98 protein-coding genes and 3 pseudogenes (1 of these 101 only partly in view) are annotated in these 100,729 nt (G+C 73.7%); 47 read left to right on the forward strand and 54 right to left on the reverse strand.

The annotated features are described in order from the left end of the window. The 4 genes in view from AB0883_RS06500 to AB0883_RS06515 are tightly spaced (at most 10 nt apart) and all read left to right on the forward strand, a layout consistent with a single transcriptional unit that may run on beyond the window. Positions 1-1,175 carry the 3' portion of an ABC transporter substrate-binding protein gene (locus AB0883_RS06500; protein ID WP_366639900.1) on the forward strand. 154 nt of this gene lie to the left of the window's left edge, so 1,175 of the gene's 1,329 nt are visible here — the last part of the coding sequence; its start codon lies off the left edge, out of view; it ends in the stop codon at positions 1,173-1,175. Between the two features lie 6 nt (positions 1,176-1,181). Further along, positions 1,182-2,147, forward strand: a complete 966-nt coding sequence (locus AB0883_RS06505; RefSeq protein WP_366639902.1) for a sugar ABC transporter permease — start codon at positions 1,182-1,184, stop codon at positions 2,145-2,147. Positions 2,148-2,157: 10 nt separating this feature from the next. Beyond that, positions 2,158-3,057, forward strand: a complete 900-nt coding sequence (locus tag AB0883_RS06510; protein ID WP_233600122.1) for a carbohydrate ABC transporter permease — start codon at positions 2,158-2,160, stop codon at positions 3,055-3,057. After that, a complete protein-coding gene (locus tag AB0883_RS06515; RefSeq protein ID WP_366639904.1) occupies positions 3,054-4,067 on the forward strand; it encodes a glycoside hydrolase family 43 protein in 1,014 nt (337 codons plus the stop codon). Before AB0883_RS06510 ends, AB0883_RS06515 begins: the two co-directional genes overlap by 4 nt. 238 nt (positions 4,068-4,305) lie before the next feature. On the opposite strand, the gene AB0883_RS06520 is transcribed toward AB0883_RS06515, so the two are convergent. Next, complete coding sequence (locus tag AB0883_RS06520) at positions 4,306-5,796, reverse strand: amino acid permease (protein WP_366640317.1); 1,491 nt, start codon at positions 5,794-5,796, stop codon at positions 4,306-4,308. A 322-nt stretch (positions 5,797-6,118) separates the two neighbouring features. Here AB0883_RS06520 and AB0883_RS06525 point away from each other — a divergent pair, with 322 nt between their 5' ends. Together AB0883_RS06525 and AB0883_RS06530 are read left to right on the forward strand one after the other, a co-directional pair. Next, the gene (locus AB0883_RS06525; RefSeq protein WP_366639906.1) at positions 6,119-7,783 is read left to right on the forward strand and encodes a family 10 glycosylhydrolase; all 1,665 of its coding nucleotides are present in this window, start codon (positions 6,119-6,121) and stop codon (positions 7,781-7,783) included. Positions 7,784-7,962: 179 nt separating this feature from the next. Continuing rightward, positions 7,963-8,499, forward strand: coding sequence for a phospholipase (locus tag AB0883_RS06530; RefSeq protein WP_366639908.1), 537 nt, complete (start codon positions 7,963-7,965; stop codon positions 8,497-8,499). A 75-nt stretch (positions 8,500-8,574) separates the two neighbouring features. Here the strand turns inward: AB0883_RS06530 and AB0883_RS06535 are convergent, their stop codons facing one another. Together AB0883_RS06535 and AB0883_RS06540 are read right to left on the reverse strand one after the other, a co-directional pair. After that, positions 8,575-11,397 (reverse strand): adenylate/guanylate cyclase domain-containing protein, encoded by a 2,823-nt coding sequence (locus tag AB0883_RS06535; RefSeq protein ID WP_366639910.1) that lies wholly within the window; start codon positions 11,395-11,397, stop codon positions 8,575-8,577. 100 nt (positions 11,398-11,497) lie between these two features. After that, the gene (locus AB0883_RS06540; RefSeq protein ID WP_121399970.1) at positions 11,498-11,719 is read right to left on the reverse strand and encodes a zinc ribbon domain-containing protein; all 222 of its coding nucleotides are present in this window, start codon (positions 11,717-11,719) and stop codon (positions 11,498-11,500) included. 161 nt (positions 11,720-11,880) lie between these two features. Between AB0883_RS06540 and AB0883_RS06545 the strand changes: the two genes are divergently transcribed. From AB0883_RS06545 to AB0883_RS06555, 3 genes are all read left to right on the forward strand, one after another. Next, positions 11,881-13,380, forward strand: a complete 1,500-nt coding sequence (locus AB0883_RS06545; RefSeq protein ID WP_366639912.1) for a lytic murein transglycosylase — start codon at positions 11,881-11,883, stop codon at positions 13,378-13,380. 72 nt (positions 13,381-13,452) lie between these two features. Further along, entirely contained in the window at positions 13,453-14,469 is a 1,017-nt protein-coding gene (locus AB0883_RS06550) for a GNAT family N-acetyltransferase (protein ID WP_366640319.1), read from the forward strand. A gap of 97 nt (positions 14,470-14,566) precedes the next feature. Beyond that, positions 14,567-17,845 (forward strand): lamin tail domain-containing protein, encoded by a 3,279-nt coding sequence (locus AB0883_RS06555; RefSeq protein ID WP_366639913.1) that lies wholly within the window; start codon positions 14,567-14,569, stop codon positions 17,843-17,845. A 65-nt stretch (positions 17,846-17,910) separates the two neighbouring features. Here the strand turns inward: AB0883_RS06555 and AB0883_RS06560 are convergent, their stop codons facing one another. The 6 genes from AB0883_RS06560 to AB0883_RS06585 form a co-directional block, all read right to left on the reverse strand. Beyond that, entirely contained in the window at positions 17,911-18,660 is a 750-nt protein-coding gene (locus AB0883_RS06560; protein ID WP_366639915.1) for a helix-turn-helix domain-containing protein, read from the reverse strand. A 735-nt stretch (positions 18,661-19,395) separates the two neighbouring features. Further along, a complete protein-coding gene (gene hemB, locus AB0883_RS06565) occupies positions 19,396-20,379 on the reverse strand; it encodes a porphobilinogen synthase (RefSeq protein WP_121399974.1) in 984 nt (327 codons plus the stop codon). A 19-nt stretch (positions 20,380-20,398) separates the two neighbouring features. Beyond that, complete coding sequence (locus AB0883_RS06570; protein WP_366639917.1) at positions 20,399-21,979, reverse strand: uroporphyrinogen-III synthase; 1,581 nt, start codon at positions 21,977-21,979, stop codon at positions 20,399-20,401. Next, positions 21,976-22,971, reverse strand: a complete 996-nt coding sequence (gene hemC, locus AB0883_RS06575; RefSeq protein WP_366639918.1) for a hydroxymethylbilane synthase — start codon at positions 22,969-22,971, stop codon at positions 21,976-21,978. The genes AB0883_RS06570 and hemC overlap by 4 nt, the downstream gene beginning before the upstream one ends. After that, complete coding sequence (locus AB0883_RS06580) at positions 22,968-24,389, reverse strand: glutamyl-tRNA reductase (RefSeq protein ID WP_366639919.1); 1,422 nt, start codon at positions 24,387-24,389, stop codon at positions 22,968-22,970. Before AB0883_RS06580 ends, hemC begins: the two co-directional genes overlap by 4 nt. Then, a complete protein-coding gene (locus tag AB0883_RS06585) occupies positions 24,386-25,156 on the reverse strand; it encodes a redox-sensing transcriptional repressor Rex (RefSeq protein WP_121399977.1) in 771 nt (256 codons plus the stop codon). Before AB0883_RS06585 ends, AB0883_RS06580 begins: the two co-directional genes overlap by 4 nt. A gap of 399 nt (positions 25,157-25,555) precedes the next feature. On the opposite strand from AB0883_RS06585, the gene AB0883_RS06590 reads away from it, so the two are divergent. Next, positions 25,556-26,857: a sensor histidine kinase gene (locus tag AB0883_RS06590; RefSeq protein ID WP_366639921.1), complete on the forward strand. Its 1,302-nt coding sequence runs from the start codon at positions 25,556-25,558 to the stop codon at positions 26,855-26,857. A gap of 24 nt (positions 26,858-26,881) precedes the next feature. After that, on the forward strand, positions 26,882-27,535 hold the full coding sequence (locus AB0883_RS06595; RefSeq protein ID WP_366639922.1) for a response regulator transcription factor: 654 nt from the start codon (positions 26,882-26,884) through the stop codon (positions 27,533-27,535). Between the two features lie 113 nt (positions 27,536-27,648). Here AB0883_RS06595 and AB0883_RS06600 read toward each other — a convergent pair whose 3' ends face one another. From AB0883_RS06600 to AB0883_RS06610, 3 genes are read right to left on the reverse strand one after another with little or no spacing between them, the layout of a single operon-like run. Then, positions 27,649-28,299, reverse strand: a complete 651-nt coding sequence (locus tag AB0883_RS06600; protein WP_366639924.1) for an HAD hydrolase-like protein — start codon at positions 28,297-28,299, stop codon at positions 27,649-27,651. Positions 28,300-28,321: 22 nt separating this feature from the next. Beyond that, entirely contained in the window at positions 28,322-28,573 is a 252-nt protein-coding gene (locus AB0883_RS06605) for a glutaredoxin family protein (RefSeq protein WP_121399981.1), read from the reverse strand. Further along, positions 28,566-30,260 carry an AMP-binding protein gene (locus AB0883_RS06610; protein ID WP_366639925.1) on the reverse strand — a complete coding sequence of 565 codons (1,695 nt, stop codon included), beginning with the start codon at positions 30,258-30,260 and terminating at the stop codon, positions 28,566-28,568. The genes AB0883_RS06605 and AB0883_RS06610 overlap by 8 nt, the downstream gene beginning before the upstream one ends. A 592-nt stretch (positions 30,261-30,852) precedes the next feature. On the opposite strand from AB0883_RS06610, the gene AB0883_RS06615 reads away from it, so the two are divergent. From AB0883_RS06615 to AB0883_RS06625, 3 genes are all read left to right on the forward strand, one after another. Then, positions 30,853-31,809 (forward strand): ECF subfamily RNA polymerase sigma factor, BldN family, encoded by a 957-nt coding sequence (locus AB0883_RS06615; protein ID WP_366639927.1) that lies wholly within the window; start codon positions 30,853-30,855, stop codon positions 31,807-31,809. 288 nt (positions 31,810-32,097) lie between these two features. Next, entirely contained in the window at positions 32,098-32,982 is an 885-nt protein-coding gene (locus AB0883_RS06620) for a DUF5667 domain-containing protein (protein WP_366639929.1), read from the forward strand. 126 nt (positions 32,983-33,108) lie between these two features. Next, a complete protein-coding gene (locus tag AB0883_RS06625) occupies positions 33,109-33,984 on the forward strand; it encodes an HAD-IB family hydrolase (protein ID WP_366639931.1) in 876 nt (291 codons plus the stop codon). Positions 33,985-34,029: 45 nt separating this feature from the next. On the opposite strand, the gene AB0883_RS06630 is transcribed toward AB0883_RS06625, so the two are convergent. The 10 genes and pseudogenes from AB0883_RS06630 to AB0883_RS06675 form a co-directional block, all read right to left on the reverse strand. Then, positions 34,030-34,440: a hypothetical protein gene (locus AB0883_RS06630; RefSeq protein ID WP_366639933.1), complete on the reverse strand. Its 411-nt coding sequence runs from the start codon at positions 34,438-34,440 to the stop codon at positions 34,030-34,032. A 248-nt stretch (positions 34,441-34,688) separates the two neighbouring features. After that, positions 34,689-35,588, reverse strand: a complete 900-nt coding sequence (locus AB0883_RS06635) for a lysophospholipid acyltransferase family protein (RefSeq protein WP_366640320.1) — start codon at positions 35,586-35,588, stop codon at positions 34,689-34,691. A 203-nt stretch (positions 35,589-35,791) separates the two neighbouring features. Continuing rightward, positions 35,792-36,865 (reverse strand): NAD-dependent epimerase/dehydratase family protein, encoded by a 1,074-nt coding sequence (locus AB0883_RS06640; RefSeq protein ID WP_366639935.1) that lies wholly within the window; start codon positions 36,863-36,865, stop codon positions 35,792-35,794. Positions 36,866-36,985: 120 nt separating this feature from the next. Next, positions 36,986-37,087, reverse strand: coding sequence for an AURKAIP1/COX24 domain-containing protein (locus tag AB0883_RS06645; protein WP_007465623.1), 102 nt, complete (start codon positions 37,085-37,087; stop codon positions 36,986-36,988). A gap of 216 nt (positions 37,088-37,303) precedes the next feature. Further along, positions 37,304-37,513, reverse strand: coding sequence for a helix-turn-helix domain-containing protein (locus tag AB0883_RS06650; protein WP_007465625.1), 210 nt, complete (start codon positions 37,511-37,513; stop codon positions 37,304-37,306). Between the two features lie 301 nt (positions 37,514-37,814). Continuing rightward, positions 37,815-37,961: pseudogene (locus tag AB0883_RS06655) on the reverse strand (ABC transporter ATP-binding protein); the annotation flags it as partial. A gap of 51 nt (positions 37,962-38,012) precedes the next feature. Then, the gene (locus AB0883_RS06660) at positions 38,013-39,239 is read right to left on the reverse strand and encodes a hypothetical protein (RefSeq protein WP_366639937.1); all 1,227 of its coding nucleotides are present in this window, start codon (positions 39,237-39,239) and stop codon (positions 38,013-38,015) included. Positions 39,240-39,891: 652 nt separating this feature from the next. Continuing rightward, a complete protein-coding gene (locus AB0883_RS06665) occupies positions 39,892-40,227 on the reverse strand; it encodes a YrdB family protein (protein ID WP_366639939.1) in 336 nt (111 codons plus the stop codon). Further along, a complete protein-coding gene (locus AB0883_RS06670; protein ID WP_366639941.1) occupies positions 40,224-40,769 on the reverse strand; it encodes a WHG domain-containing protein in 546 nt (181 codons plus the stop codon). The genes AB0883_RS06665 and AB0883_RS06670 overlap by 4 nt, the downstream gene beginning before the upstream one ends. 25 nt (positions 40,770-40,794) lie before the next feature. Continuing rightward, positions 40,795-41,592, reverse strand: coding sequence for an alpha/beta hydrolase (locus AB0883_RS06675; RefSeq protein ID WP_366639942.1), 798 nt, complete (start codon positions 41,590-41,592; stop codon positions 40,795-40,797). A 77-nt stretch (positions 41,593-41,669) separates the two neighbouring features. On the opposite strand from AB0883_RS06675, the pseudogene AB0883_RS06680 reads away from it, so the two are divergent. Next, positions 41,670-41,949 (forward strand): annotated as a pseudogene (locus tag AB0883_RS06680) (hypothetical protein). Position 41,950: 1 nt separating this feature from the next. On the opposite strand, the gene AB0883_RS06685 reads toward AB0883_RS06680, so the two are convergent. After that, on the reverse strand, positions 41,951-42,871 hold the full coding sequence (locus AB0883_RS06685) for a proline dehydrogenase family protein (RefSeq protein ID WP_121399992.1): 921 nt from the start codon (positions 42,869-42,871) through the stop codon (positions 41,951-41,953). Between the two features lie 131 nt (positions 42,872-43,002). Between AB0883_RS06685 and AB0883_RS06690 the strand changes: the two genes are divergently transcribed. The 3 genes from AB0883_RS06690 to AB0883_RS06700 are packed head-to-tail and all read left to right on the forward strand — an operon-like array spanning position 43,003 to position 45,032. Further along, positions 43,003-43,272, forward strand: coding sequence for a hypothetical protein (locus AB0883_RS06690; protein WP_366639945.1), 270 nt, complete (start codon positions 43,003-43,005; stop codon positions 43,270-43,272). Between the two features lies 1 nt (position 43,273). Beyond that, positions 43,274-44,440, forward strand: coding sequence for a glutathionylspermidine synthase family protein (locus tag AB0883_RS06695; protein ID WP_366639946.1), 1,167 nt, complete (start codon positions 43,274-43,276; stop codon positions 44,438-44,440). A gap of 19 nt (positions 44,441-44,459) precedes the next feature. Beyond that, a complete protein-coding gene (locus AB0883_RS06700) occupies positions 44,460-45,032 on the forward strand; it encodes a CGNR zinc finger domain-containing protein (protein WP_121400170.1) in 573 nt (190 codons plus the stop codon). An 81-nt stretch (positions 45,033-45,113) separates the two neighbouring features. On the opposite strand, the gene AB0883_RS06705 is transcribed toward AB0883_RS06700, so the two are convergent. Together AB0883_RS06705 and AB0883_RS06710 are read right to left on the reverse strand one after the other, a co-directional pair. After that, positions 45,114-45,920: a sugar phosphate isomerase/epimerase gene (locus tag AB0883_RS06705; RefSeq protein ID WP_366639948.1), complete on the reverse strand. Its 807-nt coding sequence runs from the start codon at positions 45,918-45,920 to the stop codon at positions 45,114-45,116. Between the two features lie 146 nt (positions 45,921-46,066). Further along, positions 46,067-47,011, reverse strand: a complete 945-nt coding sequence (locus tag AB0883_RS06710) for a Ppx/GppA phosphatase family protein (protein WP_366639950.1) — start codon at positions 47,009-47,011, stop codon at positions 46,067-46,069. Positions 47,012-47,085: 74 nt separating this feature from the next. Between AB0883_RS06710 and AB0883_RS06715 the strand changes: the two genes are divergently transcribed. Next, positions 47,086-47,895 (forward strand): hypothetical protein, encoded by an 810-nt coding sequence (locus tag AB0883_RS06715; protein ID WP_121399996.1) that lies wholly within the window; start codon positions 47,086-47,088, stop codon positions 47,893-47,895. Between the two features lie 56 nt (positions 47,896-47,951). Here the strand turns inward: AB0883_RS06715 and AB0883_RS06720 are convergent, their stop codons facing one another. Further along, a complete protein-coding gene (locus AB0883_RS06720; protein ID WP_366639952.1) occupies positions 47,952-48,635 on the reverse strand; it encodes a response regulator transcription factor in 684 nt (227 codons plus the stop codon). A 23-nt stretch (positions 48,636-48,658) separates the two neighbouring features. Further along, entirely contained in the window at positions 48,659-49,945 is a 1,287-nt protein-coding gene (locus tag AB0883_RS06725) for an ATP-binding protein (RefSeq protein ID WP_366639954.1), read from the reverse strand. Between the two features lie 199 nt (positions 49,946-50,144). On the opposite strand from AB0883_RS06725, the gene phoU reads away from it, so the two are divergent. Then, on the forward strand, positions 50,145-50,798 hold the full coding sequence (gene phoU, locus AB0883_RS06730; protein WP_366639956.1) for a phosphate signaling complex protein PhoU: 654 nt from the start codon (positions 50,145-50,147) through the stop codon (positions 50,796-50,798). A 62-nt stretch (positions 50,799-50,860) separates the two neighbouring features. Here the strand turns inward: phoU and AB0883_RS06735 are convergent, their stop codons facing one another. After that, a complete protein-coding gene (locus AB0883_RS06735) occupies positions 50,861-51,628 on the reverse strand; it encodes a phosphoglyceromutase (RefSeq protein WP_366639958.1) in 768 nt (255 codons plus the stop codon). Positions 51,629-51,778: 150 nt separating this feature from the next. Here AB0883_RS06735 and AB0883_RS06740 point away from each other — a divergent pair. Both AB0883_RS06740 and AB0883_RS06745 read left to right on the forward strand, forming a co-directional pair. Further along, positions 51,779-53,092 (forward strand): annotated as a pseudogene (locus AB0883_RS06740) (MFS transporter); the annotation flags it as partial. A 287-nt stretch (positions 53,093-53,379) separates the two neighbouring features. After that, positions 53,380-54,882, forward strand: a complete 1,503-nt coding sequence (locus AB0883_RS06745; RefSeq protein ID WP_366639960.1) for an MFS transporter — start codon at positions 53,380-53,382, stop codon at positions 54,880-54,882. Positions 54,883-55,445: 563 nt separating this feature from the next. Here the strand turns inward: AB0883_RS06745 and AB0883_RS06750 are convergent. The 3 genes from AB0883_RS06750 to mshA all read right to left on the reverse strand — a co-directional run bounded on the left by AB0883_RS06750 (position 55,446) and on the right by mshA (position 58,683). Further along, positions 55,446-56,306, reverse strand: a complete 861-nt coding sequence (locus AB0883_RS06750; RefSeq protein ID WP_366640321.1) for a hypothetical protein — start codon at positions 56,304-56,306, stop codon at positions 55,446-55,448. Between the two features lie 284 nt (positions 56,307-56,590). Then, on the reverse strand, positions 56,591-57,118 hold the full coding sequence (locus AB0883_RS06755; protein WP_366639961.1) for a YbjN domain-containing protein: 528 nt from the start codon (positions 57,116-57,118) through the stop codon (positions 56,591-56,593). 200 nt (positions 57,119-57,318) lie between these two features. Beyond that, entirely contained in the window at positions 57,319-58,683 is a 1,365-nt protein-coding gene (mshA, locus tag AB0883_RS06760) for a D-inositol-3-phosphate glycosyltransferase (protein ID WP_366639963.1), read from the reverse strand. Between the two features lie 180 nt (positions 58,684-58,863). Between mshA and AB0883_RS06765 the strand changes: the two genes are divergently transcribed. Both AB0883_RS06765 and AB0883_RS06770 read left to right on the forward strand, forming a co-directional pair. After that, complete coding sequence (locus AB0883_RS06765; protein ID WP_366639964.1) at positions 58,864-59,625, forward strand: SDR family NAD(P)-dependent oxidoreductase; 762 nt, start codon at positions 58,864-58,866, stop codon at positions 59,623-59,625. 22 nt (positions 59,626-59,647) lie between these two features. Beyond that, positions 59,648-60,445, forward strand: coding sequence for a class I SAM-dependent methyltransferase (locus AB0883_RS06770; protein WP_366639966.1), 798 nt, complete (start codon positions 59,648-59,650; stop codon positions 60,443-60,445). A 22-nt stretch (positions 60,446-60,467) separates the two neighbouring features. Here AB0883_RS06770 and AB0883_RS06775 read toward each other — a convergent pair whose 3' ends face one another. Next, entirely contained in the window at positions 60,468-61,559 is a 1,092-nt protein-coding gene (locus tag AB0883_RS06775; protein ID WP_366639967.1) for a UDP-N-acetylmuramate dehydrogenase, read from the reverse strand. A 70-nt stretch (positions 61,560-61,629) separates the two neighbouring features. Here AB0883_RS06775 and AB0883_RS06780 point away from each other — a divergent pair, with 70 nt between their 5' ends. The 8 genes from AB0883_RS06780 (at position 61,630) to AB0883_RS06815 (ending at position 69,605) form a co-directional block, all read left to right on the forward strand. Further along, the gene (locus AB0883_RS06780) at positions 61,630-62,391 is read left to right on the forward strand and encodes a maleylpyruvate isomerase family mycothiol-dependent enzyme (protein ID WP_366639969.1); all 762 of its coding nucleotides are present in this window, start codon (positions 61,630-61,632) and stop codon (positions 62,389-62,391) included. A 239-nt stretch (positions 62,392-62,630) separates the two neighbouring features. Next, positions 62,631-63,932, forward strand: coding sequence for an extracellular solute-binding protein (locus AB0883_RS06785; RefSeq protein ID WP_366639970.1), 1,302 nt, complete (start codon positions 62,631-62,633; stop codon positions 63,930-63,932). 76 nt (positions 63,933-64,008) lie between these two features. Continuing rightward, positions 64,009-65,019 carry a sugar ABC transporter permease gene (locus AB0883_RS06790; protein ID WP_366639972.1) on the forward strand — a complete coding sequence of 337 codons (1,011 nt, stop codon included), beginning with the start codon at positions 64,009-64,011 and terminating at the stop codon, positions 65,017-65,019. Continuing rightward, positions 65,016-65,849: a carbohydrate ABC transporter permease gene (locus AB0883_RS06795; protein WP_366639974.1), complete on the forward strand. Its 834-nt coding sequence runs from the start codon at positions 65,016-65,018 to the stop codon at positions 65,847-65,849. Before AB0883_RS06790 ends, AB0883_RS06795 begins: the two co-directional genes overlap by 4 nt. Continuing rightward, complete coding sequence (locus AB0883_RS06800; protein WP_366639976.1) at positions 65,846-67,216, forward strand: GH1 family beta-glucosidase; 1,371 nt, start codon at positions 65,846-65,848, stop codon at positions 67,214-67,216. The genes AB0883_RS06795 and AB0883_RS06800 overlap by 4 nt, the downstream gene beginning before the upstream one ends. A 17-nt stretch (positions 67,217-67,233) precedes the next feature. After that, a complete protein-coding gene (locus tag AB0883_RS06805) occupies positions 67,234-68,238 on the forward strand; it encodes a LacI family DNA-binding transcriptional regulator (RefSeq protein ID WP_366639978.1) in 1,005 nt (334 codons plus the stop codon). Positions 68,239-68,293: 55 nt separating this feature from the next. Further along, entirely contained in the window at positions 68,294-68,707 is a 414-nt protein-coding gene (locus AB0883_RS06810) for a RidA family protein (protein ID WP_366639980.1), read from the forward strand. A 1-nt stretch (position 68,708) separates the two neighbouring features. After that, entirely contained in the window at positions 68,709-69,605 is an 897-nt protein-coding gene (locus AB0883_RS06815) for a GNAT family N-acetyltransferase (protein WP_366639981.1), read from the forward strand. 36 nt (positions 69,606-69,641) lie between these two features. Here AB0883_RS06815 and AB0883_RS06820 read toward each other — a convergent pair whose 3' ends face one another. Genes AB0883_RS06820 through AB0883_RS06830 form a run of 3 tightly spaced genes read right to left on the reverse strand, consistent with a single transcriptional unit; the run spans position 69,642 to position 71,858 of the window. After that, positions 69,642-70,475, reverse strand: coding sequence for an EI24 domain-containing protein (locus AB0883_RS06820; protein ID WP_366639983.1), 834 nt, complete (start codon positions 70,473-70,475; stop codon positions 69,642-69,644). A gap of 50 nt (positions 70,476-70,525) precedes the next feature. Beyond that, positions 70,526-71,329, reverse strand: coding sequence for a MerR family transcriptional regulator (locus AB0883_RS06825; RefSeq protein WP_366639985.1), 804 nt, complete (start codon positions 71,327-71,329; stop codon positions 70,526-70,528). Beyond that, entirely contained in the window at positions 71,322-71,858 is a 537-nt protein-coding gene (locus tag AB0883_RS06830) for a VOC family protein (protein WP_366639986.1), read from the reverse strand. Before AB0883_RS06830 ends, AB0883_RS06825 begins: the two co-directional genes overlap by 8 nt. Positions 71,859-72,003: 145 nt before the next feature. Here AB0883_RS06830 and AB0883_RS06835 point away from each other — a divergent pair, with 145 nt between their 5' ends. Continuing rightward, the gene (locus AB0883_RS06835; protein WP_366640323.1) at positions 72,004-72,999 is read left to right on the forward strand and encodes a YafY family protein; all 996 of its coding nucleotides are present in this window, start codon (positions 72,004-72,006) and stop codon (positions 72,997-72,999) included. Here AB0883_RS06835 and AB0883_RS06840 read toward each other — a convergent pair. Next, the gene (locus AB0883_RS06840; protein ID WP_366639987.1) at positions 72,990-73,904 is read right to left on the reverse strand and encodes an SDR family oxidoreductase; all 915 of its coding nucleotides are present in this window, start codon (positions 73,902-73,904) and stop codon (positions 72,990-72,992) included. The genes AB0883_RS06835 and AB0883_RS06840 overlap by 10 nt on opposite strands. A 76-nt stretch (positions 73,905-73,980) precedes the next feature. Between AB0883_RS06840 and AB0883_RS06845 the strand changes: the two genes are divergently transcribed. After that, positions 73,981-74,676, forward strand: coding sequence for a nucleotidyltransferase domain-containing protein (locus AB0883_RS06845; RefSeq protein ID WP_366640325.1), 696 nt, complete (start codon positions 73,981-73,983; stop codon positions 74,674-74,676). Positions 74,677-74,716: 40 nt separating this feature from the next. On the opposite strand, the gene AB0883_RS06850 is transcribed toward AB0883_RS06845, so the two are convergent. Continuing rightward, on the reverse strand, positions 74,717-75,166 hold the full coding sequence (locus tag AB0883_RS06850) for a VOC family protein (protein WP_366639988.1): 450 nt from the start codon (positions 75,164-75,166) through the stop codon (positions 74,717-74,719). A 65-nt stretch (positions 75,167-75,231) separates the two neighbouring features. Here AB0883_RS06850 and AB0883_RS06855 point away from each other — a divergent pair, with 65 nt between their 5' ends. Then, positions 75,232-75,855 (forward strand): ABATE domain-containing protein, encoded by a 624-nt coding sequence (locus AB0883_RS06855; protein WP_366639989.1) that lies wholly within the window; start codon positions 75,232-75,234, stop codon positions 75,853-75,855. Between the two features lie 158 nt (positions 75,856-76,013). Beyond that, positions 76,014-76,916 carry a GNAT family N-acetyltransferase gene (locus tag AB0883_RS06860; protein ID WP_366639991.1) on the forward strand — a complete coding sequence of 301 codons (903 nt, stop codon included), beginning with the start codon at positions 76,014-76,016 and terminating at the stop codon, positions 76,914-76,916. Between the two features lie 48 nt (positions 76,917-76,964). Here AB0883_RS06860 and AB0883_RS06865 read toward each other — a convergent pair whose 3' ends face one another. The 5 genes from AB0883_RS06865 to AB0883_RS06885 all read right to left on the reverse strand — a co-directional run bounded on the left by AB0883_RS06865 (position 76,965) and on the right by AB0883_RS06885 (position 80,448). Then, positions 76,965-77,702 carry an alanyl-tRNA editing protein gene (locus AB0883_RS06865; RefSeq protein WP_366639993.1) on the reverse strand — a complete coding sequence of 246 codons (738 nt, stop codon included), beginning with the start codon at positions 77,700-77,702 and terminating at the stop codon, positions 76,965-76,967. Between the two features lie 11 nt (positions 77,703-77,713). Continuing rightward, on the reverse strand, positions 77,714-78,601 hold the full coding sequence (locus AB0883_RS06870) for an alpha/beta hydrolase (protein ID WP_366639995.1): 888 nt from the start codon (positions 78,599-78,601) through the stop codon (positions 77,714-77,716). Then, on the reverse strand, positions 78,598-78,912 hold the full coding sequence (locus AB0883_RS06875; protein ID WP_121400023.1) for a DUF2516 family protein: 315 nt from the start codon (positions 78,910-78,912) through the stop codon (positions 78,598-78,600). Before AB0883_RS06875 ends, AB0883_RS06870 begins: the two co-directional genes overlap by 4 nt. 70 nt (positions 78,913-78,982) lie before the next feature. Continuing rightward, positions 78,983-79,828, reverse strand: a complete 846-nt coding sequence (locus AB0883_RS06880) for a hypothetical protein (RefSeq protein WP_366639997.1) — start codon at positions 79,826-79,828, stop codon at positions 78,983-78,985. Then, on the reverse strand, positions 79,825-80,448 hold the full coding sequence (locus AB0883_RS06885; protein WP_366639999.1) for a helix-turn-helix transcriptional regulator: 624 nt from the start codon (positions 80,446-80,448) through the stop codon (positions 79,825-79,827). Before AB0883_RS06885 ends, AB0883_RS06880 begins: the two co-directional genes overlap by 4 nt. A gap of 111 nt (positions 80,449-80,559) precedes the next feature. Here AB0883_RS06885 and AB0883_RS06890 point away from each other — a divergent pair, with 111 nt between their 5' ends. Beyond that, on the forward strand, positions 80,560-81,357 hold the full coding sequence (locus tag AB0883_RS06890; RefSeq protein ID WP_366640001.1) for an alpha/beta hydrolase: 798 nt from the start codon (positions 80,560-80,562) through the stop codon (positions 81,355-81,357). A gap of 80 nt (positions 81,358-81,437) precedes the next feature. Next, entirely contained in the window at positions 81,438-82,394 is a 957-nt protein-coding gene (locus AB0883_RS06895; RefSeq protein ID WP_366640003.1) for a sulfotransferase, read from the forward strand. 15 nt (positions 82,395-82,409) lie between these two features. On the opposite strand, the gene AB0883_RS06900 is transcribed toward AB0883_RS06895, so the two are convergent. The 4 genes from AB0883_RS06900 to AB0883_RS06915 form a co-directional block, all read right to left on the reverse strand. Further along, the gene (locus tag AB0883_RS06900; protein WP_366640005.1) at positions 82,410-83,369 is read right to left on the reverse strand and encodes an asparaginase; all 960 of its coding nucleotides are present in this window, start codon (positions 83,367-83,369) and stop codon (positions 82,410-82,412) included. A gap of 95 nt (positions 83,370-83,464) precedes the next feature. Further along, complete coding sequence (locus tag AB0883_RS06905) at positions 83,465-84,307, reverse strand: 3-keto-5-aminohexanoate cleavage protein (RefSeq protein WP_366640007.1); 843 nt, start codon at positions 84,305-84,307, stop codon at positions 83,465-83,467. Between the two features lie 92 nt (positions 84,308-84,399). Then, positions 84,400-85,512, reverse strand: coding sequence for a folate-binding protein (locus AB0883_RS06910; protein WP_366640009.1), 1,113 nt, complete (start codon positions 85,510-85,512; stop codon positions 84,400-84,402). Next, positions 85,509-85,937 carry a Fur family transcriptional regulator gene (locus tag AB0883_RS06915; protein ID WP_121400030.1) on the reverse strand — a complete coding sequence of 143 codons (429 nt, stop codon included), beginning with the start codon at positions 85,935-85,937 and terminating at the stop codon, positions 85,509-85,511. The genes AB0883_RS06910 and AB0883_RS06915 overlap by 4 nt, the downstream gene beginning before the upstream one ends. Before the next feature lie 69 nt (positions 85,938-86,006). Here AB0883_RS06915 and AB0883_RS06920 point away from each other — a divergent pair, with 69 nt between their 5' ends. Then, positions 86,007-86,855 carry an aminotransferase class IV gene (locus tag AB0883_RS06920; RefSeq protein ID WP_366640011.1) on the forward strand — a complete coding sequence of 283 codons (849 nt, stop codon included), beginning with the start codon at positions 86,007-86,009 and terminating at the stop codon, positions 86,853-86,855. Between the two features lie 12 nt (positions 86,856-86,867). Here AB0883_RS06920 and AB0883_RS06925 read toward each other — a convergent pair whose 3' ends face one another. Both AB0883_RS06925 and mtfM read right to left on the reverse strand, forming a co-directional pair. Beyond that, positions 86,868-87,461, reverse strand: a complete 594-nt coding sequence (locus tag AB0883_RS06925) for an FABP family protein (protein ID WP_366640013.1) — start codon at positions 87,459-87,461, stop codon at positions 86,868-86,870. 39 nt (positions 87,462-87,500) lie between these two features. Further along, positions 87,501-87,605, reverse strand: coding sequence for a small membrane protein MtfM (mtfM, locus tag AB0883_RS06930; RefSeq protein ID WP_267897534.1), 105 nt, complete (start codon positions 87,603-87,605; stop codon positions 87,501-87,503). Positions 87,606-87,617: 12 nt separating this feature from the next. Here mtfM and AB0883_RS06935 point away from each other — a divergent pair, with 12 nt between their 5' ends. The 3 genes from AB0883_RS06935 to AB0883_RS06945 are packed head-to-tail and all read left to right on the forward strand — an operon-like array spanning position 87,618 to position 90,481. Continuing rightward, positions 87,618-87,992, forward strand: coding sequence for a DsrE family protein (locus AB0883_RS06935; RefSeq protein ID WP_121400033.1), 375 nt, complete (start codon positions 87,618-87,620; stop codon positions 87,990-87,992). Positions 87,993-88,046: 54 nt separating this feature from the next. Then, on the forward strand, positions 88,047-88,427 hold the full coding sequence (locus tag AB0883_RS06940) for an SCP2 sterol-binding domain-containing protein (RefSeq protein WP_366640015.1): 381 nt from the start codon (positions 88,047-88,049) through the stop codon (positions 88,425-88,427). Then, positions 88,424-90,481: a glycogen debranching N-terminal domain-containing protein gene (locus AB0883_RS06945; protein WP_366640016.1), complete on the forward strand. Its 2,058-nt coding sequence runs from the start codon at positions 88,424-88,426 to the stop codon at positions 90,479-90,481. The genes AB0883_RS06940 and AB0883_RS06945 overlap by 4 nt, the downstream gene beginning before the upstream one ends. Before the next feature lie 7 nt (positions 90,482-90,488). Here AB0883_RS06945 and AB0883_RS06950 read toward each other — a convergent pair whose 3' ends face one another. The 6 genes from AB0883_RS06950 to AB0883_RS06975 all read right to left on the reverse strand — a co-directional run bounded on the left by AB0883_RS06950 (position 90,489) and on the right by AB0883_RS06975 (position 94,928). Further along, positions 90,489-91,355, reverse strand: a complete 867-nt coding sequence (locus AB0883_RS06950; protein WP_366640018.1) for a hypothetical protein — start codon at positions 91,353-91,355, stop codon at positions 90,489-90,491. A gap of 90 nt (positions 91,356-91,445) precedes the next feature. Then, the gene (locus tag AB0883_RS06955) at positions 91,446-91,769 is read right to left on the reverse strand and encodes a DUF1416 domain-containing protein (RefSeq protein ID WP_121400037.1); all 324 of its coding nucleotides are present in this window, start codon (positions 91,767-91,769) and stop codon (positions 91,446-91,448) included. Positions 91,770-91,772: 3 nt separating this feature from the next. Beyond that, positions 91,773-92,621 carry a sulfurtransferase gene (locus AB0883_RS06960; RefSeq protein ID WP_311411781.1) on the reverse strand — a complete coding sequence of 283 codons (849 nt, stop codon included), beginning with the start codon at positions 92,619-92,621 and terminating at the stop codon, positions 91,773-91,775. Positions 92,622-92,825: 204 nt separating this feature from the next. Continuing rightward, positions 92,826-92,903 carry an Ms5788A family Cys-rich leader peptide gene (locus tag AB0883_RS06965; protein WP_311202345.1) on the reverse strand — a complete coding sequence of 26 codons (78 nt, stop codon included), beginning with the start codon at positions 92,901-92,903 and terminating at the stop codon, positions 92,826-92,828. 92 nt (positions 92,904-92,995) lie between these two features. Then, a complete protein-coding gene (locus AB0883_RS06970; RefSeq protein WP_366640020.1) occupies positions 92,996-93,784 on the reverse strand; it encodes a DUF2993 domain-containing protein in 789 nt (262 codons plus the stop codon). An 82-nt stretch (positions 93,785-93,866) separates the two neighbouring features. Further along, on the reverse strand, positions 93,867-94,928 hold the full coding sequence (locus tag AB0883_RS06975) for a hypothetical protein (protein WP_366640021.1): 1,062 nt from the start codon (positions 94,926-94,928) through the stop codon (positions 93,867-93,869). 245 nt (positions 94,929-95,173) lie between these two features. Between AB0883_RS06975 and AB0883_RS06980 the strand changes: the two genes are divergently transcribed. From AB0883_RS06980 to pstC, 5 genes are all read left to right on the forward strand, one after another. Beyond that, positions 95,174-95,893 (forward strand): response regulator transcription factor, encoded by a 720-nt coding sequence (locus tag AB0883_RS06980; protein ID WP_366640023.1) that lies wholly within the window; start codon positions 95,174-95,176, stop codon positions 95,891-95,893. A 107-nt stretch (positions 95,894-96,000) separates the two neighbouring features. Beyond that, positions 96,001-96,930, forward strand: a complete 930-nt coding sequence (locus tag AB0883_RS06985; protein WP_366640327.1) for a polysaccharide deacetylase family protein — start codon at positions 96,001-96,003, stop codon at positions 96,928-96,930. A 111-nt stretch (positions 96,931-97,041) separates the two neighbouring features. Next, a complete protein-coding gene (gene mshD, locus AB0883_RS06990; RefSeq protein WP_366640025.1) occupies positions 97,042-97,968 on the forward strand; it encodes a mycothiol synthase in 927 nt (308 codons plus the stop codon). A 285-nt stretch (positions 97,969-98,253) separates the two neighbouring features. Continuing rightward, positions 98,254-99,357 (forward strand): phosphate ABC transporter substrate-binding protein PstS, encoded by a 1,104-nt coding sequence (pstS, locus tag AB0883_RS06995; RefSeq protein ID WP_366640026.1) that lies wholly within the window; start codon positions 98,254-98,256, stop codon positions 99,355-99,357. Between the two features lie 51 nt (positions 99,358-99,408). Then, entirely contained in the window at positions 99,409-100,500 is a 1,092-nt protein-coding gene (gene pstC / locus AB0883_RS07000; protein ID WP_121400043.1) for a phosphate ABC transporter permease subunit PstC, read from the forward strand. Positions 100,501-100,729 lie beyond the last annotated feature (229 nt).

Here is a 100,729-nt window from a genome sequence, read left to right on the forward strand (position 1 = left end):
TCGACCTGAAGCTGTGGAACGGCTTCACCGGCGGCGACGGCGACATCTTCAAGGCGCTGGTCACCCAGTTCAACACCGAGCACCAGAACATCGCCGTCTCGATCGCCACGTACCAGTGGGAGGACTACTACAACAAGCTCCCCGGCGCGGCCTCCAGCGGCGCCGGCCCGGACATCGCGGTCATGCACATGGACCAGCTCGCCACGTTCGCCGCGCGCGGCGTGATCACCGAGCTGGACGACGTCGCCAAGACCCTGGAGCTCTCCGAGGGCGACTTCGCCCCCACCGTCTGGAAGGGCGGGCTCTACAACTCCAAGCGGTACGGCATCCCGCTGGACATGCACCCCCTCGGCTTCTACTACAACAAGGGGGTCATGCAGAAGGCGGGCCTGGACCCGAACAAGCCGCCGACGACGAAGGACGAGTACACCGCCGCGCTGACCGAGCTGAAGAAGTCCGGCGTGCAGGGCTTCTGGGTCAGCCCGTTCCAGTTCACCGGCGGTATGACCTTCTACTCCCTGCTGCACCAGTGGGGCGGCAGCGTCTTCGACGCCGAGGCCACCAAGGCCACCTTCAACTCCGACCAGGCCGTCGAGGCGTGCACCTGGCTGACCGACCTCATCAAGCAGGGCCACTCCCCGGCCAACGTCGGCCAGGACGCCGACTACCTTGCCTTCAAGAGCGGCAAGAACGCCTTCAACTGGAACGGCATCTGGCAGATCAACGACCTGAAGAAGAGCCCGGACATCCAGTGGGGCGTCGCGCCCCTGCCGCAGATCGGCACGCAGCCGGCCGCCTGGGCGAACTCGCACAACTTCACGATCGTCAAGCAGCGGGCCAACGACGCCAACAAGGTCTCGGCGGCGAAGGTCTTCATCAACTGGCTCAGCCAGCACTCCCTCGACTGGGCCAAGGGCGGCCAGGTCCCGGCCCGCAAGGCCGTGCGGGACAGCGCCGACTTCAAGGCGCTGGCCGAGGTCAACGCGCTCGCCCCCGAGCTGGAGTACGCGGCCTTCCCGCCGGCGGCCCCGGGCCTCGGTGAGGTCATGACGACCTTCTACAACTCGTTCAACGAGGCGGCGCTGGGCAAGAAGTCGCCCAAGCAGGCGCTGGACGACGGGGTGGCCAAGGCGAACAAGCAGCTGGAGGACAACCGCAAGAAGTACGGGAGCTGAGTTCCCGTGGCGGACGTGATCGAGGCGGGGGCGGCGCGCGACGGCGCGCCGCCCCCGGCGGCCGGTGCCACCCGTCGGGGCGCCCCCGCGCGCCGGGCCGGGCGGGCGACGCCGTACCTCTTCCTCGCCCCGTACCTGCTGCTGTTCGGGGTCTTCGGCCTGCTGCCGATCCTGCTCGGCCTCTGGCTCAGCGTGCACCAGTGGGACTTCCAGCTGCCCAACCGGCCCTTCGTCGGGCTGGACAACTACCAGGAACTCTTCTCCAGCGACTCGGCCGTCTACGGCGACTGGTGGCAGAGCGTCCGGGCGACGGCGATCTTCACCGTCTTCGCGGTGCCGCTGCTGGTGGTCGTCCCGCTCGGTCTGGCGCTGCTGCTGAACCGCTCGTTCCCGGGCCGGACCTTCTTCCGGGCGATCTACTTCGCGCCGTACGTGCTGGGCGTGGCGGTGATCGGCCTGCTCTGGCGGTTCCTGCTCGACGCCAACCTGGGCCTGGTCAACCGGCTCGCCGGGATGGTCGGGCTGCCGGCCGACACCCCCTGGGTGACGGACGTGCCGTGGGCCTGGGTCTCGCTGGTCGGGGTGACGGTGTGGTGGACCTCCGGCTTCAACGCGGTGATCTACCTGGCCGGGCTCCAGGACATCCCGCAGGAGCTGTACGAGGCGGCGAAGGTGGACGGCGCGAGCGCCTGGGAACGGTTCCGCCACGTCACGCTCCCCGGGCTGCGTCCGGTGCTGCTCTTCGTGATCACCACGACCGTGCTCGCCTCGGCGAACGTGTTCGGTCAGTCGTTCCTGATCACCCAGGGCGCGCCGGGCACGGAGACCCGCACGGTGGTCTGGTTCATCGTCGAGGAGGGGCTGCGGGACAACGACGCCGGCCGCGCCGCCGCCATGAGCATCGTGTTCGCGCTGATGCTGGCGGTCGTGAGCATCGCCAACTTCCGCCTCTTCCGCTACCGGGAAGACTGAGGGGACCGCCATGACGACGCCCACGCGCACCACGCGCGCCCCCGCGCCGACCAGCGCCGGCGCCCCGGCGACCGGCCGTGCCCCGGGGACCGCGCTGCGCCGGACCGCGCTCTACGCCACCCTGGTCGCGCTCGCCCTGGTCTTCCTGCTGCCGCTGGTGTGGATGGTCATCACCTCGCTGAAGACCTACACCGGGGCCCAGCAGATCCCGCCGACCTGGCTGCCGGACCCGATCTCCGGGTACGGCTACGAGCAGATCCTGAACAACGCGGCCAACCCCGTGCTGCGCTGGTTCGCCAACAGCATGCTGGCCGCCACCGCGCACGCGCTGCTGGTGCTGGCGACCGCCTCGATGGCCGCGTACGCCCTGGCCCGGATGCGGTTCCGCGGCCGTGGGGTGCTCTTCGCGCTGATCGTCGGGACGCTGTTCATCCCGCCGACCTCGCTGATCATCCCGAACTTCCTGATCGTCGACGAGCTGAACTGGATCGACACCCTGAGCGTGGTGATCGTTCCCGGGGCGGCGAGCGCGTTCGGGGTGTTCTTCCTGCGGCAGTTCTTCCTCTCCCTGCCCCGGGAGCTGGAGGAGGCCGCGGTGCTGGACGGGGCCAACCAGTGGCAGATCTTCTGGAAGGTGGTGCTGCCGCTGTCCAGGCCGGCGCTGGCCACGCTGGCGGTGCTGTCGTTCCTCACCAACTGGAACGACTTCCTCTGGCCGATCTTCGTGCTGTTCAGCCCGGAGACGCTCACCCTGCCGCCGGGCCTGGGCCTGCTCCAGGGCTCCTACGTCACCGACTACCCGGTGATCATGGCGGGGGCGGTGCTGGCCAGTGTGCCGGTGCTGATCCTCTTCGTGCTCGCCCAGCGGCACATCATCCAGGGCGTCTCCCGCAGCGGGCTTAAGGGATGACGGTCGGGACGACCCGGCGGCGCGGCGCGGCGGCGGTGCTCGCCGCCGCGCTGCTCGCCGGTTGCGGCGGTGGAGAAGAACCTTCGAGCACGGGAGACGACGCGCGCATGTTCACCAACCCGGTCGTACGCACCGACGCGCCCGACCCGCAGGCGATCCGGGTGGACGACACCTGGTACCTGTTCCACACCAACGCCGGCGGCCGCAACGTCCCGGTGCTCACCTCCCGGGACCTGGTCGACTGGACCCCGGCCGGGGACGCGCTGCCGGAGCTGCCGGCCTGGGCGGACGCCGGGAAGACCTGGGCGCCCGAGGTCATCGAACTGGCCCCGGGCCGGTTCGTGCTCTACTACACCGTCGCCGGGCGCGAGTCGGGGCGGCAGTGCGTCGGGCGGGCCGTCGCGGGCGCGCCGCAGGGGCCGTACCGGGACGACTCGACCGGCCCGCTGATCTGCCAGGCGGAGCTGGGCGGCGCGATCGACGCCAGCCCGTTCCGGGACGCCGACGGCAGCCTCTGGCTGCTGTGGAAGAACGACGGCAACGCCATCGGGGTGGACACCTGGATCTGGTCACAGCGCCTCTCGGACGACGGGCTGCGCCTGGTCGGCGAGCCGACGAAGCTGTTGAAGCAGACCGAGCCGTGGGAGGGCACCCTGATCGAGGGCCCGTTCCTGCACCGGCAGGACGGGAAGCTGTTCCTGTTCTTCGCCGCGAACGCCTACGACCGGGCCGAGTACGCGGAGGGCTACGCGGTCTGCGAGTCGCCGGCCGGGCCGTGCGTGAAGGCTCCGGAGAACCCGATCCTGAAGACCAACGAGGTCGCCTCCGGGCCGGGGCACGCCTCGATGGTGGTCAAGGACGGGCGCACCTGGCTGCTCTACCACGCCTGGCCGCCCGGCCAGGAGGGCACCGTCGACCCGGGCCGCCAGGTCTGGCTCGACGAGGTCGTCTGGACCGACGGCAAGCCGGTGGTCAAGGGCCCCACGGCGGGGCCGCAGCACAGGCCCTGACCGGGGACCTCTTGGAAGGCGGCCAGCCCGGAGGACCGCACGCCCGACCCGGAGACACCGACAGCGCGGCACCCGACAGGATCGGGTGCCGCGCTGTCCTCGTACACCAGGGAAAGCGCGACCGAACCGCGTCGGCGACCCCGGAGGGTTTCCGGGGAGCCCGGCCCGCGCAGGGATCAAGCCTGACCGCCCGGAGCGGGTCGGGCTCCCCGGAAACCCCATCCCGCGACCAACCGGATCAGACGGATGCCGGCTCCCGGGAGTCGGCGGACGAACGCCGGGCGAGGCGGTTGCGGCGGTAGCCGTAGCCGAAGTAGATCAGCACGCCGAGCAGCATCCACGCGGCGAACCGCAGCCAGGTCTCCACCGACAGGTTCAGCATCAGGTAGAAGCAGGCCAGCGCCGACACGATCGGCAGCACGGGGGAGAACGGCACCCGGAACGGCCGGTCCAGGTCCGGGCGCTTGCGGCGCAGGATCGGCACCGCGACCGAGACCAGCACGAACGCCGCGAGCGCGCCGATGCTGACCAGGTCGGCCAGGGCCGACAGCGGCAGGAAGCCGGCGAGCAGCGCGACCGCCACCGTCATGACGGCCGAGATCCGGTACGGGGTGCCCCAGCGCGGGTGCACCTTCGCGATCGACGGCGGGATCAGCCCGTCGCGGCTGATGGCGAAGCCGATCCGGCCCATCGCCACCAGGTCGACCAGGATCACGCTGGTCAGGCCGGCGACGGCGGCGATGGAGACGAGGATGCCGGCCCACTCGGCGCCGACCGCGTTGAAGGCCGCCGCGATCGGGGCGCCCCGGTCGATCTCGGTGTACGGCACCATGCCCACCACGACCAGCGAGACGCCGATGTACAGCACCGTGGAGATCAGCAGCGTGCCGAGCAGGCCGAGGGTGAGGTCCCGGCGGGGCCGCTTCGTCTCCTCGCCGAGGTTGGCGACCGCCTCGAAGCCGGTGTACGCGAAGAAGACCACCGCGGCGGCGCTGAGCACGCCCACGAAGCCGAACACCGAGGGTTCCAGGCCGAAGAGCGCCTGGGTGACGGGCTGCTTGATGCCGTCCTCGCTGCCGTCGGCGGGCTTCGCCGACGGGATGAACGGGGTCAGGTTGGCGGCCTTCACGAAGAACAGGCCGGCGGCCACGATGAAGACGCAGATGGCGACCTTGACCAGCACCAGCAGGTTGGTCACCCGGGCCGACTCGCGGATGCCGACGATCGCCACGACGCCGAGCAGCAGCACGATGCCGATCGCGCCGACGTTGACGACGCTGCCCTCCTCGCCGAACCAGGCGGTGGGCAGGCCGACGAGCTCGGCCAGGTAGCCGGACCAGCCGCGGGCCACCACCGCCGCGCCGAGGGCGAACTCCAGCAGCAGGTCCCAGCCGATGATCCAGGCGACGATCTCGCCCATGGTCGCGTACGCGTAGGTGTAGGCGCTGCCGGCGGCCGGCACGCTGGAGGCCAGCTCGGCGTAGCAGAGGGCGGCGAGCAGGGCGACCAGGCCGGCGATGGCGAACGAGATCACCACGCCGGGCCCCGCGCTGTCGCGGGCCTCGATGCCCGTGAGCGTGAAGATGCCGGTGCCGATCACGATGCCGATGCCGAAGCCGGTGAGGTCGCGGGCGCCGAGCCGGCGCTTCAGGCCGGGCCCGCCGTCGTCGCCGTCGGCCTCGCTCTGCGCGATCACGTCTCCGATCGGTTTGGTACGCAGCACGGACACCGTGGTCACCCCTCACACCGTCCGGACCACCCTGGTGGCGGCCGGTGACCGGCGATGCTACCCAGGGCGGACCCCCCTCAACCCCCACGTCTCGGGTCATTCAGGCCACCACCCGCCGTGTGCGCCCCGCCACGGCGCGTCCCGTGAGCCCGACCACAAAGGGGAGCCGGCGTCGACGGACGGATCGATCCCGCCCAGACTCTTGCGCAGAGCCCGTGAGGTGTGAAAATTTCCTACCAGCGGCAGATTGTCAACGGCGAATCTTGCCGTCTGTGCCGCGACGAACCCCTGACACGGGAGCCCCAACGAAGGGACACACCGCATGAAGGCAACTCGGCTCGGAGCCGCCGGGCTGGCCGCCGCACTGCTCGGCGCGCTCGTCGCCGCCACCCCGGCGAGCGCGGCGCCCGACGCGGCGACCACCGCCGCCTCCACCACCTCCTGCGTCACCGACCCGGCCACGCCGAAGCGGCAGTTCCGGGCCATGTGGATCTCCTCGGTCGTCAACATCGACTGGCCGAGCAAGGCGTCCCAGACCTCGCCGGACCGCGTCGCCACGCAGCAGGCCGAGTACCGCCAGCTGCTCGACCTCGCCGAGCGGCTCAACCACAACGCCGTGGTCGTCCAGATCCGGCCGACCGCCGACGCGTTCTGGCCGTCGCCCCACGAGCCCTGGTCGGAGTACCTGACCGGGGTCCGCGGCGAGAACCCGGGCTGGGATCCGCTGAAGTTCGTGGTCGAGGAGGCGCACAAGCGCAACCTGGAGTTCCACGCCTGGTTCAACCCGTACCGCGTCTCCATGCCCGCCCCGGGCGGCGCCGGCGCCGACATCAACCAGCTCGCGCCGAACCACCCGGTCCGCGAGCACCCCGAGTGGACCTTCGCCTACCCGCCGGCCGGCGTCGCCGGCAGCCGGCTCTACTACAACCCCGGCATCCCCGAGGTCCGCGAGTTCGTGCAGACCGCGATGATGGACGCGGTCAAGCGGTACGACGTCGACGGCGTGCACTTCGACGACTACTTCTACCCCTACCCGAGCGGCACCCACCAGGTGCCCGACGACGCCACCTTCGCGGCGCACAACCGGGGCTTCACGAACAAGGCCGACTGGCGGCGGGACAACATCAACCTGCTGATCCAGGAGATGAACGCCAAGATCAAGGCCGAGAAGCCGTGGGTGAAGTTCGGCGTCAGCCCGTTCGGCATCTGGCGCAACCAGTCGGCCGACCCGCTGGGCTCGGACACCACCGGCAGCCAGTCGTACGACATCATCTCCGCCGACACCCGCAAGTGGGTCAAGGAGGAGTGGATCGACTACATCGTGCCGCAGCTCTACTGGTACATGGGCCAGTACCCGGCCGCCGACTACACCCGGCTGGTGCCGTGGTGGGCGGACGTGGTCAAGGGCACCCGGGTGCAGCTCTACATCGGGCAGGCCGACTACAAGAGCGGTGACCCGGCGTACGGCTCGTTCTGGATGAACCCGCGGGAGCTGTCCAACCACCTGACGCTGAACCGGCAGTACCCCGAGGTCCTGGGCAACGTCCACTTCTCGGCCGTGCAGGTGCGGGCCAACCGGCTCGGCGCGACCGACATCTACGCCGCCGAGCACTACTCCCGCCCGGCGCTGATCCCGACCATGCCGCACCTGCCGAAGAAGCCGCTGCTCATGCCGGTGGTCACCAAGGCCGCGCGGCAGTCCGACGGGGTCCACCTGAACTGGCTCCAGCCGGCGGACGGCGTGGGCCCGCTCGGCACCGCCACGTCGTACGCGGTCTACCGCTTCGACGGGGTCGGCCTGGCCGGCCGGTGCGACTTCGCCGACGCGGCGCACCTCGTCGACACGGTCCGCGCCGACGCGGGCACCCGGAGCCAGTCCTGGGTGGACACCACCGCCGAGGCCGGCAAGCGGTACACCTACTACGTGACCGCGCTCGACCGACTGGCGAACGAGAGCCCGGCCAGCCCGCCGGCGTTCGTCCGCTGACGTCCCACCGAATGCCCCGGGTGCCCCTGGCACCCGGGGCATTCGTCTGTTTCGACGCCTGTCACCAAATGTCGGCGGGCACCGCACCCCGCGGAGCCATTCATGATCGACACTGTTCGGCACTCCGGTGACCCGCCGGTAACCCCCGTCCCGCCCGCACATCCCCCGCGGAGGTACCCGTGCCCAGACGCCTCACCACCCTGCTCGCCTCGGCCGCGCTCACGATGCTCTTCGTCTTCGGGGTCTCCTCCCCCGCCGCCGCCGTCACGACCTCGCAGAAGCTGTCCGTCCTCTCCAGTTGGACGCAGACGAGCGCCACCAGCTACAACTCCTGGAACTCCGGCCGGCTCAACCAGGGCGCCTGGGCCGCGTACGGGTTCAACTGGTCGACCGACTACTGCTCGTCCAGCCCGGACAACCCGCTCGGCTTCAGGTTCAACCTCTCCTGCTACCGGCACGACTTCGGCTACCGCAACTACAAGGAGATGGGCCAGTTCTCGGCCAACAAGGCCCGCCTCGACGACGCCTTCTACGCCGACCTCAAGCGGGTCTGCGCCACGTACAACGCCGCCGTGCGGCCCGCCTGCACCAGCCTCGCCTGGACGTACTACCAGGCCGTCAAGGCCTTCGGCTCCCTCGCCGCCGTGCAGCAGGCCGACATCGACCGCGCCGCCCGGATGAAGGCCGACGGCGAGCGCCGCGCCGGCCTGCGCTGACCGACCCGTACCGCCCAGGGGTTCCGCGTCCCCGGCCCACCCGGGCGACGCGGACCCCGACCGCCGGGGGTGCCGTCAGGCGTGGCCGGTGTGGTGCCGGCGACGGTCCGGGGCGACGGACTGGCGGGGAGCCACGCGGGCGGGACCGGCGCCGAACCTCGCCGAGCCCACCGCCAGGTCCGGATGCTCGACCGCGAGGGCCAGCGCCGCCGCCTCCTCCAGCCCCAGCTCGGTCCCCTCGCCGTACGCGCCGTCGAAGGCCGCGTCCCCCAACTCCCGGCGCAGCTCCCCCTGCCGCTGCGCCCAGTAGCCGCCGTAGATGCCCGGGGCGCAGCGCATGCTCGCCCGGGTCGCCCCCGCCGCGCCGAACAGGCGGGCCGCCGTCAGGCCGTCGCCGCCGGCCGCGCAGCGCACCGCCATCGCGTTCAGCGTGTCGCAGGCCCGACCGTGGAAGCCGTGGCTCATCCGCGACCGCAGCGCCACCTGGAGGTGCTCGTGCGCGGCGACCAGGTCCCCGCGCGCCAGGGCGACCATCCCGAGCAGCATGTCGACCGAGCGGCGCCCCCGCTCCACCGGGCGGGCCGCCTCCACCGGGCGGGCCGCGCCCAGCAGCTCCGCCGCCTCGTCCAGGGCGCCCCGCCGCCAGAGCAGCTCGGCCAGGCTGAACACCCCGAAGAGCGCGTCGCCGAGCACCTCCTGGCCGGACGCCCAGTCGATCACCTCGCGGCAGATCCGCTCCGCCTCCGCGAACTGTCCCATGTCGACCAGCGGGGCCGCCCGCCCGGCGAGCACCCGGGCGAGCAGGCCGGCGTCGCCCGCCTGCCGGGCCGCCGCCTCCGCCCGCTGGGAGTAGCGCAGCTCCTCGCCGAACTCACCGTCCCCGCCGGCGTGCAGCGAGTGCATGTGGTACGCCGCCGCCAGCTCGGCCTCCGGGATCCGCTCCCCCGTCTCGGCGATGCGCCCGTACAGCCGGAACAGCCAGAGCCGCCCCTCCCGGGCCAGGCCCCGCTCCCGCCACCACTGGTCGAGTCCCCCGGCCAGCCGCAGGCCGGCCCGGGCACTGCCGCCGGTGGCGCACCAGCGCAACGCGGCGCGCAGCTCGCCGGCGAGCGGGTCGAGAGCGTAGAGCGACAGGGTCACCGGCCGCCCGTCCGGCCCCAGGTGGGCGCGCTCCAGCGCGTGCGTCGACCACGCCACGTGCCGGTTGCGGGCCGACCGCTCCTCCCCCGCCTCCACCAGCCGCCGCGCCGCGTACGCCCGGATGGGGTCGAGCATCCGGTAGGTGCTGCCCGAGGCGTGCGGCTCCGCCAGCACCATCGACTTGTCGACCAGCACCGAGAGCGGATCGAGCGGGTCGTCGCCGAGCAGCCACTCCACCGTCGCCAGGTCGACCGGGCCGGCGAAGACCGCCAGCCAGCGCAGCAGCCGGGCGGCGCGCGGCCCCAACGTGCGGTACGACCAGGTGACCGTGGCCTGCATGGTCAGGTGCCGTTCGGTGGCGGAACGCTGCACCGCCCGGACGGCCAGGCTGGGCGCCACCATCCCCACGGCCGCCGCCACCAGGTCCACCGTGTCCTGCCGGTCCGGCTCCACCGGGCGGTCCGGGTCCTCCCGGCCCGCGTCCAGGGTGCCCAGCACGTCGTCGAGGCGCTCGGCGAGCTGCCCGACGGAGAGCACCCGCAGCCGGGCGGCGGCCAGCTCTATGGCGAGCGGCAGCCCGTCCAGCCGCCGCACCACCCGCCGCAGGTCGGCCGACTCGCCCGGGTCCGGCGGCCGGCCGCCCCGGGCCGCCGCCGTCCGGTCCAGCAGCAGCGCGACCGCGTCGCTCTCCGCCCCCTCCGTCGGCGGGTCGACCGACAGCGACGGGATCCGCCAGACCACCTCGCCCGGCAGGCCGAACGACTCCCGGCTGGTGGCGAGCACCCGGACGCCCACCCCGCCGGCGAGCAGCCGGGAGATCACGTCGGCCGAGGCGGCCGGCTGGGCGTCGCAGGTGTCCAGCAGCACGAGCATCCGGCGCGCGGCGGCGTACTCGACCAGCGTGTCGACCATCGGGCGGCCCGGCTCGGGACGCAGACCGAGCACGGCGGCGACCTCGAACGCCACCAGACCCGGGTCGGTGACGGCGGCGACGTCGACGAACCAGACACCGTCCGGGTGGGACTCCACCAGGTCGACGGCGAGCTCCACGGCCAGCCGCGTCTTGCCCGCACCACCCGCGCCGAGGACGGTGACCAGCCGGTGCGCCTCCACCAGCCGCCTCAACTCGGCCCGCTCGGCGTGCCGGCCGACGAACGAGGTGACCGGGGTCGGCAGGTTGTGCGCGCTCGCGTCGGCGGTGCGGGGCCGCGGGAACTGCCGCTCCAGGCCGGGCGCGACCAGTTGGTAGAGCCGCTCCCGGTCGTCGAAGCCGCGCAGCCGGTGCAGGCCGAGGTCGTGCAGGGACGCGTCGGGCGGCAGCGGCTCCGCGTGCCGCGCCGTCGCCGCCGAGCAGAGCACCTGCCCGCCGTGGGCGGCGGCGGCGATCCGGGCCGCACGGTGCACCTCCGGGCTGACGTACTCGCCGTCGCGCGGCTCCGCCCAGCCGGTGTGCAGCCCCATCCGGACCCGGGGCACGGCGTCGGCGGTGGGCCACTCGTGGCTGGCCAGCGCCCGCTGCGCGGTCAGGCAGGCGGTCAGCGCGGCGGTCGCGTCGTCGAAGGCGAGGAAGAACGAGTCCCCCTCGGTCAGCAGCTCCGCGCCCTCGGTTGCGGCGATCGTGCGACGCAGCAGGCGGCGGTGCTCCCGCAGCACCGGCGGATAGTCCGGCCCGAGCAGCTGGGCCAGCCGGGTGGAGCCCTCGATGTCGGTGAAGACGAAGGTCACCAACCCGCTCGGGAGATGGATCCGTGGCGACATGGTGGAACCTCCGCCCGTGACGTCGGACTCATGCTGCCTGATACCGGACCATCACGCATCGTGAGAACGGTCGGGCCCGGCCCGACTACGGACCCACCGGTCAGCAGCCGCAGCCACCGCCGCAGCAACCCCCACCGGCCGGCGCCGGCGCGCCACCGGCCGCACCGCCGCCGCCCCGGCCGGTGACCGCGACGGTGGAGAGGAGCTTGACCGTGTCGGCGTGCCCCTGCGGGCAGGACGCCGGCTCAGCGGCCTGCGCCATCGGACGGTTGACCTCGAAGGTGTCGCCGCAGGCGCGGCAACGGAACTCGTACCGGGGCATGGCACCAGGGTACGACCGGTCCTGACGTACGGGGGGACATGGGTGATACTCAACTTGTGGCGGACGGCGAGGACAGGACGACCCTTCGGCCCCTGCGGCCGGCGGCACCGATCGACGGACCGCTCGCGGGTTCCGGCGCCGCGCCCGAACCCGCGACGCGGTTGCCCCGTCCCCGCCGCCCCTGGCTGAGGTCCACGGCCGCCGGCGACACGAGACCGGCCGCCGACACCACGCCCGCGACGGAGCCCACCGCCGAGGCGAAGCCGGCCACCGGAACCAAGCCGGCCACCGGGCCCACCGCCGACGCGAAGCCGGCGGAGAAGGCGACGCCGGCCGAGAACGCGAAACCGGCCGCCGACGCGAAGGCGGTCACCGAAACCAGGCCGGCCACCGAGCCCTCCGCCGCGACGCGGCCGGTGGAAGAGGCGAAGCCGGGCGAGAAGGCGACGCTGGCCGAGAAGGCGAAGCCGGGCGACGGGCCGGCCGCCGACACGGAGCCGGCCGAGAACGCGAAGCCGGGCGACAGCGCCGGCACGGCCGCGAAGCCGGACGACAGCGCCGGCCCGGCCGCGAAGCCGGGCGGCGGGACCGCCCCGGGCACGAAGGCCGGCGGCGCGGCCGGGGCCCCGACTACCGGGTCCGGGGCGAAGACCGGTGACGACGCCGCCGCGGCTTCGGTCACGGGCGCGGGCGACCTCGCGGAGACGAAGGTCGACGTGCCCGCCACGAAACCGGCCACCGGGCCCCGGCGCCGCCGGGTGCAGTTCGCGCACGCCGTACGCCGGCCGCCGCACCGCGTCGCGATGGCCGCCGCCCGCGCCACCCGCGACTGGTCGCGGCGGCCCAGCGGCCGGCTCACCCTGCCCGGCGTGTTCCTGCTCGCCCTGGTCGCGGCGACGGCCGCGGCGGGCGCGCTGCTGGTGCCCGCGACGGCCCGGGGGCCCCGTCCGGTCGCGGTCGACGCCACCTCCGTCGCGCCGACCACCGTTCCGCAGGCCCCGCTGCCCGGCGGCACGCCGCTACCCGGCGGGACGGTGCTGCCCGGCGGCACGCTGCCGCCCGGCCCGCCCCTCGGCGGGACCACCGGCCGGCCGGCCGACGCACTCGCCGGCTGGGCCGCCGAGGTCGGGCCGAAGGTCGGCATCTCGCCGGTGGCCATGCAGGCGTACGGCTACGCCGAGGTGGTGCTCGCCCAGACCAACCGCAGCTGCGGGTTGAGCTGGACCACCCTGGCGGCCATCGGGTTCGTCGAGTCGGGACACGGCCAGGCCAACAACGCCCGGCTCGGCCAGGACGGCAAGGCGCTGCCCGAGATCATCGGTCTGCCGCTGGACGGCAACGGCGGCCGGATGCGCATCGCCGACACCGACCGCGGTGTGATGGACAAGGACCCGGTCCTCGACCGGGCGGTCGGGCCGATGCAGTTCATCCCGACGACCTGGCAGGAGATCGGGGCCGACGCCGACAACGACGGCGTGAAGGACCCGCACGACCTGGACGACGCCGCCCTCGCCGCCGGCAACTACCTCTGCAAGGGCGGCCGGAACCTGACCATCCCGGCCGACTGGTGGAACGCGATCCTGTCCTACAACGACGTCCGTCGGTACGCCCAGGACGTCTACGACACCGCCAACCGTTACGGACAGGCCAGCCGCACGTGAAGTGATCGTCCGCATACATTGGAGGACTGGACACTTCCCCCGGGCAGCCGTTAGCGGCAAGCTAGACGGGTGATGGTGCGCGAGTGGGACCCCAGGACCGCGTCGTCCGCCGAGATCGCGTCGCTGCTGGACACGCTGAACGCGGTCCTGGCGGCCGATCTGCCGCAGGATCCGCCGTGGCGGGAGAGTTCCATGCGGGAATACCTCGCCGAGGTGATGCCCGGCGAGCGGCGGATCTCCTGGGTCGCCCAGGCGGAGCAGGCGGCCGACGGCAGCCCGGGGGCGATCCTGGGCCACGTGCACGTGCTGCTGCTCGGCGACATCGGGGTGCTTGAGGTGCTGGTGCACCCGTCGGAGCGGCGCACGGGCCTCGGGCGGGACCTCGTCCTGACCGCCGCCCGGCGGGTCTACCAGGAGGGCTTCCAGTCGATCGGGGTGGAGGTGGTCGGCGACACGCCGGCCGTCGCCTTCTACGAGTCGCTCGGCTTCTCGAAGGAATACGTCGAGACCCGCAGCGTGCTGGACCTGTCCGGCGTGGACTGGGCCGAGCTGTCCGAGATGGCCACCGGCATCAGCGCGGGCTACCACCTGGAGTTCCACCCCGGCGGCCCGCCGGACGAGCTGATCGAGGCGTACGCGCGGGCCAAGGCCGAGGTGCGCGACGTCGAGGATGGCGAGCTGCGCCCCAGCTCCTACGACCCGCAGCGGCTGCGGGACAGTCTGGACTGCCTGCACCGGCGGGGCATGAAGCCCTACATCGTGCTCGCCCTGCACGAGCAGACCGGGGAGGTCGCGGGGCTGACCGAGGTGGTCGTGCCGGCCCAGCATCCCACCCGCGCGGACCAGTACGACACGATCGTCGTGCAGGACCACCGGGGCTACGGCATCGACCGGGCGATCAAGGCCCGGATGCTGATGGAGCTGCGCTCGGCGGAGGCGGAGCTGACCGAGGTGCAGACCTGGAACGCGCAGGCCAACGAGGCCATGCTCAAGGTCAACGCCGAGTTGGGCTACCGCCCGGACCGCGAATGGTGCGAATACAGCATCGACGTGGCCGAGCTGGTGCACCGCCTCGACGCCGGACGCTGACCGGAACGTTCACTAATCCGTCCGCTGGGGGATGGACGGCGGTCAGCACCGACCCTTAACGTGCGTTAGTTCCCCGTCCACCCATCGTGGAGGCCCCATGCGCCCGCGCCGCACTCTTGCCGCGCTCGCGACCGCCACCGCCGCCGTGACCGTCACGGCCGTCGGCGTCGCACCCACCGCGGCCAGCGCCGCGCCCACCGACCTCTTCATCTCCGAGTACGTCGAAGGCTCGTCGAACAACAAGGCGATCGAGCTGTTCAACGGCACCGGCGCCGCCGTCGACCTGGCCGCCGGCGGCTACCAGCTCCAGCTGCACTTCAACGGCTCCACCACGCCGACGAACCTGGCCCTCACCGGCACCGTCGCGGCCGGCGACGCCTTCGTCCTCGCCGCCGCCTCGGCCGCGCCGGGCATCCTGGACCGGGCCGACCAGACCACGAGCGCCAGCCTGTTCAACGGCGACGACGCCATCGTGCTGCGTCGGGGCGGCACCGTGCTCGACTCGATCGGCCAGGTCGGCGTCGACCCGGGCACCGAGTGGGGCGCGGGCGTCACCAGCACCGCCGACAACACGCTGCGCCGGTCGGCCGCCGTGACCTCCGGCGACACCGACCCCTCCGACGCGTTCGACCCGGCCGCGCAGTGGACCGGCTTCCCCGTCGACACGTTCGACGGCCTCGGCACGCACACCGTCGACGGCGGCGGCCCGGTGGACGCGCCCGCCGCGCTCGCCTGCGGCCCGACGCTGGTGACCTCCGCCGGCACGGCGGCCACCCGGGAGGTCACCGCCACCGACGCGGACGACCGGATCGTCGACCTGGCGGTCACCTCGGTCAGCCCGACCCCGGCCACCGGCTCCGTCAGCCGCTCGGCGGTCACCCCGGCCGACGCGGTCGGCGGCACCGCCCGGGCCACGGTCGCCACGAGCGCCGACCTGGCCGCCGGGGCGTACACCGTGGTCCTGACCGCCACCGACGCGGACGGCGGCACCGCCACCTGCACCCTGTCCGTGCAGGTCACCCGGGAGCTGACCGTCGGCGAGGTGCAGGGCCCGACCACCGACGGCGAGTCCGGCCCCGCCGACCGGTCGCCGCTCGCGCCAGCGTCCGGCAACGGCACCAGCAGCACGCTGTACGACGTGCGCGGCGTGATCACCCAGCGCACCCTGGCCCGCGACTCGTCGGGCCGCGACCAGCACGGCTTCTTCCTCCAGAGCCGTTCCGACGCCACCGACGGCGACCCGACCAGCTCGGACGGCATCTTCGTCTTCATGGGCTCGTTCACCTCGCTGATCGGCGGCTACGTGCCGACCGTCGGCGACGAGGTGGTGCTGCGCGCCCGGGTCTCCGAGTACTTCAACTTCACCCAGCTCTCCGGCGCGTCGCTGGTCCGCCGGATCGCCTCCGGGGTGGACGTGAACGCCGAGGTCGAGGTGACCGACGCGGTGCCGCCGGTCGAGGTGGCGGCGGCGCAGCGCTTCTTCGAGCGGCACGAGGGCGCCCGGCTACGGGTGCGGGCCGGCAGCGGCGCGGTGAGCGGGCGCAACGTCTTCGCCTCCACCGCCGACGGCGAGATCTTCGTGATCGACCGGGACGACCCGCTGCTCGACCGCGCCGACGCGTACGCCCGCCGGGTGTTCCGGGACGCACACCCGCTGGACAACGACCCGGGCCGCCGCTTCGACGACGGCAACGGGCAACGGATCCTGCTCGGCAGCATGGGCGTCAAGGGCAGCACGGGCGACAGCGGCGCGCTGCTCCCGCCCGCGCGCACGTTCGACACGCTGACCGCCGACGCGGTCGGCGGGCTCTACTACTCCTTCGAGAAGTACGGCGTGCAGGTCGAGGCCGCCGCGTTCACCGGCGGGGCCGACCCGTCGAAGAACAACCCGCCGAAGCCGGCCAACCGGTCGGAGGAGGTCGCGGTCGCGACCTACAACGTCGAGAACCTGTACGACTACCGCGACGACCCGTTCGACGGCTGCGACTTTGCCGGCAACGCCGGCTGCACCGGGGTGCGCCCGCCGTTCGACTACGTCCCGGGCAGCGAGCAGGAGTACCGCGAGCAGCTCGCCGCGCTGGCCGACCAGATCACCGCCGACCTGCACTCCCCGGACCTGATCCTGGTGCAGGAGGCCGAGGACCAGGACATCTGCTCGGTCTCCGGCGGCGCGCTGGTCTGCGGCAGCACGGACAACGCCGACGGCGCGCCGGACAGCCTCCAGGACCTGGCGCTGGCCATCACGGCCGCCGGTGGCCCGGCCTACCAGGCCGCGTACGACCGCACGGGCGCGGACGCCCGGGGCATCACCGCGGCGTTCCTGTTCCGCACCGACCGGGTGTCGCTGGCGGCGCCCACCGCCGGCGACCCGCTGCTGGGTTCGGCGCCGACGGTGCGGTACCGGGGCGCGGGGCTGCCGGGCAACGCGGACGTGCAGAACCCGAAGGCGCTCAACGCGGTGCTCCCCGCCGACGTGGACACGTCCACCGGCAAGGACGGCGACAACGTCTTCACCCGCGCCCCGCAGCTCGGCAGGTTCACCGTCGCGGCCGCCCCCGGCTCCGCCGAGCGGTACACGCTGTGGGCGGCGAGCAACCACTACTCGTCGGGGCCGGACAGCCGGGTCGGGCAGCGCCGGGAGCAGGCCGCGTACGGGGCCGCGATCGTCACCGCCATCGAGGCGTCGGACCCGCACGCGCGGGTGGTCTACGGCGGGGACCTGAACGTCTTCCCCCGCCCCGACGATCCCATCGCCACGGCGGCCGACCCCACCCCGTCGGACCAGCTCGGGCCGCTGTACGAGGCCGGCATGCGCAACCTCTGGGACGACCTGCTCGCCGACGCGCCGTCGTCGGCCTACTCGTACAGCTTCGAGGGGCACGCGCAGACGCTGGACCACCTGTTCGTCAACGGCGCGCTGCACCGGGACCTGGTGCAGGTGCGGGCGGCGCACGTCAACGCCGACTGGCCGGCCGACCACGCGGCCGACGGCAGCCGGGGCTCCAGCGACCACGACCCGCAGGTGGCCCGCTTCCGCTCCCGGGCGTCGTTGAGCGTCAGCGACGCGTCGGTGGTCGAGGGGGACCGGGGCAGCCGGCCGCTGACCTACACGGTCACCGTGTCGCGCCCGCTGTCCCAGCCGGTGCTGCTCTGCGCCGCCACCTACGGCACCACGGCTCAGGCAGGTGCCGACTACGACCCGTACGTCGGCTGCAAGGTCCTGGCCGCCGGGCAGACCTCGCTGGCGTTCCCGGTGGCCGTGCACGGTGACCGGAAGCGGGAGGCGGACGAGAAGCTGAACCTGGTGGTGGCCGGGGTGCCGGGCCTGCGCCTGGCCGACCCGCTCGCCGTGGGCACCATCACCGACGACGACTGACGTCGCACCGGAGCCCGTCCCGACGGCCCGCCGCCCAGGAGTTTCCCGGGTGGCGGGCCGTTCGCTCACCTCGGGAAGCGTGGGTCGGGCAGCCGCGGCGGTGGGGGTACGCGCGGCGGCGGGGGCACGCTGCGGTACTTCGCCACCCGCACCTCCCACTGGCTGCGCCGCCGCATGGCGTCGCGGACCCTGCGGTCGCGGTAGAACGTCTCCGGCGGGCGGGCCAGCCCGTAGATGTCCGCCCACCACTCGCCCGGCTCGGGGTCGAGAATGGTGTCCAGGTGCGAGGGGTAGCGACGCCCCGCCCCGTCCCGGGTGTCCTGCCAGTCCCGCATCGGCTTCAGCACCCGCCCGAACTCGTCGACGACGGCCAGTCGGAACCCGGCGACCCCGATGATGCGGCGCAAAAGCAGGATGCTCGGCACCAGCCGGCCCGCCTCGATCCGCCCGACGGTGGAATGGTTCACCCCCGCCCACCGGGCCAGCTCCCGCTGGCTGAGGCTGGCGTACCGCCGGACCGCCCTGACGATGCCCGCGGCCGGCCACGGGGTGTCGAACGGCTCGGTCAGCATCACGGGCCGCTCACGCGATCCCGCCGCCTGGTCGGTGACCGCCGCCCGGTCGACGCGCGACGGCCCGGCGGAGCCCGACAGCCCGGCGGGAGCGGACGGCCCGGCGGGAGCGGACAGCCCGGCGGGAGCGGACAGCCCGGCGGGAGCGGACGGCCCGGCGGGAGCAGACAAATGGTCGGAGCCAGGCAGTTGGTCGGAATCCTGGGACCGGTCACGTTCCGGTTCGGCGGGAAGCTCGGTCATCCTGTGACGGTCCCGGCCGCGACGCCTCTCCCGCAATCCCGCCCGCTCCGCCTGTGGACAACTCAACCGCCTGTGGAAAACCAGCGACGGGTCCTGCCCGCTACACCCGGGAACGCCCCAGCACGGTAACGCTGCGTAACAGGCGCAACGCCTCGGCCATTCGCTACGCTGAGTAATGACAGCCTCGGGCCTGAAGGGGCCTGCATCACCGCCGACGACGTCGACAGCGCCCTGACCTGCGAATCCAGCGCTAAGCCCTCTCGGGGCCAACCAACCCTTGCGCGCCCTTTGCTCTGCATTCCCATACGCACCAGGCACGCAGGGTTGCCGGTGCGCATCAGGATGCAGAGCAAAGCGTCCGAAGGGCGGTGGCACTCGGGGCACAGGGCGAGCACTCAGCGTTACGGGTGAACGCCTGCTGCTGACGTACGAGCCGGGTTTCTGCTCGAAGCCGGCGACCAGCGCCGACGCCCGCGTATGCCAGCGACGACGACAGCGACCAGCACCAGCACCAGCCCTTCGACCTGGACAACGAGCGGGCAGGTGAGGATCCGGCGAGTGCCCTGGAACGGGCGACGGCGGAGTGGGCCGGCTCAATCAGAGCACTGCCCCTCTGCCCCGGACGCGTCAGAGCCCCGAAGTGGCCGGACCAGGTAAGGCCGCGCCAGCCAGGTGAGGTCGGGCCAGGCCGCGCCAGCCAGGTCAGGTCGGGCCAGGTTGGTCGGCCAGGCCGAGTCAGTAGCGCTGGCGGAGGAGTCCGGCGGCCTCGACCGCCCAGTAGGTGAGGATGATCTGCGCGCCGGCCCGACGGATCGAGGTGAGCGTCTCCATCATCACCCGCTCCCGGTCGATCCAGCCGTTCGCGGCGGCCGCCTCGACCATCGCGTACTCGCCGGAGACCTGGTAGGCCGCGACCGGGACGTCCACCGCCGCGCGGACCGCCGACACCACGTCGAGGTACGGCAGTGCCGGCTTGACCATCACCATGTCGGCGCCCTCGGCGACGTCCAGCTCGACCTCGCGCAGCGACTCCCGCAGGTTGGCGGGGTCCTGCTGGTAGGCGCGGCGGTCGCCCTCCAGGGCCGACTCCACCGCGTCCCGGAAGGGGCCGAAGAAGGCCGAGGCGTACTTGACGGCGTACGCCAGCACGGCCACGTCCTGGTGGCCCGCGGCGTCGAGCGCCCGGCGTACCACGGCGACCTGGCCGTCCATCATTCCGGACGGCCCGACCACACCGACCCCGGCGGCGGCCTGGGCGACCGCCATCTCGGCGTACGCCTCCAGCGTGGCGTCGTTGTCGACGCTCCCGTCGGGGGCGAGCAGGCCGCAGTGACCGTGCGAGGTGAACTCGTCCAGGCAGAGGTCGCTCATCACCACCGTGGCGTCGCCCACCTCCGCCACGACGTCGCGGATCGCGACGTTGAGGATGCCGTTCGGGTCGATCCCGCCGGACCCGGTGGGGTCCCGCCGCTCCGGCACGCCGAAGAGCATGATGCCGCCGACGCCCGCCTGGACCGCCTCGGCCGCGGCCTTGCGGAGCGAGTCCCGGGAGTGCTGGAGCACCCCCGGGAGCGACGCGATCGCCCGCGGTTCCGTCAGCCCCTCCTTGACGAACATCGGCACGACCAGCTCGGCCGGGTCGACACGGGTCTCGGAGACCAGCCGTCGGATGGCCGCGTTGCGGCGCAGCCGGCGGGGCCGGATCTCGGGGTACGGCATCACGGACCTCCTGCTACGACTACCGGAACCTCAGGGCGGTCGGCCCCTGCACCTTCGAGCCACGACGCTGCTTCGCCGGCATGGCGGCGAGCTTCTCGCGCAGCTCGACTGCGTAGGCGGCGAGCGCCTCCACCAGATCGGGGACCGAGGCGTGCTGCGGCTGGACGTCGACCCGCAGGCCGAACTCCGTCGCGGTCTCCGCCGTCTTGGGCCCGATCACTGCAACGACCGTACGGGCGTGCGGCTTCCCCGCGATACCCACCAGATTGCGCACCGTCGAGCTGGACGTGAAGAGCACCGCGTCGAAGCCACCCGACTTGATCGCGTCCCGGATCTCGGCGGGCGGCGGGGCGGCCCGGACCGTCCGGTAGGCGGTCACGTCGTCGACCTCCCAGCCGCGCTCGGTGAGCCCGGCGGCGAGGGTCTCGGTGGCGATGTCGGCGCGCGGCAGCAGCACCCGACCGACCGGGTCGAGGATCTCGTCGTGCGGCGAGAACTCGGCGAGCAGACCCTCGGAGGACTGCTCCCCGGACGGGATCAGCTCGGGCTGGATGCCGAACGCGCGAACGGCGTCGGCGGTCGCCTCACCGATGCAGGCGATCTTGACGCCGCCGAAGTGCCGGGCGTCGAGGCCGTGCTCGGCGAACTTCTCCCAGACGGCGCGGACCGCGTTGACGGAGGTGAAGATCACCCAGGCGTACCGGCCGTCGACCAGGCCCTTGACCGCCCGCTCCATCTGGGCCGGGGTCCGCGGCGGCTCGACCGCGATGGTCGGCACCTCGCAGGGGATGGCCCCGTACGCGCGCAGCCGCGCACTCATCACGCCGGCCTGCTCCTTGGTGCGGGGCACGAGGACCTTCCAGCCGTACAGCGGCCGGTTCTCCCACCAGCTCAGCTTGTCCCGCTGGCCGACGCCCTCGCCGACGGTGAGGACCACCCGGCCGGTGAAGCCGAGCGCCGCCGCGACGAACGAGTCGACGGTCGAGGTGGTGGTGTACTGCGTCTCGCCGGTGCCGTCGCCGGTCACCCCGACGCCGGTGGTGCCGTCCACCCCGGCCGCGAGCAGCCCGTCGCGGATCGCGGCGAGGTCACCGGCGTCCACGGCCAGGGCCAGCGAGCCCCGCCCGACGGCCGCGGCCAGCGCGTCGAAGTCCAGCGCGCTGACGTCCTCGACGTCGGCCGCCGTCCGTACGCCCGGCAGCGGCACGCCCGCGTAGGTCGCCACCCCCTCGGCCTGGCCGACGCCGGGGACCACCTCGAAGTGCGCGGCGGTCCGCGCGACAGCCTGTACCTCCTTGACGACCGACTCGTGGCCGAACGGGTCGCCGGCGACCAGGTGCACCGCGTTCAGCCCGGAACGGGCCGCCGAGATCAGCACCTTCGCCACGTCACCCGGCGCGCCCTCCGCCGGAGTGAACTGGGCGTCTTCCCTGGCCTGGGCGCGGACGGCGTCGAGCAGCGACTCGGGGACTCCCCGGTCGTACACCACCTGGTCGGCGTCGACCAGGGCGTCGTGCGCCCGGCGGGTCAGCAGGCCCGGGTCGCCGGGACCGGCCCCGACGAAGGCGATGCGGCCTACGGGCTTACGGGTGCGGGTCATTCTGTGCTCCCAAATTGCTGGGTCCCCGGGCCGGCGTGTCCATCATGGCCGAGGATCGAGTCGGCGCCGAGGTCGAGGAGTTCGGCGGCGAGTGCCTTGCCGATTTCCGCCGCGTCGGCGAGCGTTCCGGTGCGGGACAGCCGGAGGTCTCTCGTGCCGTCCGGACTGATCACCGCCCCGCGCAGATAGATCTCCTGGACGACATCGCCCTCGGCACCCGAGCCGGTTGGCTCGCCTTCGGCGACGACGGCGTAGGCGGCGACCGGAGCGGAGCATCCGGCCTCCAGGGTGGCCAGCAGCGCCCGCTCCGCGGTGACCGCGGCGTGGGACGGTGCGTGGTCGAGCACGGCGAGCAGCTCGACCAGGTCCGTGTCGTCGACCCGGCACTCCACCGCCAGCGCGCCCTGGGCGGGCGCGGGCAGCATCAGCATCGGGTCGAGCGTCTCGGTGATCGCGTCGGTACGCCCGATCCGGGCCAGCCCGGCCCGGGCCAGGACGACCGCGTCGAGGTCGGCCTCCGGGCCGAGCACCCGCGCGAGGCGGCTGTCGACGTTGCCGCGGATCGGGGTGACCTCCAGCTGCATCCCGAGGGCGTGCAGCTGGGCGATGCGGCGCAGCGCGCCCGTGCCCACGGTCGCGCCGGAGGGCAGCTCGGTGAGCGTCCGGCCGTCCCGGGCGACCAGCGCGTCCCGCGGGTCCTGCCGCGTCGGCACCGCCGCGATGTGCAGCCCGGCCGCCGCCGCGGTGGGCAGGTCCTTGTAGGAGTGCACCGCGAAGTCGATGGTGCCGGCGGTCAGCGCGTCGCGCAGGGCGGAGACGAAGACGCCGACGCCGAGCCGGTGCACCGGAGCGGACGAGCGGTCGCCGGCGGTGACCACCTCGACCAGCTCGACGGGCCGGCCGGTGGCGGCGGTCAGGGCCTCGGCGACGTGGCCGGACTGGGCCATCGCCAGCTTGCTGCCCCGGGTACCGAGGCGCAGGGGCGTGCTCATCGCTCACCTCCGATGGGCGGGACGTCGACGGAACCCGTCGACGGTGGAATGTCGGCGTGCCCGAACGGCGGCGGGACGTCGGCGAGGCCGAACGGCGGCGCGGCGTCGCCGGCCACGATGTCGGGGACGTTGTCGACCGGGGACGTCTGCGGCACCTGGAGGTCGAACAGCTCGCGCAGCAGGGCCGCGTACTGGTCGCCGCCGGGTTCGGCCGCCAGCTGGCGCACCCGCACGGTCGGCTGGTGCAGCAGCCGCTGCACGACCCGGTGCACCGTCCGGGCCACCTCGGCGCGCTGGTCGTCGGTGAGGTCCGGGCGGCGCTGGGCGAGCCGGCGCAGCTCGGCGCCGACCACGTCGTCGGCGCGGCCACGCAGGGCGGCCACCGTGGGCGCCACGTCGGCGCCACGCAGCCAGGTGAGGAAGGCGTCGACCTCGCCGGCCACGATCCGCTCGACGGCGGCGGCGTCGGCGGCGGCGGGTCCGTCGGCGAGCAGCGTCGCCATCCGGTCGATGTCGATGACCTCGACGCCGGGCAGCTCGGCGACGCCGGCCTCCACGTCGCGCGGCACGGCCAGGTCGAGCAGGACCAGCGGCCCCCGGCCGGGGTCGCGCCCGGCGAGCGCCCGGGTCACCACGTCACGGGTGAGGACCGCTTCGGTGGCCGCGGTGGCGGCCACTACGATGTCCACTGTGGAGAGAACGGTGGTCAGCTCCGCCATCGGTGCCGCGCTGGCCCCGTACGCCTCGGCCAGCCGGACGGCCCGGTCGGCGCCCCGGTTGGTGACCGTGAGCGGCCCGGCACCCAGCCGGGACAGCGTGGCGACGCCCAGCGAGCCCATCGCGCCCGCGCCGACCACCAGCGCGGGACGGCCGGCGAGGTCGCCGTCGAGGTGCCCGGCGGCCAGCTCCAGCGCGGCGGTCACCACGCTCTGGCCGGCCCGGTCGATCCCGGTCTCGGCGTGCGCCCGCTTGCCGACCCGCAGCGCCTGCTGCATCAGCTCGTGCAGCAGCCGCCCGGCGGTGTCGGCCCCGGTCGCGGAATGGTAGGCGTCGCGGAGCTGGCCGAGGATCTGCGCCTCGCCGACCACCATCGAGTCGAGCCCGGCGGCGACCCGGAAGACATGGTCCACGGCGGCGGCGTCGAAGTGCACGTAGAGGTGGTTGGCGAGCGCGGCGGGCTGGCAGCCGGCCTGCTCGGCCAGCACCGCGCAGATGTCGCCGAGGCCGCCGTGGAAACCGGACACGGCGGCGTAGATCTCCACCCGGTTGCAGGTGGAGACGAGCACGGCCTCGGTCACGTACGGCTGGGCGACCAGGCGGTCCAGGGTGCGGGTGAGGTCCGCGGGGCCGACCGCGAGCTGCTCCAGCGTGGCGACGGGAGCGGTGCGGTAGGACGCGCCGACGACGAGCAGTTTCACGTGCCTATCGCCTCCTGCGGGTCGGTGACGGCGAGCCCCCCGGGCAGGGCGGTGAGGGCGGACCCACCGGTGGCGGGCAGCGCGGTCAGCGATGCCTTGCGGTGCTCGTGGAAGGACAGGATCTGCAGCTCGATCGCGAGGTCGACCTTGCGCACGTCGACCCCCTCCGGGACCGAGAGTACGCACGGGGCGAAGTTCAGGATGCTCGTCACACCGACGGCCACGAGCTGGTCCGCCACCGCCTGGGCGGCCGGGGCCGGGGTCGCGATCACGCCGATGGCGATGGCCTCCTCGACGGCGACCCGGGGCAGCTCGTCGATGTGCCGGACGACCAGCCCGTTGATCTCCTCGCCGACCCGTGCGGGGTCGGCGTCGAAGAGGGCGGCGATCCGGAAGCCGCGGCTGGCGAAGCCGTCGTAGCCGGCGAGGGCGTGACCGAGATTACCCACGCCGACCAGGGCGACGGCCCGCCGCTGGGTGAGCCCGAGCACGTATTCGATCTGGTCGACCAGCAGCGCCACGTCGTAGCCGACGCCACGGGTTCCGTACGAGCCGAGGTGCGAGAGGTCCTTGCGGAGCTTCGCGGAGTTCACGCCGGCGGCGCTGGCCAGACCCTCGCTGGACACGGTCTCGTGGCCGGTTTCGGCGAGGTTGTGCAGGGCACGGAGGTATTCCGGGAGCCGCGCGACGGTCGCCTCCGGCAGATCCGGGAGCGCCGGTACGGCACCGGCGCGGCCGGGCGCGCCAGGGTGACGGTGCTGACTCATGAGACTCCGTGCGGTGCGATCCTCGGCCAACTCGCGCGGCCGGCCGTTTCGGGATCCCCGCTGGCGACCGAGATTGCCGGCTGTGCTAGCAGGGCGCGTCGGAACTACAGAGTAGGCGCTTGTGAAGGCGTGCACAAATCGCGATCTTGAAAGCTCGCGACCCGGCTTCACCAGCCCCTCCATTCCGCAAGATCGATCCGGTGGCCGCCGCCGGCCGCCGCCCGGCCCGCGGGCGACGCCGATGGCGCCGGCGCGCCGATTATTGCTCAATTAAGACTTCTCTGACCAATCACGCGGCCCACGGCTTGCCCACGATGCGGTCACGGTAGGGCCAGCCCTACGCCGGAGAGGCGGGCCGACGGGATGGGTCGGCCACCCCGCGCTGCCTAGCCTCTTGACATGACCGCCGTACCCGTCGCCGCCGATCATCCCGTGCCGGCGCCGACCATCTCCCGACAGCTCCTGCTGGACTCCGGCTACGTGCTGCTGGGCCTTCCGCTGGCTCTCGCCAGCTTCGTCGTCCTGCTGGTCGGCCTGGCTGCCGGGCTGGGACTGGTCGTGACGGTGATCGGCCTGCCGATCCTCAGCGGCACCCTCTACGCCGCCCGGGGCCTCGCCGACATCGAGCGTCTCCGCCTCCCCACCGTGCTGCACCAGGCCCGGATCCGCCCCCAGTACCGGCTCCCCGAGCCCGGCGCGAGCGCCTGGCGGCGGATCTTCGTGCCGATGGGGGACGCGCAGTCCTGGCTCGACCTGGCGCACGGCATCCTCAAGCTGATCGTGGCCATCGTCACCTTCGTGGTCACGCTGGTCTGGTGGGCCGGCGCCGTCGCCGGCACCCTCTACTGGGCGTACGACTGGACGCTGCCGCACGGCGACCCGGAGGACGTCGGCCTCCCCCAGCTCCTCGGCCTCGGCGAGTCGACCGTCGCCCGGATCGGGCTGCACACCGCGATCGGGCTGTTCTTCCTGATCACCCTGCCGATCGTGGCCCGGGGCTGCGCGCTGCTCCAGGCCGGCTTCGGCCGTGCCCTGCTAACGGGCGTGGCCGAGATGCGCAACCGGATCACCGTGCTGGAGGAGCAGAAGCGGGCCGCCGTCTCCGCCGAGGCGAGCGCGCTGCGCCGGCTGGAGCGGGACATCCACGACGGCCCACAGCAGCGCCTGGTCCGACTCGCGATGGACCTCAGCCGGGCCCGCCAGCAGCTCGCCACCGACCCGCAGGCCGCCGGGCGCACCCTGGACGAGGCGGTCACCCAGACCCGGGAGACGCTCGCCGAGCTGCGCGCCCTGTCCCGGGGAATCGCGCCGCCGATCCTGGTCGACCGGGGACTGCCCAGCGCCCTGGCGGCACTGGCCGGGCGCGGCCTGATCCCGATCGAGCTGCGGGTGGACCCGGAACTGGCCAGCCCGGCCGGCCGGCTCGACCCGGCGGTGGAGAGCACCGCCTACTTCGTGGTGTCCGAGGCGCTGACCAACGTCGCCAAGCACAGTCGGGCGACCGAGTGCCAGGTCACCGTGGCCCGGCACGACGGGCGGCTGGAGGTCGACGTCGACGACGACGGGCAGGGCGGCGCCCACCTGGCCAAGGGGCACGGGCTGGTCGGCATCGCCGACCGGGTCCGCGCCGCCGGCGGCCGGCTCTCCGTTGTCAGCCCGGCCGGCGGGCCCACCAAGATCCGCGCGGAACTCCCGCTGTGAGCCGCACGTGGTAGACAACAGGACATGCGAATCGTGATCGCGGACGACGCGGTGCTGCTCCGGGAGGGGCTGGTACGGCTACTCACCGAGCGCGGGCACGAGGTGGTGGCCGCCGTGGCCGACGGCGACGCGCTGGTGGTGGCGGTGGTGGCCCACCGGCCCGACGTGTCGATCGTCGACGTCCGGATGCCGCCGTCGCACACCGACGAGGGGCTGCGCGCGGCGGTGGAGGCCCGCCGGCTGGTGCCCCGCACCCCGATCCTGGTCCTCTCCCAGTACGTCGAGGTGTCGTACGCCGACGACCTGCTCGCCACCACCGGCGGCGGCGGGGGCGGCATCGGCTACCTGCTCAAGGACCGGGTGGCCGCGATCGACGAGTTCCTCGACGCGCTGGACCGGGTGGCCGCCGGCGGGACGGTGCTCGACCCCGAGGTGGTCGGCCAGCTCTTCGCCCGACGCCGGCGCGACGACCCGCTGCGCGAGCTGACCCCACGCGAACGGGAGGTGCTCGCGCTGATGGCCGAGGGCCGCTCCAACACGGCGATCGCCCGGACCCTGGTGGTCACCGACGGCGCCGTCGAGAAGCACGTCCGGAACATCTTCACCAAGCTCCAGCTCCCGCCCGACACGGAGCAGCACCGGCGGGTCCTGGCCGTGCTGGCCTACCTGCGCAACTGACCGGACGCCCGGCGCGACGCCGCGCGGCCGACACCGGTGCCCCCGGCCCGCCGCAGGACCCGACGCCACCTGCCGACCCGCCGACCTCGCACCGCGCCGTCCGCCCCGACCGGTCAGGGCAGCGTGGCCGCCAGGCTCACCGCCTCGCTGAGGGTGTCGGCGACCGGGTGGCCGGAGGCACGCAGCCGTGCCGCGTCGGTGAACCCGCCGGTGTAGAGGACGGCGCGGCCCCCCACCGACACGGCGGCGTCGGCGTCGTCGACGGAGTCCCCGATCAGCACCACGTCCCGGCCGTCCACGCCCAGCTCCGTCAGGTGCCGCCGGAGGGACTCGGCCTTGCGGTCCCCGCCGACGCTCGCCCGCAGCCCGTCCACCCGGACGAAGTGCCCGGCGAGCCCGTACGTGTGCACGGTCGGCACCAGCTCCTCGTGGAACCACATGGACAGCAGCGACTGGCTGCCCGGCCAGGCCGCCATCGCGACGGTGGCGTCGTGCGCCAGCTCGCAGGTCGTCAGCCCGGTGCGGTACGCGTCGTGGAAGATCCGGTCCAGCCGGCCGAACGCGTCGTCGTCGACCGCCCGGCCGAGCACCTCCGCGTAGTAGTCGGCGATCGGCCGGCGGAACCGCACCCGGTGCTCGTCGGCGGTCACGGCGGGCCCGCCGACGCTGGCGAAGGCGGCATTGGTGCAGTCGACCACCAGGCTCAGGTCGTTGAGCAGGGTGCCGTTCCAGTCCCACACCAGGTGGTTGCGCGCAGGGGTCATCAAAGCACCCTAACGCCTGGTGTCACAGCTGCGGCGTGGTCAGGTCCCGCAGCAGCCGCTCCTCCTCCACCCGCCAGTAGCCGTGCTCCTTGCCGTCGAGCAGCACCACGGGCAGCCGGTCGCCGTACTCGCGTTCCAGCTCGATGTCGTCGGTGACGTCCTTCTCGGTCCACCGGTCCCCGGTGACCGCCACCACCCGGTCCAGCGCCAGTTTCGCCTCGTCGCAGAGGTGGCAGCCGGGGCGGGTGATCAGGGTGAGTCGGGGCTCACGCATCGGTCTCCTCCGTCGTGCTGGCGCCGGCCGGGGCCGGCGGGCGGGTCTCCGGCGACGCCGCCGGGGACGGCACCGGGGCCGTCGGGGACGACGCCGTCCGGAGCAGGGTCTTGCGTACCTTGCCGATCACCGAGTGCGGCAACTCGTCGACGAACTCGACGGCGGTCGGGCACTTGAACCGGGCCAGGTTGCGGGCGCAGTGGGCGAGCAGCTCCTCACCGGTCACCGGACGTCCCGGTGCCGGCACCACGTACGCCCGGACAGTCTCGCCGGTCCGCGGGTGCGGCACACCCAGTACCGCCGACTCGGCCACCCCCGGGTGCGCGGAGAGCACCAGCTCGACCTCGTGCGGGTACACGTTGAACCCGTTGACCAGGATCAGCTCGCCGATCCGGTCCACCAGGAAGAGGTCGCCGTCGGAGTCGGCGTACGCCACGTCGCCGGTGGCCCACCAGCCGTCGGCGTCCGGGCCGCCCCGGCCGTCCGGCCAGTAGCCGGAGAAGACGTTCGCCCCGCGCACCACGACCTGGCCCGGATCGGTGCCCGGCGTGCCGTCGGAGAGGTCCAGCTCGTCGGCGTCGTCGTCCGGCTCGGCCACGCCGTCGTGCCACAGGTCGGCCCCGTCCGTCCCGACCAGACGCAGCTCGACGCCGGGCAGCGGCCGGCCGATCGAGCCGGCCTTCGGCTCCCCGCCGACCAGGGTGGAGGTCAGCACCGGCGCGGTCTCGGTCAGGCCGTACCCGACGTGCACCGGGCGACCGGCGACCTCGGTGAAGCGCGCCGCGACGGCCGGCTCCAGCGGTGCCGCGCCGCAGACCGCGACCCGGACCGACGTCATCGCCGCGGCGAGGGCGGCGGCGTCCGCCGTGGACCAGGCGGCCACCATCGACGGTACGCCGACCAGCACGGTGACCCGGTGCCGGGCGATCACGGCCAGCCCCGCGTCGGAACCGAGGTCGTCGACGAGCACCCCGGTCGCGCCATGGTGGACGACAGCGCCCAGCCCCGCGTTCAGCCCGTACGCGTGGAACAGCGGCAGCGCCAGCAGCACGGTGTCGTCCGGGCCGACGACGGGCGGGTCGATGCGGCCGACCTGCTCGTGGTTGGCCGCCAGCGCCCGGTGCGTCAGCATCGCGCCCTTCGGCCGCCCCTCGGTGCCGGACGTGTAGAGCAGCAGCGCCAGGTCGTCGCCGCCCCGGTCGGGGAACGGGTGCGCGGCGTCGGCCACCGGCGGCGCGGTGTGCACGGCGACGAGCGCGGGCAGGTCCCCGGCGGCGTCGCCGACCAGGTCGCGCACCCGCTCGGTGCAGATCAGCACCGAGGCGCCGGAGTCGGCCAGCACGTGCCGCAGCTCGGGGGCGGTGAGGCCGGGGTTGACCGGCACCGCGACCAGCCCGGCGCGCAGCGCGGCCAGGCAGCCCACCACGAAGTCCGGCGAGTTGCCGAGCGCGACGGCGACCCGGGGCGGGTGCGGGTCGGCGGCCCCCGGCGTCGGGCCGGGCCCGGCGGGTCGCACCCCGGTCAGGGCCGCCAGGGCGTGGGCGGTGGCCGTCACCGACGCGTCCAGTTCGGACCAGGTGATGGTCCGCTCACGCCAGTGCAGCGCGGGTCGGTCGCCGTGGGCGGCGGCCGCCCGGTGGAGCCGCTCGACGAGGGTCGAGGCGGAGCTGTCGGTTGCGTCCTGCACGGTGGCTGAGTCTGGCACAGCGCGGGGCCTGCGGGCCATGCCCGCCGGAGGCCGACGGGACACCCCGGCCGGCGGGAACGGCGGCCCGGACAAGTCCCGTCGACAGGACCACCGGCGGGTGCGGGCGTGACGGAACCGGTCCCGTCCACAGGACACGCCGGGCGGTGCCGGGACCGCCGGACGGTCCTGGGCCGACACCCGCGCCGCCGGCCCGCCCGATCCCGCGACGCACGCGCTGACCTGGAATTTCATTCGCGATCACGCGGTAATCCGAAAGTCAACCGCACACGACGGACAACCGGTCCGCCAGTTGTGCGACGCGGCGGGAAATACTTCCGCCCTGTGTAACGGACTTGCCACGCGTGGGTGACGTTGGCCCTATCATCACTCGGGTCGGCTCACCCCATTTGCCGTGAGTCGACACCCCTCAGCCCGAGGAGGCCCCCGTGCCTGTGAGCGCATTGGACCAGCACCTCAAGGGGATCTGCCGCCCGTCGGCACACCCCGAGCCAGCCCTGCCCGGCCGTCCCGGCCGGGCCACGACGGCGACGCGCCGACCGGCGTGGTCGGCCGGCGGGACGGAGGCGGCGCGGTGACCACCTTCGGATACGCGGAACGGCCTGCCGGCCTGACCAACCCGGCGATCCGCGGGCCGCTCAACGAACGGCCCGCCGCCCGGAATCCGCTGGACGACACGGGCAGCCTCGCCGTCCGAGGGGAGGGCACGTCGAGCCGGACCCGCAGCCGGCCACACCAGAACGAGCCACCGCCGCGCTCCGCGACACCGGGCGGCAACGCCAAGCCGGCCGGCGGTCGGGTCGCCGTGCCCCGGCCCACCATGCCGGCGCAGGGCCGCCGCACCACGGAGCCGGCCAAGGCTCCCGACGAGTCGGGGGCGGAGACGGCGGTGATCCCGGCGGTGCCGGCCGCCGCCGCGCCGGTCAACACCTCGACGGGCTTCCCCAGCCGCCCGGACCCGTCCGACCCCGCCACCGAGGTCTGGGCGCTGGTCGAGCGGGCCCAGGCCGGCGAGTCCGAGGCGTTCGGGCTGATCTACGACCGGTACGTCGACACCGTGTTCCGGTTCGTCTACTTCCGGGTGGGCAACCGGCAGCTCGCCGAGGACCTCACCTCCGACACCTTCCTGCGCGCCCTCAAGCGGATCGGCAGCTTCACCTGGCAGGGGCGCGACCTGGGCGCCTGGCTGGTCACCATCGCCCGGAACCTGGTGGCGGACCACTTCAAGTCCGGCCGCTACCGGCTGGAGGTCACCACCGGGGACGTGCTGGACGCCGACCGCGAGGACCGGGGCCCGGAGGGCAGCCCGGAGGCGGCGGTCGTCGAGCACATCACCAACGTGGCCCTGCTCAGCGCCGTGAAGCAGCTCAACCCGGAGCAGCAGGAGTGCATCGTGCTCCGCTTCCTGCAGGGCTTCTCCGTGGCCGAGACGGCCCGCACGATGGGCAAGAACGAGGGCGCGATCAAGGCTCTCCAGTACCGCGCCGTACGCGCGCTGGCCCGGCTGCTGCCGGACGGCTTCCAACCGTAGTCCCGGCCGGGAAGAACGCCGTGCATCGATCGATGTAGGCGCAGCTCCGTGACGTCGCGGACCCGTGACAGCGATCACTTTGCGTGATTTCGCCTCCGCCGGCCCCGTAACCCATGTCCGGTGCGGACCGTTTCTCCGGGTGCGACCGGTGGTGGCCCGGCATCCCCCGGGCCCCCGAGGCCCGGCAGCGCGGCCGGCCACGACCTTCGTCCGTGGTGTCACGCCGTCACCGGTCGCTGTCGAAGACAGCGGCCGACCGGCCGCGACCAGCGAGAGGAGGTGCCCGCGGTGGACAGCAACCTCTTCTCCCGTCGGCGCGCGGAGCGCTTCGCGCAGCTTCTCGACGAGGCCAACGGGGGCCGGCGACACCACGTCCGTTCCCGGGCCGACGACCAGTTGGCCGCGCTCGTCGCGGTGGGTCAGCGGCTGCCCGCCGCCCCGCCCGCCGTGGAGGTGGACCCGGAGTTCCGGACCGGGCTGCGGGCCATGCTGCTGGCCACGGCCGAGCGCGAGGGCATCGGTGCCCCGGCCGCCGTCACCGCCGAGCCGTCGTCCCGGCGCTCCGCCGCCGACGCCGGCCGCAACCGGCTGCTGCCGGCGGTGACCGCCCGCCGGGCCCGTGCCCGGGGCGCCATCCTGGTCGGCGTCGCGGCCGGTGCCGTCGCCCTCTCGGGGATCTCGGCCGCCAGCGAGAACGCCGTACCCGGTGACGCGCTGTACGGCATGAAGCGCTCCACCGAACGCGCCCAGCTCGCGCTGGCCAGCTCGGACGTCAGCCGGGGCCAGCTGTTCCTGGACTTCGCCCGTACCCGGCTCGCCGAGGCGGCCGCGCTGCGCGGCGACGAGGACGGCTTCAGCGCGGTGCTGGACGACATGGACGCCGACACCCGCCAGGGCGTACGCCTGCTGACCACCGCCGCGACGCAGCGCTCGGACCCGGCGGCCCTGGACGCGGTCAACTCCTTCCTCACCGGCCAGCGCCGGGCGGTCGGCGGGCTCCTCGACGACGCCAGCCGGGCCGACCGCGACCGCACCCGCCGCTCGCTCGCCCTGCTCGACGCGGCCCGCAAGCGCTCCGACGCGCTGCGCGCGGCGATCGCCTGCGGCCGGCCCGCACCCGTCGGCAGCGACGCCCTCGGCCCGGCCCCGGCCACCTGCCCCGGCGACCGCTGAACCGGCGTCGGCCGAACCGGCCGAGACGTCCGCGCCACACTTCTCCCCATGGACGGCCGTCCGCCACGCGCACCCGGATACCCTCGCGGAAGCACACGTCGCGCCGGTCCAGCGGAGGGAGGTCGCGTGGCCCGCAGCCGCAAGGTGACCGTCAGCACCGACGCCCACGGTCACACCGCCGGCTGGGCGGAGACCGACTTCGCGCCCCTCGCTCCCCCGGAACCCGATCCGACCGCGGCGGCCTTCTTCGACGTCGACAACACGATGATGCGGGGCGCGTCGATCTACTGGTTCGCCCGGGGCCTCGCCGCGCGCGACTACTTCACCACCGCGGACCTGGCCCGGTTCGCCTGGCAGCAGCTGCGGTTCCGGCTGCTCGCCACCGAGCACGCCGGCGACATGTCGCAGGCCAAGGAGGCCGCCCTCGCCTTCGTCGAGGGCTGGCGGGTGGACGACGTGGAGCGCCTCGCGGAGGAGATCTTCGACGAGCTGATGGCGCCCCGGATCTGGTCCGGCACCCGCCAGCTCGCCCAGCGTCACCTGGACGCCGGCGAGCGGGTCTGGCTGGTCAGCGCCGCGCCGGTGGAGATCGGCCGGGTGATCGCCGCGCGGCTGGGCCTGACCGGTGCGGTCGGCACGGTCGCCGAGGTCGTCGACGGCGCGTACACCGGCCGGCTGGTCGGCGACCTGATGCACGGCCCGGCCAAGGCGGAGGCGGTCACCCAGCTCGCCGCCGTCGAAGGGCTGGACCTGCGCCGCTGCACCGCCTACAGCGACTCGTGCAACGACCTGCCGATGCTCTCGATGGTCGGCCGGGGCGTGGCGGTGAACCCGGACGCGGCCCTGTTCAAGGAGGCCCGGCAGCGCGGCTGGGACGTCCGCGACTTCCGCACCGGCCGCCGCGCCGTCAAGATCGCCGTGCCGTCCACCGCCGCGGCCGGCCTGATCGCCGGGGCGGTCGGCGCCGGCCTGGCGCTGCACCGCCGCCGCCGCGACGGCTGAGCGGGCCGTGTCCGGGCCGGCCCGGTGCGGACGCCCCGACCCGCCTCAGTACGGGTAGCGGGCCGGGGCCGGAACGCCGCGCTGGCGCCGCAGCTCGACCGCCCGCTTCTCCTTGCGGATGATGGCCACGGCATACCAGGTGAACGCAGCCGACACCAGCGCCAGCGGGACGGCTCCCCAGAAGGGCCGGCCCTGCGCCCACGAGATGGGCAACGTCAGCGCCAGGGCCACGGTGAACGCGGTGAACACGACGGCGAGGACTCGCAGCCCGCCCACGGTACGCACCATGACGCCTGGTCCGCCCCCGACGAAGCCGACCTCCTCCGGCCGGTACAGGGTCAGCTCCCCGTCGACGGTGCGCATCAGACGCCACGCCTCCCCGCGCTCCCGAAGACGTTGGTACTCGGCTCGGGCGGCCTCGTCGCGAGCCGCCCGTCCGGCGTCGTCTGCGGTCACCGTCTCAGTCCTTCCGCCACCGGTGGCGCCTCTCGGTCGGCCCACCTCGCTCGGCACGCCCGCAGGCTGGGCGTATGCGAACCAACTGTGTCACGGGCTGCCTCCACGGCCGCCCGGCAGTGAGAGCAGCCACACCGAGGTCCGGACCGAGGCGTGCCGGGCAGGCGCCGGGGCAGCAGCGCTGCGACCAGTACGGGCAGCGTCCGGCTACGCGCCGTCCCCGACGACCGGGATCCGCGAGACGGGACCTAGGGGCCGAACGGGTCGGGGCGCCGCTCCAGCAACTGGTGCAGGGTCTGCTGGATGGTCTCCCGCACCTGGTCCGCGAGGTTGAACACGACCAGCGGGTCGTCGGCGGAGTCGATCAGGTGCGCGGTGGGGATCGGCGGGCAGAACTCGATCAGCCACTTGCTCGGCAGCGGCACCATGCCGAGCGGCCCCAGCAGGGGGAAGGTCGGCGTGACCGGGAAGTAGGGCAGCTTGAGCAGCCGTGCCAGGGGCTTGATGTCGGCGAGCATCGGATAGATCTCCTCGCCGCCGACGATGGCGACCGGCACGATCGGGGTGCCGGTGCGCAGCGCCGCCGAGACGAACCCGCCCCGGCCGAAGCGTTGCAGCTTGTAGCGCTCGGAGTAGAGCTTGCCGATGCCCTTGAAGCCCTCGGGGAAGACGCCGACCAGCTCGCCGTTGCCGAGCAGCCGCTCGGCGTCCGGGTTGCAGGCGACCGTCCCGCCGGTCTTGCGGGCGAGCTCGGAGACCACCGGCATCCGGAAGACCAGGTCGGCGCCGAGCAGCCGCAGGTAGCGGCGGGCCGGGTGCTGGTCGTGCAGCGCGGCCGAGAGGATCAGCGCGTCCAGCGCCACGGTGCCGGAGTGGTTGCCCACCACCAGACCGGCGCCCTCGGCGGGCACGTGCTCCAGGCCGGTGACCTCGGTGCGGAACCAGTCCCGGTAGAGCATCCGCAGCAGCGGGTGGAAGACCGCCTCGGTGATCTCGGGATCGAAGCCGAACTCGTCGACCTCGTAGTCGCCGGAGAGCCGACGACGCAGGAACGCCAGGCCCCTGGCGACCTTGCGGTCCCAGTGGTCGCCGGGCCGGTCCGGCACCGCCGGTCCGTTGGGTCCCGTGCCCGGCGCGCCGCCCGCCACGGTGGCCGGCTCGCCGGTGGCCCCGGGGTCGGGCTCGTCGGCGGTGGCCGGCGCGTCGCCCGCGACCGCCTCGTCGGTGGCGGACGTGTCGGGCTCGTCGGGCGTGCCGGGGTGGTGTCCGTTCGCCCGCGCGGGCTCCGCGTCCGGCGCGGCCACGGTCAGCGGTACGTCGTAGCGGCCGTCGCGCCGCTCCTCCGGCCCGTTCACGAGCCCTCCCGCACGGCCGCCCGGACCTGCCGGATCCCGTCCAGCACGAGCTGCTCCGCGACGGCCAGCTGGTCCCGGTTCACCACGACGCCGCCGTAGTGGGCGCGGATGAAGTCGTCGAAGGCGGCGGCGGTGGAGCGGGGCGTGAAGCCGTACTCCCGCTCCAGCCGGCTGGTGTCGACGACCCGGCCGTGCACGAAGAGGTCGACCTGGTCCAGGCCGTAGCGGCCGAAGCCGAGGTTGCGGGCGATCGCGGCGGCGCTGGAGAGGCCGGGCTCCAGCACCGGCACGGCGATCCGGCCGGCCCGGCGGATCGCCTGCGACAGGGAGAGCACGCCCGGCCCGGCCACGTTGTACGTCCCCGGGTGGTCCTCGACGATCGACCGGTGCAGCACCTCCAGCGCGTCGTCGAAGTGCAGGAACTGCAACCGGGGGTCCCGCCCGAACACGGTGGGCACCACCGGCCGGGAGAAGTAGCGGGTGAGGGTCGTGTCGGCGGTCGAGCCGATGAACGGCGCGAAGCGCAGCACGGTCGCGGTGACGTCGGGCCGCCGGCGGCGGAAGCCGCGCACGTACCCCTCGATGTCGAGGATGTCGCGGCCGAACCCACCGCGCGGCACCTCGCGCGGCTCGGTCTCCTCGGTGAAGACGGCCGGGTCGCGGAACGACGCCCCGTAGGCCGCCGTCGAGGAGCGGACCACGAGCTTGCGCAGCCGGGGGGCGCGCTGGCAGGCGGCGAGGAGCTGCATCGTGCCGATGACGTTCTGGTCCTTCATCGCCGAGCGTCCGCCGTGCTGCGGGTCCGGCGAGGTGACCAAAGCGAGGTGGACCACGGCGTCGACGTCGAGGTCGGCGAGGAGGCCGCCGAGCGAGCCGGCGTCGATGCGGACGCGCTCGACGCGGTCGAGCAGGTCGGCGACCTCGGCGCCGGGCTCGGGCTGGTCCACGCCGATGACCCGCTCGATGCGGGGGTCGGCCGCGAGCCGGGCGGCCACGTGCGCGCCGAGGTAGCGGCTGACCCCGGTGACGACGACGACCCCCGGGGCACCTGGGGTGCCACCGGGGGTCATGTCGCGCACCTTCCCCGGCAGGAGGGATCGAACCGGGAAATCCGCGGCGTGATCACCTGAGCCTCCGAGGGTCGACAGTTGGCAAGTGACGACGGGAGCCGGGCCGGGACCCGGCCCCGGTCACTTGCCGAGACGGCGACGCTGGACGCGGGTCTTGCGCAGCAGCTTGCGGTGCTTCTTCTTAGCCATGCGCTTGCGGCGCTTCTTGACCACCGAGCCCATACGAAAGCCTTTCGATGCAACGTGCGGGGCGACCGGATGACGCCACGGTGTGGCGTCGGCGACCGCTTGCGGACAACGGACCGGACCAGCGGGGTAAGCGGCAGGGCGCACCTGCGGTCACGGTCGGGGTCCAGGGTAGCCGGAGAGCGTCAGCAGGACCAACGCGCCCCCGTCGATGCCCGTTACGTCGCGCTCGGACGACGGCCCGCGGGCGGGTCAGGCGGTTTCCTGGAAGGCGCCCCGCAGGTATTCGTGCACCGCGTGTTCGGGCACCCGGAACGACCGGCCGACCCGGACCGCGGTGAGTTCACCGCTGTGCACCAGGCGGTAGACCGTCATCTTCGACACCCGCATCACCGTCGCCACCTCGGCGACGGTGAGGAACTTGACCTCCGACAGCCGTCCGTCGGACTGCGACCCGGCCATGGCTCACCGACCAATCCCATGCCCGGCGCGTGCCACCGGACGGGTTCGTCCCGCCCGGACCGGCGACGCGCGTGTTACCAGTACGGTAGCGGGACGGCTGTGACCGGCGCGATCCCTTCGTACAACTGATCATGATTCTCGCCGGTGTCCACCCGACCGGTCGGTTCGTTGTCGAACCTGTTGCGCCCGGCGTCCGATCGGTCCTCATCCGGGAACACTCCGCCCGGTCCGGGGCGGGTCGGGACCGCTGCCCGACGCTCCCGCAGGCCGCGACGGCCGGAGCCGGGGCCCGGCGCGGAAGGCGCCCGGTGGCTCCGGCGGCGCCACCGGAGCCACCGGGCGGGTGCCCCGGGCCGCTTCCGGACGCGGACCGGGGCTCCGCGCTGGGAGCGGACACCAGTGTGTCAGGTCGCCCGACGCGGCCCGACAGCGGTCGATCATGAATGCCGGGGCCGCCCGGACCGACACCAGCGGGGACCCACGCGCGCCGCCCGGCGCGTCAGCCGACCACGGCGCGGACGTACCCGACGCACTCGTCGTGCAGGGCGGACCAGGGTTCGCCGAGGACCCGCTCGGCCGCCTTGTCCACCGGCGTGCGCTCGTGCACCACGGCCGCGAAGAAGGCGAGCAGCCGCTCCGGGCCGAACCGGTCGACCAGGTGCCGGACAGCCAGGTAGGAGACCCCGTAGCTGCCGCTGACCCGGTCGGCCGGGGCGTCGTCGGCCGGGCTGAGGCTGTCGAGCCGGCCGTCCCAGCCGCCGCCGAGCAGGCGCCGCACCTCGTCCAGCCCGGCGTATCGGTCGATCGGCTCGCCGTCGGCGCCCGCGTACTCGGCCAGCCCCTCCACCAGCCACCAGGTGCCCTTGCCCGGGTAGCCCCGCTCGGGCAGGGAGGCGGCGTGGGTCAGCTCGTGCCGGAGCAGATCGTCCACCCCTCCGGCGACGAGCCCGTCGGCGTTGAGCACCACCTCGTGGTGGCCGCCGCCGACCGTGACCGCGTACCCGCCCGTCCACTTCGGCCGGCCGCCGCCGTACCAGCGCTGCCACTCGCCCCGGCCCGCGTAGAAGATCCGGTACCGGTCCGGTGTGCGGCCGTCCACCGCGTACGTGTCGGCGACCCGGGCGGCGGCCTCCGCCTGGGCCAGCAGGCCGGGCAGTTCCTTGCGCAGGGCGGCAGTGGTGGCCACGAGCGTACGCCGACCGACGGCCACGGCCAGCTCGCTGACCTCCCAGGGCCGGGTGCCGGTCTCGGCGGACCGGGACGGCTCCACGGCGAGCAGCCGGGGCCGCTCCCCCTCCCGCCACCGGGTGCCGGTCAGCACCGGGCTGGTGCGGCAGTCCGGCGTGACGAAGCAGTAGCGGAACTCGACCAGCAACCGCCACTCGCCGGGTCGGCCCTCCACCGGAGTGGGCAGGCCGTTGGCGTCGGCCTGCCAGGCGGTCACCCGCAGCGCGCGCAGCGCGGCGTACCGGCGGCGCAGGTCCGGATGCGCGACCGGCTCCGCGACCGCCAGGAACCCGGCACGGTCGCCGCCGAGCAGGGCGGCGGACTGCCGGGCCAGTTCCGCCGTCATGCGCTCACCGAGCCGGCGGGCGGCCGCGGTGGCGGGGTCGTCGGCCGGCGCGGCGGACGTCCCGGGGGCCGGCGGGTCACCGGCACGCACCAGGCCGGCCACCAGCGCCGCGGGCAGGCCGCAGGCCAGCACCAGCACGACCACCGCCAGCACCACCTCGAGCGGCCGGAGCCGCCGCGACGTCCGCGCGGGGCCCACCGCCGCCGGGACGGGCCCGACAAGCCCGTCCCCGGCCGCCGCGACAACCGGTGCGCCGGGAGCCGCCGGTCCGCCGGCGGCAGCAGTCGGTACGGGCGGCGCGGTCGGCGTGTCCACAACGGCCGGCACGGACGGCGCACTCGCCCCCGCCGGCACGGACGGCGCACTCGCCCCCGCCGGCACGGACGGCGCGCTCACAACCGCCGGCGCGGCGGGCTCGGCTCTCTCGGCGGGCTCGACCCCGTCGGCCGGCTCGGCCTCGGCAGTGAGCCCCGCCCGGTCAGCGGGCTCTGCCTCATCAGCCGGCTCGGCCTCGACGGTGGGCTCCGCGCGGTCGACGGGCTCGGCCTCGACAGCGGGCTCAGCCTCGACAATGGGCTCGGCGCCGTCAGCCGGCTCGGCCTCGACAGCGCGCTCAGCCTCGACAGCGGGCTCGGCCCGGTCAGGCGGCTCGGCCTTTGCTGTCGCGGTGGCCGGCGTGCCGTCCGTCACCGGTCGGCCGTCCGTGCCGGGCTGCCCGTCAGTCACCCGCCGAAGGGTACGACCATCGGGCCGCCCCGGCGACCACGGCCCGGCGAGCCACGCCGCCCGGCAGCCCCCGGGTGGTTCAGGCGGGGCGGCCCGTCAGGCGGAGCAGGGTGACGGTGACCGCCCACGCCACGACCAGCGCGACCCCGGCCAGCGGCAGCCCGCGCAGGGCGAGCATCCCGCCGCCCGCCACGAACCAGGCGGCCTGGAAGGCGTGCTTGCCCGCCGCCGGCAGCGGCACGCGGGCCTTCGGCGAGCCGAGGACGCCCCAGAGCGCGGCGAGCAGCAGCGGCACGGCGACGGCGGCGCCCACCCGGACCGGCGTCGCCGCGTCCAGGGTCCAGCCCCACCAACCGCCGACTGCCAGCACGGTCAGTTCCAGCAGGAAGAGCAGCAGCAGTCCCAGGGCCTTCACCGGCCTTCCCGCCGGGGCCAGGACCGCAGCGCGACGTCCAGCGCGGCGACCAGGTTGTCGAAGGAGGCGTCGACGGCGCGGGGCAGGCCGAACCCGCCGGCCGCCTCCAGCGAGACGAACCCGTGCAGGGTGCTGCGCAGCATCCGGGTCGCGTCGAGGGCGTCGTCGCCGTCGAGCCCGTAGCCCCGCAGTGCGGCCCGGATCGCCCCGACGGCCCGCTCGCCGGCGACGACGTGCTCCGGGTCGGTCGGGTCCGGCACCCGCTGGGTGGCCGGGTAGCGACCGGGGTGCCGGTGGGCGTACGCCCGGTAGGCGACGGCCACCGCCCGCAGCGCCTCCCCGCCGGCCCGGCCCGCGACGGCGGCGGTCAGTTCGTCGGCGAGTTCGGCGGTGGCCAGCGCGGAGAGCTTCTGGGCGAGCGCGTCGGCCCCCCGGACGTGCTTGTAGAGGCTCGGCAGCGCGACGCCGAGCCGGTTGGCCAGCGCGGCGAGGGTGAGCTGGTCGGCGCCGACCTCGTCGGCGAGCCGGGCCGCCTCGCGCACCACGCTCCCCTGGGTCAGCCCGGCCCTAGGCACCGGTGACCGCCAGGAACTCGGTGAGCTGGGCGGCGGTGCGCGCCGGCTGGTCGGCGTGCGGGTAGTGGCCGGAGTCGTCGATCATCCGCGCCTCGGCGGTGGCGAAGAGCCGGCGGGCCGCCCGTGCCCCGGCGCCCGGGTCGGGGAAGTCCGGGTCCTTCGTGCCCATCAGCACCAGCACCGGCTGCCGGACCTCGCGGGCGCGGGCGGTCCAGTGCGGCTCGGCCGGCGCGAGCACGCCGCGCATCGCCGCCATCCGGCCGGGCTCGCGCAGGGTGGCGACCATCGCCCTGCGGTACGCCGCGTCGTCGGCCGGCCGGTCGCACGGGAAGAGCGTGCGGTGGAACAGCCCGAAGATCCGGGGGCTGCGCAGCACGGCGGTCTGGATCACCCGCGTGAACGGGTTGAGCTTCGGCTCCTCGACGAACGGGGCGACCTGGACGATGCCGTCGACCAGGGCGGGGGCGTCGGCGGCGGCGAAGACCACGGCCGCCGCGCTGGACGAGCTGCCGACCAGGGTGGCCGGCCCGCCGCCCAGGTCGCGGACCACCGCGAGCAGGTCGGCGCCGACCTCCGCCGGGGTGTACGACGGCCAGCCGGCGCTGGACGCGCCGTGCCCCCGGACGTCCACCGACGCCACCCGGTGCCCGGCCGCGACGAGCAGCGGGACCAGGTGGCGGAAGGAGCCGCGGTTCTCCCCCACACCGTGCGAGAGGACGACGAGCGGCCCTTGCCCGTGCACCTCGTAGGCGATCCGCCCGCCGTCGCGCTCCACGCAGCTAACTGTCATAACCAAAAAGCTAATGCAATTAGCCAACGGCGTCAAGGGCTTGACCTCACGACGGCTTCAGGTCGCACGATCCGCTCATGCCACTCACCCGCGCCACCGCCCCGCACCTGCGCATCGCCCGCCCGAGCCGCGACCTGGCCGCCGCCGAACGCTTCTGGGTCGACGGGCTCGGCCTCGACGTGCCCTGCTGGTGCTCTACCTCGACGGCCCCGTCGACGACGAGCTGGCCCGGGAACTCGAACGGGCCGGCGGGACGAGGGTCTCCGCCGGCCCGTACTGGGACCGCTGGGGGTGACGGTGGCCGATCCGGACGGCTACCGCCTGGTGCTGAGCACCCGGGGCTGGTCGAACGGCTGACTCACTTCTTCGACATCACGGCCCGGCCGAAGAACATGAGGTTGGCCGGGCGCTCGGCGAGCCGGCGCATCAGGTAGCCGTACCAGTCCTCGCCGTAGGGCAGGTAGACCCGCACGGTGTAGCCCTCGCCGGCCAGCCGGGCCTGCTCCTCCGGCCGGATGCCGTAGAGCATCTGGAACTCGAACCGCTCGGGGCCGCGGTCGAACCAGCGGGCCCGGTCCTCCCCGATGGCGATCAGGCGGGGGTCGTGGGTGGCCAGCATCGGGTAGCCGTCGCCGGACATGAGGATGTTCATGCACCGCACGTAGGACTTGTCCACCTCGCGCGCGGACTGGTAGGCCACCGACTCCGGCTCCTTGTACGCGCCCTTGCACAGCCGCACCCGGGAACCAGCCGTGGCCAGCTCGCGGCAGTCCGACTCGGTGCGCCGCAGGTACGCCTGGAGCACGGCGCCGGTCGACGGGTGGTCCTTGCGCAGCTTGGCGAGGATGTCCAGCGTCGAGTCGGTGGTGGTGTGGTCCTCCATGTCCAGGGTGACCGTGGTGCCCGCCTCCTCGGCGGCGGCGCAGATCGCCCGCGCGTTGTCGTAGGCGAGCTGCTCGTCGAACATCTGGCCGAGCGCCGACAGCTTGACGCTCACCTCGGCGGCCGGGGTGAGCCCCGCGCCGGAGAGCAGCTTCAGCAGCCCGACGTACTCGTCGCGGGTGGCGGTGGCCTGCTCGGGGGTGACGGTGTCCTCGCCGAGGTTGTCGAGGGTGACCGCGAGACCGTCGTCGACGAGTTCGCGGGTCGCGCGCAACGCGTCGTCGGTCTTGGCGCCGGCGACGAACCGGCGGACGAGGTCCCGGGTGAACGGGGCCGTCGCGACGAGCCGCTCGACCTGGGGTGACCGGGAGGCGGCGAGGATGACGGTACGGAGCATGGACCGAGCGTAACGCCCACCGGTGGCCCCGCGCGGGGCAGCGGGGGGAGCCTCGGTCGCCAGGTCCCAACACCGTCACAGGCACCGCCCGGGGGCGGACGGCGGTGGACCCGATCGGTTACAACGATGACGTGGAACATCGCCCCCGCCGCCGGCTCCGGTCGGCCTCCGTGCAGCTCGGCGCGCTCACCGTCCTCGCGCTCACCCTCTCCGGCTGCAACATGTCCTCGGACGACGACGATGACGACTGCGCGCTCGGCCCCGTGGGCGGCGGCGAGACGGTGGCCCTGGCGCTGCGGGCGCCCACGGTGACCGCCGGGCGCACCGCGCCGGAGCCGGCCGCCGCGGCGGTGCCCGACCGGGGCGGCTTCGGCACCCACCTCGCCTCCTGCGGCGGCTGAGGTGCGCCGGGAGTCGGTCACCCCCCGCCCGGACTGGGACGCCACGATCCGCTCACAGGGCCTGGTGTACGTCGACACCGAGCTGCCCGACGGCGGCATCATGTCGTACTGGGACGAGACCGGCGCGTACGCGTTCGAGCTGGACGAGGTGCTGCGGCTGGAGGAGGCGACCGAGGAGCTGCACCGGATGTCGGTCGCCGCCGCCGAACACGTCGTCGCGCGGCACCGCTACGCCGAGTTCGGCATCCCGGCCTGGGCGGCCGAGGCCGTGGCGCGGTCGCTGCGCGAGGCGCCGCCCACCCTCTACGGGCGCTTCGACCTCGCCTACGACGGCACCTGGCCGCCGAAGCTGCTGGAGTACAACGCCGACACCCCCACCGCGCTGGTCGAGGCGAGCATCATCCAGTGGTACTGGCTGGAGCACACCCGGCCGGAGCTGGACCAGTGGAACAGCCTGCACGAGCGCCTCGTCGGCGCCTGGGCGAAGATCGGCGCGGGGCTGCACGACCGCCGGGTGCACGTGGTCTGGTCGAACGAGGAGGAGTCCGGCGAGGACCACATGACCGCCGGCTACCTCGCCGAGACCGCCCGCCAGGCCGGGCTGGAGGTCACGCTCCAGCCGATCCAGCGGCTCGGCTGGGACGGCCGCCGCTTCGTCGACGCGACCGACCAGCCGGTCACCACCTGCTTCAAGCTCTACCCCTGGGAGTGGATGCTCGCCGAGCCGTACGGGCCGCTGGCGCTGGAGCCGGGCACCCCGACGACCTGGATCGAGCCGGCCTGGAAGCTGCTGCTGTCGAACAAGGCGCTGCTCGCCGTGCTCTGGGAGCTGTACCCCGGCCACGAGCTGCTGCTGCCGGCGTACCTCGACTCGCCGCGCGGCATGCCGGAGTACGTGGCCAAGCCGCTGCTCGGCCGCGAGGGCGGCTCGGTGCGGATCGTCACCGGCGACACCGAGATCACCAACCCGGGGATCTACGGCGACGAGGGCTGGTGCTACCAGGAGTTCCGGGCGCTGCCCGAGTTCGCCGGCAACCGGATGGTGCTGGGCAGCTGGATCGTCGACGGCGAGTCGGCCGGGGTGGGGGTGCGGGAGAGCACGAGCCTCATCACCGACGGCTACGCGCGGTTCCTGCCGCACTACATCGACGCGCCACGCATCCCCTGAGTCGTCTACGGTTGTGGGCGTGAACTTCGACGCGTACGCCCGGACCGGCGTTGACCTCGTCAACGCCCGCCTGGACGACCTCGACGACCTCCGGGCCCTCTTCCCCGACGACAACGCGTGGATGCGCGACGAGGTGGCGGAGCGCGACCTCGCCACCTTCCGGCGGGCGCAGAAGCGACTGCGCGACGTCTTCGAGTACGGCACATCCGGGCGGGACGCCCAGGCGGTGACCGAGCTCAATGCGCTGCTGGAGGCGTTCCCGGTGCAGCCCCGCATCTCCGGGCACGACTCCAGCGACTGGCACATGCACGTGACCAGCCGGGGCGCCTCGGTGAGCGCCGAATACCTGGCCGGCGCCGCCTGGGGGCTCTCGGTCTGGCTCTGCGAGTACGGCAGCGCCCGGTTCGGGGTGTGTGCCGACGAGCGCTGCGGCAACGTCTACCTGGACACCTCGTCCAACTGCTGCCGGCGGTTCTGCTCGGAACGCTGCGCCACCCGCTCGCACGTGGCCGCCCACCGCGCCCGCAAGCGCGCGGCCATCGGCGAGCAGGCCGGCGTGAGCAGCAAGGAATCGCTCAGCACGGTCGTCTGACGCCCGGCCCGGCCGGCGCTCCGGCGTCGGCCGGCCCCGGCGCGGCGGCCCGCCGGGCGTCGGCCGGGCCCGGCGCGGCGTTCAGGCGTCGACCGGGGACGGGGTGCCGAGGTGCTGGCGGGCGAACGCCAACGCCTCCCGCAGGTCGGCCTCCCGCACGGCGCGGCTCTTCGCGCCCCGCGTGGTGACCTCCACGGCGACCGAGCCGGTGAAGCCGCGCCCGGCCAGCGAGGAGAGCAGTTCCCCGCAGGGCTGGGTGCCGCGCCCCGGCACCAGGTGCTCGTCGCGGCCCTCGCCGGTGCCGTCGCCGAGGTGCACGTGGGCCAGGTTGGCGCCCATCCGGTCGGCCATCGCCAGCGAGTCGGTGTGCGAGGCGGCGCAGTGCGACAGGTCGAGCGTGTAGGAGGCGTACCCCGTCTCGGTCGGGTCCCAGCCCGGGACGTACGGCACGAACTGCCGCCCCGCCATCCGGACCGGGTACATGTTCTCGACCGGGAAGCGCAGGTCGGGGTAGTCGGCGGCGATGGCGGCGAGCCCGTCGGCGAAGTTGCGCGCGTAGTCGCGCTGCCAGGTGAACGGCGGGTGCACCACCACGGTGGGCGCCCCGAGCGTCGCCGCCAGCTCCGCGGAGCGGCGCAGCCGCTCCCACGGGTCGGGGCTCCACACCCGCTGCGTGACCAGCAGGCAGGGCGCGTGGACGGAGAGCACCGGGACGCCGTAGTGCTCGGCGAGCCCGCGCAGCGCGCCGGCGTCCTGGCTGACGGCGTCGGTCCAGACCATCACCTCGACGCCGTCGTAGCCGAGCGCGGCGGCCAACTGGAACGCCGCCGCGGTCCGCTCAGGAAAGACCGAGGACGTGGACAGGAGCACGGGGACGCGGGAAGTCACACCATCGAGGGTAGCCGGGGTCGATCGACACCTCGTGACGAGAGACCGCAAACCGCGCGAATCACACGGGGCCACCTTCCGTTCGCGACTGCGGGGCTCGCAAGCTCACTCCTCACGCTCACACGAGGCCGCCTTCCGTTCGCGGCTCACACCGGGCCGAGCTGGTCCAGTCGGCGCAGGATCACGCCCTCGCGCAGCGCCCAGGGGCAGATGTCCAGCGCGTCCACGTCCAGCTGGCGCAGCACGGCCTCGGCGACGACCGCCCCGGCGAGCAGCTGGTGGGCCCGGCCGGCGCTGACCCCCTCCAGCTCGACGAGCTGGGCCGGCGGGATGTGCCGGATGAAGGCGAGCACCTGCCGCAGCCCGGCGCGGGTGAGCCGGCGGGGCGCCCACAGTCCGGCGCCGGAGGGCGCCGCGCCGGCCAGCCGGGCCAGCGTCCGGAACGTCTTCGAGGTGGCCACCGGCCGCTCCCAGCCCACCGCGGTCAGCTGCGCGACCGCCGGTGCGAGCAGCCCGTCGACGTACGCCCGCAGCTCGTCGACCGCCTCGGCCGGCGGCGGCGCCGCGCTGTCGGGGGCCACCCGGAGCCGGTCGCGGGTGAGCCGGCCGGCGCCGAGCGGCAGGGAGACCGCGACGGCCGGGTCCTCGTCGATGCCGGCCGCCAGCTCCAGCGAGCCGCCGCCGATGTCCAGCACCAGCAGCCGGCCCGCCGACCAGCCGAACCAGCGCCGCACCGCGAGGAAGGTCAGCCGGGCCTCGTCCGCACCCGGCAGCACCTCCAGGCGTACGTCGGTCTCGTCGCGCACCCGCGCCAGCACCTCGGCGGCGTTGGTGGCGTCGCGCACGGCGGAGGTGGCGAACGCGATCAAATCGTCGGCGCCCAGCCCCACGGCCGCCGCCTTGGCCATGCCGACCGCCTTGACCAGGCCGTCGGCGCCGGCCCCGGTGAGCGCGCCGTCCGGGCCGATCTGCTCGGCCAGCCGCAGCACGACCTTCTCGGAGTGCGCCGGCCAGGGGTGCGCCCCGTGATGGGCGTCGACCACCAGCAGGTGCACCGTGTTGGAACCGACGTCGAGGACACCCAGTCGCATGCTGAAGACACTAGGGCCACTCGGTTTGCGCGGCTCGGCGGACCGGTGGGGACACCGGGCGTACGCTGGGCCGGGTGACAGGCCAGATCGAACTCCGTGTGCTGGTGGACGACCCGGACGACCCCCGCAGCCGCGAGGTGCCCCTGGACTTTCCCCGGGAGTGGATCGAGTTCGCCGACCCGGCGGACGACAACCACCTCATCCGGGCCGACCTGACGTGGCTGCTCTCCCGTTGGACGTGCATCTTCGGCCGGGGCTGCCACGGCATCGTCGCCGGTCGGGCCGCCGACGGCTGCTGCTCGCACGGCGCGTTCTTCACCGACTCCGAGGACGAGCAGCGGGTCCGGGCCGCGGTCAAGCGGCTGACCCCGTCGACGTGGCAGCACTTCCGGCGCGGGTTCAAGAACTGGACCGAGAACGACACCATCGACGGCAAGAACTCGGCCCGCCGCACCGCCACCCAGGAGGCGGACGGGCCGTGCGTCTTCCTCAACGACGCCGACTTCCCGGCCGGCGGCGGCTGCGCCCTGCACGCGCAGGCGCTGCGCGACGGGGTGCACCCGCTGGAGTACAAGCCCGACGTCTGCTGGCAGCTGCCGATCCGCCGCGACCAGGAGTGGGTCAAGCGGCCGGACAACACGAAGGTGCTGGTCTCCACGCTCTCCGAGTTCGACCGGCGGGGCTGGGGCGCCGGCGGGCACGACCTGGACTGGTGGTGCACCTCCTCCACCGACGCGCACGTCGGCAGCGAGCCGATGTACGTCTCCTACGGCCCGGAGCTGACCGCGCTCGTCGGCGCCCCCGCGTACGCGAAGCTGGCCGAGGTGTGTGGGGCGCGCAGGCGGCAGGGCATGGTCGCCCCGCACCCCGCCGACGGCGCCTGACCGACCGACGACGACGGGGCCCGCGCGCGGCGCGGGCCCCGTCGTGCGTACGCCGGTCAGGGCTCGAACTTGTAGCCCAGACCCCGCACGGTGACGATGAACCGCGGCGCGGACGGCTCCGGCTCGACCTTGGAGCGCAGCCGCTTGACGTGCACGTCGAGGGTCTTGGTGTCGCCGACGTAGTCGGCCCCCCAGACCCGGTCGATGAGCTGGCCCCGGGTGAGCACCCGGCCGGCGTTGCGCAGCAGCAGCTCCAGCAGCTCGAACTCCTTGAGCGGCAGCTGCACGGGGGCGCCCTCGACGGTCACCACGTGCCGCTCGATGTCCATCCGCACCGGGCCGGCGGCCAGCGTCGGGCCGCCCGCCTCGGCGGCCTCGGCGCTCTGCCGCCGCAGCACCGCCCGGATCCGGGCGACCAGCTCCCGGGGCGAGTACGGCTTGGTCACGTAGTCGTCGGCGCCGATCTCCAGGCCGACGACCTTGTCGATCTCACTGTCCCGGGCGGTGACCATGATGATCGGCACGTGCGAGCGCTGCCGCAGCTGCCGGCACACCTCGGTGCCGGACATCTCGGGCAGCATCAGGTCGAGCAGCACGATGTCGGCGCCGGTCCGGTCGAACTCGGTGAGGGCGGAGGTTCCCGTCGCGGCGACGGACACCTCGAAACCCTCCTTGCGGAGCATGTACGACAGGGCGTCGGAGAACGACTCCTCGTCCTCGACCACCAGAACGCGGCTCAACGGGACTTCCTTTCCATGTGCTGTCAGGCCTGCCGGAGCTCGGCCGGACCGGCCTCGATCCCAGCGGACGGCGGTGTCGCCGGAACCTCGTCGGGGGGACGGGTGGGCAGCCGGAGGGTGAACGTCGACCCACCACCAAGAGTGCTCGACACCTGCACCCTTCCGCCATGGTTGCCGGCGATGTGTTTGACGATGGCCAACCCGAGGCCGGTGCCGCCGGTCGACCGGGACCGGGCCTGGTCGGCCCGGTAGAACCGCTCGAAGATCCGGTCGACGTCGGTCGGGGCGATCCCGATGCCCTGGTCGGCGACGGAGATCTCCACGTGCTCGTCGGTGGCGCGGGCGGTGATCCGGACGGTGGTGTCCTCGCCCGAGTAGTTGACGGCGTTCTCCACCAGGTTGGACACGGCCGTGGCGAGCTGGGTGTCGCTGCCGTGCACGGTCAGGCCCCGCTCGGCGTCGACGGTCACCTCGATCCGGCGGGCGGCGGCGGAGGTGCGGGTCCGGTCGATCACCTCGGCGATCACCCAGTCGATCGCGACCGGCTCCGGGGGCGGCTGCGGCTCGGCGCCCTGGAGCCGGGTCAGCTCCAGCAACTCCTGCACCAGGCGGCCCAGCCGGGTCGACTCGTGCTGGATGCGCTCGGCGAACCGACGGGCGGCGACGAGGTCCTCGGAGAGGTCGGGCGCGCCCGCCCCGGCCGGCTCGGTGGCGTCCAGCAGCGCCTCGGCGAGGAGTTGCAGGGCCCCGATGGGGGTCTTCAGCTCGTGGCTGACGTTGGCGACGAAGTCGCGGCGGACCCGGGCCAGGCGGTGCGACTCGGTCACGTCCGAGGCCTCGACGGCGATGAAGCCCGCCCCGATCCCCATCGCCCGCAGGTGCACCCCGAGCGGGTTCACCCCGGCGTTGTCGCGACCCCGCGGCAGGTCCAGCTCTATCTCGCGCCGCACGCCGGTGCGCCGCACCTGCCCGGCGAGCGTACGGATCAGCGGGTGGGCGGCGATCGAGCCCTGGGTGGGGCCGGTGCGGAGCAGCCCCATCGCGCGGGCGGCCGGATTGACCAGGACGGGCAGGTCGTCGGGGTCGAGCACGACCACGCCGGCCCGTAGGGAGTCGATGGTCCGGCGGCCGATGCCGGACTGCGGATCCTCGGCTATCGGGAGCCTCCCGGAGGTGTTGGGGAAGCCGGACCGGCTCCCCGCCCGCGTGGCGCGCCCGCCCGGCGCCGGGACGAACCGGGGCAGCAGCACCCCGGCGATCAGTCCGACCGCCAGCCCCACGGCCACCGCGACCGCCACCGCCCATTCCACCCGGCGATCGTATGGTCATTGTTAACCTGGCAACCACCACAAATAGGATGAATCACCTTCGCTTCCGGCAAAGTTCACTCCCGCGTCCGGCGTCGTTCACCGAGGTTCATCTCGGGTCCGCCCGCCCGACCTACCGTGGGCGGCACACCTGCTCCCCGCCGACCACCGGGCCGGCGACCACCGACCACAGGACGTGACAATGCGCGACGAGTTCCGGGCTGACCTGCAGATCGTCAGCCAACTGCTGGTGGACATGGCGGAAGGGGTCCGGGCCGCGATGCGGCAGGCCACCCACGCCCTGCTCACCGCGGACCGCCGGGCGGCCGAGACGGTGATCGAGCGGGACGCCGAGATCGACGAGCTCTACCGGCACGTCGAGGAGCGGGTCTGCGACCTGCTCGCCCGGCAGGCCCCGGTCGCCTCCGACCTGCGCGCGATGATCACCGCGCTGCACGTCGCGGCAGACCTGGAGCGGATGGGCGACCTGGCCGACCACGTCGCCAAGACCGCCCTGCGCCGGCACCCCTCGCCGGCCGTTCCGGCGGAGCTGCGGCCGACCTTCACCGACATGGCCGCCATCGCCGACCGGATGGCCATCAAGATCGGCTCGGTGCTCGCCAAGCCCGACGCCGACCTCGCCGCCGAACTCGACGGCGACGACGACGCCATGGACGACCTGCACCGGAGCCTGTTCGGGCTGCTGCTCGGCGAGGACTGGCCGTACGGGGTGGAGACCGCCATCGACGCCACCCTGCTCGGCCGCTTCTACGAGCGCTTCGCCGACCACGCCGTCAACGCCGGCGAACACGTGGTCTACCTGATCACCGGGCAGACCGGGCCCACGGCGAGCTGAGACGCACGGAAGGGTCCCTCCCCGGGCGGCGCGCCGGGAGGGACCCTTCCTCGTGCTCGGGGTCAGCGACCCTGGTTGGCCACGGCGGCGGCGGCCGCCTTGGCGGCGGCCGGGTCCAGGTACGTGCCGCCAAGCGTGAGCGGGCGCAGCTGCGGGTCCAGGTCGTAGCGCAGCGGGATGCCCGTGGGGATGTTCAGCTTGGCGATCGCCTCGTCGGAGATCTGGTCCAGGTGCTTGACCAGGGCGCGCAACGAGTTGCCGTGCGCGGCCACCAGCACCGTACGGCCGGCCAGGATGTCCGGCACGATCGAGTCGTACCAGTACGGCAGCATCCGCCCGACGACGTCCTTGAGGCACTCGGTGCGGGGCATCAGCTCGCTCGGCAGCAGCGCGTAACGCGGGTCGCCGACCTGCGAGAACTCGTCGTCGTCCGCGATCGGCGGCGGCGGGGTGTCGTACGAGCGGCGCCAGAGCATGAACTGCTCCTCGCCGTACTCCTCCAGGGTCTGCTTCTTGTTCTTGCCCTGGAGGGCGCCGTAGTGCCGCTCGTTGAGCCGCCACGACCGGCGCACGGCGATCCAGTGCCGGTCGGCGGCGTTGAGCGCCAGCTCGGCGGTGCGGATCGCGCGGCGCATCACGCTGGTGTGCACCACGTCCGGCAGCAGGCCGTGCTCGCGCAGCAGTTCGCCGCCGCGGCGCGCCTCGTTCTCGCCCTTCTCGGTCAGGTCGACGTCGACCCAGCCGGTGAAGAGGTTCTTGGCGTTCCAGTCGCTCTCGCCGTGCCGCAGCAGGACCAGCGTCCCGACGGTGGGCCCCTCGCTAGCAGTCATGCCGATCATCCTGCCGCACGCCGTCGGGCGACGCGCGGGCGGTGGTCGTGACGACCACCACGTGGAAAAAGCGCTGCCCGGACATCCGGCCCGGCACTAGGTTGTAAGGCGCAATAATCAGGGCGGTCATTACTAGGCGGGGGCGCCGGCGTGCGGACGATGCGGGGTTGGTTCCGGGACACCACCGGAGGCCTGCCGGTCACCTTCTGGTACCTGTGGGCGGGCACCCTGATCAACCGGCTCGGCTCGTTCGTCCTGGTCTTCCTGGCCATCTACCTGACGCAGGAGCGCGGCTTCTCCGCGTCGCAGGCGGGGCTGGTGCTCGGCCTGTGGGGCGTCGGCGGCGCGCTCGGCACCACCGCTGGCGGCACGCTGAGCGACCGCTGGGGCCGCCGGCCGACCCTGCTCACCGCGCATCTCGGCGCGGCGGCCATGATGCTCGCCCTCGGCTTCGCCCGGGAACTGTGGGCCGTGGCGCTCGGCGCCCTGCTGCTCGGCATGTTCGCCGAGGCCGCCCGGCCCGCGTTCGGCGCGATGGTGATCGACGTGGTGCCGGAGAAGGACCGGCTGCGCGCCTTCTCGCTGAACTACTGGGCGATCAACCTCGGCTTCGCCAGCGCGGCGATCCTCGCCGGCCTCGCCGCCGAGGCCGGCTTCCTGCTGCTCTTCGTGGTGGACGCGACCACCACCGTGATCACCGCGCTGATCATCTTCGCCAAGGTCGGCGAGACCCGGCGGGCCCCCGCCGGCGGGGGCGGCCACAAGGGCGCCGGCGCCCCGGTCGGGGCGCTGCGCACCATCCTGCGCGACCGGGTCTTCCTCGGCTTCGTGACGCTCAACCTGTTCGCCGCGCTGGTCTTCCTCCAGCACATCTCGATGCTGCCGATCGCGATGGGCGACTCCGGCCTCAGCCCCACCACCTACGGCTCCGTGATCGCGCTCAACGGGGTGCTGATCGTGGTCGGCCAGCTCTTCGTACCCCGGCTGATCAGGGGCCGGAGCCGGTCGCACGTGCTCGCCCTGGCATCGGTGGTGATGGGCGTCGGGTTCGGGCTCACCGCCTTCGCCGACACCGCCTGGTTCTACGGCCTGACCGTGCTGATCTGGACGGTCGGCGAGATGCTCAACTCGCCGTCCAACGCCACCCTGATCGCCGAACTCTCCCCCGCCGAGCTGCGCGGCCGCTACCAGGGCGTCTTCTCGCTCTCCTGGCAGGGTGCCGCAGCGGTCGCGCCGGTGCTCGGCGGGCTGGTCCGGGAGCAGGCCGGCAACGCCCAGCTCTGGTTCGGCTGCGCCGCCATCGGCGGGCTGATGGCGCTCGCCCACCTGATCTCCGGCCCGACCCGGGAGCGACGGGCCACGCTGCTGCGGGCGGCCACCGGTCCCGTCGTGCCGGTGGTGGCGATCCGGCCGCCCGCCCCGCAGGCGGCCGAGGCGGCGGCGACGGCCCCCGCCGAGCCGGTCGATCCGGCGCCGGGCGACGGCCTGCCGGACAAGGGCCCGGAGCGGGCGACCCCCACCGAGCCGGCCGGTCCGGCCTGGGGCGACGGCCTGCCGGACAAGGGCCCGGAGCGGGCGACCCCCGCCGAGCCGGTCGATCCGGCCTGGGACGGCGGCCTGCCGGACAAGGGCCCGGAGCGGGCGACCGAGCCGACGGGAGCGCGGTGACCAGCGACACGCTGGCGCGGCAGCCTTCGGCTTCCTACGGTCGAGGGCGCTTCGGTTAGGAAACAGAACTGTCGGGAGGACGGGTGCGGGCCCTGCGCCGCTGGCTGGACGACACCGCGGGCGGGCTCCCCGCCACCTTCTGGTACCTGTGGGCCGGCCTGCTGATCAACCGGGCCGGCGCCTTCGCGATGCTCTTCCTGTCGCTCTACCTGACCGAGGCGCGGGGCGCGAGCGAGGCGCTCACCGGCACGGTCGTCGGGGCGTACGGGCTGGGCGGGGCGGGCGGCGTGCTGCTCGGCGGGGTGCTGGCCGACCGTTGGGGCCGGCGGTCCACCCTGCTCGCCGCCCACCTGGCCACCGCCGCGCTGATGGTCGGGCTGGCCTTCAGCCGGCACCTGATGATGATCGCGGTGCTCGCCGCGCTCGTCGGGGTGGCGCACTCGATGCCCAGCCCCGCCTTCGTCGCGGCGATCGTCGACGTGGTGCCCGAACGGCGGCGTTCCCGGGCCTTCAACCTCCAGTTCTGGGCGTTCAACCTGGGCATGGCCGTCGCCTCACTGCTGGCCGGCCTGCTGGCCGAGGCGAGCTTCGTCGCGCTCTTCCTGGTGGACGCCGCCGCCACCGCCCTCGCGGCGGCGGTCATCGCCTGGAAGGTCCCGGAGACGCTCCCCCGCCGCGCCGCCACGCCTGCACCGATCTTGGACACTTCCCGTTCCGACCGGACGACAAGTGTCCAAGATCTTCACCCGGCACCGGTCGGCGGCGGCGGAGCGGCGCCGCAGCGGGCGGAGGGCGCGCAGCGGGCGGAGGGCGCGCAGCGGGCGGAGGGCGCGCAGCGTGCGGAGGGCGCACGGCAGGCGGAGGTGGGACGAGGGCTTTCGGCAGGGTCGGTGCGGCCGGCAGGGCGACGGGGGAAGGGGCGGGCGGGGCAGGGGCGGGCGGGGCGGCAGCCGGGGCTGCACACGGCGCTGACCGACCGCACCTTCCTCACCTTCGTGGGCCTGACCTTCGTGTTGGCCGTACTGACCATGCAGACGTCGACGATCATGCCCCTCGCGATGCGGTCGGACGGCCTGCGCCCGTCGGCGTACGGCGCGGTGGTGGCGCTCGGCGGAGTCCTGATCGTGCTCGGGCAGCTCTTCGTGCCGCGGCTGATCGAACGGCACCGCAAGGACCGCGTCCTGGCCGTCTCCACCGCGCTGCTGGCGGTCGGCTTCGCCACCCTCGCGTTCGCCGACGACGTGGCCGTCTACCTGGCCGCGGCGGTGGTCTGGACGGTCGGCCAGATGCTCGCCGCGCCGCCCAACGCGCAGATCAACGCCGACCTCGCCCCGCTCGAGCTGCGGGCCCGCTACCAGTCGGTGTTCTACCTGGCCTTCCCGGCGGCGTCGTTCGTGGCACCCACCCTGGGCGGGGTCAGCCTGCAGTACCTCGGGGACCGGCACTGGCTCATCGTCGGCGGGCTCGGACTGCTGGCCGCCGGCTGCCACCTGCTCGCCGGCCCACCCCGCGAACGCCGCGTCGCCGCCCTCCGCCAACTCTCCACCCCCCTCCCACCTCCCCCCACCCCGACCGCCGTGCGGTGATCATGAGGTTGGCGGTGCCCGGAGAGATCGACTTCGCCGTCAACCTCATGATCAGCGAATGGAGGCCGTGAGCGGCGGAGGAGGCACGCGGGCGGGTAGGGCCGGGAGAGGGAGGCCCGACGGGCGGCGGCGGTCGGGCAGCGCTCAGGCACAGGCGGGGCGAGAGCGGGTGAAGTGGTTGAGGGGACAGCAGAACGCCCATCGCGACTCGTGATCGCGATGGGCGTTCGCACCGTATGACCGGCGGCGGCGGGCGAAGCCCACCCCCGTAGGCGTCGCCCGCTCGCGCCGCCGGTCCAAACAGGTGGCCACCGTCCCCCAACGGTGTTGTTCCACCCGTCCCCTGCGCCTCACTCGGTGCACGGATCTGATCGATCCACCGCTCCCCCGAACGGTTCCAAGCGTGGCGCGGTGCAATAAAGTTAGTTCGCCCGGGATTACGAAGACAACCTGGTTGGGCTGTCTCGCCGGTCACAGCTCCGGGAATCCCACCGGAACTGCCGCCACCTCGGGCCTCGGTGTTGGCCAACAGCGCTTACCCGTCGGCCATTCCCCCAAACACGTCAGGCGTCCTCACGATCGGGCGATTCCGTACGGAAGAAGTTGCTCGGCCGCCCGTCGCGGAGCTGCTCCTGGTAGATCAGGTTCAGCTTCCGCTCGTCGAAGGTCCGGAACCACTCGTCCCAGGTGATCTCGCGTACCCGGCTGCTCTCTCGGTAACCGGGCATGTTGAAGGTGAGCACTCCGGCCCGCCCCTCCCGCTCGGTGCCCGCGATCGTGGCCGGCTTGGCGCCGCGCTCCCGCGCCCAGCTCCGGATCACGTCGTGGTTGGTGGTCACCAGGCTGCGGCCGGGGCGCTCCGGCCGGTCGGCGGTGGACGAGATGAGCTGCGAGGAACGCACCGACCGCGCGGTGCTCCGCCCGGTCCGGACGCCGGTCGCCGTACCGCCGCGCGTCGTGCCCGCCCGCGACGACGCCGCGCGGGGCGCCGTGGACTTCCGCGCCGCCGACGTGGTCTTCTTCGCCGGGGCCGCCTTCGCGGCAGCCTTCCTGGCCGGGGCCTTCTTCGCCACCGGAGCCTTCTTCGCCGCTGTCTTCCTCGCCGCCGGAGCCTTCGCCGCCGCCTTCTTCGCCGCCGCCTTCTTCGCCGGGGCGGCCTTGTTCGCGGCCTGCGCCCGGCCCGGGGCGGCCTTGTTCGCCGCCCGGCCCGACGCCGCCTTCTTCGTGGCGGCGGCCCGTCCGGCGGACGCCCGCGTCCCCGTCGCCCGACCGGCGGGCCCGGTGCTGCGACGCGCGGCACCGCCCGAGGGACGCTCCGCCCGCAGGGTCTTCGCCAGGGTCTTCACCAGATCCGGCTTGCGCAGGGCGGAGATACCGGAGACCCCGCGCTTGCGCAGCTGTCCCCGGATCTCGTCCACCTTCATCCGGGAGATCTCGGACTCGGAGATCGTCGGGGTGTTCGGGGTCTGGTTGCCCGGCTGCCGTTTCGTCCTGGTCGCAGTCCCGCCGCGACCTGAGCTGTTCCGCTGAGCCATGGGACGCTCACGCTCCTAGACAGTTGGTCCTCGGCGCGCGGCGGGTCCCAGTGCCGCACCGCGCGGTGCGGCATACCCGTCAGGACCGGTCCGAACCTCCGACCGGGGCACGCGTACCCGAGGCGTCGTCCGCGGCACCCCCGGTCGGCCCGGCGGGCTTGGCGGCGCCCCGACTACCCGGTCGCGCCCGAGGGCCCGGTCGCGCCCGGGGACGGCTCGAAGAGGTGGGCGAACGCCGCGAGGTTGGCGGTGGACTCGCCCCGCTTGACCCGCCACTCCCACTCCCGCCGGATCGAGCTGCCGAAGCCGATCTCCAGCATCGTGTCGAAGGACTCGTCGGCGTACGTCAGCACCGCGCCCAGCAGCCGGTCCAGCTCGTCGGCGTCGATCCCGGCCGGGTTGACCCGACCGGTGAGGTAGACGTCGCCGACCGCGTCGACGGAGAACGACACGCCGTACATGCGGGCGTTGCGCTGCAACAGCCAGGCCCACAGCTCCTCGCGCCGCTCGTCCGGCTGGCGCATCACGAACGCCTCGATCCGCAGCGCGTGCTCACCGACGATGAGGTTGCAGATCGTCTTCAGCTTGTGGGTGCCCGGCAGCGTGACCGCGTACGAGCCCGGGCCGGTCGACTCCCAGGCCAGCTCCCGCTCGTCGCAGACCGACTCGATCAGGGACGCAAGATCACTCTTCCCGCTCATCGGATCCACTCTACGGCCGGCACCGCCCCGGCACCGGACGACGACGACCAGCACGACGACGACCGGAGGTCGGCACGGCAGCGGCCGGCACCGCCCCGGCACCGGGCGACGCCGGCCGGCACGACAGCAGGCCGGCGGCCGGGACAACAGCGGGCCGGCGGTATGGCGCGACAGCAGGTTGGCGGTTGGCGCGCGAACGGTCACCAGGAGCAGGACATCGCCGGGCCGCAGGCCAGCTCGGAGGCGAGCCGGGCCCGGTGCGCGGCGATCGCCTCGCCGTAGACGGTGAGCAGCCCGGAGGCGGTGCGGTGCCAGGAGAAGTTGCGGGCGTGCCGGGCGGCGCCCCGGGCCAGGTCGGCGCGGTGGAGCCGGTCCGGCAGCAGGCGCCCGAGCGTACGGGCCCAGTCGGCCGGGTCGTGGCCGTCGATAAGCACGCCGCTGACCTTGTCCCGCACGGCGGTCACCAGGCCGCCGACGGCGGCGGCCACCACCGGCGTACCGCAGGCCTGCGCCTCCAGCGCGACCAGGCCGAAGGACTCGTTGTACGACGGCACCGCGACCAGGTCGGCGGCCCGGTACAGGGCGGGCAGGTCGTCTCCGGTCTGCGGGGGCAGGAAGCACACCCGGTCGGCGACGCCGAGCGTGCCGGCCAGCTCGATCAGGGCGGTCGGCCGGTCCAGGCCGCTGCCGCTGGGGCCCCCGCAGATCACCACGGTCACCTCGTCGGCGAGCAGCGGGTCGCGCTCGCGCAGCGCGGCCACCGCGCGGATGAGCACGTCCGGGGCCTTCAGCGGCTGGATGCGGCCGACGAAGGCCACCACGTACCCGGTGGCGGGCAGCCCGAGCCGGCGGCGGGCCTCGACGGCGACGCGGTCGCGGTTCCCCGGGGCCGGGCGGAACCTCTCCAGGTCCACGCCGGGCTCGACCACGGCCACACGGGCCGGGTCGGCGTCGTACCGGTCGATCAGGTCACGGGCCTCGACCGCCGTGTTCGCGACCAGCCGGTCGGCCTCGGTCACCACCTGTTCCTCGCCGATGACGCGGGCCTTCGGCTCGGGCCGGTCCCCGGCGGCGAGCTGGGCGTTCTTGACCTTCGCCAGCGTGTGCGCGGTGTGCACCAGCGGCACGCCCCAGCGCTCCTTGGCCAGCCAGCCGACCTGGCCGGAGAGCCAGTAGTGGGAGTGGATCAGGTCGTAGTGGCCCGGGGGTCGGGACGCCTCGGCGCGCAGCACGCCGGCGGTGAAGGCGCAGAGCTGCCCCGGCAGCTCCTCCTTGGTGAGCCCTTCGAGGGGGCCGGAGGTGACGTGCCGGACGTGCACCCCGGGCGCCGTCTCGACCACCGGGGGCAGGTCGCCGGAGGTGGCCCGGGTGAAGATCTCCACCTCGACGTCCGCCTCGGCCAGCCGCCGGGCGACCTCCAGGATGTAGACGTTCATGCCGCCGGCGTCGCCGGTGCCCGGCTGGTGCAGGGGTGAGGTGTGCACCGAGACCGTCGCGATCCGCCGGGGGCGGGGCCACGGGCGCGCACCGCGCTGACGACCCACACCGGTGTGCAACTCCGCCACGTCCGCTCCTTTTGTCACGTTGATGCCGTCCGCACTCCCGGCGCCTTTCGGACAACGTCCCCGGCCGATGTCATCTTCCCCATCGGGCACCCGTAATGCGCCGGGACGGCGCCCGGGCGTGACGGACCTCATCACCGCTCCCCCGGTACCTGCCCCGGGGGCCCGGGGGAGAATGGCCGGATGACCTCTGTCGCCGTCGTCACCGGAGCGTCCAGCGGGATCGGGGCGGCCACCGCCCGCCGGCTCGCCGCCGAGGGATTCCACGTCCTCGCCGCCGCGCGGCGTACCGACCGGTTGGCCGCCCTGGTGGCCGAGATCGAGGCCGCGGGAGGCGCGGCCACCGCCGTGGCCTGCGACGTCACCTCCGACGAGTCGGTGGCCCGCCTGGCCGGGGCGGCGGCGGCCCTGGGCCCGGTCACCCTCCTGGTCAACAACGCCGGCGGCGCGCGCGGCCTGGACCCGGTCGAGTCCGGGTCGGTCGGCGACTGGCAGTGGATGTACGACGTCAACGTGCTCGGCACGCTGCGCGTCACCCAGGCGCTGCTGCCCGCGCTGGAGGCGTCCGGGGCCGGCACCATCGTGGTCGTCTCCTCGACCGCCGGCTTCACCGTGTACGAGGGCGGGGGCGGCTACGCCGCCGCGAAGCACGCGCAGACGGCGATCGCCGGCACGCTGCGGCTGGAACTGTGCGGCCGGACGGTGCGCGTGATCGAGATCGACCCCGGCATGGTCCGGACCGACGAGTTCGGGCTGGTCCGCTTCGCGGGCGACGCCGAGCGGGCGGCGGCCGTCTACGCCGGGGTCGCCGAGCCGCTGGTCGCCGAGGACGTCGCCGACTGCATCGCCTGGTGCGCGACGCGCCCGCAGCACGTCAACGTGGACCGCCTCGTCGTACGCCCGCTGGCCCAGGCCGCCCAGCACAAGGTGCACCGGGTCGGCTGAGCCGGCCCGGACGGTCGCGGAGATGGCGGGCACGGCGCGGCGCCGGCCGCTCGGGGTGGTGACCCGGGGGACGACGAACCCGAACCGGCTCCGCCGGGTGGACAACTGGATCGTCGAGACCTGCGGCGAGGCGCTGCGGGAGGCGGCCGACCCCCTGGTGGTGGACCTCGGCTACGGCGCCAGCCCGGTGACCGCAGTCGAACTGCGCGCCCGGCTCGCCACCGCGGTCCGCCCCGACGTGCGGGTCGTCGGGCTGGAGATCGATCCGGTACGCGTCGCCGCCGCCCAGCCGTCCGCCGACCCGCCCCGGCTCACCTTCGCCCGGGGCGGGTTCGAGCTGGCCGGGCTGCGGCCCGCCCTGGTCCGCGCGTTCAACGTCCTGCGCCAGTACGACGAGCGCGAGGTCGCCGACGCCTGGCGCACCATGACCGCCGGGCTGGCCCCGGGCGGGCTGCTGGTCGAGGGCACCTGCGACGAGTCGGGGCGGCTCGGCGGCTGGCTGCTGATCGACGCCGACGGCCCCCGTACGCTCACCCTCGCCGCGAAGCTCACCACCCTGGACACCCCGGCGGAGCTGGCCGAACGGCTGCCCAAGGCGCTGATCCACCGCAACGTGCCCGGCGAGCGGATCCACGACCTGATCCGCGCGCTCGACGACGCCTGGCACGCCGCCGCCGGCTACGCCCCGTACGGCCCGCGCCAACGCTGGCTGCGCGCGGTCTCCGCGACCCGCGAGGCGGGCTGGCCGGTCCTGGACGGCCCCCGGCGCTGGCGCCACGGCGAACTCACCCTCCCCTGGCCCTCGGTCGCCCCCACCTGACCCCGTCGGCGGAAAGGCGGGGTCAGATGGTGCAGTTGATGAGGATCGGTTCGGGGTGGAGGGTGACGCCGAAGCGGTCGTGGACGCCGTCGCGGATCTCCCGGGCCAGCTCGACCAGGGACGCGGTGCTGGCGGTGCCGCTGCGGTTGGTCAGGGCGAGGGTGTGCTTGCTGGAGATGGCGACGCCCTCCGGCCCCGGGTGGCCCTTGCCGAAGCCGGCCTTGTCGATCAGCCAGGCCGCGCTGACCTTCACCACGTCACCCGCGCCGGGCCAGGCGGGCGGCTCGCCGATGTCGGCGGCGCGCTCGCGCAGCAGCTCGTACGCGGCGACGTCGAGCACCGGATTGGTGAAGAACGAGCCGACCGAGCGGGTGTCCGGGTCGGCCGCGTCGAGCACCATGCCCTTGCCGGCGCGCAGCCGCAGGACGGTGGCCCGGGCGTCGGCCAGCGGGACCCGGTCCCCTACCTGCACGCCGAGCGCCCGGGCCAGTTCCGCGTAGCGCACGGGGCCGGACAGCGGCGAGCGGGCGAGCCGGAAGTCGACGGAGAGCACCACCCAGCGGTCGCTGTACTTGAAGATGCTGGACCGGTACGCGAAGCCGCAGTCGGCGGCGGCGATCCGCCCCACGGTCCCCTCGACCCGGTCGTGGACCACGACGCCGGTGATGGTCTCGGCGACCTCCTGGCCGTACGCGCCGACGTTCTGGATCGGGGTGGCGCCGGTCGAGCCGGGGATGCCGGAGAGGCACTCCAGCCCGGACCAGCCGTTGGCGACCGTGGTGGCGACCAGCTCGTCCCAGGGCTCGCCGGCCTCGACGCGTACGGTGACGGTGTCGGCGTCCTCGGCGACCACCCGCAGGCCCCGGGAGCGCACCAGGACCACGGTGCCGGGGAAGCCGGCGTCCCCGATCACGACGTTGCTGCCCCCGGCGAGGAGCAGGACCTGCTCGTCGCGGCCGGCCGCCTCCCGGACGGCCCGCACGATCCCGTCGGCGTCCGTGCCGGCGACGACGCGGCCGGCCGGGCCGCCCAGGCGTAAGGTGGTGTATCGCGCCAGGTCGCACGTCGTGGCGGGTTCGGTTCCGGTTGTCGGCTGGGCGTAGACGTCTGACACGCCTTTCACCCTAGGCTGAGGGGTAGCCGCGGCGCCCACTGGTGGCCCGGTCACCCCCGGGAGGATGGCGATGAGCAGACTGCATGGCACGAAGGACTTCTGGTTGGGAGCGCTCCGGGCGGAGGGCCCGGCGTTCGCCGCAGCCGTGGCCGAGGCGCCGCCGGAGACACCGGTGCTGTCCTGTCCCGGCTGGACGGTCGCCGACCTGACGCTGCACCTCACCTCGATCTACCGCTGGGTGCACTCGTTCGCGGGCTCCGGCGCCACGACCCCGTCGCCGGGGAGGTCCGAGCCGGTCGAGCCGGAGCCGGGCGTCGCCCCGCTCCAGCTCTGGCAGCAGGCGTACGACCAGCTGATGACCCTCTTCGACGGCCTCGACCCGGAGGCCCCGGCGTGGAACTGGGCGCCGCAGCCGAAGCGGGCGGGCTTCTGGCCGCGCCGGATGGCGCACGAGACCGCGGTGCACCGGTGGGACGCCCAGCTCGCCATCGCGGCGGGCGAGCCGATCGAGGCGAAGCTCGCCGCCGACGGGGTGAGCGAGATCCTGGACACCTGGCTTCCTGCCGGCCGGCGCCGCACCGCCGGCCAGTGGCGCGGGGTGGTGCAGATCTCCGCCGTCGACGCCGGGCAGGAGTGGTTCCTGCGGCTGCGCGGCGAGGGCGTGGCCCTGCTCGACACGGCCACCATCTTCGACCACGACGACCACCACGCGCGGGCGCAGGTCAGCGGCACCGCGAGCGACCTGCTGCTGGCGCTCTGGGGCCGGGTCGGCCTCGACACGCTCGACGTGGCCGGCGACCGCACCCTGCTGGAGGGCCTCCGCGTCGGCTGATCCACCGCCGCGCGGAGCCGGGCCCCGAGGGCTCCGCGCAGTCCCACCGCACGTACGAAGAGAGTGGCCGCCCGGCACAGGCGGCCACTCTCTTCGCGTCCGGCCCCACCGGCAACCGGCAGAGAGCGCTCTCTTGACACCGGCCGGACCAACCACCACCCTGTCGTGAGAGCGCTCTCTCAGCCCTGCTCCACCACCTGCCTCACCACCTCAGACGACCTGAGAGGGGTCCGACCGATATGGGTGTCTTTCCGCGCCGCCGCCTGGCGGCGGTGGCCCTCGTCGCCGCCACCGCGCTGTTCGCCACCGCCGGCTGCGCCGGCGACGAACCCGCCGAGGACGGCAAGATCACGTTGACCGTGGACGTGTTCAGCCAGTTCGGCTACGAAGAGCTCTACAAGGAATACATGGCCAGCCACCCCAACGTGAAGATCGTCGAGCGTGGCACGGGCACCAACCTCGACGACTACTCGCCGAAGCTGACCCAGTGGCTCGCCGCCGGCAAGGGCGCGGGCGACGTCGTCGCCATCGAAGAGGGGTTGATGGTCGAGTACAAGGCCAACCCCGACAACTTCGTCAACCTGCTCGACCACGGCGGGGCCGAACTCCAGGGCAACTTCCTGGAGTGGAAGTGGAAGGGCGGGATGACCCAGGACGGCAAGCTGATCGGCCTGGGCACCGACGTCGGCGGCATGGCCATGTGCTACCGCAAGGACCTGTTCGCCAAGGCCGGCCTGCCCACCGACCGCGAGGCGGTGTCGAAGCTCTGGCCGACCTGGGAGGAGTACATCAAGGTCGGTGAGCAGTTCAAGGCGAAGAACACCGGCGCCGCGTTCCTGGACGCCGCGACCAACATCTTCAACACGATCGTGCTCCAGACGGCCGGCAACGCGCAGGGCTACCACTACTACGACACCAGCGGAAACCTCGTGGTGGACAGCAACCCGGCGGTCCGGCAGGCCTGGGACACCACGATGGACATCATCGACTCCGGCCTCTCCGGCAAGTACGGCTCCTGGTCCGAGGAGTGGGTGTCGGCCTTCAAGCAGGCCAAGTTCGCCACCATCGCCTGCCCGGCATGGATGACGGGCGTCATCGAGGGCAACGCCGGCGCCGACGCCAAGGGCATGTGGGACATCGCCCGGGTGCCCGGCAACGGCGGCAACTGGGGCGGGTCCTGGCTCGCCGTGCCGACCCAGAGCAAGCACCGCGCCGAGGCGATCGAGCTGGCGAAGTTCCTGACCAGCGCCAAGGGCCAGATCGGGGCGTTCAAGGCCAAGGGCCCGCTGCCCTCCTCGCCGCAGGCGCTTGCCGACCCCGCGATCGTCGACGCCAAGAACGCGTACTTCTCCGACGCCCCCGTCGGGCAGATCTTCGGCGAGGGCGCCAAGACGCTGAAGCCCGTCTACATGGGTCCGAAGAACCAGGCCGTCCGCACCGAGGTCGAGAACGCCGTCCGGACGGTGGAGCTGGGTCAGCGCAAGCCCGACCAGGGCTGGACGGACGCGGTCAACAACGCGAAGAAGGCCGCCGCCAAGTAGCCCGAGCCGGGGATGCGGGCGGGAGGGCGCCGGGGGCGCCGGTCCCGCCCGCACCCGGGAAAGGAGTGGTCCGGGCATGACCGTCCAGCTCGACCCGCGCCCGCCGGTCGCACCGGCGCCCCGCACCGGTCGGCGTCCACCGACGATGCGGTTCAGCCGCCTCGACACGAAGTACTCGCCCTACCTGTTCATCGCCCCGTTCTTCGTGCTCTTCGGGGTGTTCGGGGCGTACCCGCTGATCTACACCTTCTGGGTCTCCCTGCACGACTGGGACCTGCTCGGCAGCAACCACCCGTTCGTCGGGCTGGAGAACTACAGCCGGCTGCTGGAGGACGCCGACTTCTGGCACGCCGTGGTCAACACCCTCGGCATCTTCGTCATCTCCACCGTCCCGCAGCTGCTGGCCGCCCTCTGGCTGGCCAACCTGCTCAACCGGCAGCTGCGGGCCCGGACGACGTTCCGGATGGCGGTGCTGATCCCGAACATCACGTCGACGGCGGCGGTCGCGATCGTCTTCGGTGTGCTCTTCGGCCGCGAGTTCGGCATGGTCAACTGGCTGCTCGACCTGGTCGGGGTCGACGCGATCGAGTGGAAGTCCAACCGGTTCGCGTCCTGGGTGGCCATCTCCACGATGGTCGACTGGCGGTGGACCGGCTACAACGCGCTGATCTTCCTGGCCGCGATGCAGGCCATCCCGCGCGACCTCTACGAGTCGGCCGCCATCGACGGGGCCGGCCGGGCCCGCCAGTTCTGGTCGATCACCGTGCCGCTGCTCAAGCCGACGATCATCTTCACCGTCATCATCTCCACCATCGGCGGGCTCCAGCTCTTCACCGAGCCCCGGCTGTTCCACTCCGGCACCAACCCGATCCGGGGCGGGACGCTACGGGAGTCGCAGACCGTGACCATGTACATGTTCGAGAACGCCTTCGCGCCCCACTACAACTTCGGGTACGGCTCGGCGGTCGCGTGGCTGCTCTTCGCGCTGATCGCGGTCGTCGCGGCGATCAACGTGCTGCTCCTGCGCCGGCTCGGCGGCACGAAGGCCCCGAAGGAGGACGCGAAGTCGAAGGAGGGAGCGCGATGAACCGCCTCTGGGCCGCCAGCCGGCTCACCTACGCCGCGCTGATCGCCGCCGGGGTCCTGTCGATCTTCCCGATCTACTGGATGTTCGTGGTGGCGAGCCGCTCCAACGACGCGATGGGTCAGCTGCCACCCCCGGTCACCCCCGGCGGCAACTTCGGCGCGAACGTGTCCCGGCTGCTCGACAACACCGACGCGTACTTCGTCGCCGGCCTGGTCAACTCGGCGATCGTGGCGACCACGGTCACCGTCTCGGTGGTCTTCTTCTCCACGCTGGCCGGGTTCGCCTTCGCCAAGCTGCGGTTCCGGGGGCGCAACGCGCTGCTCATGGTGATCATCGCGACGATGATGGTGCCCACCCAGCTCGGCGTCATCCCGCTCTACCTGCTGATGACGAAGCTGAACTGGAACGACCGGCTGCCGGCGGTGATCGTGCCGGCCCTGGTCACCGGCTTCGGGGTGTTCATGATGCGGCAGTACGCGGGCCAGGCGGTCAGCAACGAGCTGATCGAGGCGGCCCGGGTGGACGGCTGCAACACCGCGCGGATCTACTGGAACGTCGTGCTGCCGGCGCTGCGCCCGGCCGCCGCCGTGCTGGGGCTGCTCACGTTCATGACGACCTGGAACGACTTCCTCTGGCCGTACGCTGTCCTCAACGACCCGGAGAACCCCACCGTGCAACTGGCCCTGCGCACCCTGTCCGACGGGTACTACACGGACATGTCCCAGGTGTTCACGGGAACGGCCATCGCGACCCTCCCGCTGTTGCTGGTCTTCGTCCTGTTCGGCCGCCAGATCATCGGCGGCATCATGGAAGGTGCGGTCAAGGCGTGAGCACTCTGCGATTCCCCGACGACTTCGTCTGGGGTGCGGCCACCGCCGCGTACCAGATCGAGGGCGCGGCCACCGACGACGGTCGCGGCCCGTCGATCTGGGACACCTTCAGCCGTACGCCGGGCAAGGTCCACCACGGCCACACCGGTGACGTGGCCTGCGACCACTACCACCGGTACGCCGACGACGTGGCGCTGATGGCGGAGCTGGGGCTGCGGGCGTACCGCTTCTCGGTGGCCTGGCCCCGGATCCAGCCGGACGGCACCGGCCCGGTCAACCCGCGCGGCCTGGACTTCTACGACCGGCTGACCGACGCGCTGCTGGCCCGGGGCATCGACCCGATCGTCACGCTCTACCACTGGGACCTGCCGCAGGCCCTCCAGGACCGGGGCGGCTGGACCAACCGCGAGACCGCCGAGCACTTCGCCACGTACGCCACGGCGGTGCACACCCGGCTCGGTGACCGGATCCGCACCTGGACCACGCTCAACGAGCCGTGGTGCTCGGCCTACCTCGGCTACGGCAACGGGGTGCACGCCCCCGGCGAGCAGGACCCGGGCGCGGCCTTCACCGCCGTACACCATCTGCTGCTCGGGCACGGCCTGGCGGCCCGCGCGCTGCGCGCGGCCGGCGCGCAGACCGTCGGGATCACGGTCAACCCGGCCGACGTGCGCGCGGCCGACCCGGACAGCGCCGCGGACGCGGCGGCGGTGCGCCTGGTCGACGGCCTGCACAACCGGATCTTCCTCGACCCCCTGCTGCGGGCGGCCTACCCGGACGACGTGCTGGAACACGTGGCCCGCATCGTCGAGCCGACGTTCGTCCGCGACGGCGACGAGAAGCTGATCGCCGCCCCGATCGACCTGCTCGGCATCAACTACTACGCCCCCACCTACGTCGCCGGCCGGCCGGACGGCGCGGGCGGCAGCGCCTACCCGGGCACCGACGGCGCGGTGGAGTTCCTTCCGCCGACCGGGCCGCTGACCGACATGGGGTGGATGATCGAACCGGCCGGGCTGACCCGGCTGCTGGAACGCATCGCCACGGACTACCCCGGCGTGCCGCTGATGGTCACCGAGAACGGCGCGGCGTTCCCCGACAAGGCCGACGCCGACGGCGCCGGGCAGGTGGTGGACGCGGACCGCATCGCCTACCTCGACGGGCACCTGCGCGCGGTGCACGAGGCGATCTCCCGGGGAGTGGACCTCCGGGGCTATCTCGTATGGTCGTTACTGGACAACTTCGAGTGGGCCGAGGGCTACCGTCGACGGTTCGGGATCATCCACGTCGACTACCTGACGCAGCGACGCACACCGAAGTCCAGCGCCCGGTGGTACCAGGAGGTGATCTCCCGGAACGGGCTGTGACGAGGGTGGTAACGGGGATGACGACGGCGCAGCGGCCGACACTGGAGGCGGTGGCCCGGCGGGCGGGCGTCTCGCGGGCGACCGTGTCCCGGGTGGTGAACGGCTCCACGACGGTCGCCGAGCCCATCCGGGACGCGGTCCGCCGGGCGGTGGCCGAGCTGGGGTACGTGCCGAACCTGGCCGCCCGCAGCCTGGTCACCCAGCGGACCGACTCGGTCGCCCTGGTGCTGCCGGAGGCCGCCACCCGGGTCTTCTCCGACGACCAGGTCTTCCCCGGGATCATCCGGGGTGCGGCGCAGGAGCTGGAGGCGGCCGACAAGCAGCTCGTACTGATGCTGGCCGGCTCGCCCGCCGGGCACGACCGGGTCGAGCGCTACACCACCGGCCGGCACGTCGACGGGGTGCTCTTCGCCTCGCTGCACGGCGAGGACCCGCTGCCCGGCCGGCTCGCCCGGCTGGGCATCCCGGTCGTGTGCAGCGGTCGCCCGCTCGACGGCGCCGACGTGCCCTACGTCGACGTCGACCACGTCGGCGGGGTGGCCACGGCGGTGCGGCACCTTCTCGACGGCGGACGCCGCCGCATCGCCACCATCGCCGGCCCGCAGGACATGGTGGCCGGCATCGAGCGCCTCGCCGGCTACCGGAACACGGTCGCCGAGGCCGGCCTGCCGGAGCTGGTGGTGACCGGCGACTTCACCCGCGAGTCCGGGGCGACGGCGATGCGGCAGCTCCTCGCCGAGCACCCCGACCTGGACGCCGTCTTCGCCGCCTCCGACCTGATGGCGCACGCCGCCCTGCGGACGCTGCGCGAGGCGGGGCGGCGGGTGCCCGACGACGTGGCGGTGATCGGCTTCGACGACATCGAGACGGCCGCGTACACCGAGCCGCCGCTGACCACCGTCCGCCAGCCGATCGTGCAGCTGGGCCGGCAGATGACCCGGCTGCTGCTGCGGCTGGCCGCCGGCGAGGTGATCGAATCCGTGGTGCTCCCCACCGAGCTGATCGTCCGCGAGTCCGCCTGACCGGCCGGCGATAACCGGTCGAGCCGCGCGGGGCTCCGGCGGTAGCGTCACCGCCGTGACCCCACCGTCCCGGCTGATCCGCGTGCCCGCTCTCTCCGACGTCGCCGAGTACGCGTACGCGGCCACGGTCGAGCCGCCCGCCCGGCTGGTGTTCACCGCCGGTGCCTGCCCGCTCGACGCCGAGGGACGGACCGTCGCGCCCGGCGACCCCGTCGGCCAGGCCCGGCAGGTGATGACGAACCTGGAGACCGCGCTCGCGGCGGCCGGGGCCAGGCTCACCGACGTCGTCAAGACCACCGTGTACGTGGCGTCGTCCCGCCAGGCCGACCTGGTGGCCGTGTGGGAGGTGGTCCGGGACGCGTTCGGCGACCACGAGCCGCCCGGCACCCTGCTCGGGGTGGCCGTGCTCGGCTACTCCGACCAGCTCGTCGAGGTCGAGGCCGTCGCCGCCGTACGCGAGGAGAGCTGACGTGCGGATCCGCACCGCCCGCCCCGACGACGCGCCCGCCGTGGTGGCGATGCGCGCGCTCGTGCACCCCTACCTGGTGCGCGGCGTCGAGTCGACCCGGCAGATGATCGCCCAGCCCCCGCCCGACGAGGAATGGACCGCGTACGTCGCCGAGGTCGACGACGCCGTGGTCGGCTGGGTGTCGGCGTACCGCAACGACCGGACCTCGGAGCCGGACGTCGGCGAGATCTCCACCCTGCACGTCCATCCCGAGCACCGGGGCCGGGGCGCCGGCACCGCGTTGCTGACCGCCGCGCTCGGGCACCTGCGCGGCATCGGGGCGCGCCGGATCCGCACCTGGGCGCTGCCGGAGTCGCTGCCGTTCGCCCGCCGGCACGGCTTCACGCCGAGCCGGGAGCTGCGCTACTCGGCGCTGGACCTGCGTCCGGCCCCGCCGATGCCGGAGCCGCCGCCGGGCGTACGGCTGCTTGCGCTGACCGACGTCGAGCCGCGTCGGGTCTACCTGGCCGAGGTGGCGGCGGCGGCCGACGAGCCGGAGGACGTGCCCGCCGACGCGATCAGCTACGAGAGCTGGCGCTCCGAGATCTGGGACAGCCCGGGCCTGGACCGCGCGGCCAGCACGGTAGCGGAGGTCGGCGGCGAGGTGGTGTCCTTCAGCCTCGTCCAGCGCGACGGCGACCGGATGTGGTCGGACTACACCGGCACGGTGCCGGCGCACCGGGGGCGTGGGCTCGCGCGCCTGGTCAAGACGGCGGCGCTGCACCGCGCCGCCGCCGGCGGGGTAGCCGTCGCCTACACCTCGAACGACGAGGCGAACGCGCCGATGCTGGCGGTCAACGTCCGCCTCGGCTACCGCCCGGTCGGGTCGAGCTGGTCCTGCCTGCGCGAGCTGTCCTGACGGGTCCCGGTCGGCGGCCTGTCCTGACGGGTCCGGTCAGCCGGCGGCGTGGCCAGTTCCGACCGGCGGAGGCACGGGTCGCCCCTCCGTGATGGGCTGGCCGAGCGACCGGCGGGCCAGCAGGGTCGCCCCGGCGACGGCGGCCGGCATGACGATCACCGCGCCGAGCGGGATCAGGAAGCAGACGAAGACCGCCACCCCGAAGCCGAGCGTGGTCGGCCGGTCCGCCTTGAGGATGGACCGCCGGTCCGGCAGCCGCATCCCACGCCGGTAGAAGGGGGCCCCGACGAGTTCCACGGCGAGCAGCCAGCCGCCGACCGCCGCCCCGATCACCGGCACCACGGTCTGGCCTACCACCGGGATGAAGCCGGCGGCGAAGAGCGGGATGCCGAAGAGGATCGACAGGCCCACCAGCCGCAGCGAGTCGGCGATGCTGCGCCGCAGCGACGGCCAGAACGGCACGTCGACCGCGTTGGGGGTGCCGCCGAGGCGCTCCTCGACCCGTTCGGAGATCTTCTCGTAGAACGGGTCGCCGATGACCAGGGTGACGGCCGTGAAGCTGACCACCGCGAGCAGGCCGCCGAGGCCGAGGAAGGCCAGCCCGGCGACCACGCGGACGAGGCTGCGCGAGGTGGTCGACCAGTCGTCGGCGAACGGGGTGACCAGTGCGGCCAGGTCGTCGACGAAGTACGCCAGGGTGGCGAACGCCGTCACGAAGAGCGCGCCCGAGATCAATGCCGGAATGACGCCGAGCAGCATCAGCCCGGGACTGCGGACGTAGAGGCCGAGGCCGCGCAGGAGCAGGCCCACGCCGGTGAAGAACCGGCCGGCGGCGCCGGTCACGGGCGCGGCGATGCGGGGTGCGTTCACGACCGCAGAGCCTAGTTGTGTCCCACCAGTGCAGGTTCCGGACCCGCGCGCTACTGCCAGGTGGCGGTGTCGGGGTCGATGTCGTGGGCGCGTGCGTTGGCGTCGATGCTCTGCCGGAACCAGGTGGCAAGGCCGGCGCGGATGCCGTCGTAGTGGGCGGCGAATCCCGGGTCGGCCTCGTACCTGCGGCCGAGACAGACCTGCATCTGCCTGGTGAGGGGAAAGTACGAGGTGAACACCGCACGGTGCCGCTCGACGAGTTGGTTGGCTCGTGGGCTGCCCGGGGTGACACCGGCGTCCATCGCGTCCGCGAGGGCACGGTCGAGGTCGGCAACCGCGTCGGCGACGGCCTGCCACTCCTCCGGGCTGCGAGAGGCGGAGCGTTCGGCGTACTGCTGCCACTGCGTCGTGTCCCCGTAGCGCTGACGGGCCCGGGCGGGCGAGTCCGGGTCCCACCCGGGGCCGAAGATCGCGGCCTGCTGCTCGACGGTGAGCAGCAGGCCGCGTTCGTGGGCGGCGATCATCCGGTCCACGCCGACGCCGAGCTGCTGGAGGCGGTCGATCCGTTGGGCGATCTGGGCGCGCTGCGCGCGCAGTGCGCCGGGCACGTCCGCCGCCGAGTCGTCCAGGATGGCCCGGATCCCGTCCAGGCCGAGGCCGAGTTCCCGGTAGACGACGACGCGGTGCAGGCGTTCCAGATCGCCGGCGGTGTAGAGCCGGTATCCGCCGGTCGTGCGCAGCGACGGTCGCGCCAGACCGATGTCGTCCCAGTGGTGCAGCGCGCGGACCGTCACGCCCAGCCGCGTCGAGACCTGGCCGACGGTCAGGCCGTCCGCGTCGGTGGCGTCAGGCATGCTCCCCATTGTCGCCGCGACCGGCGCCCGGTGGGGTGATCCCGATGGCCTCAAGGTTCCGCGCCTCCTGGCTGGCCGGGTCGAAGGGCTTCGCCGCGGTGAAGATGATCCGTGCGTTCTCGGGGGTGATCACCTCCACGTCGCGGGTGTTCCAGGGGGTGTCCCGTGGGCCGTCGACCGAGTCCGGGCGCAACGCACGACAGGCCTCGACGAGGGAGTCGATCTGGTTGAGCACGCCCGAGAAACTGAAGCTCATCGCCGGTGCCTGCGCCGGCACGCTCTCCGCCGAGCGGAGGAGCACGTCCTGGAACGCCCACCGGCGCAGGTGCACGAGCGTGCCGGGGATGCTGAACAGCTCGAAGAACCCGAGACCACGGGTCCAGAAGTCCACCGATGCCGCCAGGTCGGTCGTGGGGATCGTCACGAACGCGGGCATTCCGTAGATGCCCCGGAACGGCTCCGGCGCGACCGCGTCCGGGCCGGGGGTGGGCACGGGACTCATCTCGAAAGCGTCGTAGTAGTCACTCATGCGCTTACCCTCCGGCCTCACGCACCGTGAGGGTCAAGCCGGATCCGTGACGATCCCGCCGCGCAGCCGTGGGCGTGACCGGGCGCCGCCGGAGAAGGCGGACCACCGGCTGGGGGCGGCCGAGCGGGCACGGCAGGATGGACGCGTGCGGGCGGCCCGGTTGATCTCGTTGGTTCTGCTGCTCCAGGCGCGCGAGACGATGACCGCGGCGGAGCTGGCGCGGGAGCTGGAGGTCTCCGAGCGGACCGTCTACCGGGACGTGCTGGCGCTCTCCGCCGCCGGGGTGCCGGTCTACGCCGACCGGGGCCGCACCGGCGGCTACCGGCTGCTCGGCGGCTACCGGACCCGGTTGACCGGGCTGACCCGGGACGAGGCGGAGGCGCTCTTCCTGGCCGGGCTGCCCGGACCGGCCGGTGACATGGGGCTCGCCGACGCCGTCGCCTCGGCCGAGCTGAAGGTGCTGGCCGCGCTGCCGCCCACGCTCCGCGACGCCCCGGCCCGCACCGGGCAGCGGTTCCACCTGGACGTGCCGGGCTGGTTCCGGGAGGCGGGGCCGCCGCCGTGGCTGACCGAGCTGGCCGGCGCGGTCTGGCGGGACCGGGTGGTCGAGCTGCGCTACCGGCGCGGTGACCGCGAGGTGACGCGCACCGTGCGGCCGTACGGGCTGGTGCTGAAGAACGGCGTCTGGTATCTGGTGGGCCGCGTCGGCGACGACGTGCGCACCTACCGGGTGGACCGGGTCACCGGCGTGCGGGTGGACCCGGAGACCTTCGACCGGGACGAGGACTTCGACCTGGCCGGGTACTGGCGGGAACAGGCCGAGGCGTTCCACCGGGGCGTGCTGCGGGAGCGGGCCACCGTCCGGCTCAGCCCGGCCGGCCTGCGCCAGCTCCGGCACGTGGCGGACGCCCCCTTCGCGTACGACGAGGCCGTCGCCGCCGCCGGCGGCCCCGACGGGCAGGGCTGGGTGGTGACCCGGCTGCCCGTCGAGTCCGTCGACGTCGCGTACCACCAACTGCTCGGGCTGGGCCCGGAGGTGGAGGTGCTCGATCCGCCGGAGCTGCGGGCGCGGCTGGCCGAGGCGGCCGAGCGGACCGCCCGCCGCTACGCCGGCGCGGACCCCGATCCGGGTCAGCGGTAGCCGGTGTCGTCGGCCGGCAGGCCGGGCTCCACCACCTCCGTGTTGTAGCGCGCCCAGTGCGGCCGGGTGCCGTCCAGGTCGGTGAAGCCGTACACCTGGGCCAGCCCTCCGCTGTCGAGCGACTCGCCGTTCCAGCGGGCCCGGTCCGGGTCGGCGGCCAGGGCGGCCACCGCGCGCCCGACGAAGGCCGGCGTCTCCGACATGACGAAGTGCGGTTCCTCGGCGGCGCCGTCGCGCCAGTTCTCCTCGGTGACGCCGTAGTGCTCCAGCATCGCCTCGGACCGCAGCCAGCCCGGGGTGAGCGCGACGGCGGTGCAGCCGTGCGGCTTCAGCTCGTGCGCCCAGCTGAAGGCGAGCCGGTTCACGGAGACCTTGGCCAGGTCGTAGAAGACCGAGAGGCGGTAGTTGGTCTCGTTGTGCTCACGCGTGCCGTCGCCGACCTCCACCACCAGGCCGCCGGGACGGCGGATCATCAGCGGCAGGGCGAAGTGGGCGGTGACGATGTGCGTGTCGATCGCCAGGCGCAGGCTGCGGAAACCGGCCTCCAGCGGCTGCTCCCAGACCGGCTTCTCCCAGGTGGTCAGGGGGTCGCCGCCCCAGATGTCGTTGACCAGCACGTCGAGCCGGCCCTGCTCGGCGTCGATCCGGGCGACCAGGTCGCGGACCTGCTCGGGTACGAGGTGGTCGACCCGGACCGCGATGCCGGTGCCGCCGGCGGCGGTGACCAGTTCGGCGGTCTCCTCGATGGTCTCCGGGCGGTCCATCTCGGAGCGGCCGGCCCGGCTGCTGCGGCCGGTGGCGTAGACCGTGGCGCCGGCGGCGCCGAGTTGGACCGCGATCTGCCGGCCGGCGCCCCGGGTCGCCCCGGCGACGAGCGCGATCTTTCCTGTCAGCGGTTTCGTCATGCGGCGAGCCTGTCAGCGATACCTGACAGCCGAAGTCCGGTTTCGCGAAGCCGTGTCGTCCGTCATGCTCGCCGGCATGCACCTGCTGCTCTCCGGGATCGTCGGCTCGGTCGCGTACGGGCTGGCCGGGCCGGGCTCCGACGTCGACCGGATCGGCGTCTTCGCCGCGCCCACCGTCGCGTTCCACGGCCTGCGCCCGCCCCGCGAGTCGGTGGTGACCACCGACCCCGACGTCACCCTGCACGAGGCGGCGAAGTGGTGCCGCCTGGCGATGAGCGGCAACCCGACCGCCACCGAGCTGGCCTGGTTGCCGGAGGACTGCTACGAGACCCGTACGGAGTTCGGCGACCGGTTGATCGCCATCCGCTCGGCGTTCCTCAGCGCGCCCCGCGTCCGCGACGCCTACCTGGGCTACGCCGGCCAGCAGTTCCGCAAGCTGGAGTCCCGGGGCGACGGGACGTTCTCCGCCGACACCCGGCGGCGCACCGCCAAGCACGCCCGGCACCTGGCCCGGCTGGTGCACCAGGGCCGGCTGCTCTACGCCACCGGCGTGCTGGAGATCCGGCTCGCCGACCCGCAGTGGTTCCGCGGCTTCGGCGAGCGGGTGGCCGGCGGCGCGTTGGACGAGGCCCGGACGCTGATCGCCGAGGCGGAGCGGGACTTCGACCGCGTCCGCACCCCGCTGCCGGACCGCCCGGACGAGGCGACCGTGGAGCGCTGGCTGCTCGACGTGCGCGCCGCCCACCTGCCACCGGCCCCCTCCACGCCCTGACCTCCCCCGGGCCGATCCTGGCGGGGCCGTGCGGGGTGGCTCACTGCACGTCGAACTCGTTGCCCTCCGGGTCGGCCATGGTGGTGTGCACGCTGCCGAAGTCGGCCACCTCGCGCAGCACGGTGGCGCCGAGCCCCTCCAGCCGCCGCACCGTCGCCTCCCGCTCGGCCGGGCCGACGTGCAGGTCGACGTGGAGCCGGTTCTTGACCTGCTTGCGCTCGGGCACCTGGTGGAACAGCAGCCGCCGGCCCAGCCCGGTGCCGCTGGCCGGGTCGACCGGGTCGTCGGGGTGCCGGACGGCGGCCAACTGCCGCCACGCCTTGCGCCCGTCGATGTCGAGGTACGCCTCCGGCCCGATCGCGCCGCCGCCGAGCAGGCGCTCGATCAGCCCGCTGTTGTCCTCGATCTCGTAGCCGAGGGCCGCCGCCCAGAACCGGGCCTGCGCGTTCGGGTCGGCGCAGTCGACGACGAGCTTCCACTCCACGGCCATGGCGTCCTCCTCGGTCTCCGGCGACCGTCCTCACGATCACCGATGTAACCAGTTATAGTGGTTACATGACCGACGGCGCAAGCGGCCTCACGCTGATCAGCCCCGAAGGGACCCGCTACCTCTTCGACCCCGGTGCGCTCTGCCTGGAACTCCTCACCACCGGCGGACCGGGCGCACTGGCCCGCTACGAGGTGCTGCACCGGCCCCGCGACCTCGCCGACTGGCTGGCGCTGTCCCGGCTGCGCCTCGACCCGGCCCGGGTCGAGGTGGCCGCCGACGAACTGGTGGCCGCCCGCCGGCTACGGGACGCGCTGTGGCGGCTGGTCTGCGTACGCACCGGGGCCCGGCCGCCGGCCGGCGACCCGGCCACCTTCGACGCGACCCCCGACGACCTCGACACCCTCAACCGGGCGGCGGCCGGCGTGCCGCTGGCGCCGCAACTCGCCCCGGACGGGGCGCGCGCCTGGGCGCTGCCGGCCACCGGCGGACAGCCGCTGGCCAGCATCGCCCGGGACGCGGTGGACCTGTTCACCGGCCCGTACCGCGACCGCATCCGCGAGTGCGCCACGCACGACTGCTACCTCGTCTTCGTGGACACCTCGCGCCCCGGCCGGCGACGCTGGTGCGCGATGGAGCGCTGCGGCAACCGGCACAAGGTCCGCTCGCTGCGCGCCCGCCGCGCCGAGTAAACCCGTTGCCCGGCGGCCACGGTCCCCTGTTAGGGTTCCGGCACGCCCTCGTCGAGGAAAAGGGAGGTGAGCGCCGTGTCCACGACATCGCTGTGCTCCCGCCCGGCCACGAGGGCACCACGGTTCTGAGCCGGGGGCACGAAACCCGGAAGGACCTCATGACCGACCTGGTCATCCGCCCGCTCGCTGCGGGCGAGGAAGCACTGTTCGACTCCCTGCCCCACACCAGCCTGGTGGGGCGCGCCGCCTTCGGCGACAACTACTCCGACATGGCCGCCGACGGCCAGTACCGTCCCGAGTGGAGCTGGGTCGCCCTGCGCGCCGGCACCGTGGTGGCCCGCGCCGCCTGGTGGGGTGGGCCGGACGACGAGTCTCCGCTGGCCCTCGACTGGCTCGACTTCACCGACCACGAGGCCGCGGTCCAGCTGCTGCGCGCCGCGCCGCTGCGGGCCGAGTACTCCCTCTCGCTGCCAACCGGCTGGCGGGACGACCCGGCCGTCCGGGCGCAGGCGCAGGCCCGCATCGACGTGGCGACCGCCGCCGGCATGTCCCCGCTGGTCGCGCGGTACCGGTACCGGTGGACGCGGGAGCACGGGCTGCCCGCCCGGCCCGGCCGGTTGGAGTTCCGCCCGGAACCCGACGACGCCGTGATCCTCGACGTGCTGCGCCGCATCGGCGAGGGGAGTCTCGACGCCCACACCCGCCGCGCCACCGCCGAGCACGGGCCGGAGGCGGCGGCACGGGAGGAGCTCGACCCGTTGCGCTGGCTGCCGAGCCCGCGCGACTGGTGGCGGCTGGCCTGGACGCCGGCCGGTGAACTGGTCGGCGTCACCGTGCCGGCCCGCAACCACAGCGATCCGGTCGTCGGCTTCGTCGGCGTGGTGCCCGGGCAGCGCGGGCACGGCTACGCGTACGACCTGCTGGTCGAGGCCACTCACCTGCTCGTCGAGACGGGAGTGGCCGAGATCGTGGCGGCCACCGACCAGACGAACCATCCGATGGCCGCCGCCTTCGCCCGGGCGGGCTACCCGATCGAGCGGGAACGCATCGATCTCGTGTGACGGCCCGGCTCCCGGCGCGTCGACGACCGGCGCCGGGAGCCACCGGGTTCAGTCGGCCAGCCGTACGCGGACCCGACGGTTGGCCCGCCCCTTGCTCTCCACCTTGACCACCTGCACCTTGCCGATCTGCGCGGTGGAGGCGACGTGCGTGCCGCCGTCGGCCTGGACGTCCAGCCCGACGATGTCGACGATCCGCACCTCCTGCTCCTCCGGCGGGATCAGGTTCGACTGGGTACGGATGATGTCGGGCAGGGCGAGCGCCTCCGCCCGGGGCAGCACCCGCACGGCCACCGCCCGGTCGGCGGCCACCTCGGCGTTGACCAGCTCCTCGATGCGGCTCTTGAAGTCCGACGGCACCTCGGGCAGGTTGAAGTCCATCCTGGCCTCGCCCGGCTCCATGTTGCCGCCCGTGACGAGCGCGCCGAAGTCGCGGAACACCACCCCGCAGAGCACGTGCAGCCCGGAGTGGGTCCGCATCAGCCGGGTGCGCCGGTCGTCCTCGACCGCGCCGGTGACCGCCGTTCCCGCCGGCGGCAGCGGGTCGCCCTCGGCCGGGATCAGCCAGAGGTCGTCGCCCTTGCGGGTGCCGACGATCCGGGTCTGCACCCCCTGCCAGAGCAGTACGCCGTGGTCCGGCGGCTGTCCGCCGCCGCCCGGGTAGAACGCCGACCGGTCCAGCACGATGCCCTGCTCGGGATCGGCGTGCAGCACCGTGCACTCCCACTCCCGCAGTGTCGGATCGGCGAGGTCCAGCCGGTGCGTACGACCGTGGTGTGTGACGCCCATGTCAGGGCACGTTACTCGTTCAGGAAGGCGGATATCCGGCTTCGCAGGTCGGCGCGTTCCGTCCAGAGGACGCCGGGCCGGTCGTACACGTGCAGGGTGGCCCGGGGCAGCGCGGCCGCGAGCTGCTCGGCGACCTCGACCGGGTGCAGGTCGTCGCCGGCGCAACCGATCACCAGGGCCGGCGCGGCGACCGCGGCCAGCGAGCCGGCGTCGTCCAGGGGCGCCTGCTCGGGCAGGCTCGCCAACCCGGGGGCGAGCCCGTCGCGCAGGAGCTGGTCGAGGCGCTGGCGCAGGTAGGCCCAGCCGGCCGGGGTGTTGCGTACGGCGGACGGCAGCTCGGCCTGGACGACGTCGGCCACGGCGGAGGCGTCGCCGCTCTCCACGGCCTCGAACAGCGCGGTCAGCCGGGCCCGGGCGACCTCGCCGCGCGGCCGGTCGAGCGCCGCGGGCAGGAAGACGACGAGTCGTTCGAAGCGTTCGGGGCTCTCGGCGAGCAGCCGGCAGAGCGCGCCCGCGCCGAGGCTGGCGCCGAAGGCCCGGGTGGCGCCGCCGAGGTCGGCGACCGCGCGCAGGTCGCGGGCGAGGTCCAGGTAGCTCCACGGGCCGGGTGGCGCGTCGGAGCGGCCGTGCCCGCGGAACTGGAAGAACAGCTTGCGGCCCGTCACGCCGCTGCCGAACGGCCGGGTGGTGGCGATGCCGTTGCCCAGCCCGTGGGCGAACACCGTGACCGGGTCACCCGTGCCGGTGACGAGCTGTTCCAGGCGTACGCCGTGCGGCGTGGCGACCAGCTCGGTGTCCGGCTCCGGCAGTGCCGGCCGGCCGGTACGCGGGGCGCCCGGGCCGGGCCCCCAGGTGCGGGGCCCGCCGTCCGGCGGCGGCGGCCAGCGGAAACCCCTCACCAGAACCCTTTGCCGTCGCTCAGGTCGCGCAGCCCCACCCGGACGTCGAGCAGGTAGATCAGGCCGGCGGCGATGCCGATGAGCCCGAAGAGACTGATCGGGCCGAAGCCGAGCAGGGTCAGCACCAGGCAGACGGCGAGAATGCCGATCCAGCCGCCCTTGGGCAGGGTGCCGATGGCGGAGAAGGCGTCGGAACGCTGGGTGATGGCGTGCACCAGGGCGATGCCCTGCACGATCAACGCGAAGACGAGCAGGATCAGCTCGACCACGTAGCGAACATCGAAGGCGAAAAGCGGCGCGGCGTAGGCCATGCCGGCAAGCTTATGCCGGTGACCCCGGATACGTCCGACAGGACGCATCCGGGGTCACCGGCGGACCGAACTACTCGGCGGCCGGGCGGGTCCGCTTGGTGGCCCGGGGCAGCTTCGCCGACGGGGTGGCGGCCGGCTTCGCGGCGGCCTTGGTGGCCCGGGTCGTCGCCTTCTTCGCGGCGGCCGGCTTGGCCTCCAGCACCTCGGCCACGTCGGCCGGGGTCGGCACCTCTTCGGTGACGGTCGGGGACGGCACGTCGGCGGTGACGGCCTGGGTCGGCACGTCGGCGGTGACGGACCGCGCGGTGGCCGGCTTCGCGGCGGCCCCGGCCGGCTCGGTGTCGGCCTCGGTCGCCTCGATGTCGGCGTTCACGGTCTCGGCGGCCTCCAGCACGCCGGCCCCGACGACCCGCTCGCCCCGGGCGACCAGCGCGACGTACGCGGCCTGCGCCCGCTCCTGGGCGGCCTGGGCGCCGGCGACCACCACGGCGGCGTTGCGGGTCGCCACCGCCCGGAGCCGGTCCAGGTCCGCGACCTCGCGCAGCTTGTTCAGGTCCGCGACCTCGCGCAGCTTGTTCAGGTCGGCGACCTCGCGCAGCTTGTTCAGGTCGGCGACCTCGCGCAGCTTGTTCAGATCGGCGGCCTCGCGGAGGCGCTTCAGGTCCAGCTCGGTCGGGACGGCCTTCTCCCGCAGGCTGCCGGCGGTCAGGTTCGCCGTGCGCAGCGTGTCGTTGGCCTTCTGGCGCAGCTCGACGCCGGTGACGACGGCCTTGCCGCCCAGGTCGGCGACGACCCTGGTGCCGAGGTCGGTCACCACGGCGGGGAGCTTGCGCAGCTGCTGGAGGGCGAGCTCGCCCGCGCCCGCGGCGGCGTAGATCGGGGCCGGGATGCGGCTGGTCTTCGGCTGGGTCATCACTTCTCCTCTTCGGCCGCGTCGGCGGCCTTTCGGGCCGCGTCGCGGGCGGCCTTCTTCTCGGGGGTGTCGGTCGGAGCGGGGGCGGGGCCGGTCTCGGTGACGGCGACCGACTCCAGAACGGCCTCGGTCGGGGTGCCCTCCGGTGTGGTGGGGCCCGTGGCGGCGAGGTTGGCCAGGTCGGGCGCCGCCTCGACGGGATCCGGCGTGCCCGCGCCGGAAGTCGCGTCGGGCCCGGCGGGGGGCGTCGTGCCGGTGGCCGCCGCCGTCGCCTCGGCGAGCCGCGCGTTCTCCCGGCGGAACGTCTCGTAGATCTGGGTGAGCGACTGCTTCTGCGCCATCGTCAGGTCGGGATCGACGGAGATGGCCGCCAGCACACCCTGGCCCTCCTTGTCGTCGAGCAGCCCGGCCCGCAGGTACATCGCCGGGGTGGAGACCCGCAGCGCGCTGGCGAGCTGCTGGAGCACCTCCGCGCTCGGCTTGCGCAGTCCGCGCTCGATCTGACTGAGGTACGGGTTGCTGACCCCCGCCTGCTCGGCGAGCTGTCGGAGCGAGATCTTCGCGTTGCGGCGCAGGTCGCGAATGAACCCACCGACGTCGGGAAGGTCCTTACCAGTGGCCATGACCCGACGCTAACGCGCCCTGCTAGCTGCTGCAAGCAAAGTGCTAACCAGAGTTAGCGACGTCTCACTTCCCGGTTGCGTCCCGGGGCGCCCGGTGCGTACCTTTCCGCAGTGACCAAGATCGAGGTGAACGGCGCCCTGCTCGCGTACGACGACACCGGCAGCGGCACCCCCGTCGTCCTGCTGCACGCCGGCATCGCCGACCGCCGGATGTGGCGGGAGCAGGTCGGCCCGCTGGCCGCGCGGCACCGGGTGATCGCCCTCGACCTGCGCGGCTACGGGGACTCCGAGCTGCCGCCGGCCCCGTTCGCCCACCACGACGACGTGGCCGGGCTGCTCGACGCGCTCGACATCCCCCGGGCCGCCCTGGTCGGCTGCTCGTTCGGCGGCGCCGTGGCGATCGACACCGCGCTGGCCCACCCGGAGCGCGTGACCGCGCTCGCCCTCCTCGGCACCGCCGCCTCGGGCCACGAATGGTCGGAGGAGGCGAACGACCTCTGGGACAGCCTGGTCGGGGAGGTCGACCCGGAGGACTTCGCCGCCAGCGCCGCCGGCGAGGTGCGGTTCTGGGTGGTCGGCCCGGGCCGCGAGCCCGCCGAGGTCGACCCGGAACTGCTCGCCTTCGCCCGCGAGATGGACCAGCGGGCGCTCGCCGCCGAGCTGGCGCTCAGCGCGGTCGACGTCGCCGAGCTCGACCCGCCCGCGATCGGCCGCCTCCACGAGCTGCGGGTGCCCGTCCTGGTCGGTGCCGGTGGCGCGGACCTGCCCGACATCAGCCGGCTCGCCGACCGGATCGCGGCCGAGGCGCCCGACGCGACCCGCCTGCCCGACGTGCCCGACGCCGGCCACCTGCTGCCGTTGGAGCGTCCCGCCCCGGTCAACGCCGCCCTGCTCGACTTCCTGCCCTGACACCTGCCGCGTGCAGGGCCGCGGGGAAGAGGGGACAAATGGATTGCACGGGCGCCGGGCTGAGACCTTGACTGCTCGTCATGCCCTCCCCCTCACCGATCTTCGTCGCCGGCACGGGTCGCTCGGGAACGTCGCGGATCGCCGACATCATCGGCGAGCATCCGCTGATCCATCGGATTCCCATGGAGACGAAGTTCCTCATCGACCCGGGCGGCCTGCGGGACCTGGCCGACGCGCTCACCCACCGGTACGACCCCACCGTCGGTGAGGACGCCCTGCACCGACTGAGCGACTTCCTCACCGTGCGGGTGCCCGGCCGGCGCGACGATCGCGGCAGGACCGTTCCCGAACTGGTCGGCGAGCAGCGCTACCGGGACGCGGTGCAACGACTCTGGCCGCAGTTGGTCGCGGACACGTACGACGAACCCGCGCCCGCCGAGGGCTTCGGCAACGCCGACCGGCCCGCCGGGCCGTTCGCGCCCGTCAGCCGCCGGCGGGTCCTTCCCAGGTACTTCAGCGACCGGGGCGAACTGCTCGGAATCCTGCGGGGCCTGGTCGACACCATGTTCGGCGGAGCAGCCGCCGACGCGGGCAAGCCGACCTGGTGCGAGAAGACACCGTTCAACCTGCTGTGCATGGAGTTCCTCTGGGAACTGGTCCCCGAAGCGACGATCGTGCACATCAAGCGTCACCCGGTCTCGGTGCTCGCATCCCACCTGGCCCAGCCATGGGCGCCGCCCACCGTCGACGGCGCGCTCGCCTACCTCAAGCCGATCTACCACCGGTGGCTCACCTGGAAGGAGACGGTCGACCTGACCGGCAGGCGGTACGTCGAGGTCAGAGCCGAAGATCTCGCAGCCGACTGGCCCGGGCAGCGCCGCGCCCTGTTCGAACGGCTCGGCGTCGACGACTTCACCACCCCTTCGACGTTCCAGTGGCACAAGCTGACGAACCGCAGCGACCAGTTCGACGACGAGACCCGCGAGTTCGTCGGAGAAGCGCTCGGCGAGGTCGTCCCGGCCATGGGATACGAGTGACGGCGCTGGCGCGGGCTACCAGAGGGAGCGGACGGCGCCGACCGGCAGGCCGCCGCCGAAGAGCGGCGCCTCGGCGTACTCGGTCAGCACCGGGGCGTCCAGCCCGAGCCGGCGCAGGGCGGAGACCAGCACCGGCATCCGGGCGCGGCCCGCGCCGTCGTCGATCTTGAGGGCGACCGCGCCGACTTCGGGCACCGCCACGGCGATGACCCCCTCGGCGCCCACCTTGGCGAGCAGACCCGGCACCCCACGCATCAGCCGGCTGTCCTCGGCCCGCGTGCCGCCGACCAGGTCCGGGTGCGCGCGCATCGCGTCGGCCACCGTCCGCGCCGCGGTGCCGGGCTCCGCCGAGACGAGCCGGAGGAACGCCCCGGCGAGCCCGGTCAGCGACACGGCGAGCACCGGGGCGCCGCAGCCGTCCACCCCGACCGCCGCGGCCGACTCGCCGGTGAACTCCTCCACCGCGTCCCGCAGCCGCTGCTGCAACGGGTGCTCCGGACGCCAGTACCCGTCGAGCGGCCAGCCGGCGGCCAGGCAGGTCAGCAGCATCCCGCTGTGCTTGCCGGAGCAGTTCATCTGCGTACGGGTGGGTCCGCCGCCGGCCCGCAGCACGGCCGCCCGGGCCTCGTCGCCCACGGGCAGGTCCGGCGGGCAGTGCAGGGCCGACTCGTCCAGCCCGGCGCGGGCCAGCAGCGCCCCGACCCGGGCCAGGTGGAAGTCCTCCCCGGCGTGGCTGGCCGAGACCAGCGCCACGTCGGCGGGGTCGGCCAGCGCCAGCCCGGCGCGGAGCATCCCGACCGCCTGCATCGGCTTGTTGGACGAGCGCGGGAAGACCGGGGAGGTCACGTCCCCGGCGCCGGCCACCTTCGCACCGGAGGCGTCGAGCACCACCACCGAACCCCGGTGCACGCCCTCGACGAACCCCGACCGGACCACCTCGGCGAGCGGCGCGCCGCCCTCGTACGTCTTTCCCACAGGGTGGACGGTACCGGCACCGTCGAGCGGGCCCGACGGGCGGGTGAGCAGGCCTCGACGACCCGGTGTACAGCAGCGCCGGCCCGGGCCGCCGCTTACCGGCCGGCGGCGGGCACGCCGAGCAGAGCGCGCGCCTCGGCGGTGGTCAGCGGCGGCCGCTGGGCCAGTTGGGCGAAGCCGACCGCCCGGGCGACGAGCTGCATGTTGGACTCCACCGGGCGGCCCTTGGCGTAGGTCACCGTGTCCTCCATGCCGACCCGCAGGTGCCCGCCGGCCGAGAGCGACGCCAGCATGACGGGGATGGTGCTGCGGCCGATGCCGGTGGCCGAGAAGGTGGTGCCCTCGGGCAGGTCGCGCAGCGCCTGGTGGGCGGCGACCAGCGCCGGGGTGGTGCCCGGCATGCCGCCCGGCACGCCCATCACGAAGTCGACGTGCACGTGCCCGCCGGCCGGCAGGCCGTACTTGCCGAGCAGCCGTTGCAGGGCGGTCAGGTGGCCGAGGTCGAAGATCTCGTACTCGGGCACGATGCCGCGCTCCTGCATCCGGGTGTGCAGGTCGACGATGAACTCCCACCGATTGAGGAAGACGTCGTCGCCGAAGTTGAGCGTGCCCATCGTGCAGGAGGCCATGTCCGGCCCGGCGTCGAGCACGGCGAGCCGGTCGGCCTCCGGGTCGGTCACCGCGCCGCCCGAGGAGAGCTGCACGATCAGGTCCGTGCCCTCCCGCAGCGCCGTCACGGTCTCCCGCAGCCGCCCCTGGTCCAGGGTGGGCTTCGCCTCGTCGTCGCGGATGTGGACGTGGATCACGGCGGCGCCGAGCGCCTCGCACTCCTTGGCGGTCAGCAGCAGCTCGTCGAGCGTCACCGGCAGGGCCGGCACCTCGGCCTTGGCCGACTCCGCGCCGGTGGGGGCAACCGTGATCAACGTCCCTGTCGTCATGCCCGGATCCTAGACCGAGGCCGGCGAGCCAGTCGACCGGAACTTTTCCGGCCTCAGCCCCAGAGAGCAGAGAATCTTTCGCCGGTGGGCGGTCAGGCCGGATCGATCGCGGCGGCGCTCTCCCCCACCAGGAGACGGGCGTCGTCGGCGACGTTGCGCTTGACCACCGCCAGGGCGACCTGGCCCAGCTCGTGGTGGTGCACGGCCGTGCCGACGAAGCCGACCGCCCGGCCGTCGAGGGTCACCGGCGTGCCGGCGACCGGCGGCTGGTCGGTGGTCACCCCGTCCAGGTGCAGCAGTACGAGCCGACGCGGCGGCCGGCCCATGTTGTGCACCCGGGCCACGGTCTCCTGGCCCCGGTAGCAGCCCTTGTCCAGGTGCACGGCCGGGGCGACCAGGTCCACCTCGGCCGGGATCGTCCGGTGGTCGGTGTCCACCCCGACCCGGGGCCGCCGGGCGGCCACCCGCACCGCCTCGTACGCCCACAGCCCCGCGACCGGCACCCCGTTGCCCCGCAGCTCGATGACCACCTGCTCCATCGCGGCCCGGGGCACCAGCAGGTCCACGCCGAGCGGGCCCCGGCGGGCCCAGCCGCCCACGGGCAGCGGGCGCACGTCGTACAGCGCGGTCGGCCGTGGTGGCAGCTCGCCGGAGCGGAACTTCGGGCCCGGCACCGCGACCACGTCGGGCGCGGCCAGCCCGGTCACGCCGAGCGTCTCCACCGCGGCGGGCGCCTCCGGACCGACCAGGGAGAGCAGGGCGTGCTCGGGCGTCACGTCGCGCGGCTCGACCTTGCTGAAGAACCGCATCCGCTCCAGGTACGCCAGCAGGCCCGCGGTGGCGCCCGGCTCGGTGTCGAGCCAGGTGGTGACGCCGTCCTCGGCGACCATGGCGTGCTGCTCGACGTGCCCGTGCGGGGAGAGCACCAGCAGCTCGGTGCCCTGGCCGGCGCCGAGCTGAGCCAGGTGCTGGCTGGTCAGGGTGTGCAGCCAGCCGATCCGCTCCTCGCCCGGCACCGCGACGACGCCCCGGTGCGACCGGTCGACCAGGCCGACCGCCGTGTCGAGGGTGCGCTGCTCGCGCATCGGGTCGCCGTAGTGCGCCGCCACGCCCCGCACGCCGGCAGCCGCGTGTGCCGGCTCGGGCTGGTCCCGGCTGGCCTCGTCGATGCTCTCGACGCTCACCGCACCCGCGATGTCGATCATTTCCGGTCCCCGTTCTCGCAGCGGACGCAGACGCCGAAGAACGAGACGTGGCCGATGTCCACCCGGAACCCGCGCTGGCTCGCCAACTGCTCGGCCAGCGGGCGCAACAGCTCCGGATCGATCTCGTCGATCGCGCCGCAGTCCCGGCAGACAAGGTGGACGTGCTGGTCCTCGCCGGCCGCGTGGTAGGTCGGCGAGCCGTGCGAGAGGTGGGTGTGGGTGACCAGGCCGAGCCGTTCCAGCAGCTCCAGCGTGCGATAGATGGTGGTGATGTTGACCCCCGCGGCCACCTCCCGGACGGCTGTGTGCACCTGCTCCGGGGTGGCGTGCCCCAACTCCAGCACAGCCTGGAGGATCAACTGCCGTTGCGCCGTCAGCCGGAGCCCACGGGCGCGGAGCATTTCCGCGAGGGAGGATTCGGACACCGTCCGATCATAGTTCGCCCTGCCCGCGCGCCGCCGCTGTCGACCGGTCCGCCGCTAGGCTCGGCGGTCATGGTGGCGTCGAGGATCGCCGTGCCGGGGCGCGGGCTGGTGCCGCCCGGGGAGCCGGTGCTGCGCGGCGACGACCTGGGCGTGCTGCACGGCGACGGGCTCTTCGAGACGATGCACCTGCGCGCCGGGCTCCCGTGGCTGCGCGACGCGCACCTGGCCCGGCTGGCCCGGGCGGCGGCGGCCGTCGACCTGGCGCTGCCCGCCGCCGACGTGCTGGTCGGGCTGCTGGACGCCGTCCGCGCCGGCTGGCCTGCCGAGGTGGAGGGGGCGCTGCGGCTGGTCTGCACCCGGGGCCCGGAGGGCGGCGGCCCGCCGACCGGCTACGCCACGCTGGCCGAGGTGCCGGCGGCGGCCCGGGCGGCGCGCCGGGACGGGATCACCGTGGCGACCCTGCCGCTCGGCGTCGCGGCGCGGGCCCGCGCCGAACTCGACTGGCTGCCGGCCGGCGTCAAGTCCACCTCGTACGCGGTGAGCACCGCCGCCCGCCGCTGGGTCGCCCGTGCCGGGGTGGACGACGCGCTCTGGGTCTCCTCCGACGGGTACGCGCTGGAGGGGCCCACGGCCAGCCTGGTCTGGCTGACCGGCGGCACCCTCTGCACCGTGCCCGCCGCCGAGACCGGCATCCTGCCGGGCGTGACCGCCGGCTGGCTGCTCGCGCACGCCCACGAGCTGGGCCTGCGCGCCGAGGAGCGCCTGGTCACCCCGGCCGAGCTGCGTACCGCCGACGGCGTCTGGCTCAGCTCGTCCGTCCGTGGCCTCGCCGAGATCCGCACCCTGGACGCCGTCCCGCTGCGCCGCTGCCCGCGTACCCCCGCCCTCCAGGCGCTCCTGGGCTTTCCCCGCCCGTGACCTCGGAGAGGGTCAGCCGGCCACCCGGGTGAGGCGGGCGGAGAGGTGGGGGGAGAGGGGATGGCCGACGGCCGCCATCTCCTGGGCGTAGAGCAGGGCGCCCTCGACGATGCCGAAGAGGCGGTGACCGGCGGTGACCTCCTTGGCGGTCGCCGTGCGGACCACCGCGTCGGTGACGAACTCGATCTGCGTGCCCTTGCGCTTGCCGATGTGCAGCTCCATCACCCCGGTGGGGACTGTCATCAGCGCTTCCAGCTCGTCGGTGGCCCGGTCGCCGTCCAGCACCGGCCGCCACCAGCCGACCTCGCGACCCGCCGGGCGGACCGGGCGGCTCTGCTCGTCGAGGATCCAGGCACGGGACTCGTAGAACAGGAACGGCCGGCCGTCGTGGCTGATCCGGATCTCCTGCGCGAAGTCGAAGTCCTCGATGGTGGGGAAGCCGCCCCGCCCCCGGCCGCGCCACACCCCGACGTACGGCAGCAGGCCGTCCAACGTGGGGTGCAGCTTCGGGCCGACGCGCAGGTCGTGGCTCTCCTCGTAGGGGTACGGGTCGACCGGCGGCGCGTTCAGCCACGGCGGTGGCTGCAGGGGGTTCTCGTCGCTCACCGGTTCACTCCGCCTCTCCCCGCCGGCGTCCAAGACGGCTCACCAGCGTCCTCTCGATATGCGTACGGCCAGGTAGACCAGGCCACCGGCGAGCGCGCCCAGGCCGGCGACCAGCAGGCTGACGAACCCGATCTCGGTAACCATCGTGACCATCCTATGCTGGGCCCCATGGCCCGCACTCTCGTCGTCAAGGCCACCGCCGGCGCGGACGCCCCGGAGCGGTGCGCCCAGGCATTCACCGTCGCCGCCACCGCAGCCGCCGCCGGCCTGCACGTGTCGCTCTGGCTGACCGGTGAGTCGACCTGGTTCGCGCTGCCCGGCCGCGCGCAGGAGTTCGAGCTGCCGCACTCGGCCCCGCTCGCCGAGCTGCTGCACGTGATCCTGACCACCGGCACGGTCACCGCCTGCACGCAGTGCGCCGCCCGGCGGGACATCGGGCCGGACGACGTGCTGCCGGGCGTCCGCATCGCCGGCGCCGCGGTCTTCGTCGAGGAGGCGACGGCCGAGGGGGCCCAGGCCCTGGTCTACTGACCGCCGCCGACCGATACCGACCCGACAGGTCAGGCAAATGCCTACGATTCGGGTGTGACCGAGGCGACGGAGCGATTCTTCGAATCACTGCCGGCGCGCGCCCCCGAGGTGCTGGTGAGTCCGGTCAGCGGGACGATGCAGATCGACCTCGCGGAGGGCGGCCAGACGGTGCACTGGCTGGTCCACCTCCGTCCGGGCGAGGTCGAGGTGAGCCGCAACCGGGGCCCCGCCGACGCGATCTGGTACACCAGCGTGGACCTGTTCGACCGGCTCGTCACCGGCCGGGCCCAGGCGATCTCGTCGGTGCTGCGCAACGAGAGCAGCTTCAGCGGCGACGTCGTGCTCTTCCTGCTGTTCCGCCGGTTCTTCCCCGACCCGCCCGGCACCCGGGACCCCCGCGCGGTCGCCCGTGAACAGGCCGGGCGACCACGGTGAAGCAGCTGGTCAGCATCCTGGACGGCAACACCTTTCTGGTCAGCGACAACCGCGGCGACATCGAGCCGTCCCTCGACTTCCCGACCGGGCTCTTCTCGTTCGACACCCGGCACCTCTCGACGTGGCTGCTGACCCTCGACGGCGAACGGCTGCACGCCCTCTCCGTCGACAGCGCGGAGTCCTTCCGCACCCGGTTCTTCCTCGTCCCCGGCGAGCCGACGCACTACCTGGACGCGAAGGTCTCGATGATCCGGAGCCGGGCCATCGGCGGCAGCTTCGAGGAGGAACTGACGCTGCTGAACCACTCCGGGGAGGAGATGGAGTTCGTCGTCCACCTCGACATGGCCGCCGACTTCGCGGACCTGTTCGAGATCAAGCACGTCCGGCACAAGCAGGGCCACACCACCGCCACCGTCGGCGACAACGAGCTGCGCCTGACCTACCGCCGGGAGCGGTTCCACCGCGAGACGGTCATCAGCACCAGCATGCCCGCGCACATCGAGGTCTCCGGCATGACCTACCGGGTCCGGGTCGGCCCGCGCGGCGAGTGGACGACCCGGCTGCACGTGTCGACCGTCGTCTACGGCGCGCGCGGCGAGGACATCCGGGCCAACCTGCCGCAGTACGGAGGCAGTCGCGGCCCCGACGCGATCCGGGCCGAGCAGGACGAACTCGTCGCCCGGGCGCCGAAGCTCGGCTGCGACTGCCAGCCGCTGGCCGGGGCGTACCGGCAGAGCCTCAACGACCTGGCGGCGCTGCGCTACGAGTCGATCACCCTCGGCGTACGCCTGGTGGCCGCCGGCCTGCCGTGGTTCATGACCCTGTTCGGCCGGGACAGCATCATCACCTCGCTCCAGATGGTGCCCTTCCTGCCGGAGCTGATCCCGCCGACCCTCATGATGCTGGCCGGCCTCCAGGGGCACCGGATCGACGACTTCCGGGACGAGGAGCCGGGCAAGATCCTGCACGAGCTGCGCTACGGCGAGACGGCGGGCTTCGAGGAACAGCCCCACTCTCCGTACTACGGCTCGGCCGACTCGACGCCGCTGTTCGTCATCCTGCTCGACGAGTACGAGCGGTGGACCGGCAACGACAAGCTGGTACGGGGCCTGGAGGCCCAGGCCCGGGCCGCCCTCGCCTGGATCGACACCTACGGGGACCTGCTCGGCACCGGCTACCTCTGGTACCAGACCCGCAACCCGGACACCGGGTTGGCGAACCAGTGCTGGAAGGACTCCTGGGACGCGATCTCGTACCGCGACGGCCGGTTCCCCGGCTTCCCCCGCGCCACCTGCGAACTCCAGGGCTACGCGTACGACGCGAAGATCCGCGGGGCCCGACTGGCCCGGAGGTTCTGGGGCGACCCCGCGTACGCCGACCGGCTGGAGCGGGAGGCGGCCGAGCTGAAGATGCGGTTCAACCGGGACTTCTGGATCCCGGAGCAGGAGTACTACGCGCTCGCCCTGGACGCCGACGGCCGGCAGGTGGACGCCCTCACCTCCAACATCGGGCACCTGCTGTGGAGCGGCATCGTCGACGAGTCGCGGGCCGGTCGGATCGCCGAGCACCTGCTGGGACCGCGGCTCTACTCCGGTTGGGGCGTCCGGACGCTCGCCGACGACCAGGGGCGGTACAACCCCGTCGGCTACCACGTCGGGACGGTGTGGCCGTTCGACAACTCGATCATCGCCTGGGGGCTGTGGCGGTACGGGTTCCGCAAGGAGGCCGGGCAGATCTGCGACGCGATGCTGGCCGCGTCTCGGTTCTTCGGCGGGCGGCTGCCGGAGGCCTTCGCCGGCTACGAGCGGGCCCTCACCGACTACCCGGTGGAGTACCCCACCGCGTGCAGCCCGCAGGCCTGGTCGGCCGGCACGCCGCTGCTGCTGCTCCGGGTGATGCTGGGGCTGGAGCCGCAGGGCGAGCACCTGATCATCGACCCCGCCGTGCCCGAGGGCATGGGGCGCATCGAGCTGCTCGACATCCCGGGCCGCTGGGGCCGGGTCGACGCCCTGGGCCGCAGCCGCACCCCGCACGACCACCCGCGCAGCCGCTGACCTCTCCTCAGGCGGGGCAGCCGGTGTTGACCGAGACGACGACCTGGTCGCCCGAGAGGTCGGCGACGACCTTGGCGGCGCCGCGTCGGTAGGCGTACGCCTGCGCGGTGTCCAGCATCGGGACGCGGGCCACGGAGGCGAGCGCGTCGGCCGGCGACGGCGGGGCCGGGACGGCGGCGGCGCGGGCGGTGCGGGCCGTGCCGCCGGTGGGGCAGGGCGCGACGACCACCTCGGCGGCCGACCCGGGCGGGCCGCCGAGCGCCCGCAGCGCCGCGGCCAGGGCCTCGACCTCGGCACCGTCGGCGCCGACCGCCGGCGCGGTGTAGCCGTCGCCGACCGGCCGGCAGCCCGTGTCGGCGGTCAGCCGGACGAGGCCGTCCGCCGCGATCCCGCCGGAGACGGTGACGAACTCGCCCGCGTCGGCGCGCAGCCGGGGGCCGTCCTCCGCCGTCACCCGGACCCCGGCCCGCCAGCTCTCGGGGAGTCGGTCGGCGACCCGCTCCAGCAGCGACCGCTCCAGGCCGCCGGAAACGAACACGTCCACCCCGCGGGTCAGGGTGGCGCCGTCGGCGAACGGGGTGACGCGGCAACCCCGGTCGACCTCGGGCGGGGTCAGCACGGCGGTGTCGCCGGCCGCCGCGACGAGTGCGCCGACCGCGCGGTCGACGAGCGGGCCGGCCTCGGTCAGGGTGCGCTGCTCCCGGACCGTCGGCGGATCGTTGCGCACCGACGTCCAGGTCAGCGCCGCCAGCAGCACCGCCCACGCCACCGTGGCGGCGAGCAGCCAGCGCCACCGCCGCCCGGAGGACGCCGGCCGACCGGGACCGGTAGGCGGGGCGTGCCCCGCCGCTTCCACGCCGTTCACGGGGGCCATCGTGTCACGCCGGTCGGCCGGGCCCGGAGACGGTCGTGGCCCGCCACCTGTGAAGGGGACGGGCCACGGACCGAGCCGGGGCGTGGGGGGTCAGGAGGCGACCGTGACGGTGACCTCGTTGATGCCGCGCGCGGCGGTCACGGCGGTGTCGCCGTTGCCGTGCCGGGAGAGCGCCCGCAGGGTCCAGGCACCCGGCGCGGCGAAGAACCGGAACTGGCCGGCCGGCGAGGTCACCACCTCGGCGGTGAACTCGCCGGTCGAGTCGAGCAGCCGGACGTACGCGCCCGGGACGGCCTCGCCCGCGTCGGACCGGACGACGCCGGTGATCACGGTTTCCTTCTCCAGGTCCAGGCTCGCGGGCAGCGGGGCGGCCTGGTCGGGGGCTGCGCAGCCGGCAGCGGTGGGTGCGGTCATGACTCAGGCCTCCCCGGGCTCGTCGCCGAGCGCGACCGGCACGCCGACCAGCGAGCCGTACTCGGTCCAGGATCCGTCGTAGTTCTTCACGTTGCGGTGGCCGAGCAGCTCCTGGAGCACGAACCACGAGTGCGAGGAGCGCTCGCCGATCCGGCAGTACGCGATGGTCTCGCGGCTGTCGTCCAGCCCGGCGTCGGCGTAGATCCTGCGCAGCTCGTCGTCGGACTTGAAGGTGCCGTCCTCGTTGGCCGCCTTGGACCACGGCACGCTGATCGCCGTGGGGATGTGCCCGGCCCGCTGCGCCTGCTCCTGCGGCAGGTGGGCGGGGGCGAGCAGCCGGCCGGCGAACTCGTCGGGGCTGCGCACGTCGACCAGGTTCTTGGTGCCGATGGCGGCCACGACCTCGTCGCGGAAGGCCCGGATCGAGGTGTCCGGCTCCTGCGCCACGTACTGCGTCGCCGGGCGGGTCACCGCGTCCCGGACCAGCGGACGGGCGTCGAGCTCCCACTTCTTGCGACCGCCGTCGAGCAGCTTCACGTCGCGGTGGCCGTAGAGCTTGAAGTACCAGTACGCGTACGCGGCGAACCAGTTGTTGTTGCCGCCGTAGAGGATGACGGTGTCGTCGTTGCTGATCCCCCGCTCGGAGAGCAGCGCCTCGAACTGGCTCTTGTTGACGAAGTCCCGGCGCACCTGGTCCTGGAGGTCGGTCTTCCAGTCCAGCTTGATCGCGCCGGCGATGTGGCCGGTGTCGTAGGCCGAGGTGTCCTCGTCGACCTCGACGAAGACGACGCCCGGGGCGTCGAGGTTCTTCTCGGCCCATTCGGCCGAGACGAGTGCGGTGTCGCGACTCATCAGATCACTCCCTGGTGAGGATGAATGGTGAACCAGCACGAGGGCATCGAAAGTCATGACGATCGCACCACGCGCGGGATCCACCGTATGGACGGATCACGGGTTCGTGCGACGGCGCCGCTGCCGGGCGTGGAAAGAGAGCACGGAGACGAAAAAAGCCCCTGCGTGCCGGTGGCCGCTAGGCGGCCGAGGACAGCCCCGCCGTCAGATGACGGGGCGACACAGGCAGGTGGCCACGCGGCACAGGTCGACCGCGCGCCGTTTGGTGAGGAGCGTCCCCATGAGCAGGGAGCCTACCAGCCGTGGGCGGGGGCACCAGCGGGCCGACCAGCATCCGGGACGCGCGGGCGGGGACCCGCCCCGCGCCCGCCGGATCAGCCGGCGGCGGAGTTGATCGGCACGTTCCTGGCGTCCGCGGTGACGGCCAGCCCCTCCGGCAGCGGCCGGACCTCCCGGACGGCGAGCTGGAACGGCAGCTCGGGCAGGGGCACGTCGATGGAGATGCTGCGGGCGTAGTTGGTCAGCAGCGTCCGGGCCAGCGGCAGGTTCGGCAGGCCGTCGGCGTTCAGGTCGTTGAAGCGCAGCGCCACCTGCCCCTCCTTGCCGACCGTGATCTCGGCGGTGCCGGTCACGGTGAGCCGCTGGCCGAGGATGTCGACCGGGGCGGTGACGGCCAGCCGGCCGTTCTGCTCGCCGAGGGTCAGCCCCGGCCGGTCGAGCAGCTTGGCGAGGCTGTCGTAGCTGATGGTGCCCGACCCGTCGACCGTCTCGGCGACCACGTCGCCCTGCCCCGAACGGATGGTGTCGAGGGAGGCGCGCACGTTGCGGGCGTCCACGTCGAGCTTCGGCAGCGCGACCGCGTCGCCCCGCACCGAGCCCTGCACGTCGCGCAGCGCGATGGAGATGCGCTCGTAGCGGCCGTCGAGCACCTGGGTGAGGAACGGGACCCCGCCGACCTCCACCTCCGGCGGCGAGGACTGTGCCCCCTGCTTGGCGATCTCCTGCCGGACCTGGTCGGCGATGGCCCGCTCGGCCACCCCGACGGCGATCCGGTCGGCCACCACGATCAGGCCGCCCAGGACCAGCAGCAGCACGACGAGGGTGATGAGCACCTTGCGCCCGCGTCGCCGGGGCCGCTCCTCGTACGTGTCGTCGTGCGCCACGCCGCCTCCTGTCGTCAGTGCCGGGGGTGCCGCGGAGCGGCCCACCGGTGGTACCCGATCGGGGAAAAGCTCAATCGCCGTGTCAGAGAACGAGCTTGCACATGGCGTACGCGGCCGGCGCGGCCAGGGCGAAGCCACCGAGGGGCCCCTGCATGTGCCGGGCCACCCACATGGTCGGCGGCTCCCCCGCCATCAGCCGGCCCGCCTCGGCGTACCCGACGGCGAGGTCGGCCAGCACGGCGGTGACCGCCGCGACCAGCCCGATGATCGCGGCGCGGGTCGGGGTGAAGGGCGTCACCAGGTAGCTGCCGAGGAGGGCGCTGACCAGCGTGCCGACCATCGCGCCGGCGACCACGCCGGCCGCGCCCCGGGGCACCTGGGGGGCCAGCCGCGGCCACGGCGCGAACGCGTCGGTCAGCCGGGCGACGGTGAGCGCGACCGCGCTGGCGGTGAGGCACACCGTGATGGCCTGGGTGCCCGCCGGGATCCGGCTGAGCACGATCAGGGTGGCGAAGGCGACGACGCCGACCACGATCAGCAGGGTGCTGCCGAGGGAGTCGGTCACCCGCACCCGGTCGACCCGCCGGACGAGCTGGCCGAGCACCCCCAGGGCGAAGCCGCCCGCCGCGACGTAGCCCAGCGGCGCCAGGCCGGCGACGTCCGTCTGCACGGCCGCGGTGTCGGCCGCCACCGCGGCGCCGATGCTGACCGCGGCCACCAGCAGCAGCGCGGGCGGCCGCATGGCCATCGTCCAGGCCAGCACGAAGAGCAACTGCACGCCGAAGATGACGAACGCGAAGGGCAGCCGGTGCCCCGGGCCGGAGGTCTGTGCCCCGAGCACCAGACCCACCCCGAGCAGCGCGGCGAAGCCGGCGACGGTCAGCGCGAGCGGGCGGCGCACCTCGACCGGCTCGACCGGTTCCTCGTCCGGCTCGTCGTCCGGCTCGTCGTCGGGCCGGCGGGCGGGCTCACCGGGCCGCCGGGCGCGACGCGGGCCGCTGCGCTCCCGGCGCTCGCCGTCGTCGTCGGGGGCCGGCCCGGTGCGCGGCGCCGGCGGCTGGCCACGGGACGGGCCGGACGGCCCGGGGCGGGGCCCGTCGGGCCACTGGTCGCGGCCGGTCTCGGGCGAGCTGGAGGGAAACACGCCCCGATCGTGCCAGACCCGCCGGCCGCCGCGGGGGTCACGGTTTCGGCAACGTTAAAACCTGGGGCACGATCAGGGGCAAGCCGGGCAAACGGGAAAGGACGCGGAGGCGCGACCGGGGCGATCGGTTACGCTCAAGCCGTTACCCGCCCCGCCAGCGACGCCGGGACCACGCAAGTTCATCAGCGTCACACCCCGCCACGGAGTGCGCTGGTCGCGCGCGGCCGACGGCCGCCGGGACGGAGGTGATCGTGGAGATCCTGCTGCTGGTGACCGCGCGCGCAGGCGAACCATCCGCAGTGCTGCCGGCGCTCGACCTGCTGCCGCACTCGGTCCGCACCGCGCCACGCGACGTCCGCACCCTGGTCGCCGGCCCCAGTCCGGACGCGGTGCTGGTCGACGCCCGCTCCGAGCTGAGCGAGGCACGGGCGACCTGCCGGATGCTGCACGCCACCGGGCTCGGGGTGCCGCTGGTCGCGGTGGTCACCGAGGCCGGCCTGATCGCGCTCAACGCCGACTGGGGCGTCGACGACGTCATCCTCGCCACCGCCGGGCCGGCCGAGGTGGAGGCCCGGCTGCGGCTCGCCGTCGGGCGGCTGAGCAACGCCACCTCCGGGGCCGGTGGCTCGATCCGCGCCGGCGAGCTGACGATCGACCCCGACACCTACGCCGCGAAGCTCAAGGGCCGGCCGCTCGACCTCACCTACAAGGAGTTCGAGCTGCTGAAGTTCCTGGCCCAGCACCCGGGCCGGGTGTTCACCCGGGACCAGCTCCTGCGCGAGGTGTGGGGCTACGACTACTTCGGCGGCACCCGCACCGTCGACGTGCACGTCCGGCGGCTGCGCGCCAAGCTCGGCTCCGAGTACGAGTCGATGATCGGCACGGTGCGGCAGGTGGGTTACAAGTTCGTCGTACCACCCTCGCGGTCCCTGCCGGAGAGCGAGCACGCGCCCCTGCCGGTCTGAACCTCCCCTTTCCGTCGCGCGCGGTTTCGCATATGCCCCTTTTGTGCAGCTCGTCGGTTCTATTCTGACTGCCGGGTTTGCGACAAAAAGGGGGCGGCGGAGTGCGTATCGACCACGGGGGCGGCGACGGATCGACACGACCGGGCCCGCTGATCCGGGATCCCTCGGCCCTGCGCACCATCGGTCTCGTCACGCTGGTGGTCGCCGCGCTGCTCGGTTCCGCGTACGCCCTCGGGCGCAGCCTGGTCCCCGACCCGCCGACGTCCCGGTCCAGCGTGACCACCAGCGCCACCGGCCCGCACTACGCCGACCAGCCTCCGACGGAGGAGGCTCCGCGCCACACCCCGGCGGGCGAGCCGAGCAGCAGCCCGGCGGAGACCGGGCAGGACGGCGGCGCCAGCCCCGAGGGCACGCCGTCGCCGGGACCGGCCGACGGGCCGTTCGGCACGCAGACGACCAGCGGCACCTCGCTGGTCGCGCTGACCTTCGACGACGGGCCGGACCCGCTGTACACGCCGCAGGTGCTCGCCCTGCTCCGCGAGCACCGGGTGCGGGCCACCTTCTGCGTGGTCGGCGAGAACGCGCAGCGCCACCCGGACCTGATCCGGGCCATCGTGGCCGACGGGCACACCCTGTGCAACCACAGCTGGAACCACGACGTCAACCTCGGCCGGCGGTCGCCGGCCGCCATCCGGGCGGACCTGCTGCGCACCAGCGAGGCGATCAGGGCGGCGGTGCCCGACGTGCCGATCGCGTACTACCGGCAGCCCGGCGGCGCGTGGACGGGTCAGGTGGTGTCGGTGTCCCACGAGCTCGGCATGACGCCGCTGCACTGGACCGTGGACCCGGAGGACTGGGAGGTGCCGGGAGCCGGCCGGATCGCGGCGACGGTCGTGGCGGGTGTCGTACCCGGCTCGGTCGTGCTGCTGCACGACGCCGGCGGCGACCGGCAGGGCACTGTGGACGCCCTGCACCGCATCCTGCCCGACCTGACCAGCCGGTTCGAGGTGGAGGCGCTGCCCGACGGGGCGACGTGAGCCGGCCGGCGGACGGCGCGACCACGGGCCTCCGACGCGGGCGACCCCCGCACCGCCCCGGCGGCCGGCGAGCGCGGCGGCGCCGGGGATCGACCGGACTACGGTGACGTCATGAGCAATCCCGAAGCGAGCGGCGCCCGGGTGACCCGGGCCGACCGCCTCAGCCCCACGGAGATCGCCGACGTGACGACCCTCGCACGGGTCGCCGGCGACGCGGACGGGGCCGACCCGTTCGACGAGCACGTCCTGCTCAGGCTGCGCGACCCGGACGCGCCCGCGGTGCACCTGACCACCCGGGCGGACGACGGCACACTGACCGGGTACGCGCACCTGGACACCACCGACCCCGGCGCGGGGATCGGGGTGGAACTGGTGGTGCACCCGGCGTACCGGCGGCGCGGGACGGGCCGGGCGCTGGCCCGGGGCGTCCTGGCGGCGGCCGACGGCCCGCTGCGGGTCTGGGCGCACGGCGACCACCCCTCGGCCGCCGCGCTCGGCGTCGACCTGGGCCTGCGCCGGGCCCGGGTGCTCTGGCAGCTGCGCCGGCCGCTGACCGCCCCGATCCCCGACCATCCGCTGCCGGACGGGGTGACGCTGCGCGCGTTCCGGCCCGGCGCCGACGACGACGAGTGGCTGGCGCTCAACGCGCGGGCCTTCGCCGAGCACCCCGAGCAGGGTCGCTGGTCCCCCGCCGACCTGCGGGTACGCCTCGCCGAACCGTGGTTCGACCCGGAGGGCTTCCTGCTCGCCGTCGACGGGTCCACCGGTCGGCTGCTCGGCTTCCACTGGACGAAGGTCCACGAGCGACCGGGCTCGGCCCGGATCGGCGAGGTCTACGTCCTCGGCGTGGACCCGTCGGCCCACCGCGGCGGGCTGGGCCGGGCGTTGACCGCGGCCGGCCTGGCGTACCTGCGGGACCGGCGGGACCTGGACCGGGTCATGCTCTACGTCGACGAGTCGAACGCCGCCGCGGTGGCGCTCTACGAGCGGCTCGGCTTCGCCCGCTGGTCGGCGCACGTCAACTACCAGTCGGCCTGACGTCGGCGCGGGCCCGGGTCGCGACGACGACCCGGGCCCGCGCCACCCGACCGCTGCCCGGCCCGGGAAAATCCCCATACTTCCGACAGCGGCACCCGGGTTCACTTAACGGACAACTCACCCTCAGCGAGCGGTCACCTGCCCTGCCGCACCTGTTCACTCCACGTTCACTTCCGACCGGCGAACCGGTCACCTGGCGCTCCTAACTTTTGGGTCAGCCGGTGAGCGCCGGTACCCCGGGCCCAAATCCGGGGGCGAAGTCAGACGTGAAGGGAAACCCCTCAGGTGAAGCTCCAGCGGCACGGCACCCTCGCCTGCCTCGCTCTTACCGCGACGCTCGCTCTCAGCGCATGCGGCTCGGACAACAACGAGCCCGCGAGCAGCGCCTCCGCCTCCGGGTCGGCCGCCGCCGACTGCGCCACCGGCACGCTGAACGCCCAGGGCTCGTCGGCGCAGAAGAACGCGATGGACGAGTGGATCAAGGCGTACCAGCAGAAGTGCTCCGGAGCCAAGATCAACTACGAGCCCTCCGGCTCGGGCGCCGGCATCCAGGCCTTCATCGCCGGCACCGCCGACTTCGCCGGCTCGGACTCCGCCCTCAAGGAGGAGGAGCAGCCGCAGGCCAACGCCAAGTGCGTCGGCGGCGCCGCGATCAACCTGCCGATGGTGATCGGCCCGGTCGCCATCGCCTACAACGTCAGCGGCGTGGACAACCTCCAGCTCAAGCCGGCCACCCTGGCGAAGATCTTCGCCGGCAAGGTCACCAAGTGGGACGACCCGGCGATCAAGGCCGACAACCCGGACGCCAAGCTGCCGTCGACCGCCATCAACGCGGTGCACCGCTCGGACTCCTCCGGCACCACCGACAACTTCACCGACTTCCTCACCAAGACCGCTGCGGCCGACTGGACCTTCGGCAAGGCCAAGGAGTGGAAGGCCCCGGGCGGCACCGGCGCGGCGAAGTCCGACGGCGTGGCCAGCGCGATCAAGGGCCAGGACGGCACCATCGGCTACGTCGAGTGGTCGTACGCCGAGAACGGCGGCCTGAAGACCGCGAAGGTCGGCAACGGCGCGGGCGAGTTCGCCGAGCTGACCGCCGAGTCGGCCGGCAAGACCATCGCCGGCGCCGAGGTGGTCGGCCAGGGCGACGACCTCAAGATGAAGATCGACTACAACACCAAGGAGGCCGGGGCCTACCCGATCGTCCTGGTGACCTACGAGATCGTCTGCACCAAGGGCCTCGCCGCCGACAAGCTCCCGCTGGTCAAGGGCTTCCTCGGCCACGCCGCGAGCACCGAGGGCCAGGCCGACCTGACCGAGCTGGGCTACGCCCCGCTGCCCGAGACGGTCCGCGCCAAGGTCGAGGCCGCGGTCAAGAACCTCGCCTGAGCCGCCGCACCGACACCGACACCACCACCTCAACCCGAAGCGAGCGAGCAGATGGGTGAAACCCCTCACCGCTCGGCCCACGCCGGCACCGGCGGGACGCGCGTGACCGAAGGTCACGACCGGCCCGCCGGTGCCTCGGCGCGTCCGGCCGAGGCACCAGTCAGCACCCGTACGCCGGGCGGAGCCGGCCTGGGCGGCGGCGGCGCGCTGCCCCGGGCCCGGGCGTTCGGCGCCGAACGGGCCTTCCGCGCCCTCACCCTCGCCGCCGGCACCGCCGTCCTCGTCGTCATCGCGGCGATCGCGGTCTTCCTCGTCGCCAAGGCGGTGCCGGCGCTACGGGCCAACACCGAGAGCTTCTGGAGCTTCGAGGGCTGGTTCCCGAACGACGCGGAGCCGAAGTTCGGCATCGGGGCGCTCGCCTTCGGCACCGTGCTCAGCTCCGCGCTGGCCCTGCTCATCGCGGTACCGGTGGCCCTGGGCATCGCGCTCTACCTGTCCCACTACGCGCCGCGCCGGCTCGGCACCACGCTGGGCTTCCTGATCGACCTGCTGGCCGCGGTGCCGAGCGTGGTCTTCGGCCTCTGGGGCCGCGACGTCTTCATCAACCCGGTGCGGGACTTCTCCGCCTGGCTGAACACGTATTTCGGCTGGATCCCGATCTTCGGCGGCGACGGCCCGTTCGGTAAGTCGATCATGCTGGGCGCGCTGGTCCTGGCGATCATGGTGCTGCCGATCATCACCTCGCTCTCCCGCGAGGTGTTCACGCAGACCCCGACCGCCAACGAGGAGGCGGCCCTCGCCCTCGGCGCGACCCGCTGGGAGATGATCCGCACCGCGGTGCTGCCGTACGGCCGTCCCGGCATCGTCGCCGCGGTGATGCTCGGCCTGGGCCGGGCGCTCGGCGAGACCATCGCCCTGGCGATGACCCTCGGCATCACCTTCAACATCTCGTTCAACCTCATCGAGAGCGGCGGCAACACCATCGCCGCCAACATCGCCAACACGTTCGGCGAGGCGAACGACACGGGACGGGGCGCGCTGATCGCCTCGGGCCTCGTGCTCTTCGCCATCACGCTGATCGTCAACATCACGGCGCGGGCGATCATCCACCGCCGCCGGGAGTTCACGGAGTCGGCCGCATGAGCGAGCGTCAGCGAGCGAATCATCGTCACAGTGCACCGGTGCCTCATGGCGCCACGGAGCGGAGCGGAGTGGCGGCATGAGCGAGCGTCAGCGAGCGAATCATCGTCACAGTGCGTCGCATGACGCCGCGAAGCGGAGCGGAGTGGCGGCATGAGCGAGCGTCAGCGAGCGAATCATCGTCACAGTGCGTCGCATGACGCCGCGAAGCGGAGCGGAGTGGCGGCATGAC

This window comes from Micromonospora sp. NPDC047812 (assembly GCF_040704175.1).
In the GTDB taxonomy this organism is placed as follows: domain Bacteria; phylum Actinomycetota; class Actinomycetes; order Mycobacteriales; family Micromonosporaceae; genus Micromonospora.

Coding starts and splice junctions, on each gene's coding strand:
- AB0883_RS06735 (WP_366639958.1), bottom strand. CDS start 51,628: ATGACTGCTAGCGAGGGGCCCACCGTCGGGACGCTGGTCCTGCTGCGG.
- phoU (WP_366639956.1), top strand. CDS start 50,145: ATGCGCGACGAGTTCCGGGCTGACCTGCAGATCGTCAGCCAACTGCTG.
- AB0883_RS06605 (WP_121399981.1), bottom strand. CDS start 28,573: ATGCGTGAGCCCCGACTCACCCTGATCACCCGCCCCGGCTGCCACCTC.
- AB0883_RS06845 (WP_366640325.1), top strand. CDS start 73,981: ATGCACCTGCTGCTCTCCGGGATCGTCGGCTCGGTCGCGTACGGGCTG.
- AB0883_RS06790 (WP_366639972.1), top strand. CDS start 64,009: ATGACCGTCCAGCTCGACCCGCGCCCGCCGGTCGCACCGGCGCCCCGC.
- mtfM (WP_267897534.1), bottom strand. CDS start 87,605: ATGGTTACCGAGATCGGGTTCGTCAGCCTGCTGGTCGCCGGCCTGGGC.
- AB0883_RS06750 (WP_366640321.1), bottom strand. CDS start 56,306: ATGAAGGTGGACGAGATCCGGGGACAGCTGCGCAAGCGCGGGGTCTCC.
- AB0883_RS06595 (WP_366639922.1), top strand. CDS start 26,882: ATGCGAATCGTGATCGCGGACGACGCGGTGCTGCTCCGGGAGGGGCTG.
- AB0883_RS06910 (WP_366640009.1), bottom strand. CDS start 85,512: ATGATCGACATCGCGGGTGCGGTGAGCGTCGAGAGCATCGACGAGGCC.
- AB0883_RS06830 (WP_366639986.1), bottom strand. CDS start 71,858: ATGAGTGACTACTACGACGCTTTCGAGATGAGTCCCGTGCCCACCCCC.
- AB0883_RS06535 (WP_366639910.1), bottom strand. CDS start 11,397: ATGTCGCCACGGATCCATCTCCCGAGCGGGTTGGTGACCTTCGTCTTC.
- AB0883_RS06905 (WP_366640007.1), bottom strand. CDS start 84,307: ATGACGACAGGGACGTTGATCACGGTTGCCCCCACCGGCGCGGAGTCG.
- AB0883_RS06510 (WP_233600122.1), top strand. CDS start 2,158: ATGACGACGCCCACGCGCACCACGCGCGCCCCCGCGCCGACCAGCGCC.
- AB0883_RS06960 (WP_311411781.1), bottom strand. CDS start 92,621: ATGAGTCGCGACACCGCACTCGTCTCGGCCGAATGGGCCGAGAAGAAC.
- AB0883_RS06895 (WP_366640003.1), top strand. CDS start 81,438: ATGCCCTCCCCCTCACCGATCTTCGTCGCCGGCACGGGTCGCTCGGGA.
- AB0883_RS06600 (WP_366639924.1), bottom strand. CDS start 28,299: ATGACCCCTGCGCGCAACCACCTGGTGTGGGACTGGAACGGCACCCTG.
- AB0883_RS06855 (WP_366639989.1), top strand. CDS start 75,232: ATGACCGACGGCGCAAGCGGCCTCACGCTGATCAGCCCCGAAGGGACC.
- AB0883_RS06640 (WP_366639935.1), bottom strand. CDS start 36,865: ATGACCCCCGGTGGCACCCCAGGTGCCCCGGGGGTCGTCGTCGTCACC.
- AB0883_RS06650 (WP_007465625.1), bottom strand. CDS start 37,513: ATGGCCGGGTCGCAGTCCGACGGACGGCTGTCGGAGGTCAAGTTCCTC.
- AB0883_RS06770 (WP_366639966.1), top strand. CDS start 59,648: ATGGCGGGCACGGCGCGGCGCCGGCCGCTCGGGGTGGTGACCCGGGGG.
- AB0883_RS06850 (WP_366639988.1), bottom strand. CDS start 75,166: ATGGCCGTGGAGTGGAAGCTCGTCGTCGACTGCGCCGACCCGAACGCG.
- AB0883_RS06590 (WP_366639921.1), top strand. CDS start 25,556: ATGACCGCCGTACCCGTCGCCGCCGATCATCCCGTGCCGGCGCCGACC.
- AB0883_RS06950 (WP_366640018.1), bottom strand. CDS start 91,355: ATGGCCCCCGTGAACGGCGTGGAAGCGGCGGGGCACGCCCCGCCTACC.
- AB0883_RS06865 (WP_366639993.1), bottom strand. CDS start 77,702: ATGGGCGTCACACACCACGGTCGTACGCACCGGCTGGACCTCGCCGAT.
- AB0883_RS06920 (WP_366640011.1), top strand. CDS start 86,007: ATGGTGGCGTCGAGGATCGCCGTGCCGGGGCGCGGGCTGGTGCCGCCC.
- AB0883_RS06685 (WP_121399992.1), bottom strand. CDS start 42,871: ATGCTCCGTACCGTCATCCTCGCCGCCTCCCGGTCACCCCAGGTCGAG.
- AB0883_RS06550 (WP_366640319.1), top strand. CDS start 13,453: ATGGTGCGCGAGTGGGACCCCAGGACCGCGTCGTCCGCCGAGATCGCG.
- AB0883_RS06885 (WP_366639999.1), bottom strand. CDS start 80,448: ATGGCCACTGGTAAGGACCTTCCCGACGTCGGTGGGTTCATTCGCGAC.
- hemC (WP_366639918.1), bottom strand. CDS start 22,971: ATGAGCACGCCCCTGCGCCTCGGTACCCGGGGCAGCAAGCTGGCGATG.
- AB0883_RS06840 (WP_366639987.1), bottom strand. CDS start 73,904: ATGACGAAACCGCTGACAGGAAAGATCGCGCTCGTCGCCGGGGCGACC.
- hemB (WP_121399974.1), bottom strand. CDS start 20,379: ATGCCGTACCCCGAGATCCGGCCCCGCCGGCTGCGCCGCAACGCGGCC.
- AB0883_RS06710 (WP_366639950.1), bottom strand. CDS start 47,011: ATGCGACTGGGTGTCCTCGACGTCGGTTCCAACACGGTGCACCTGCTG.
- AB0883_RS06525 (WP_366639906.1), top strand. CDS start 6,119: ATGAAGGCAACTCGGCTCGGAGCCGCCGGGCTGGCCGCCGCACTGCTC.
- AB0883_RS06585 (WP_121399977.1), bottom strand. CDS start 25,156: ATGAGTCAGCACCGTCACCCTGGCGCGCCCGGCCGCGCCGGTGCCGTA.
- AB0883_RS06570 (WP_366639917.1), bottom strand. CDS start 21,979: ATGACCCGCACCCGTAAGCCCGTAGGCCGCATCGCCTTCGTCGGGGCC.
- AB0883_RS06515 (WP_366639904.1), top strand. CDS start 3,054: ATGACGGTCGGGACGACCCGGCGGCGCGGCGCGGCGGCGGTGCTCGCC.
- mshD (WP_366640025.1), top strand. CDS start 97,042: ATGAGCAATCCCGAAGCGAGCGGCGCCCGGGTGACCCGGGCCGACCGC.
- AB0883_RS06785 (WP_366639970.1), top strand. CDS start 62,631: ATGGGTGTCTTTCCGCGCCGCCGCCTGGCGGCGGTGGCCCTCGTCGCC.
- AB0883_RS06965 (WP_311202345.1), bottom strand. CDS start 92,903: ATGGGGACGCTCCTCACCAAACGGCGCGCGGTCGACCTGTGCCGCGTG.
- AB0883_RS06955 (WP_121400037.1), bottom strand. CDS start 91,769: ATGACCGCACCCACCGCTGCCGGCTGCGCAGCCCCCGACCAGGCCGCC.
- AB0883_RS06935 (WP_121400033.1), top strand. CDS start 87,618: ATGCTGGGCCCCATGGCCCGCACTCTCGTCGTCAAGGCCACCGCCGGC.
- AB0883_RS06645 (WP_007465623.1), bottom strand. CDS start 37,087: ATGGGCTCGGTGGTCAAGAAGCGCCGCAAGCGCATGGCTAAGAAGAAG.
- AB0883_RS06875 (WP_121400023.1), bottom strand. CDS start 78,912: ATGGCCTACGCCGCGCCGCTTTTCGCCTTCGATGTTCGCTACGTGGTC.
- pstC (WP_121400043.1), top strand. CDS start 99,409: ATGGGTGAAACCCCTCACCGCTCGGCCCACGCCGGCACCGGCGGGACG.
- AB0883_RS06825 (WP_366639985.1), bottom strand. CDS start 71,329: ATGCCTGACGCCACCGACGCGGACGGCCTGACCGTCGGCCAGGTCTCG.
- AB0883_RS06540 (WP_121399970.1), bottom strand. CDS start 11,719: ATGCCCCGGTACGAGTTCCGTTGCCGCGCCTGCGGCGACACCTTCGAG.
- AB0883_RS06560 (WP_366639915.1), bottom strand. CDS start 18,660: ATGACCGAGCTTCCCGCCGAACCGGAACGTGACCGGTCCCAGGATTCC.
- AB0883_RS06755 (WP_366639961.1), bottom strand. CDS start 57,118: ATGAGCGGGAAGAGTGATCTTGCGTCCCTGATCGAGTCGGTCTGCGAC.
- AB0883_RS06805 (WP_366639978.1), top strand. CDS start 67,234: ATGACGACGGCGCAGCGGCCGACACTGGAGGCGGTGGCCCGGCGGGCG.
- AB0883_RS06765 (WP_366639964.1), top strand. CDS start 58,864: ATGACCTCTGTCGCCGTCGTCACCGGAGCGTCCAGCGGGATCGGGGCG.
- AB0883_RS06675 (WP_366639942.1), bottom strand. CDS start 41,592: ATGACAGTTAGCTGCGTGGAGCGCGACGGCGGGCGGATCGCCTACGAG.
- AB0883_RS06780 (WP_366639969.1), top strand. CDS start 61,630: ATGAGCAGACTGCATGGCACGAAGGACTTCTGGTTGGGAGCGCTCCGG.
- AB0883_RS06795 (WP_366639974.1), top strand. CDS start 65,016: ATGAACCGCCTCTGGGCCGCCAGCCGGCTCACCTACGCCGCGCTGATC.
- AB0883_RS06555 (WP_366639913.1), top strand. CDS start 14,567: ATGCGCCCGCGCCGCACTCTTGCCGCGCTCGCGACCGCCACCGCCGCC.
- AB0883_RS06860 (WP_366639991.1), top strand. CDS start 76,014: ATGACCGACCTGGTCATCCGCCCGCTCGCTGCGGGCGAGGAAGCACTG.